The sequence below is a fragment of the Duganella sp. Dugasp56 genome (assembly GCF_047304105.1).
GTDB lineage: Bacteria > Pseudomonadota > Gammaproteobacteria > Burkholderiales > Burkholderiaceae_D > Rugamonas > Rugamonas hordei.
This window is the reverse complement of sequence record NZ_JBGLYQ010000017.1, coordinates 1-115,343: the sequence shown is the minus strand read 5'-3', so window position 1 is coordinate 115,343 and position 115,343 is coordinate 1. Positions and strand designations below refer to the sequence as shown.

General features: G+C 64.9%; 91 protein-coding genes and 2 tRNA genes (1 of these 93 running past the window's edge). 42 read left to right on the top strand and 51 right to left on the bottom strand.

Annotated elements, in window-relative coordinates:
- Window positions 1-106 carry the 5' portion of an alpha/beta fold hydrolase gene (locus tag ACCD07_RS14065; protein WP_413447686.1) on the bottom strand. The gene continues 878 nt to the left of window position 1, outside the view, so the window shows 106 of its 984 coding nt (coding positions 1-106); the start codon lies at window positions 104-106; the stop codon falls past the left edge of the window.
- A gap of 176 nt (window positions 107-282) precedes the next feature.
- Between ACCD07_RS14065 and ACCD07_RS14060 the strand changes: the two genes are divergently transcribed.
- The 8 genes from ACCD07_RS14060 to ACCD07_RS14025 all read left to right on the top strand — a co-directional run bounded on the left by ACCD07_RS14060 (window position 283) and on the right by ACCD07_RS14025 (window position 11,369).
- Window positions 283-2,559 carry a DEAD/DEAH box helicase gene (locus ACCD07_RS14060; protein ID WP_353404117.1) on the top strand — a complete coding sequence of 759 codons (2,277 nt, stop codon included), beginning with the start codon at window positions 283-285 and terminating at the stop codon, window positions 2,557-2,559.
- Window positions 2,560-2,823: 264 nt separating this feature from the next.
- A complete protein-coding gene (locus tag ACCD07_RS14055) occupies window positions 2,824-2,970 on the top strand; it encodes a hypothetical protein (RefSeq protein ID WP_176655406.1) in 147 nt (48 codons plus the stop codon).
- Window positions 2,970-4,826: a Mu transposase C-terminal domain-containing protein gene (locus tag ACCD07_RS14050; RefSeq protein WP_413447685.1), complete on the top strand. Its 1,857-nt coding sequence runs from the start codon at window positions 2,970-2,972 to the stop codon at window positions 4,824-4,826. The genes ACCD07_RS14055 and ACCD07_RS14050 overlap by 1 nt, the downstream gene beginning before the upstream one ends.
- A 338-nt stretch (window positions 4,827-5,164) precedes the next feature.
- On the top strand, window positions 5,165-6,823 hold the full coding sequence (locus tag ACCD07_RS14045; protein WP_413447684.1) for a flavin monoamine oxidase family protein: 1,659 nt from the start codon (window positions 5,165-5,167) through the stop codon (window positions 6,821-6,823).
- Complete coding sequence (locus tag ACCD07_RS14040; RefSeq protein WP_176655409.1) at window positions 6,820-7,242, top strand: c-type cytochrome; 423 nt, start codon at window positions 6,820-6,822, stop codon at window positions 7,240-7,242. Before ACCD07_RS14045 ends, ACCD07_RS14040 begins: the two co-directional genes overlap by 4 nt.
- Before the next feature lie 13 nt (window positions 7,243-7,255).
- Window positions 7,256-7,786 (top strand): RidA family protein, encoded by a 531-nt coding sequence (locus ACCD07_RS14035; protein WP_176655410.1) that lies wholly within the window; start codon window positions 7,256-7,258, stop codon window positions 7,784-7,786.
- Between the two features lie 64 nt (window positions 7,787-7,850).
- Window positions 7,851-10,310, top strand: a complete 2,460-nt coding sequence (locus ACCD07_RS14030) for a TonB-dependent receptor plug domain-containing protein (protein WP_413447683.1) — start codon at window positions 7,851-7,853, stop codon at window positions 10,308-10,310.
- Window positions 10,311-10,445: 135 nt separating this feature from the next.
- Entirely contained in the window at window positions 10,446-11,369 is a 924-nt protein-coding gene (locus ACCD07_RS14025) for an alpha/beta hydrolase family protein (RefSeq protein WP_413447682.1), read from the top strand.
- Here ACCD07_RS14025 and ACCD07_RS14020 read toward each other — a convergent pair.
- Window positions 11,366-11,731: a nucleotide pyrophosphohydrolase gene (locus ACCD07_RS14020; protein WP_413447681.1), complete on the bottom strand. Its 366-nt coding sequence runs from the start codon at window positions 11,729-11,731 to the stop codon at window positions 11,366-11,368. The two genes, ACCD07_RS14025 and ACCD07_RS14020, sit on opposite strands and share 4 nt — an antisense overlap.
- Before the next feature lie 127 nt (window positions 11,732-11,858).
- Here ACCD07_RS14020 and ACCD07_RS14015 point away from each other — a divergent pair, with 127 nt between their 5' ends.
- Window positions 11,859-12,737, top strand: a complete 879-nt coding sequence (locus tag ACCD07_RS14015; RefSeq protein ID WP_413447680.1) for a head GIN domain-containing protein — start codon at window positions 11,859-11,861, stop codon at window positions 12,735-12,737.
- Window positions 12,738-12,782: 45 nt separating this feature from the next.
- Window positions 12,783-14,291: a flavin-containing monooxygenase gene (locus ACCD07_RS14010; protein ID WP_413447679.1), complete on the top strand. Its 1,509-nt coding sequence runs from the start codon at window positions 12,783-12,785 to the stop codon at window positions 14,289-14,291.
- Here ACCD07_RS14010 and ACCD07_RS14005 read toward each other — a convergent pair.
- The 3 genes from ACCD07_RS14005 to ACCD07_RS13995 all read right to left on the bottom strand — a co-directional run bounded on the left by ACCD07_RS14005 (window position 14,256) and on the right by ACCD07_RS13995 (window position 18,846).
- On the bottom strand, window positions 14,256-15,755 hold the full coding sequence (locus tag ACCD07_RS14005) for a methyl-accepting chemotaxis protein (protein ID WP_176655417.1): 1,500 nt from the start codon (window positions 15,753-15,755) through the stop codon (window positions 14,256-14,258). The two genes, ACCD07_RS14010 and ACCD07_RS14005, sit on opposite strands and share 36 nt — an antisense overlap.
- A gap of 40 nt (window positions 15,756-15,795) precedes the next feature.
- The gene (locus ACCD07_RS14000; protein WP_413447678.1) at window positions 15,796-18,123 is read right to left on the bottom strand and encodes a putative bifunctional diguanylate cyclase/phosphodiesterase; all 2,328 of its coding nucleotides are present in this window, start codon (window positions 18,121-18,123) and stop codon (window positions 15,796-15,798) included.
- Between the two features lie 90 nt (window positions 18,124-18,213).
- Entirely contained in the window at window positions 18,214-18,846 is a 633-nt protein-coding gene (locus ACCD07_RS13995; RefSeq protein WP_176655419.1) for a GIN domain-containing protein, read from the bottom strand.
- 189 nt (window positions 18,847-19,035) lie between these two features.
- On the opposite strand from ACCD07_RS13995, the gene ACCD07_RS13990 reads away from it, so the two are divergent.
- Window positions 19,036-20,337 (top strand): MFS transporter, encoded by a 1,302-nt coding sequence (locus ACCD07_RS13990; RefSeq protein WP_413447677.1) that lies wholly within the window; start codon window positions 19,036-19,038, stop codon window positions 20,335-20,337.
- Here the strand turns inward: ACCD07_RS13990 and ACCD07_RS13985 are convergent, their stop codons facing one another.
- Window positions 20,338-22,776, bottom strand: a complete 2,439-nt coding sequence (locus tag ACCD07_RS13985; protein WP_413447676.1) for a chemotaxis protein CheW — start codon at window positions 22,774-22,776, stop codon at window positions 20,338-20,340.
- 207 nt (window positions 22,777-22,983) lie between these two features.
- A complete protein-coding gene (locus ACCD07_RS13980; RefSeq protein ID WP_176655422.1) occupies window positions 22,984-23,271 on the bottom strand; it encodes a PsiF family protein in 288 nt (95 codons plus the stop codon).
- A gap of 184 nt (window positions 23,272-23,455) precedes the next feature.
- Here ACCD07_RS13980 and ACCD07_RS13975 point away from each other — a divergent pair, with 184 nt between their 5' ends.
- The gene (locus tag ACCD07_RS13975) at window positions 23,456-25,213 is read left to right on the top strand and encodes a hypothetical protein (RefSeq protein WP_413447675.1); all 1,758 of its coding nucleotides are present in this window, start codon (window positions 23,456-23,458) and stop codon (window positions 25,211-25,213) included.
- Between the two features lie 51 nt (window positions 25,214-25,264).
- On the opposite strand, the gene pulA is transcribed toward ACCD07_RS13975, so the two are convergent.
- The 7 genes from pulA to ACCD07_RS13940 all read right to left on the bottom strand — a co-directional run bounded on the left by pulA (window position 25,265) and on the right by ACCD07_RS13940 (window position 37,474).
- Window positions 25,265-28,408 (bottom strand): pullulanase-type alpha-1,6-glucosidase, encoded by a 3,144-nt coding sequence (gene pulA, locus ACCD07_RS13970; RefSeq protein WP_413447674.1) that lies wholly within the window; start codon window positions 28,406-28,408, stop codon window positions 25,265-25,267.
- Between the two features lie 183 nt (window positions 28,409-28,591).
- Complete coding sequence (locus ACCD07_RS13965) at window positions 28,592-30,103, bottom strand: tryptophan halogenase family protein (RefSeq protein WP_413447673.1); 1,512 nt, start codon at window positions 30,101-30,103, stop codon at window positions 28,592-28,594.
- A gap of 15 nt (window positions 30,104-30,118) precedes the next feature.
- A complete protein-coding gene (locus tag ACCD07_RS13960) occupies window positions 30,119-31,129 on the bottom strand; it encodes a cupin-like domain-containing protein (RefSeq protein WP_413447672.1) in 1,011 nt (336 codons plus the stop codon).
- Window positions 31,122-31,823, bottom strand: a complete 702-nt coding sequence (locus tag ACCD07_RS13955; RefSeq protein ID WP_353404134.1) for a SapC family protein — start codon at window positions 31,821-31,823, stop codon at window positions 31,122-31,124. Before ACCD07_RS13955 ends, ACCD07_RS13960 begins: the two co-directional genes overlap by 8 nt.
- Before the next feature lie 21 nt (window positions 31,824-31,844).
- Window positions 31,845-33,368, bottom strand: a complete 1,524-nt coding sequence (locus tag ACCD07_RS13950) for a tryptophan halogenase family protein (RefSeq protein ID WP_413447671.1) — start codon at window positions 33,366-33,368, stop codon at window positions 31,845-31,847.
- A 90-nt stretch (window positions 33,369-33,458) separates the two neighbouring features.
- Window positions 33,459-36,422 (bottom strand): TonB-dependent receptor, encoded by a 2,964-nt coding sequence (locus ACCD07_RS13945; RefSeq protein WP_413447670.1) that lies wholly within the window; start codon window positions 36,420-36,422, stop codon window positions 33,459-33,461.
- A gap of 185 nt (window positions 36,423-36,607) precedes the next feature.
- Window positions 36,608-37,474, bottom strand: coding sequence for a family 16 glycosylhydrolase (locus ACCD07_RS13940; protein ID WP_413447669.1), 867 nt, complete (start codon window positions 37,472-37,474; stop codon window positions 36,608-36,610).
- 181 nt (window positions 37,475-37,655) lie between these two features.
- Between ACCD07_RS13940 and ACCD07_RS13935 the strand changes: the two genes are divergently transcribed.
- Both ACCD07_RS13935 and ACCD07_RS13930 read left to right on the top strand, forming a co-directional pair.
- On the top strand, window positions 37,656-38,468 hold the full coding sequence (locus ACCD07_RS13935; RefSeq protein ID WP_413447668.1) for a polysaccharide deacetylase family protein: 813 nt from the start codon (window positions 37,656-37,658) through the stop codon (window positions 38,466-38,468).
- A 7-nt stretch (window positions 38,469-38,475) separates the two neighbouring features.
- Window positions 38,476-39,534: a LacI family DNA-binding transcriptional regulator gene (locus ACCD07_RS13930; protein WP_413447667.1), complete on the top strand. Its 1,059-nt coding sequence runs from the start codon at window positions 38,476-38,478 to the stop codon at window positions 39,532-39,534.
- A 4-nt stretch (window positions 39,535-39,538) separates the two neighbouring features.
- Here the strand turns inward: ACCD07_RS13930 and ACCD07_RS13925 are convergent, their stop codons facing one another.
- Entirely contained in the window at window positions 39,539-41,557 is a 2,019-nt protein-coding gene (locus tag ACCD07_RS13925) for an alpha/beta fold hydrolase (RefSeq protein WP_413447666.1), read from the bottom strand.
- Between the two features lie 234 nt (window positions 41,558-41,791).
- Between ACCD07_RS13925 and ACCD07_RS13920 the strand changes: the two genes are divergently transcribed.
- Window positions 41,792-44,377: a TonB-dependent receptor plug domain-containing protein gene (locus tag ACCD07_RS13920; protein WP_413447665.1), complete on the top strand. Its 2,586-nt coding sequence runs from the start codon at window positions 41,792-41,794 to the stop codon at window positions 44,375-44,377.
- Between the two features lie 66 nt (window positions 44,378-44,443).
- On the opposite strand, the gene ACCD07_RS13915 is transcribed toward ACCD07_RS13920, so the two are convergent.
- Entirely contained in the window at window positions 44,444-45,151 is a 708-nt protein-coding gene (locus ACCD07_RS13915; RefSeq protein WP_413447664.1) for a hypothetical protein, read from the bottom strand.
- A 101-nt stretch (window positions 45,152-45,252) separates the two neighbouring features.
- Complete coding sequence (locus ACCD07_RS13910; protein WP_413447663.1) at window positions 45,253-46,485, bottom strand: S8 family serine peptidase; 1,233 nt, start codon at window positions 46,483-46,485, stop codon at window positions 45,253-45,255.
- A gap of 168 nt (window positions 46,486-46,653) precedes the next feature.
- On the opposite strand from ACCD07_RS13910, the gene ACCD07_RS13905 reads away from it, so the two are divergent.
- The 3 genes from ACCD07_RS13905 to ACCD07_RS13895 are packed head-to-tail and all read left to right on the top strand — an operon-like array spanning window position 46,654 to window position 48,481.
- Window positions 46,654-47,154 (top strand): RNA polymerase sigma factor, encoded by a 501-nt coding sequence (locus ACCD07_RS13905; RefSeq protein ID WP_353404143.1) that lies wholly within the window; start codon window positions 46,654-46,656, stop codon window positions 47,152-47,154.
- Window positions 47,151-47,912 (top strand): anti-sigma factor family protein, encoded by a 762-nt coding sequence (locus tag ACCD07_RS13900; RefSeq protein WP_413447662.1) that lies wholly within the window; start codon window positions 47,151-47,153, stop codon window positions 47,910-47,912. Before ACCD07_RS13905 ends, ACCD07_RS13900 begins: the two co-directional genes overlap by 4 nt.
- A gap of 29 nt (window positions 47,913-47,941) precedes the next feature.
- The gene (locus tag ACCD07_RS13895) at window positions 47,942-48,481 is read left to right on the top strand and encodes a DUF2058 domain-containing protein (RefSeq protein ID WP_413447661.1); all 540 of its coding nucleotides are present in this window, start codon (window positions 47,942-47,944) and stop codon (window positions 48,479-48,481) included.
- Here the strand turns inward: ACCD07_RS13895 and ACCD07_RS13890 are convergent, their stop codons facing one another.
- The 6 genes from ACCD07_RS13890 to ACCD07_RS13865 all read right to left on the bottom strand — a co-directional run bounded on the left by ACCD07_RS13890 (window position 48,482) and on the right by ACCD07_RS13865 (window position 52,859).
- Complete coding sequence (locus ACCD07_RS13890; protein ID WP_413447660.1) at window positions 48,482-49,681, bottom strand: acyltransferase family protein; 1,200 nt, start codon at window positions 49,679-49,681, stop codon at window positions 48,482-48,484.
- A gap of 2 nt (window positions 49,682-49,683) precedes the next feature.
- Window positions 49,684-50,721 carry a hypothetical protein gene (locus ACCD07_RS13885; protein WP_413447659.1) on the bottom strand — a complete coding sequence of 346 codons (1,038 nt, stop codon included), beginning with the start codon at window positions 50,719-50,721 and terminating at the stop codon, window positions 49,684-49,686.
- A gap of 117 nt (window positions 50,722-50,838) precedes the next feature.
- Window positions 50,839-51,174, bottom strand: a complete 336-nt coding sequence (locus tag ACCD07_RS13880) for a collagen-like protein (protein ID WP_413447658.1) — start codon at window positions 51,172-51,174, stop codon at window positions 50,839-50,841.
- A 295-nt stretch (window positions 51,175-51,469) separates the two neighbouring features.
- On the bottom strand, window positions 51,470-51,913 hold the full coding sequence (locus ACCD07_RS13875) for a nuclear transport factor 2 family protein (RefSeq protein WP_176655439.1): 444 nt from the start codon (window positions 51,911-51,913) through the stop codon (window positions 51,470-51,472).
- A gap of 182 nt (window positions 51,914-52,095) precedes the next feature.
- On the bottom strand, window positions 52,096-52,605 hold the full coding sequence (locus tag ACCD07_RS13870) for a YybH family protein (protein ID WP_413447657.1): 510 nt from the start codon (window positions 52,603-52,605) through the stop codon (window positions 52,096-52,098).
- 178 nt (window positions 52,606-52,783) lie between these two features.
- Window positions 52,784-52,859: transfer RNA gene (locus tag ACCD07_RS13865), tRNA-Phe, on the bottom strand.
- Between the two features lie 124 nt (window positions 52,860-52,983).
- On the opposite strand from ACCD07_RS13865, the gene ACCD07_RS13860 reads away from it, so the two are divergent.
- Window positions 52,984-54,384, top strand: a complete 1,401-nt coding sequence (locus ACCD07_RS13860; RefSeq protein WP_413447656.1) for a M20/M25/M40 family metallo-hydrolase — start codon at window positions 52,984-52,986, stop codon at window positions 54,382-54,384.
- An 8-nt stretch (window positions 54,385-54,392) separates the two neighbouring features.
- On the opposite strand, the gene ACCD07_RS13855 is transcribed toward ACCD07_RS13860, so the two are convergent.
- The 6 genes from ACCD07_RS13855 to ACCD07_RS13830 all read right to left on the bottom strand — a co-directional run bounded on the left by ACCD07_RS13855 (window position 54,393) and on the right by ACCD07_RS13830 (window position 61,951).
- The gene (locus ACCD07_RS13855) at window positions 54,393-55,703 is read right to left on the bottom strand and encodes an alpha-amylase family glycosyl hydrolase (protein WP_413447655.1); all 1,311 of its coding nucleotides are present in this window, start codon (window positions 55,701-55,703) and stop codon (window positions 54,393-54,395) included.
- Window positions 55,704-55,713: 10 nt separating this feature from the next.
- Complete coding sequence (locus ACCD07_RS13850) at window positions 55,714-58,083, bottom strand: prolyl oligopeptidase family serine peptidase (protein ID WP_413447654.1); 2,370 nt, start codon at window positions 58,081-58,083, stop codon at window positions 55,714-55,716.
- Window positions 58,084-58,155: 72 nt separating this feature from the next.
- The gene (locus ACCD07_RS13845; RefSeq protein ID WP_413447653.1) at window positions 58,156-59,538 is read right to left on the bottom strand and encodes an MFS transporter; all 1,383 of its coding nucleotides are present in this window, start codon (window positions 59,536-59,538) and stop codon (window positions 58,156-58,158) included.
- Window positions 59,539-59,660: 122 nt separating this feature from the next.
- The gene (locus ACCD07_RS13840) at window positions 59,661-60,224 is read right to left on the bottom strand and encodes a hypothetical protein (protein WP_176655447.1); all 564 of its coding nucleotides are present in this window, start codon (window positions 60,222-60,224) and stop codon (window positions 59,661-59,663) included.
- A gap of 344 nt (window positions 60,225-60,568) precedes the next feature.
- Window positions 60,569-61,279 (bottom strand): SDR family oxidoreductase, encoded by a 711-nt coding sequence (locus ACCD07_RS13835; RefSeq protein WP_413447652.1) that lies wholly within the window; start codon window positions 61,277-61,279, stop codon window positions 60,569-60,571.
- A 93-nt stretch (window positions 61,280-61,372) separates the two neighbouring features.
- On the bottom strand, window positions 61,373-61,951 hold the full coding sequence (locus ACCD07_RS13830) for a TetR family transcriptional regulator C-terminal domain-containing protein (protein ID WP_413447651.1): 579 nt from the start codon (window positions 61,949-61,951) through the stop codon (window positions 61,373-61,375).
- A gap of 102 nt (window positions 61,952-62,053) precedes the next feature.
- On the opposite strand from ACCD07_RS13830, the gene ACCD07_RS13825 reads away from it, so the two are divergent.
- The 7 genes from ACCD07_RS13825 to ACCD07_RS13795 all read left to right on the top strand — a co-directional run bounded on the left by ACCD07_RS13825 (window position 62,054) and on the right by ACCD07_RS13795 (window position 73,140).
- Window positions 62,054-62,311, top strand: a complete 258-nt coding sequence (locus ACCD07_RS13825) for a hypothetical protein (RefSeq protein ID WP_413447650.1) — start codon at window positions 62,054-62,056, stop codon at window positions 62,309-62,311.
- 89 nt (window positions 62,312-62,400) lie between these two features.
- Window positions 62,401-63,189: a substrate-binding periplasmic protein gene (locus ACCD07_RS13820; protein ID WP_176655451.1), complete on the top strand. Its 789-nt coding sequence runs from the start codon at window positions 62,401-62,403 to the stop codon at window positions 63,187-63,189.
- Between the two features lie 8 nt (window positions 63,190-63,197).
- Window positions 63,198-63,926: a hypothetical protein gene (locus tag ACCD07_RS13815; protein WP_413447649.1), complete on the top strand. Its 729-nt coding sequence runs from the start codon at window positions 63,198-63,200 to the stop codon at window positions 63,924-63,926.
- Window positions 63,927-64,034: 108 nt separating this feature from the next.
- Window positions 64,035-66,092: a prolyl oligopeptidase family serine peptidase gene (locus ACCD07_RS13810; RefSeq protein WP_413447648.1), complete on the top strand. Its 2,058-nt coding sequence runs from the start codon at window positions 64,035-64,037 to the stop codon at window positions 66,090-66,092.
- Between the two features lie 61 nt (window positions 66,093-66,153).
- The gene (gene pepN / locus ACCD07_RS13805; protein WP_413447647.1) at window positions 66,154-68,808 is read left to right on the top strand and encodes an aminopeptidase N; all 2,655 of its coding nucleotides are present in this window, start codon (window positions 66,154-66,156) and stop codon (window positions 68,806-68,808) included.
- 421 nt (window positions 68,809-69,229) lie between these two features.
- Complete coding sequence (locus tag ACCD07_RS13800) at window positions 69,230-69,970, top strand: NF038120 family PEP-CTERM protein (protein ID WP_413447646.1); 741 nt, start codon at window positions 69,230-69,232, stop codon at window positions 69,968-69,970.
- 14 nt (window positions 69,971-69,984) lie between these two features.
- On the top strand, window positions 69,985-73,140 hold the full coding sequence (locus tag ACCD07_RS13795) for a S8 family serine peptidase (protein WP_413447645.1): 3,156 nt from the start codon (window positions 69,985-69,987) through the stop codon (window positions 73,138-73,140).
- A gap of 54 nt (window positions 73,141-73,194) precedes the next feature.
- On the opposite strand, the gene ACCD07_RS13790 is transcribed toward ACCD07_RS13795, so the two are convergent.
- From ACCD07_RS13790 to ACCD07_RS13770, 5 genes are all read right to left on the bottom strand, one after another.
- Window positions 73,195-73,626 (bottom strand): hypothetical protein, encoded by a 432-nt coding sequence (locus ACCD07_RS13790; RefSeq protein WP_413447644.1) that lies wholly within the window; start codon window positions 73,624-73,626, stop codon window positions 73,195-73,197.
- 29 nt (window positions 73,627-73,655) lie between these two features.
- Complete coding sequence (locus tag ACCD07_RS13785) at window positions 73,656-74,663, bottom strand: hypothetical protein (RefSeq protein ID WP_353404172.1); 1,008 nt, start codon at window positions 74,661-74,663, stop codon at window positions 73,656-73,658.
- A 62-nt stretch (window positions 74,664-74,725) separates the two neighbouring features.
- The gene (locus ACCD07_RS13780) at window positions 74,726-75,775 is read right to left on the bottom strand and encodes a hypothetical protein (RefSeq protein ID WP_413447643.1); all 1,050 of its coding nucleotides are present in this window, start codon (window positions 75,773-75,775) and stop codon (window positions 74,726-74,728) included.
- A 49-nt stretch (window positions 75,776-75,824) separates the two neighbouring features.
- Entirely contained in the window at window positions 75,825-76,976 is a 1,152-nt protein-coding gene (locus tag ACCD07_RS13775; protein WP_413447642.1) for a TIGR04552 family protein, read from the bottom strand.
- 93 nt (window positions 76,977-77,069) lie between these two features.
- Window positions 77,070-78,209, bottom strand: a complete 1,140-nt coding sequence (locus tag ACCD07_RS13770; RefSeq protein ID WP_176655461.1) for a branched-chain amino acid ABC transporter substrate-binding protein — start codon at window positions 78,207-78,209, stop codon at window positions 77,070-77,072.
- Window positions 78,210-78,332: 123 nt separating this feature from the next.
- Here ACCD07_RS13770 and ACCD07_RS13765 point away from each other — a divergent pair, with 123 nt between their 5' ends.
- Complete coding sequence (locus ACCD07_RS13765) at window positions 78,333-79,733, top strand: GntP family permease (RefSeq protein WP_353404174.1); 1,401 nt, start codon at window positions 78,333-78,335, stop codon at window positions 79,731-79,733.
- Here the strand turns inward: ACCD07_RS13765 and ACCD07_RS13760 are convergent.
- Window positions 79,675-80,475, bottom strand: a complete 801-nt coding sequence (locus tag ACCD07_RS13760; protein ID WP_413447641.1) for a DNA-formamidopyrimidine glycosylase family protein — start codon at window positions 80,473-80,475, stop codon at window positions 79,675-79,677. The genes ACCD07_RS13765 and ACCD07_RS13760 overlap by 59 nt on opposite strands.
- Window positions 80,476-80,656: 181 nt before the next feature.
- Here ACCD07_RS13760 and ACCD07_RS13755 point away from each other — a divergent pair, with 181 nt between their 5' ends.
- The 3 genes from ACCD07_RS13755 to ACCD07_RS13745 all read left to right on the top strand — a co-directional run bounded on the left by ACCD07_RS13755 (window position 80,657) and on the right by ACCD07_RS13745 (window position 86,183).
- The gene (locus ACCD07_RS13755) at window positions 80,657-82,306 is read left to right on the top strand and encodes a M28 family metallopeptidase (protein WP_176655524.1); all 1,650 of its coding nucleotides are present in this window, start codon (window positions 80,657-80,659) and stop codon (window positions 82,304-82,306) included.
- Between the two features lie 100 nt (window positions 82,307-82,406).
- Complete coding sequence (locus tag ACCD07_RS13750; protein ID WP_413447640.1) at window positions 82,407-85,151, top strand: M16 family metallopeptidase; 2,745 nt, start codon at window positions 82,407-82,409, stop codon at window positions 85,149-85,151.
- 285 nt (window positions 85,152-85,436) lie between these two features.
- Window positions 85,437-86,183 carry a carbonic anhydrase gene (locus tag ACCD07_RS13745; protein ID WP_413447639.1) on the top strand — a complete coding sequence of 249 codons (747 nt, stop codon included), beginning with the start codon at window positions 85,437-85,439 and terminating at the stop codon, window positions 86,181-86,183.
- Between the two features lie 32 nt (window positions 86,184-86,215).
- On the opposite strand, the gene ACCD07_RS13740 is transcribed toward ACCD07_RS13745, so the two are convergent.
- Complete coding sequence (locus ACCD07_RS13740; RefSeq protein WP_413447638.1) at window positions 86,216-88,072, bottom strand: alpha/beta hydrolase family protein; 1,857 nt, start codon at window positions 88,070-88,072, stop codon at window positions 86,216-86,218.
- A gap of 82 nt (window positions 88,073-88,154) precedes the next feature.
- On the opposite strand from ACCD07_RS13740, the gene ACCD07_RS13735 reads away from it, so the two are divergent.
- A complete protein-coding gene (locus ACCD07_RS13735; protein WP_413447637.1) occupies window positions 88,155-88,979 on the top strand; it encodes an AraC family transcriptional regulator in 825 nt (274 codons plus the stop codon).
- On the opposite strand, the gene ACCD07_RS13730 is transcribed toward ACCD07_RS13735, so the two are convergent.
- From ACCD07_RS13730 to ACCD07_RS13710, 5 genes are all read right to left on the bottom strand, one after another.
- Window positions 88,936-89,559, bottom strand: a complete 624-nt coding sequence (locus ACCD07_RS13730; protein WP_353404186.1) for a LysE family translocator — start codon at window positions 89,557-89,559, stop codon at window positions 88,936-88,938. The genes ACCD07_RS13735 and ACCD07_RS13730 overlap by 44 nt on opposite strands.
- Window positions 89,560-89,685: 126 nt before the next feature.
- Entirely contained in the window at window positions 89,686-91,266 is a 1,581-nt protein-coding gene (locus tag ACCD07_RS13725) for an isocitrate lyase (RefSeq protein ID WP_176655477.1), read from the bottom strand.
- 355 nt (window positions 91,267-91,621) lie between these two features.
- Window positions 91,622-93,010: an FAD-binding oxidoreductase gene (locus ACCD07_RS13720; RefSeq protein WP_413447636.1), complete on the bottom strand. Its 1,389-nt coding sequence runs from the start codon at window positions 93,008-93,010 to the stop codon at window positions 91,622-91,624.
- A gap of 100 nt (window positions 93,011-93,110) precedes the next feature.
- A complete protein-coding gene (locus ACCD07_RS13715) occupies window positions 93,111-93,527 on the bottom strand; it encodes a VOC family protein (RefSeq protein WP_413447635.1) in 417 nt (138 codons plus the stop codon).
- On the bottom strand, window positions 93,524-93,949 hold the full coding sequence (locus ACCD07_RS13710; RefSeq protein WP_413447634.1) for a helix-turn-helix transcriptional regulator: 426 nt from the start codon (window positions 93,947-93,949) through the stop codon (window positions 93,524-93,526). The genes ACCD07_RS13715 and ACCD07_RS13710 overlap by 4 nt, the downstream gene beginning before the upstream one ends.
- Window positions 93,950-94,152: 203 nt before the next feature.
- Between ACCD07_RS13710 and ACCD07_RS13705 the strand changes: the two genes are divergently transcribed.
- A complete protein-coding gene (locus ACCD07_RS13705) occupies window positions 94,153-95,286 on the top strand; it encodes a branched-chain amino acid ABC transporter substrate-binding protein (protein ID WP_413447633.1) in 1,134 nt (377 codons plus the stop codon).
- A gap of 64 nt (window positions 95,287-95,350) precedes the next feature.
- Here the strand turns inward: ACCD07_RS13705 and ACCD07_RS13700 are convergent.
- Window positions 95,351-95,426 (bottom strand) — tRNA-Phe (locus tag ACCD07_RS13700).
- A gap of 77 nt (window positions 95,427-95,503) precedes the next feature.
- Between ACCD07_RS13700 and ACCD07_RS13695 the strand changes: the two genes are divergently transcribed.
- The 7 genes from ACCD07_RS13695 (at window position 95,504) to ACCD07_RS13665 (ending at window position 104,001) form a co-directional block, all read left to right on the top strand.
- Entirely contained in the window at window positions 95,504-96,721 is a 1,218-nt protein-coding gene (locus tag ACCD07_RS13695; protein ID WP_413447632.1) for an FAD-dependent monooxygenase, read from the top strand.
- A gap of 29 nt (window positions 96,722-96,750) precedes the next feature.
- The gene (locus tag ACCD07_RS13690) at window positions 96,751-97,479 is read left to right on the top strand and encodes a DsbC family protein (RefSeq protein ID WP_176655495.1); all 729 of its coding nucleotides are present in this window, start codon (window positions 96,751-96,753) and stop codon (window positions 97,477-97,479) included.
- Between the two features lie 44 nt (window positions 97,480-97,523).
- Window positions 97,524-97,982: a (2Fe-2S)-binding protein gene (locus tag ACCD07_RS13685; RefSeq protein WP_176655496.1), complete on the top strand. Its 459-nt coding sequence runs from the start codon at window positions 97,524-97,526 to the stop codon at window positions 97,980-97,982.
- A gap of 11 nt (window positions 97,983-97,993) precedes the next feature.
- On the top strand, window positions 97,994-100,219 hold the full coding sequence (locus ACCD07_RS13680; RefSeq protein ID WP_413447631.1) for a molybdopterin cofactor-binding domain-containing protein: 2,226 nt from the start codon (window positions 97,994-97,996) through the stop codon (window positions 100,217-100,219).
- A 5-nt stretch (window positions 100,220-100,224) separates the two neighbouring features.
- The gene (locus tag ACCD07_RS13675; protein WP_413447630.1) at window positions 100,225-100,791 is read left to right on the top strand and encodes a nucleotidyltransferase family protein; all 567 of its coding nucleotides are present in this window, start codon (window positions 100,225-100,227) and stop codon (window positions 100,789-100,791) included.
- A 13-nt stretch (window positions 100,792-100,804) separates the two neighbouring features.
- Complete coding sequence (locus ACCD07_RS13670) at window positions 100,805-102,622, top strand: M61 family metallopeptidase (protein ID WP_413447701.1); 1,818 nt, start codon at window positions 100,805-100,807, stop codon at window positions 102,620-102,622.
- Between the two features lie 194 nt (window positions 102,623-102,816).
- On the top strand, window positions 102,817-104,001 hold the full coding sequence (locus ACCD07_RS13665; protein WP_413447629.1) for a GGDEF domain-containing protein: 1,185 nt from the start codon (window positions 102,817-102,819) through the stop codon (window positions 103,999-104,001).
- A gap of 155 nt (window positions 104,002-104,156) precedes the next feature.
- Here ACCD07_RS13665 and trpC read toward each other — a convergent pair whose 3' ends face one another.
- The 7 genes from trpC to rpe all read right to left on the bottom strand — a co-directional run bounded on the left by trpC (window position 104,157) and on the right by rpe (window position 110,463).
- Entirely contained in the window at window positions 104,157-104,957 is an 801-nt protein-coding gene (gene trpC, locus ACCD07_RS13660) for an indole-3-glycerol phosphate synthase TrpC (protein WP_413447628.1), read from the bottom strand.
- Between the two features lie 13 nt (window positions 104,958-104,970).
- A complete protein-coding gene (locus ACCD07_RS13655) occupies window positions 104,971-105,636 on the bottom strand; it encodes a LysE family translocator (protein ID WP_413447627.1) in 666 nt (221 codons plus the stop codon).
- A 92-nt stretch (window positions 105,637-105,728) separates the two neighbouring features.
- Window positions 105,729-106,766: an anthranilate phosphoribosyltransferase gene (gene trpD / locus ACCD07_RS13650; protein ID WP_176655501.1), complete on the bottom strand. Its 1,038-nt coding sequence runs from the start codon at window positions 106,764-106,766 to the stop codon at window positions 105,729-105,731.
- A 69-nt stretch (window positions 106,767-106,835) separates the two neighbouring features.
- On the bottom strand, window positions 106,836-107,399 hold the full coding sequence (locus tag ACCD07_RS13645) for an anthranilate synthase component II (RefSeq protein WP_090326971.1): 564 nt from the start codon (window positions 107,397-107,399) through the stop codon (window positions 106,836-106,838).
- A gap of 1 nt (window position 107,400) precedes the next feature.
- On the bottom strand, window positions 107,401-108,897 hold the full coding sequence (trpE, locus tag ACCD07_RS13640) for an anthranilate synthase component I (RefSeq protein WP_353404202.1): 1,497 nt from the start codon (window positions 108,895-108,897) through the stop codon (window positions 107,401-107,403).
- 214 nt (window positions 108,898-109,111) lie between these two features.
- Complete coding sequence (locus ACCD07_RS13635; RefSeq protein WP_413447626.1) at window positions 109,112-109,795, bottom strand: phosphoglycolate phosphatase; 684 nt, start codon at window positions 109,793-109,795, stop codon at window positions 109,112-109,114.
- On the bottom strand, window positions 109,795-110,463 hold the full coding sequence (gene rpe / locus ACCD07_RS13630) for a ribulose-phosphate 3-epimerase (protein ID WP_413447625.1): 669 nt from the start codon (window positions 110,461-110,463) through the stop codon (window positions 109,795-109,797). The genes ACCD07_RS13635 and rpe overlap by 1 nt, the downstream gene beginning before the upstream one ends.
- Before the next feature lie 184 nt (window positions 110,464-110,647).
- Between rpe and apaG the strand changes: the two genes are divergently transcribed.
- Complete coding sequence (gene apaG, locus ACCD07_RS13625; RefSeq protein WP_008444834.1) at window positions 110,648-111,022, top strand: Co2+/Mg2+ efflux protein ApaG; 375 nt, start codon at window positions 110,648-110,650, stop codon at window positions 111,020-111,022.
- 136 nt (window positions 111,023-111,158) lie between these two features.
- Entirely contained in the window at window positions 111,159-112,379 is a 1,221-nt protein-coding gene (locus ACCD07_RS13620; protein ID WP_413447624.1) for a murein transglycosylase A, read from the top strand.
- Here ACCD07_RS13620 and ACCD07_RS13615 read toward each other — a convergent pair.
- Entirely contained in the window at window positions 112,376-112,813 is a 438-nt protein-coding gene (locus ACCD07_RS13615; protein WP_176655506.1) for a universal stress protein, read from the bottom strand. The two genes, ACCD07_RS13620 and ACCD07_RS13615, sit on opposite strands and share 4 nt — an antisense overlap.
- 63 nt (window positions 112,814-112,876) lie before the next feature.
- Window positions 112,877-114,115, bottom strand: a complete 1,239-nt coding sequence (locus ACCD07_RS13610) for an MFS transporter (protein ID WP_413447700.1) — start codon at window positions 114,113-114,115, stop codon at window positions 112,877-112,879.
- Window positions 114,116-114,268: 153 nt separating this feature from the next.
- On the opposite strand from ACCD07_RS13610, the gene ACCD07_RS13605 reads away from it, so the two are divergent.
- Window positions 114,269-115,045, top strand: coding sequence for an enoyl-CoA hydratase (locus tag ACCD07_RS13605; RefSeq protein ID WP_176655507.1), 777 nt, complete (start codon window positions 114,269-114,271; stop codon window positions 115,043-115,045).
- The last annotated feature ends 298 nt before the right edge of the window (window positions 115,046-115,343 follow it).

Here is a 115,343-nt window from a genome sequence, read left to right as displayed (position 1 = left end):
AGTGCCGCAGCGGATAGGGGTAGTCGAAGCCCTGCAGTTCGGGACCGTAGGTTGCGGCCGACGCCGGGCCGGCGAGGGCGGCGGCGAGGATGAACAGATTGCGCATGGTGGAATCGCTCCGGAACAGGGGAAGCCGCCAATATAGGCCATTTGCGAACGTCGCGCTTTGGCGTCTAAACAGGCGGTTTTAAGCAAAAAAGGTCCCGAACCGGCCAGAGAGAGTAAACTACGCACAAATTTCTTTCGCAATTAGGCGATTCGAACATACTTGTGAGTGACGCCATGTCTGCAAATCCCGTATCCCCCATCGCCCTGTTTTCCGACCTGAACCTCAGTGCGCCGTTGATCAAGGCCCTGAAAGAGGTCGGCTACGAGTCGCCGTCGCCGATCCAGGCCGCGACCATCCCTTCGCTGTTGGACAACCAGGACGTGCTGGGCCAGGCCCAGACCGGCACCGGCAAGACCGCCGCCTTCGCGCTGCCCATCCTGTCGCGCATCGATATCAAACAGACCACGCCGCAGGCGCTGGTGCTGGCGCCCACCCGTGAACTGGCGATCCAGGTCGCCGAGGCGTTCCAGACCTATGCCGCCCACATCCCCGGCTTCCACGTGCTGCCGATCTACGGTGGCCAGAGCTACGGCCCGCAGCTGTCGGCGCTGCGCCGCGGCGTGCATGTCGTGGTCGGCACCCCGGGCCGCGTCATCGACCACCTGGACAAGGGTTCGCTCGACCTGTCCAAGCTGAAGACGCTGGTGCTGGACGAAGCCGACGAGATGCTGCGCATGGGCTTCATCGACGACGTCGAGCGCATCCTGCAGGAGACGCCGGAGTCGCGCCAGACCGCGCTGTTCTCGGCGACGATGCCGTCGGCGATCCGCCGCATCGCCAACACCTATCTGCGCAATCCGAAGGAAATCACCGTCGCCGCCAAGACCGGCACCGCCGAGAACATCCGCCAGCGCTACTGGCTGGTGTCGGGCATGCACAAGCTCGACGCGCTGACCCGCATCCTGGAGGCGGAGAACTTCGACGGCATGATCATCTTCTCGCGCACCAAGCTCGGTACCGAGGAACTGGCGAGCAAGCTGCAGGCGCGCGGCTTCTCGGCCGCCGCCATCAACGGCGACATCCAGCAGGCGCAGCGCGAGCGCACCATCCAGCAGCTCAAGGACGGCAAGATCGACATCCTGGTGGCGACCGACGTCGCCGCGCGCGGCCTGGACGTGGAGCGCATCAGCCACGTGGTCAACTACGACGTGCCGCACGATCCGGAAAGCTACACCCACCGCATCGGCCGCACCGGCCGCGCCGGCCGCAGCGGCGAGGCGATCCTGTTCATCACGCCGCGCGAGAAGAACCTGCTCAAGTCGATCGAACGCGCCACCCGCCAGCCGATCGGCATGCTGGAGCTGCCGACCATCCAGGCCGTCAACGACGTGCGCATCGCCAAGTTCAAGTCGCAGATCAGCGAAACGCTGGCCCAGGGCGAGCTGGAACAGTTCCAGTCGCTGATCGAGGACTTCGAGCGCGAACAGAACATCCCGGCGATCGAGATCGCCGCCGCGCTGGCCAAGATGGCGCGCGGCGACGTGCCGCTGCTGCTCGACAAGAAGCAGCAGACCGCCGCCGCCACCTGGGACGAGCGTCCGGGCCGCCAGGTCGGCTTCGAACGCCATGGCAGCCAGGACCGTGGCGACCGGGGCGACCGATTCGAGCGCGGCGAGCGTCCGGAGCGTGCCGACCGCAGCGAGCGTTTCCCGAAAAAGGAACGCATCGTGCGCGCGCCGGACGCCGGCATGCAGACCTTCCGCATCGAAGTGGGCTACCAGCACGGCGTCAAGCCGGGCAACATCGTCGGCGCCATCGCCAACGAGGGCGGCATCGACTCCAAGAACATCGGCCGCATCGAGATCTACGACGACTACAGCGTGCTCGATATGCCGGACGACCTGAGCGGCGACGTGCTGGAGCACCTGGCCGGCATCAAGGTGGCCGGCCAGCAGCTGCGCATCAGCCGCGACAGCGGTGACGGCGCCCCGGCGCCAGCCCCGGCTCCGGCGGCCCGTCCGGCGCCGGTCCGGAGCGCCCCGTCGGCCGCGCCCGCCGCATCCGCCGCCCCGGCGGCGCCGGCCGCTTCGCCGCTGGCCAAGGCCGCCCGCGTCGACAGCACCGAGCTGGACGAGGCCGCGCCGAAGAAGAAAAAGGAAAAGCCGGGCAAGATCGCCCTGCCGATGAGCGCCTTCCGCATCGAAGTGGGCAGCAACCATGCGGCCACGCCGTCCAACATCGTCGGCGCCATCGCCAACGAGGCGGGCCTGGAAGCCAAGCACATCGGCCGCATCGAGATCTTCGACACCTACAGCATGCTGGAACTGCCGGACGGCATGCCGCCCGAGCTGTTCAAGCACCTGGGCAAGGTGTGGGTCGGCGGCGCGCAGCTGAAGATCAGCCATGCCGAGCGCATGCCGCCGGAGTCGGGCAAGTCCACGCCGCCGAAGAAGCCGGCGCCGGGGCAGAAGGATAAGTTCAAGTCCAAGCCAGCCGGCAAGAAATACTAAACACGACGGGGCTGCAAGGCTCCGTTTTCACGTCCGCGCAGTGCACGAGCACGGTGCTGCGTTGCACCAAAACAAAGCTTGGCGAGCCTTAAATATTGCTCGTACACCAATCCGCTCACGGCCTGCCCACCGCGCTCCCATAGCGCCGCCGCCGCGCCGGCATGCCTGGCCCGCTTATTGCATGGCTGATAGCACAATCGTTATAAAAGGCATCCCTTGAGATGCCTCCACCTGAGACACGTCGTTTAGCATGGGAGTATTGAAATGACTCAATTCAGGAAATTGTGGACTACTTTTGTCGACGCCATCAAGCCGCAAGTCTTGCGCGAGCAAGACCAGGTCGGCCTGCATTCGATCTTCATCGATACGCGGCCGTTTAACGTTGCCTCCTTCTCTGACAAGGACCGCTGATGCTGTTGCGGAACGACCTGCTGCAGTACACGCATCCGTCTCCGCGCACCGTCCGCATCCTGTGGATCGCTCCCGAGCAAAGCCACGCCTATGTATTTGACGTGGCGGCCCGCTCAGCCGACGTCGAGTTGATCCAGCTGTCGGTGCTGCATGCCGACATTCGTGCCGGCCACGCCAGCGTGTTGCCGGCCGACCCTTACCTGATGGTCGTCAGCCAGGAGCTGCTGCCGGCCAAACACCTGCAACTGCGCGCCCGCGCGTGGGCCATCGTCGAACCGCTGGTGGCGCTGGAGCCGGGCATCTACGAGGCACGCCAGCGCGGCCAGCTGATCGCCCAGGCCACCGAGACGCACGGCGTGTCGCACCCGACCATCTACCGCTACCTGCGCCGCTACTGGCAGCGCGGGCAGACGCCCAACGCGCTGCTGCCCGACTACGGCAACTCCGGCGGGCGCGGCAAGGTGCGCCAGGCGTCGGCGGGCGTCAAGCGGGGGCGCCCGCGCAAGAGCGGCGCCGACGCGGGCCCGGGCCTGAACGCCGACGAGGAAATCCGCCGCACCTTCCGCGTCGCCACCGCGCATTACGCGGCCGGCCACGACAAGTTCTCGCGGCTGGGCGCCTACCAGCAGATGCTGGCCGACTTCTTCATCGAGCGCCATATCGACGCCGACAGCGGCCGCGTGCTGACGGTGGCGGGCAGCCAGGACGCCGTGCTGCCGACCTTCGGCCAGTTCAACTACTGGCTCGATCACGACGACGACCGCCCGCCCGAAGTGGTGCGCCGCAACGCCGCCGCAACCGCCAACATCGCCGCCGTCGCCGCCGTAGATGTTCCCGATGCCGCGTCCGCGCGCTTCGCCTCGCTGCCGGCCGGCGGCCGTCCCGGTGCCGGCTTCTACCTCGATGCGGTGCGCGCCGAGGTGCAACTGGTTTCGCGCGCCGACCGCCACCAGGCCATCGGCCGGCCGCTGGTCTACCTGGCGCTCGACTCATACAGCCGCATGGTCACCGGCGTCTACATCGGCATGGGCCAGGCCAACTGGCAGCACGCGATGCTGGCGCTGGCCAACTGCGGCGCCGACAAGCAGCGCTACACCCAGCAGATGGGGCGCCGCATCGAGGCGGCGCAATGGCCGTGCCGCCACCTGCCCGAGACGCTGTTCGCCAACAGCGCGCTGACCGGCGACGCCGAGCGCGATGCGCTGCTGAACAACTTCAACCTGCGCTGCGTGACCGTCGACCACGGCCCGGACGACTGGAAGGCCGTGCTGGAAAAGCGCTTCCGCCTGCTGGCGCCGCACGCCGACGGACTGCCGTGCCGCCTGGACGGCGTGCTCGACCTGCAGCAGTTCACCCGCATCGTGGTCGACTGCATCCTGTACTACAACAACCGGCAGCAACTGGCGCATGCCGGCGGCGCCACGCCGCGCCAGCTGTGGGACTGGGGTGTGGCCCATCGCGGCGGCAGCCTGCGGACCTATCCCGAGCACCTGATACGCTGCAGCCTGATGCCGGTGGCGCAAGCCGACGTCGCCGGCGACGGCATCCATCTGTTCGATAGTATTTACACCTGCGCCCGCGCCATCAACGAACGCTGGTTCGAGCGCGCGCGCCTGCGCGGGCAGTGGAGCGTGCGCGTCGCCTACGATCCGTCCAACATGGACATGGTTTATTTGCTGGACCCGAACGCGCCGATGCAGTTCCACGCCTGCCACCTGGCCGACGGCAGCGCCGCGCACCAGCAGCTGTCGGCGGCGGAAATCGCCCGCCTGCCGCGCACCGTCGCCAATCCCGCCACCTCGGCCAACACGCCGCTACGTACCACTACGCAGGCTTTCGCCAGCTTCGCTAACTGATTCCGTAGCTTGATAGCCAACGGCGCGATCCAGCGCCGTGCAGACCACTTTGCGACATGCCGGTGCGTGCCACTTGCTGGTGCGGCAGGGTGGAGCCGTTTCCAACCGGCCCGCGCCGCGCCGCGCGCGCATGACCGCCACGCCGAAAATAAAGTCCATGCGGCACAAATAAAGTTTGTCGCCGGAAGCGCCCCGTTGGAGCAAAGAGCAATGTTTTCGCCATCGCCGAACAAACATTGTTTGATGTCGCCGAGCCTTATGCCATCAGGCTTCCTGTGGTTATGAACACTGTTTATTTTGTTGTGGCTTCGTGGCACGCCACTTGCTAGACAGGAACTATGGGGACGCAAGTCGCCCAAGGATCTTTCAGCAGACTGGTGAGGAAGCAGATGGACAGTAAAACAGTAAAACCGTTTAAATCGTTTAGTTCATTCACGCGAAGGGATTTCCTATATCGCGCCGCGGCGGTCGGCGGCACGGGATTGCTGCTCAATACCATGAACGCATGGGGCATGGGCATAGGCTCGACGGCGTCCGCGCCGCCGGAGCTGAGCGGCAGCGGCAAAGGCAAGAAGGTGCTGATACTGGGCGCCGGCCTGGCCGGCATGACCGCCGCCTTCGAGCTGGGCAAGCTGGGCTACCAGTGCCAGATCCTCGAGGCGCGCGCCTTCGCCGGCGGCCGTTGCCAGACCGCGCGCAAGGGCTTCAGCCTGACCGAGCTCGGTGGCGAAAAACAAACCTGCGAATTCGACGACGGCCACTACATCAACCACGGCCCATGGCGCATCCCGCTGCACCACCAGTCCACGCTGCACTACACGCGCCTGTTCGAGGTGCCGCTGGAGGTGATGGTCAACGATAACGACCATTCCTTCGTCTACTCGGAAAACGCCGGCCCCTTCGCCGGCAAGCGCATGCGCATCAAGGAGATCAAGGCCGACATGCGCGGCCACGTCTCCGAGCTGCTGGCCAAGTCGGTCAAGAACAACCAGCTGGACCAGGAACTGACGGCCGACGACAAGCGCCTGCTGCTGGACTACCTGGCGCACGAAGGCCAGCTGGCCGGCGCCGACCTGCAGTACAAGGGCCGCACCGGCCGCGGCTTCGCCGTCAATCCGGGCGCCGGCACTTCGCCCGGCCCGGGCACGCTGTCCGATCCGCTGGGCTTCAAGGACCTGCTGGCGTCCAAGCTGGGCAACGTCTACAGCGCGGTGCAGGACTTCCCGATGCAGAACACCATGTTCCAGCCGGTCGGCGGCATGGACTCCATCGCCAAGGCGTTTGAAAAGCGCGTCGGCAAGAACATCCGCTACAAGTCGGAAGTGCAGACCATCCGCCAGAACGACAAGGGCGTCACCGTCACCTTCAAGGACACCGGCACCGGCAAGGTCGCCAGCATCAGCGCCGACTACTGCCTGTGCGCGATGCCGCTGTCGGTGCTGCGCCAGATCGACACCGACTTCTCGGACAAGTTCAAGAAGGCCGTGGCCACGGTGGCCTACGCGCCGGTCGGCAAGATCGGCCTGCAGATGAAGCGCCGCTTCTGGGAGGAGGACGAGCATATCTACGGCGGCCACGTGCTGACCGACCTGAAAGGCATCAACACGATCTCGATGCCGTCCTACGGCTTCCAGAAGAAGAAGGGCGTGCTGCTCGGCTACTACCAGTACCAGACGGCGGCGATCGAGGTCAGCGCGCTGTCACCGAAGGAGCGCGCGGACTTCGCGCTGGCGGCCGGGCAGAAGATCTTCCCGCAGTACACCGACAGCTTCGAGACCTCGTTCTCGGTGGCCTGGCACCGCGTGCAATACAACCTGGGCGGCTGGGCCGAATGGACCGAGAAGACCCGCGCCGCCGCCTACCCGACGCTGCTCGAAGGCGAGGGCCGCGTGCTGCTGGCCGGCGAACACCTGAGCTACCTGACCGGCTGGCAGGCCGGCGCCATCGAATCGGCATGGCAGCAGATCGCCAAGATCCATGAAAGGGCCAGCGCATGAAGGAAGTGCTGATCAAGGCCGCGATGGCCGTCGTGGCGCTGCTGGCGGCGGCCGCCACGGCGCCGTCGCGCGCGCAGGACGCGGGCGCTGCGGACGGCAAGGCGCTGTTCCTGAAAAACTGCGCGGCCTGCCACCAGGCCACCGGCAAGGGCATACCCGGCGCCTTCCCGGCGCTGGCGGGGAACAAGTTCGTGCAGGGGAAAAGCACCGACGTCGCCACCGTGCTGCTGAAAGGGCGGGGCGGCATGCCCGACTTCAGCGACAGCCTGAGCGACGCCGACATCGCCACCGTCCTGAGCTTCGTGCGCAGCGGCTGGGGCAACAAGGCCGAGCCGTTGACCGAGGCGGAAGTGGCGGCGTTGCGCGCCACGCTGCAGGTCGAGCCGTTCAGCAACGGCCAGGTATCCAACAAACATTGAAAGAGCACACCACATGAAAAAAGCACTCGCAACCCTGTTGATCCCGGCCGCGTTGGGCCTGTTGTCCTTCGGCGCCCAGGCCGCACCGAAGGCCGCGCCCAAAGCCGCGGCAGACATCGTGCGCCACAAGATCCCCGGCTCCGATTTCCCGATCGCGCTGGCCGTCAGCGTGCCGTCGACCGCCACCATCCACTTCGTCAGCGGCCAGGTGCCGGCCATCGTCGACAAGAGCGCCGCCCCGGATTCGCTGGCCGCCTTCGGCGACACCAAGACTCAGTCGGAGTCGGTGCTCAAGAAGATCAAGGAAGTCCTCGAGGGCATGAAGCTGGAGATGTCCGACGTGGTGAAGATGAGCGTGTTCCTGGTCGGCGATCCGGCCAAGGGCGGCAAGGCCGACACCAAGGGCTTCATGGAAGCGTACACGCAGTATTTCGGCGCCCAGGCCAACCAGCCCAACCTGCCGGCGCGCGCCGTGGTGCAGGTGGCGGCGCTGAGCAACCCGGGCTGGCTGGTCGAGATCGAAGTGGTCGCCGCCAAAAAATAACCGGATATCCAGGTCATCCGGGGATACAGGTCTTACTTTCTTTTTTATTCAATGGGGATTAAATATGCATAAGGCCACACTCAAGATCGGCGTCGCAGCCGTGCTGTCCACCCTGTCGTTCGGCGCCGCGTTCGCCGCCAACGCCGCCGCCGATGATGCTGCCGTCCCGGCCGATGCCGCCAACGCCACCTCGGCCGGCGCGGTGATCGTCACCGGCACCCGCTCCAGCGGCATCAAGGTGGAGAACAGCGCCTCGCCGATCCAGGTACTCGATGCCGCCTCGCTGCAGCGCACCGGCCAGCCGGACCTGATCCAGGCGCTGGCGCAGAACCTGCCGTCGTTCACGGCGCAAGCCTTCGGCGGCGACACCGCCAACCTGACCTTGTCGGCCCGCCTGCGCGGTCTGAGCCCGAACAACACGCTGGTCCTGATCAACGGCAAACGCCGCCACGGCACCGCCAACCTGGCCGTGCTGGGCGGACCATACCAGGGCGGCGCAGCGGCCGACCTGAACTACATTCCGGTATCGGCGATCGACCACATCGAGGTGCTGCAGGACGGCGCGGCCGCCCAGTATGGCTCCGACGCCATCGCCGGCGTGATCAACATCATCCTGAAGTCGAACAACCACGGCGGCACCGCCAGCGCCACCGGCGGCGGCTACGTCGACGGCGGCGGCCGCACCGGCGACGCCTCGGCCAACGTCGGCGTCGAGCCGTTCAAGGACGCCTTCCTGAGCCTGACCGCCGAATCGAAATACCACGGCTACAGCGACCGTGGCGGCATCGACCCGCGCGTCGTCAATCCGGCCAACATGGCGGCCTACCCGGGCATGTTCCAGGAGCCGGGCTACCCGCACGTCAACCACATCTCGGGCGACGCGCAGTACCACCTGAACGTGCTGGCGGCGAACTTCGGCTACGACCTCACGCCTGACAGCCAGGTGTACGCGATCGCCACCTACGGCCGCAAGGAAGCGCGCGCCTACGAGAACTACCGTCTGCCGAACCGCCTGCCCAAGATCTATCCGACCGGCTTCTCGCCGAAAGAAACCATGAAGCAGGACGACTACGCGCTGACGGCCGGCATCAAGGGCCTGGTCGGCGGCTGGAACATGGACCTGAGCACCACCTACGGCAAGGACACCAGCAAGATCGGCGTGGCCGACTCGGGCAACGTCTCGCTGTTCAACGACACCGGCGCCTCGCCGACCGTGTTCAGCGCCGGCGCCTTCATCGCCAGCCAGCTGACCACGACCCTCGAAGCCAGCCGCGAGTTCAACGTCGGCTGGGCCAAGCCGCTGAACGTGGCCGGCGGTATCGAGCACCGCATCGACAAGTACGAGATCGAAGCGGGCGACCCTGCCTCGCGCTACAAGGAAGGCTCGCAGTCGTATCCGGGCTTCTCGCTGACCGACGCCGGCAGCCACCGCCGCACCAACGAGGCGGCCTACATCGACCTGGCCGGCAACCCGATCACCGACCTGACGCTGGACTTCGCCGCGCGCTACGAGCACTTCAGCGACTTCGGCAACGCCAAGGTCGGCAAGCTGACCACCCGCTACGACATCACGCCGGCGGCGGCGGTGCGCGGCACCTTCTCCAACGGCTTCCGCGCGCCGACCCTGGCCGAGGAATACTACTCGGCCACCAACGTCGGTCCGACCACCGCCTTCGTGCAGCTGGCGCCGAATTCGGCCGGCGCCAAGCTGGTCGGCGTGGACGGCCTGAAGCCCGAGCGTTCGACCAACTTCAGCCTGGGCCTGGTGCTGAACCCGGCCAGCAACCTGGCCATCACCTTCGACGCCTACCAGATCAAGATCCGCGACCGCATCGTCGGCTCCGGCGCGCTGTACGGCTCGGGCGGCGGCACCAATTCGCCGGCCGTGGTGGCGGCGATCAAGGCCAACGGCAATGTGCTCGACAGCGCCGTCAGCCAGACCGGCATCAACATCTTCTCCAACGCGGTCGACACCCGCAGCCGCGGCTTCGAATTCGTCACCACGCTGAACGAGAACTACGGCACCGCCGGCAAGGTGGACTGGAGCATCGCGGCCAACTACAACAAGGTTGAGGTGACCAAGATCAACCAGGCGCCGACCCAGCTGCTGCCGCAGACGCTGCTCGACAAGACCGCGATCTCGGACCTGGAAACCGCGTCGCCCAAAGTGCGCGTCAACCTGGGCGCGCTGTGGAAGATCGGCAACTGGACCGTCAACCTGCGCGAGGCGATCTACGGCAAGTCGTCGGAGTACGGCAGCGAGGACGGCTCGGTCTATCACAAGACCGAGATCTCGGCCAGGGCCATCACCGACCTGGAAGTGGGTTACAAGATCAGTCCCGCATGGTCGCTGGCGGTCGGCGCCAACAACCTGTTCAACCAGTATCCGAACGGCGTGAACCCGGCGCTGCTGGCCGACCAGCGCGCGGCCGGCGACAACGCGGCGGTGACGATACTGCCTTCGTTCTCGCCGTTCGGCATCAACGGCGGCTACTACTACGCCCGCGCCAACTACAAGTTCTAAGCCTGTAGCGGCCCGGCGCCAAGGCCATCCTGCGGGATGGCCTTTTTTTTCGGCGTTTGTCTTGATCCGGTCTTTGCGTGTAGCATTCGTCTCTGGCCGGTCTGGTTCGACCAGCTTCATGGGAGAGCACAAAATATGCTGAAAAAAATGGGCGGGAGCCTGATGGCGGCGGCCGTCGCCGGCGGCGTGGGCGCGGCCTCGGCAGCGCCGATGACCCTGCAGGACTACCTGGCGCTGACCGGCCCCGCGCCCAGCCTGCACGTGGCCTACGGCGCGGCGCCGTCGCAGTTTGCGGAACTGTTCCAGCCGGCCGGCGACGGCCCGTTCCCGGTCGCGGTGATCATCCACGGCGGCTGCTGGACCAGGGAGTTCGGCGGCATCACGCAGATGCGCAACATGGCCGGCGATTTGATCAGGCAGGGCATCGCGGTATGGAACGTCGAATACCGCCGCTTCGACGAAGAGGGCGGCGGCTATCCGGGCATGTATCTGGACGTCGCCACGGCGATGGACCGCCTGCGCGCGGTGGCGCCGGCGCACCGGCTCGACCTGCGGCGGGTGGCGCTGGTCGGCCATTCGGCCGGCGGCCACCTGGCGCAATGGGCGGCGTCGCGCGCGCGCCTGCCGCGCGCCAGCCCGCTGTACGTGGCCGATCCGCTGCCGGTGCCGGTGGTGATCAGCCTGGGCGGCCTGGCCGACCTGCGCAACGAGGAACGGCTGATCAAGACCAGCTGCGACCGCGACATGGTGCAGCTGGCCGGCACGCCGAGCGCCGCGCGGCCCGACGTCTTTGCCGACACCTCGCCGATGGAGATGCTGCCGTCGGGCGTGCGCACGGTGCTGATCCACGGCGAGTTCGACACCGTCTCGCCGCCGCGGGCGGGCCACGACTACGCGCGCCGCGCGCGGGCGGCCGGCGACGCGGCGGAAGTGGTGCTGCTGCCGGGCGGCAGCCACTACGACGAGGTGGCGGCGACGTCGCCGTCGTGGGCCATCGTGTCGGTGGAGATCCGCAAGGCGCTGGGGATGGCGCCGCGCCAGAACCTGGCTGGAACTTAGTATTCGGTGTATTTGCGGGCGTCGCCGCGCACTTGCGCGGCCGGGTACTTGGCCGCGTTGAGCGCCATCTTTTCCAGCGCGGCGGCGCGCAGGTCGACGCCGGTCTTGTCGGCCAGCTGCACCAGGTACAGCAGCACGTCCGCCAGCTCGTGGCGGATGCCTGTGCGCTTGGCGTCGTCCAGTTCTACGTCGGCCCCGGTCTGCAGCCACTGGAAATGCTCGGCCAGCTCGGCCACCTCCACCGACAGCGCCATCGCCAGGTTCTTCGGCGTATGGAATTGCTCCCAGTCGCGGTCGCGGGAGAACTGGCGGGTCAGGTCGCGCAATTCGGTCAGGCTGTCGGGGCGGGCGGAGGTCGTCATGGACGCTATGGTAGCACCGCTGATTCGACGTTTCATCCCCGTTTTTCTGCCGTTTGTCGCATCGGCCCGGCGCCCGCCGACGCCGGCGGCTACAGTGGCCCCACTATAACTTCGGGGACCTCCCATCATGCGCACCGTTATCGCCATCGCCGTCACCTCCGCCTTCGCCATCGCCACGCTCGCCGGCTGCGCCGTCATCGTCGTCCCGGACGACGGCAACGGCAACGCGCGCTACACCTCGTGGGGCGGCAACGCCGTCGAGGGCAACGGCGTCGCCGCCGTGGAGCGCCGCGAGGCCGGCAACACGGACGGCCTCGACATCAACGGCCCGATGCAGGTCGAAGTGCGCGTCGGTTCCGCCCCGTCGCTGCAGGTCGAGGGCGACAGCAACCTGCTGCCGATGCTGAAGACCGACGCCAGCGGCGGCACGCTGCGGGTATGGGTCGAGGGCAACATCCGCTCCAGCAATCCGCTGCGGGTGATCTACACCACGCCGCAGCTGCGCCAGATCAGCTCCAACGGTTCCGGGCGGCTGGCGGTCAGCGGCCTGAATGGCGGCGCGCTGAACCTGAACCAGAACGGTTCGCGCCAGGTGCAACTGGCCGGCGCGGTCAGCCAGCTGGAGGCGCGCCTGAACGGTTCCGGCAGCGTCAACGCGGCCGGCCTGGAAATCGGTTCGGCCGTCGCCAGCCTGAACGGCTCCGGCCGGCTGGACCTGGGCCGGCTGCGCGGCGACTCGCTGAGCCTGGACCTGCACGGCTCCGGCGGCGTCAACGCCAGCGGCAACGTGCGGACCATGAACGTGCGCCTGTACGGCTCGGGCAGCGCCGACCTGGCCGGCCTGACCAGCCAGAGCGCGGAACTGAGCACCCACGGCTCGGGCAGCGTGTCGGCCACGGTCAGCCAGTCGCTGGTGGCCGACAGCACCGGCTCCGGCCACGTCACCGTGTACGGCAACCCGTCGCAGCGCAGCGTCAGCGGCAAGCGCGTCAGCGTGATGCAATAAACCCGGCCGGTTGACGCTGGAGGGCCCGGCTTGTAAAGTGGGCCGATGGACAGCGATCAATCGGACCACGGCGCCGCCGTCGAAGTGGCGATAGTCGGCAGCGGCTACGCCGGCCTCTGCATGGGCATCAAGCTCAGGGAGCGGGGCATCGCCGACTTCGTCATCCTCGAGCAGAACGTCGAGTTCGGCGGCACCTGGCGCGTCAACAGCTACCCGGGCGCCGCCTGCGACATCCCCAGCCATCTGTATTCCTTCTCGTTCGCGCAGAACGCCGACTGGTCGCGCAAGTTTCCGCGCCAGCCGGAGCTGCTGGCCTATGCGGAAGACATCGTCCGCCGCTACCGTCTGGCGCCGCATTTGCGGCTGGGCCACGGCCTGCTGGCGGCCGACTACGACGAGGCGCGCGGCCGCTGGCGCCTGCGCACCGCGCACGGAGAACTGAGCGCGCGCAACCTGGTGCTGGCCACCGGCGGCCTGTCGCGCGCCGCGCTGCCGGCCCTGCCGGGCCTGGACAGCTTTGCCGGCAAGGTGTTCCACTCGGCGCGGTGGGACCATGGCTACGACCTGCGCGGCAAGCGGGTGGCTGTGATCGGCACCGGCGCCAGCGCGATCCAGTTCGTGCCGGAGATCGCGCCGCTGGTGGCGCAGCTGGACCTGTACCAGCGCACCGCGCCATGGGTGTTGCCGCGCCCCGACCGCGCCATCACGGCCGCCGAGCGCTGGCTGCTGCGGCGCCTGCCGCCGCTGCGCAAGCTGTATCGCCTGCTGACCTATGTGCAGTACGAGTCGCGCTACCTGGTCTTTGCCGGACCGTCGTGGCTGGCCGGCGTGGCGGCGCGGCTGGGACGCCGCCACCTGCGCAGGCAGCTGCCGCACGACGCGGCGCTGCGCGCCAGGCTGGCGCCGTCCTACCGGCCGGGGTGCAAGCGCATGCTGCTGTCGAACGACTACTATCCGGCGCTGGCGCGCGCCAACGTCGGCCTGCACACCTGCGGCATCGCCGCGGTGCGGCCGCGCGGCATCGCCGGCGCCGACGGCGTCGAGCGCGCCGTGGACGCCATCATCTTCGCCACCGGTTTCGATGTCGAGCATGCGCTGGGCGCGGTGGCGGTGCGCGGGCGCGGCGGCGCGCTGCTGGCCGACGCCGCGCGCGGCGGGCTGGCCGCCTACAAGGGCGCCACCGTGCCCGGCTTCCCCAATATGTACATGATCGCCGGCCCCAATACGGGGCTGGGCCACAACTCGATGATCTACATGATCGAATCGGGCGTGCGCTACGCCGTCGAGGCGGTGCTGGCGCGGCGGCGCGCGGGCTGGCGCGCGCTGGAGGTGCGCGACGACGTGTGCCGCCAATACAACCAGCGGCTGCAGGCGCGCTTCAAGGGCACGGCGTGGGCCTCCGGCTGCCGCAGCTGGTATCTCGCCAGCGGCGGCAGGAACAGCGCGCTGTGGCCGGGCTTCACCTTCGAGTACCGGCGCATCACGCGCCGCTTCGACGCGCCGGCCTACCTGGCCACGTCAGCGCACCTTGAAGAAGGACATCGAGCTCTGTAGCTGTTCGGCCTGGCCGCTCATCTCCTCGGCGGTGGCGGCCAGCTGTTCGGAGCTGGAGGCGTTCATCTGGGTGGTCTGGCTCAACTGGCTCATGGCGGAATTGATCTGGCCCGCGCCGGTCGATTGTTCCTCCGACGCGGCCGTGATCTCCTGCACCAGGTCCGACGTGCGCTTGATGTTCGGCAGCATGGTGTCGAGCAGCGCGCCGGCCTTCTCGGCCAGGTTGACGCTGCCGCTGGCCACCTGCTCGATCTCCTGCGCCGCCACCTGGCTGCGCTCGGCCAGCTTGCGCACCTCGGCCGCCACCACGGCGAAGCCCTTGCCATGCTCGCCGGCGCGCGCCGCCTCGATCGCCGCGTTCAGCGCCAGCAGGTTGGTCTGGTAGGCGATGTCGTCGATGATGCCGATCTTCTTGGCGATTTCGCGCATCGCCACCACCGTCGAGCGCACCGCCTCGCCGCCTTCGCCCGCTTCCTGCGCGGCCTTGCCGGCCATGCCGTCGGTGACCTTGGCGTTCTCCGTGTTCTGCGCGATCGAGGCCGACATCTGCTCGATGGCGGCGCTCGATTCCTCGGCCGCCGCCGCCTGCTCGCTGGCGCCCTGCGACAGCGACTGCGCGGTGGCGCTGACTTCCTCCGAGGCGCTGGCCAGCGCCTCGGCGCCGTCATTGACCTCGCTGACCACGCGCGACAGGTTGCCGACCATGGTGTTCATCGCCGCCAGCAGGCTGCTGGTGTCGCCCTGCTTGATGCGCACCTGCACCGTCAGGTCGCCGGAGGCCACGCGGTTGACGATATCGGCAGCGTAATCCGGTTCGCCGCCCAGCTGGCGCAGCAGCACGCGCGTGATGAACACGGCGATCAGCGCCACCACCACCAGCGTGCAGACCGAGATGATGATGGAGCTGCGCATCGCCTTCTGCTTCAGCGCCACCGCCGCGTCGGCGCCCTGTTTGCCCAGGTCGACGTTGTAGTCGAAGTGGCTGTCGATGGCCGCCTGCATCAGCTGGATTTCCGGGCGCGCCTGCTCGAGCAGCACGCGCGCCTTGTCGTTGTGGTTGAGGCGCGACTCGACCAGCACCGCCTCGATCTGCGGCTGCACCTTGGCCCAGGATTCCCTCTCGCGCGCCAGGATCGCCTTGTCCTTGTCGTCGGCCAGCAGCGCCTCGTATTTTTTCAGGTTCTCGTCGACGCCCTTGCGCATGTCGGCGACCTGGCCGTCGATTTCCGCCAGTTTCTTTTCGTCGGTGTTGAGCACGTGCTGGCTGACGCGGACGCGCATGCGCAGGAAGCTGTCGCGCAGCTTGTCGAGCACCACCAGGCTGGGCACCGTATTGACGGTCGAGAAATTGGCGGCCTCGTAGACTTCGTTCATCTGGTACTGGCTCAGGCCCGCCAGCAGCGCGATGCCGGCCAGCGCTGCGCCGCCCAGTGCGGTCATTTTTTGTACTACGCTCAGTTTCATTTGCTTACTCCCCCATGAGTGAGTGGTGGTGGTGAGTGGCTTATGCGGCAGCCACGGCCGTGTTGCCTTGCAATCGTTCGATCAGCGCCGCCAGCGGCATCGGCCGCGCGTACAGATAGCCCTGCATGCAGTTGCAGGCGTGGGCGATCAGGAAGTCGGCCTGGGCCTGCGTCTCCACGCCCTCGGCCACCACCCGCAGGCCCAGGTGGCCGGCCATCGCCAGGATGGACTGAACCAGCGCGCGGCTGTTGGCGTCTTCGGGCGTGTCCATGATGAAGCTGCGGTCTATCTTCAGCTCATACAGCGGCATTTTTTTCAGGTAGGCCAGGCTGGAATAGCCGGTGCCGAAATCGTCGATGGAAAAGCGCAGGCCGAGCGCCGCCAGCCGGTGCATGCGGGCGACGGTGTCGTCCATCTTGTCGATCAGCAGGCCCTCGGTCACCTCCAGCACCAGCAGCTCCGCCGGCACGCCCGTCTCGGCCAGCGTGCGCTGCACCATCTCGACGAAATCGGCCTGGCGGAACTGCGTCGGGCTGACGTTGACCGACAGCGGCATCGCCAGGCCGGCCCGCTGCAGCGCCAGCACCGCCTCGCAGGCCTGGCGCAGCGCCCACGCGCCCAGTTCGACGATCAGCCCCGACTCCTCGGCCACCGGGATGAACACACTGGGCGGCACCATGACGCCGCCGGCCCGCTGCCAGCGCATCAGCAGCTCGCCGCCGACGGCGCGGCCGTCGCGGTCGACCTGGGCCTGCACGTGCATCTGCAGCCCGCCGGCCGCCAGCGCCGCCGCCAGGTCGCGCTCCATGGTCAGCCGCCGTTCGACCTCGGCCTGCATCGCGGTCTCGAAGAAGGCGATGCCGTTGCGGCCTTCCGACTTGGCGCGGTACATCGCGGTGTCGGCCTCGCGCAGCAGGTCGTGCGCGGTTTGGGCTGGAAACTGCGGGCCGCTTTTCGGCAGCATGGTCACGCCGATGCTGGCGGTGGAGTTGTAGCTCTGGCCTTCGATCTCGAATTCGCGGCCGATGGCGGCGCGGATTTTTTCAGCCACGGCCCGCGCCGCGCGGGTGGCGCCGGGCAGGTCGTCCGACAGGTGGGCCAGCAGCACGACGAATTCGTCGCCGCCGATGCGGGCCACGGTGTCGGCCTTGCGCATCAGCTGGTCCAGGCGCGCCGCCGCGTTGCGCAGCAGGGCGTCGCCGGTGGCGTGGCCGCGCGCGTCGTTGATGGTCTTGAAGCGGTCCAGGTCGATGAACATCACGGCGCTGAAGGTGGCGCCGCGCTCGGAGCTGGCCAGCAGCTTGTCGATGCGGTCCATCAGCAGGCGGCGGTTGGGCAGGCCGGTCAGCACGTCGAAGAAGGCCAGGCGGTGGATGTCGTCCTGCGATTTCTTGCGCTCCGTGATGTCGCGCTCGACCGCCACCCAGTGCGTGTTGACGCCGCCCTCGCCGGCGAACGGCACCAGCTCCGTCTCCACCCAGTACGGCTCGCCGCCCTTGGTGTAGTTCAGCAGCTCGGCGCGCACCGTCTCGCTGCGCGCCATGGCCCGCTCGATGCGCGCGACCGCCTCCGCTTCGGTGTCCGGCCCGCGCAGCATGCGCAGGCTGCAGCCGAGCACCTCGTCGCGGCGGTAGCCGGTGCGGCGCTCGAAGGCTTCGTTGACGAAGATGATGTGCTGCTCGCCGGCGGCGGTGCCGTCGTCGCGGCCCACCTCGGCGATCATCACCATGTCGTTCAGGCGCGAGACGGCGGCCGAGGTCAGGCGCAGCTCGGCGTTCAGCGCCGACAGCTGCGCCTGCCGCCGTTCCAGCGCGCCGGCGGTGTTGCTCAATTCATCGAGCGAGCGCGCCAGGTGCTGCAGCAGCACGGCGCAGGACAGGGTCAGCACCGAGGTCATGAACAGGAAGTTGAGCGTGATGATGGCGGCCTTGAGGAAGCCGTGGTCGGGCATGCCGGCGATGTGCAGCGTGGAGTTTTCCTCGAAGCCCAGCACCATCACCGCCAGCCCGGCCAGCGCCAGCGTCCACAGCGCGGGGCGCAGGCCCAGCAGCAGCGCGGCCAGCACCGGGATGGCCATCAGGTAGATCTGGCTGACCGGCCCGACCTTGAGCAGCAGGGCGATGCCGACGATGAAGGCGACGGCCAGGAAGTTGACGACGCGGACGGTGTAGGCGATGCGCCGCAGGCGCCAGATGGCGGCCAGCCAGGCCAGCGCGACGATGTCGATGACGACGATCGACCACAGGCCCTCGCTGGCAGCCAGCAGCACGCTGGGAATGGCGGTGGCTGATCCGAGCAGGAACACCACCAGCAGCAGCTTCGCAAAGATTTGCGCGCGCCAGTGCGCGATGTCGTTCGGCACAGCCACCGTTGCAGCCTCCGGAGTGCGTTGCGGTTGGTTGCTATCTGTTGTTTATCTGATAGTAACCGCAATCGCAGGCTGTGTCAGCAGGGCAGTTTAGTCCCTGGCGTTGACGCTGCCGATGCCGGCCACGGACTTGTTGACGGTCTTCGGATGGCCGTAGTAGTCGAGCTCGCCCATGCCCTTGGCCACCGCGTTCAGCAGGTCGGTGGCGTGCACGCTGACGTGGCCCACGCCCTCGAAGTTGACGTCGACCCGCTCGGCAACTAGCGACTTGGTATCGACCTCGCCGACGCCCTTGGCGTTGATGCGCAGGTACTTGACCTTGCCGTTGGCGACCAGATGGCCGGCGCCCAGGTAGCCGATGTCGAGGCGGTCGGTCTTGACGTTGTTGATGATGGTCTCGCCGGCGCCTTCGACCTTGACCCGGCTCAGCGACGGCACCGTGATGGTGATGCGCGGATCGCTCTTGCTGGAGTGGTTGATCTTCTCCGGCATGGTGATCAGCAGTTCGTTGTCGACCACCTCGGTCTTCAGCGAGCCGACGAACTTGTCGTCGCCGCTGACGAGCACCGACTGCGTCTTGCCCACTTCCACCGTCATGGCGAAGGCGCCCTTGGCGTTGACGGCGATGAACGACGGCACGGCGCGGGTCGATTCGGCGGCCAGCGCGGAGGCGCTCAGCGCAAACAGGGTGGCGGTCAGTGTGGCGGCAACGGTACGGCGCATGGCGATTCCTTGTTGAGTTATCAAATTTGACAAGATTGATTTTACTGAACTTGGCCGCGGCTGCCGACAAGTTTGCGACGAACTGCAAAAATCCGGGGTTGTGTTGCGCGGGGGCTACGTTCTCGCTGAAGGGCAAATGAAAGGAAAGCGGCGTATCATCGACGCACTGTTTTCTCCGCAGAGTTCATCATGACCACCGCCAGCCAGCCCCGCCAGTCCCGCTTCAGCACCGTGTTCCGCGTCGTCAGCGGCAACTTCATGGAGATGTTCGACTTCTTCCTGTTCGGCTTTTACGCCAACGCCATCGCCAAGGCCTTCTTCCCCAGCGGCGACGAAGTGGCCTCGCTGATGATGACCTTCATGACCTTCGGCGCCGGCTTCTTGATGCGGCCGCTGGGCGCGATCATCCTCGGCGCCTACGTCGACCGCGTCGGCCGCCGCCAGGGTCTGATCGTCACCCTGGCGCTGATGGCGCTGGGCACCTTGCTGATCGCCTGCGTGCCCGGCTTCGCCAGCATCGGCTACCTGGCGCCGGCGCTGGTGCTGACCGGCCGCCTGCTGCAGGGCTTTTCGGCGGGCGTCGAGCTGGGCGGCGTGTCGGTGTACCTGGCCGAGATGGCCACGCCGGGACGCAAGGGCTTCTACGTCAGCTGGCAGTCGGCCAGCCAGCAGGTGGCCATCGTCGCCGCCGCGGCGCTGGGCTATGCGCTGAACCAGTGGCTGTCGCCGGCCGAGGTGGGCGCCTGGGGCTGGCGCATCCCGTTCTTCGTCGGCTGCCTGATCGTGCCGGTGCTGTTCGTGATCCGCCGCTCGCTGCAGGAGACCGAGGAATTCAAGGCGCGCAAGCACCGGCCGGAACTGAAGGAGATCTTCCAGTCCATGCTCAACAACTGGGCGCTGGTCATCTCCGGCATGATGCTGGTGGCGATGACCACCGTGTCGTTCTACCTGATCACCGTCTACACGCCGACCTTCGGCAAGAACGTGCTGCACCTGAGCACCAGCGACGCGCTGATGGTGACCTTGTTCGTCGGCGTCTCCAACTTCTTCTGGCTGCCGGTGATGGGCTCGCTGTCGGACCGCGTCGGCCGCCGTCCGCTGCTGATCTGCTTTACCGTGCTGGCCATCTTCACCGCCTATCCGGCGCTGCACTGGCTGGTGCAGTCGCCCAGCTTCGGCCGCATGCTGGGCGTGGAGCTGTGGCTGTCCTTCCTGTACGCCAGCTACAACGGCGCGATGGTGGTGGCGCTGACCGAGGTGATGCCGGTGGAGGTGCGCACGGTCGGCTTCTCGCTGGCCTACAGCCTGGCGACGGCGGTGTTCGGCGGCTTCACGCCGGCCATCGCCACCGGCCTGATCGAATATACCGGCGACAAGAGCGCGCCCGGCTGGTGGCTGACGTTTGCCGCCGTCTGCGGCCTGTGCGCCACGCTGCTGCTGTACCGCCGGCAGCAGCGCCAGCAGCGGCATGCCGCCGGCGCCACCGCCTAGCTAGCCGGCCTGCGCGCCTGTCCGCAGGCGCGCGAACAGCCGCTCGATATCGATCTCCTGTATCAGCAGGTCGCCCTGGTTGGCCTTGATCAGGCGCGGCGCCAGCGAGGCGTCGCCCGAGCCCAGCGGCGATCCGGTCATGTCTGCTTCGTCGAAGCGCTGCACCGAATGCAGATCGTCGACCATCAGGCCGATGGTGCTGCCGCCCAGGCGCGCCAGCATCACCTGGCTGTCGCCGGTGACGGCGCCGGGCCGGCCGCTGACCAGCAGCGCCAGGTCGAACACCCAGACAAAGTGCTTTTCGCCGCCGGCCAGCGGCACATCGAGCATGCCGACGCGGGCCGGATGGCCGCCGCTGCTGGTCCGCTGCACCCTGGCGAACGGCACCGCCTCCTGTATCCGCGCGGCCGCCAGCGCCATCAGCGTGCCGCCGGCGTAGAAGATGGCGAAGTCCGGGCCGGTGTCGCCGCGGCGCTCGATGCGCGCCGCGGGCGCGGCCTGCTGGCCGTCGCGCACCGGGCCGAACGATTCCAGCAGCACCGCCAGCACCGGTTCCTCGACGCCGTCGGCGGCGCGGAATTCGCGGTAGCCCGCCGCCCGGGTGCAGGCGGCGATCACGTACTGGCCGTTGTGCGCCATGATGCGCGAGACGCTGGCGCCGGCGTTGGCGTCGGCCGCCGCCAACAGCGATGGATCGAGATCGAGCTGGCTGCCCGGCGCGCAGGCCGGGTCGCTGCCGGCCAGCACGCGGCCGCCGGGCGTGACGAAGAAGGCTTGCATGTTGGCGCGCGCCGCCACGCCGCTGAGCAACATATTGTGCAGCTCCGGCCCGGTGTCGAACACGATGCCGATGCCGCCGACCACTGTCGCCGGCTGGTCCGGATGGCGGATCGCCGCGTGGTAGACGAAGGCCGGTTCGCCGCCATACAGCGCCGACGGCGCGAACGGCTGCGGATAGTGATCCAGTTCGCCGCGCAGCGCGCACACGCGGCCCAGCGTGGCGCCGTCGATGACGGTGCCAATGGCGTCCTGGCTGCCGGTGCTGGCGACGATGCGGCCGTTGCGGTCGTAGACGAACAGCCGCGCATACACGGTGTACAGGCTGTTGATGTAGGCCAGCACCTGGCCCATGGCGGCGGTCTGCGCCGCCGACGGCTGCGCCAGGCCGCGCCGCAGCTGCGCCGTCAAGGCCCACCAGCGGCAGTCATTGGCGCGCTCGTACAAGTTACGGTCCAGCATGTCGACCAGCAGCTGCGAGGTCAGTTCCGCCTCGCTCAGGCTGGCGGAGAGCACGGTCTGGTACAGGTCCTGGATCGAATGCGAGAACAGTTCGTCGCTGCGTTCGCCGGTTTCGGTGATCTGGTCCAGCACCGTATTGAGTTTGCCGGCGCCGCCGCCATCGCCGCCGCTGGCGGCGCTGGTGACCTTGCCGTTCCAGACGATGCGCTCGATGGTGCGGGTGGTGCGCGTGACGGCGCTCATCAACTCGTGCAGCGTGGGGCTGAAACTCTCGGCATGCGACAGCAGGCCCTGGATCAGCTGCGGCGGCACGTCGGCCAGCGCGTTGCCGCCGTGGCTGTGGAACGCCAGCTCCAGCGGTATCATCAGCTGGCCTTTCCAGCCGGCCGGGCCGGGATAGCCCTGGTAGCCGGCGGAGCCGAAGGTGCGCACCAGGTATTCGCGGCCGCCGAACATCAGCGGCTGCGGCGCGCCTTGCTCATTGGTCGGGACCTTGACGCCGGCCGGTATCCACAGGGGATCGGCGCTGGCGATGACGCGGTCCTGCGCGTCGAGCAGCAGCATGTTGGCGCGCTGCGAGGGATCGCGGTAGGCGTCGAAGATGGCCTCCATCTCCTGCTCGAAATTGAAGCACAGGCACAGCACGCCGGCAGGCTCGCCGGTCTCCGGGTGCAGCATGCGGTGCGAATACACCAGCGCGCGCGGCTTGCCGGGACGCAGATCGGTGGCGCGGAAGGTTTCGACGTAGCCGGGCGCCTCCAGCGTCTGCGCCAGCAGAGGATCGTGGCTGCGAGCGACCGGAATCGCGGGATCGGCCTGCACCAGCACGCGGCCTTCCAGGTCCAGCAGCAGGATCTGGTCGTAGACGGTGTACTTGTCGCGATAGCTGGACAGGCGTTGGCTGGCCTGGGCCTGGTCGCCATCGAGGCCGGCGACAAAGCGGCACAGGTCGACGTCGGTGGCGAGAAAGCCGACATCGGCGGTACGCTCGTACAGGTTGCGCACCAGGATGTCGATCGCGTAGCGCGCCTGGGTGCCCAGGTTGGCCAGCACGTGGCGCACCTTTTCCTGCACCAGATTGGCCACCAGCGCACGTTCCAGGTGCGCGAATCCGGTGCGGGTGGCCACCATGGCCGGCAGCAGCAGGCGGGCTTCGGCGGGGCAGTTCATCTTCGCGGAGGACTCGATAAGTCTCCACATCTGATTCAATTCCCGCAGCGACAGCTCGCAACGGGCAACATCGGACATATGGGGTAGGAAGACGTCCGAGCTGGCTTCTTGGTTAGGGATCATCACCTTGAGTTAATCACAAAGAATATATTTAAAGCAATTAATGTGCCATGGGAAATACTCGACGCCAATAAAAAACGCCATCACAGGGATGGCGTTGGCGGCGGCTGCTGGGGCTTATTTGTTGCTCAGGCATTCCTTCATGAAGGCCTTGCGCTCATCGCCTTTTTTGCCGGTGGCGTCGGCATTACATTTTTTCATCTTCTCCTGCTGGGTCACCTTCGGCGCCGGTGCTTCGGCCTTGGCGCTCAGGCATTCCTTCATGAAGGCTTTGCGCTCATCGCCTTTCTTGCCGGTGGCGTCGGCATTACAGGTTTTCATCTTGCTCTGCTGGGCGGTCGGCTCGGCGGCAAACACGGCGCCACTCAGGGACAGGATCAGACTGGCAACGAACAGTTTTTTCATTTTCAATTCCTCGGAAGTCGAATGACGGTAGGCGCGGCATGGCTGCTTGCCACATGATTACTATAACTGACTTGGCAACGGCCGGCCATTCTTTGTCAAAGGTGAAGAGTCTTTTCGTTACTAAAATAAAATTATTATTTGGCAAGTGTGTAGAATGAGGCTCCCCCTTTATTCTGGAGCACATATGACTTCCCGCAGGGACGTACTCAAATTCTCCGTTTTATCCGCACTGATGGCGCGTTTTCCGCAGGTTTACGCACAGAGTTCCGGCGGCCTCACTCCCGCACAATACTGGCAACTGCAGGCGCCATTGCGGCCGACAACCCGACCGGTGGCACCCGCACCGACGATCTATGTCGATGCGATTCATGGCGACGACAAGTGGGCCGGCACCACGATGGCGTCCGCCCTAAAGACCCTGTCCATGGCGGCTTCCAAGACCTTGAATCCCGGCGCCGTCATCGCACTGGCGAACGGGTCCGTGTTTGAATTGACGGATGCCGTAGTCTTCCGAAACGTGAATGGCACGGCGTCTTCGCGCATTTATTTGACCAACTACGATCCTGGCGGGGTTCCCGACACCTTGCCCAAGATCCGCTACCGGTTCAAGCCGGCCGCCACCGACTGGGTATGGGATGCCAGCCGCGCCGCCTGGTACTTTGCTCACCCACATGGCCGCAAGTTCAACTACGCCTATGTGCGTTTCAATGACGACAGCTGGGGCGTCTCCTATACCTATAACCAGGACTACGCGGCGCTGACCGCGCCTTACCGCTATGTCTCCGACCAGGTCAATCACCGTATTTACATCTACGCGCCAGAGGGCGTGAATCCTACCACCTACTACAACGGCGTCACGATCGCCGGCGACGATTTCGGCTGCTTGCTCATGCTGCGTTGCGGCTCCTACGTCACGATTGAGAACATCGATTTCGAGGAGACTCCCCATCTGGTGTCGATCGGTTCGTATGACGTCATCGGCTCGAACATCACCGGCTTCGAACTGCGCAACTGCCACGGCGTGAACGTGACCGGCCTGATGGGAACCTACGCCGACAACCACGCTTATACCGTGCAGGTGAATGTCCATGATTGCTCGTTGCAGCACTATGCAACGGCTGGCGTACAACTCGGGAACAATTCCCGCGATTGCGTGATTGAAGATAATTGGTTCGTCGATGGCGGCAAGTGCTGCACGTCCGCCGGCGCGGTCTATCTCCAGGAGCGGCCTACTACCTCGGCGGCCATCAACGGTACCGTCGTGCGGCGCAATTTTGTCGACACCTATGCAAACGGAATCGGCGATCACCCTTATGACGGCGCCGGCATTTACTGCGAGATCAACAGCGACAAATGTCTGATTCAGAATAACATCGTCATCAACTGCCGTACCGCGCTGCAGGATAACAGTGGAAAGTCCAACAGCTTTGTCGGCAATCTGCTGCATTGCGACCGCGCCTTGATGGTGACTGACCAGGGCAATGCGAAGACGACCAATCTCGTTTTCGATGGCAATACCATTTATTCGCAAACGGGCCGCAATACCTATGCATCGCCCGGTGCGGCCAGCTCTTCCGACGGCGTTATTGCGTGGCGTATCGACGTAGCCGATCCACGCTATGCATTAAAGGCTCGAGGCAATGTGATCCGGGCAGGCGGCTTCGCTGGCCGTCAGGCGGTCTTCCTCATTGGAACCTATGACGGAAGTGCGTTGCCCGTGCTGGATTTGCATGGCAACACGGTCTCCAACGTACCGTTTGCCTTGCCCAGCTCGATCACTCAACCATCCGACACGCAACTGCTGGATCTGGAGGCGCTCGCCACTTCCAGCTACACGGTGCCGGGCATAACGACAATAGGGGCGAGCGGTTCGATATCCAGCAAGGCCTTGCTCGGTGCTGCATTGACCAGCGATAGCATACGTGGTGCCATCGGAACCTGAGAGTGACTGCCCAGTGAAAAACGCCAGCCCTCGGGCTGGCGTTTTTTTGCTTTAGTCGTCGTCCTCGTGCGAGCCTTTCTCGACGAATACGACCGTCGTGCGCGGCGGGATCGTGAAGCTGCCGGTGGCGCTGGCGTAGGTGGCGGTGCGGGCCAGCGTGTCGCTCTCCGACTTGCGCTGGACCTTGTGCACCTTCAGCTTGCGGCCCGCCAGTTCAGGCACGGCGATCGTCTTGGCCACCTTGTCGACGTTGAACAGCGCGACCACCGACTGGTACTTCGCGCCGGCGTAGCGCTGCGGATGCTGGCCGTCGATGCTCATGACGATCAGGCCAGGCACCTGCTGCGGCCCGGTGTTGTGGAAGCGCAGCCGATCCGACACGTCCTTCGCCGTGCGCAGGCGGAACAGCGAGCTGTCCTGGCGGATCGCCAGCAGGTCGTTCATGGTGTCGCGCGCGCTGACGATGGCGGCGCTGTCCGGCTTGATCAGCGCGTTGGCCAAAATCGGCGACATCAGCGGCCAGTTGTCCTGGTTGACCGCCGCCAGCGGCAGGCCGACGCCGAAATTGTTCGACTGGTAGCTGTAATCAAGCTTGTTGAACCAGTCGCCGGCGTCGTAGCTGTCGCGGTCCATCGACTTCGAGCGCAGGATTTCCTGGCCGGCGTGGATGAACGGTATCCCCTGCGCCAGCACGTTGATCGCCGCGCCCAGGTTCTGCACGCGCACGCGGTCGGCCAGGCTGGTCGCTTGCGGCAGCTTGTAGGCGTTCAGGTCGAACAAGGTCTGGTTGTCGTGCGCCTCGATGTAGTTGATGGTCTCCGAAGGCTGGGCGGTGAAGCCGGCTTGCTGGCCGAAATAATCGATCTCCGAGTTCTTGCGCAAGGTGCCGGTGCGGTCGGTGAAGCTGTAGTCGCGCAGGGTGCCGGACAGGCCCACCTTGACCAGGTCGCCCAGGCGCAGCAGGTCGTCCTTCGTTTGCGTCGATTGCGTGTTCGGATCGTAGAACGCGCCGTTGATGAAGCCCTGCTGGCTGATCAAGGCCGCGCCGCTGTCGCAGCAGCCGCCGCCGCGTATGGTGTCGCGCAGGCGGTCGTTGAACGAGCCGATGCCGCTGCCGTACATATTGGCCTGGCGCGCCTGCACGAAGCGGGCGTCGTTGCCGACGGCGCCGAAGTTCCACGCTTCGCCGTACAGGTAGATGTCGCGGCCGGCCGCCTTGTTGACGGCAGCCTGCAGCTGCTTCATCACCGCCAGCGGCGTGAAGCCCATGATGTCGAAGCGGAAGCTGTCGACCTGGTAGTCGCGCGCCCAGGTGCTGACGGAATCGATCATCAGCTTGGCCATCATGGCGTTCTCCGCCGCGGTGTCGGCGCAGCAGCTGTCGTTGGTGATGCCGCCGCCCGCGTTGAGGCGGTAGTAGTAGGTCGGCACGATCTTGTCCAGCACCGACAGCGGTCCCTGCTGCGAGGCGCTGGTGTGGTTGTAGACCACGTCCATCGTCACGCGCAGGCCTTGTTCATGCAGGCCCTGCACCATGGCGCGGAACTCGCGCACGCGCACCGCGCCGTCGTTGGCGTTGGACGAGTAGCTGCCTTCCGGCGCCGTGTAGTGCACCGGATCGTAGCCCCAGTTGAAGCAGTCGGTGCCGCGCGCCGCTTCCACCGCCGCCTGCTGGTCGGGCGCGTTGGCGGCGGCGTTGGGGATCACCGGCGTGGTGCAGCCGGCCTCGTTGACGCTGGCGATGTCGAAGGTCGGCAGCAGGTGGACGTGGGTCAGGCCGGACTGCTGCATGGCGCGCAGGTGGCGCATGCCGTTCGAGCGCTCGTCGGTGAAGGCCAGGTATTTGCCGCGGTGCGCGGCCGGCACGGTGGCGTCGCCGACGCTGAAATCGCGGATGTGCAGTTCGTACAGGGCGATGTCGGTCGGGCTGTCGAGGCGCGGCACCGAATGGTGGTCCCAGCCGTCCGGCTTCAGCGCGCGGCTGTCGAGGTTGGCGACGAAGCTGCGCTGGCTGTTGGCGTTCAGGCTCAGCGAATAGGGATCGGTCACCGTGTTGCTCACCAGCGTGTTGCCGGCCCAGCGCGACAGCACCTGCACGTTGTAGGTGTAGTAGTAGAGGTTGACCCAGCTCGCGTCCGGCGCGGTGTAGCTCCACACGCCGCTGGCGGCGTTCCTGGTCATCGCGCGGGTGACGGTGCTGGCGCTGGTGGCGTCCGGATACAGGTTGAGGCTGACGGACTTGGCGGTGGGCGCCCACACGCGGAAGGTCGGCGCGCCGTTGCGCTCGAAGCTGACGCCCAGCGTGGTGTTGGCGGCGGCGCCGGCAAACACGCTGTCGAGCATGCCGCTCATCTGCAGCGACGTCACCTGCAGCAGCTTGCCGGTGGCGTCGAACTGGGCCACGGCGAACTGGCCGCTGGCCTTGGCCGCGATGCCGGCCGCGTCCGCGGCGGACATGGTCAGCGCGGTGGCGCCGGCCAAGTGCGGATACTTTTGCCGCAGCGCGGCCGGCAGGGCGGCGGCGGTCAGCGCGATGCTGCCGTCGGCGCCGCTGACGCCGGCCACGCCGGAGCCGAGGCCGCCGTTGGCCGCGTAGTACAGCTTGTAGCTGGCGCCGCCGGCGGGCACGCCCGGCCAGGCCAGCGTGTCGGCGGCCAGCCAGTGCGCGCTGGCGTTGTTCAGGTTGCCGAAGGTGAGGGCCGGCTGCGTGCTGTAGACGGTGCAGTCCGCTTCCAGCATCCACACTTCCTGGCCGGCGCTGCCGATGTTGGCGTTGAAGCCGGCCGACTGGTCGTTGCCGCAATTCTTGTTGCCGCTGCCGTCGGTGACCAGGAACCAGATCGCCGACTTGGCCGTGTCGACGGGGATGTCGACGTAGCCGCCGAAGTCGTCGCTCTGGGTCATCATGAAGCGGCCGCTGATCCAGGCCGGGCTCGGATTGACCGGGCCGTCCCACGAATACACGCCCCACTGGCTGGCGTCGTTCTGGGCGCGGTGGTAGTGCATGCGGATGCTGCCGGCGGCGACCGGGGTGGCCGCGGCGGCGGCCATGACGACGCGGCCGCCGAGCAGTTTGGCGGCCGGTGCCGCGGCGCCGCCCTGGGTGTCGCCGCCGCCACAGGCGGCGAGGGCCGCCAGCATGCCGGCGGCAGCCATGACTTTCAGGTGTGAAACTAAACTACAGCGTAATTCCATGCTCGTCTCCTGTGTTTTATAGGTATTAACCTCCTATCCTCTGCGGGATGGATGGATTTGTAATATTACTACTTAAAAAATAGCGCAAAGACAAATATTTCAATCGGGTGTTGCGTGGCGTGCACAGGCAAAAAAAAACGCCACCCGGAGGTGGCGTTCTGCTCTTGCCGCTGTTGCGAGCGGTCAGGCGGCCTTGCCTTCAGAGCGCCCGCAATAGCGCTGCACGTAGGCTTCGTGGGTCGGCAGCTGCACCACCGTGCGGTCGACGGCGGACTTGATGCTGCCGAGGAAGCCCTTGAGCTCCTGGTCGCTCATCAGGTCGGCGGTCTGGTGGTGGGTGCGCGGCATGATGCCCTGGCCCAGCATCACCTGGATCCACGAGTTCTCCGCGAACAGCTCGTTCGAGATGCGGAACACGCGGCCCGTCTCGCGGAACAGGTCGATGCGGTGCTGCAGCGAGGCCGGGATGCTCATCTCGCGCGCGTCGATCCAGAACTGCGAGTCGGTGCGGTTGTTGACGTGGTAGTGCAGGATGATGAAGTCGCGGATGTGGTCGATCTCGCTGTTGCACTGGTTGTTGAACTCGTCGATGTCGTGCTGGCTGATGCCGTCGGCCGGGAAGGTCTGCATCAGCCGGATCACGGCGCGCTGGATCAGGTGGATGCTGGTCGACTCGATCGGCTCCAGGAAGCCGCTGGCCAGGCCGACGGCCACCACGTTGCCCTTCCACGTCTGGCGGCGCTGGCAAGGCTTGAACTTGATCACGCGCGGCGTGATCAGGGTCTTGCCGGCCACATTGCCCAGCAACTGCTTCATGGCCGTCTCGTCGTCGAGGTAGCGGCTGGAATACACGATGCCGTTGCCCACGCGGTGTTGCAGCGGAATGCGCCACTGCCAGCCGGCCTGGTGCGCCATCGAGCGCGTCAGCGGTATGGCGTCGCCCACCGACTCGGTCTGCACGGCGATGGCGCGGTCGCAGAACAGCCAGCGCGACCAGTCCTCCAGCGGCTCTTCCATGGCCTCGCCGATCAGCATGCCGCGGAAGCCGGTGCAGTCGACGAACAGGTCGCCTTCGATTTCCTGGCCCGATTCCAGCACCACCGAGCGCACGTCGCCGCTGTCCGCGTGCCTGGTGTAGCGCACGATCTTGCCTTCGATGCGCTGCACGCCCTTCGGTTCGCTGAAGCGGCGCAGGTATTTGGCGTAGCGGCCGGCATCGAGGTGGTAGGCGTAGTTCATGCCTTGGTTGGGCAGGTGGGCAAAGCGGCTTTCCAGCGAGGCCTTCAGCTCCAGGCAGTAGTCGCCGTAGTCGCCGGCCAGGCCGCGCTCGACGCCCTTGTGCCAGAAATGCTGGAAGCCGGCCGTCCAGTGGTCGGTGCCGGTGGTGCCGAAGGAGTGGATATAGTCCTGCTTGACGTCGCGCCAGCTTTCGAAGCCGATGCCCAGCTTGAAGGTGGCCTGGGTCTCGGCCATGAATTCCTGCTCGTTGAGTTCAAGCAGGTTGTGGAAGTTCATCAAGGTCGGGATGGTGGCCTCGCCGACGCCGACCGTGCCGATCTCGTCGGATTCGATCAGTTTGATGTCGAGCAGCTTGCCCAGCACCTTGGAGATGCCGGCGGCGGCCATCCAGCCGGCGGTGCCGCCGCCGCAGATGACGACGCGGCGCACGGGTTGGCGATTGTTCGGGTCACGCATGGATTGGTTCCTTGATTAGCGGTTCATTTTTTTCAGCAGCTGGGCGCGCAGGCCGCGCGCGCCGTCCGCGCTCAGCGGCGACAGCACGCTGCGCGCGGCCGGCGGGATATGGGCCGCCGTGTCGTCGTCGGCTTCGAAGATGTAATGGCGGAAAATCTCCTGCCACGCCTTGCGCTGTGCGGCCGGCAGGTCGCGCATGGTCAGGAAGGCCATCATCAGCGCGTTGGTCGGCGTGTCCATGTAGTCGGGCGACTGGCGCCACCAGTAGTTGACCAGCACGTTGAACGCATCGAGCGCCTCGATGTGGTGCCACCACATGCTGGGGATGAAGATGGCGTCGCCCGGCCCGAGCTCGGCGCTCTGCGCGTGGCGCAGCGCCTCCGCGTATCGGGGATGTTTGCCGAAGTCGGGGGCGACCATGTCCACCAGGCTGATGGCCTGGCCGGCCGGGGTGAAGTCCAGCGGGCCGATGTACAGGTTCTTCAGCTGTTCGGGTGGGAACAGCGTGAAGCGGCGGTGGCCGGCCGCCACCACGGCGATATTGTCCGGCAGGTCGTAGTGGGCGGCGATGCGGGTGCGGTTGCCGATCCAGATGCTGGCCAGCGCGTCGCGCCCGCCGAGGTTGAGGTCGTTGTGCTCGCGGAAGCCCGGCAGGCAGGTGTCGATCGAGGTCGAGCCGACATACACGGTGGGCGGCGTGGCCATCGCCGCCTTGGCCTCGATCTCGTCCAGCACGCCGTTCAGCTTGGCGTACACGGGCTGGAAGTTGAAGCCGCTCAGGTCGTCGTTGTAGAAGAAGCGGCCGCCCGCTTCCGGCGCGCCCAGCATGGCGCCCACGGTGGCGTCGCGGTAGTGGCTGCGCAGGTAGGCGTCGCCCTCGCGGTCGGAGGCCAGCGCGGCGCGCACCATCGGCCAGCCGGCGGCCAGGCCGCGCAGCACCAGCGGCTGGGTCGCGGTCAGGATCTCGTCGCTCAGGTCGTTGGCGCCCAGGCCGTGGACCTCGCGGATGGGCATAACATCAGGCATGGGCGGCGTTCTTGCGGTCGATGAGGGCGCGGAAATTCGACAGCGAGGCGATCACCAGGTAGATCGCCTGCAGCAGGCCGGCCTGGTGCAGGCTGGCGATGGCGTCGCCGCCCAGCGCCGCCAGCTTGTCCTCGTTGATGGTGTAGAAGCCGACCAGGCGGTTCTGCGAGCCGTCGTTGAGCTCGATGTCGAGGACAAAGCTTTCCAGCAGCTCGTGCTCGAGCAGCGCGGCCAGCAGCAGCGGCGTGCCCTGCAGGCCCTGGTGGATGGCGAACAGCATCGAGTTGATGTTTTCCAGGAAATCGGTGTTGCCGCCGTGCGGCTTGAACACTTCGCGGCCCTCGTCCTGGCTGACGCGCGGGTTGTCGAGGTCGATGTGCACCATCAGCTCCTCGCCGCCGACGCCGATCAGGAAGGGCTGGCGCTCGACCAGCATCGGCAGGTAGGGCGCGTCCCAGCGGTCGCCGTGGAGGAACAGGTTTTCCCCCTCCTGGAAGCCGAACAGCGCGATCGGCTCGAAGCCGAGGCCGTCGGCGGTCTTGCGGAAGACGATGGGGTAGCAGGCCTGCACGTCGCGGAATTCCGACGGGAAGGTGACGGACGACATCAGGCTGTCGCCGTACTCGGCGCCGCGCTTGGTGATGACGCGCAGATTCTGGTGGTCGATATTGTTCAGCAAAACGGTGTTGGTCATACTGTCTCTCTATGTCTCTGGTTATATTTTTTGCAAGCCGTGACGCTTGATATGGTCGATCAGCGCGCGGTTCGATGGTAGCGCACCCATCATTTTATGCGTTAATGTAGCAGCTTCCCGGAAATAGCTGTCCGCCATCGCCGCCTGGCCCGGTTTCGCGGCGCCGAATTGGCTGCGGAAGCCCATGCCGTACAACACGTACTGGTAGCTGGCCGACGGGAACACCTCCTCGATGCGGTAGAAGTCGCTGCGCGACGGCGCGCGGTGGCGCCACAGGGTCAGCAGCTCGGCCAGGCGCTCGGGCACCGTCTCCGTGTTGTCGCGCCAGTAGGCGCTGTCGCGGCGCCGGCTCAGCACGTAATGCAGCTTGAGGAAGTCGATCACCCGTTCCCAGCGGTAGGTGAAGGCTTCGTTGAAGCGCCTGGCCACGATGGCCATCGCCTCGCGCGTGGCCGGCAGGTCGTCGCTGACCATGGCGGCCGACATTTCCACCAGTGCCAGCGCCGACGCCTCCAGCGGCTCGATGAAGCCGGCCGACAGGCCGATGGCCACGCAGTTGCGGTGCCAGAACTCGGCGCGATAGCCGGGATTGAAGCTGAGCTTGCGCGGCTGCGGGATGTCGGTCGGGCCGCCGGTGTCGACGATGTAGCGGCGCAGCTCGGCCTCGGCCTGGTCGTCGCTGATGTGGGCGCTCGAATACACGTGGCCGGTGCCGCGCCGGGTCGGCAGGCCGATGTCCCAGATCCAGCCGGCGCTCTGCGCGGTCGACGAGGTCTGCGACGCGATCGGGGTGTCGTCGCCGGGGTAGGGGATTTGCACCGCCAGCGCCGAGTCGTTGTACAGCACATGCCGCTGCGAAATCAGCGGCACCTGGTAGTGCTGGCCCAGCAGCAGCGACTGCATGCCGGTGCAGTCGATGAACAGGTCGCCTTCGAGCGCGCCGTGGGCCGCCGTCCGCAGCGAGGCGATGTCGCCGTTGTCGTGCGCATTGACGCCGGTGACGTTGTCCGCCACGAACACCACGCCCAGCTTTTCCAGGCAGTGCTTGCGCAGGAACAGGCCGAACTTGCCGGCGTCGAGGTGGTAGCCGTAGTTGGCCACCGACGAGAATTCCGGCGTCACCACCTGCTTGGGCGCGCGGCCGTTGACGCACAGGTGCGGCTGGAAGCTGACCAGGTCGGCAAACGGCACCTGCGGATGCTGCGCCTGCCACTGTTCGGGCAGGTTGACTTCGCCATAGCCCTGCGGCAACACGAAGGGGTGGAAATAGTAGTCGTGGTCCGCTCCGTCCACCCAGCGGTTGAAGCGCGAGCCCTGCTTGAACGAGGCGTCGCACTCGCGGAAGAAGTCCGATTCGGACACGCCGATGCGGCGCAGCGTGTCGCGCATGCTGGGCCAGGTGCCTTCGCCCACGCCGATGGGCGGTATGTCGGGCGATTCGATCAGGGTGACCTGCAGCGCGGAACCCTGGTGCTCGGCCGCGATCAGGCCGGCCGTCAGCCAGCCGGCCGACCCGCCCCCCACAATCACGATGCGTCGGACCATATTGTTATCTGAGTTGGTGATGAGATTGCCTGAAGTCTAACTGAAAAGACCGCTGACGGGCAGCGGTCTTTTCATTGCTACGGAGGTCGATCAGAACTTGTAGCGGGCGCCGATCATGTAGCGCGGACCGGCTTGCGTGACCGAGTCCACCGACTGCTGGGTACGGCCATGGACGCGGGTGATCGAGTTGCCCACGTTGATGCCCTCGAGCTGGAAGCTCAGCTTGTCGTTGTAGTTGTAGCCCACGCTGACGTCGACCTGCCCGTACGCCTCGACATACTGCGGGTTGGGGCCGGCGCCGTCGAAGGTCGACGACAGGAACTCGCCGCGCCAGTTGTAGGCCAGGCGCGCCGTCCACTTCTTGTCTTCGTAGATGCCGACCACGTTGGACGAGTTCGACAGGCCGACCAGCGCGAACTGCTCGCCGATCTTGGCGTTGTCATACTTCAGGCCCGAGTGCACGTAGGTGTAGTTGGTCGACACGCCGAAGCCGCTGTTGCCGAACATGTGCTGCAGGTTCAGCTCGACGCCGTTCAGGCTGGCCTTCTTCTGGTTGGAGAAGGAGGTGATCTGGAAGTTGGCCACCGGATCGCCTGGCTGGCCGACGATGGTGCCGGTGGCGTTGCCCGACGGATCGTCCGCGCCGCGCGTCACACCCGGCGCGCCGTTGTGGTTGCGGAAGATGTAGTTGCGGATGCAGGTGGTGTCCGCGTTGCCGCAGCCTTTGGCCAGCGCCTCGTTCCAGAACGTGCCGCCGACCGGCGTGTGCAGGTTGAACGGCGTCGCGTTGATCATCGACTGGCCGGCGTAGTTCTCCAGGTTCTTCTTGAAGTAGCCGACCGAGAAGAAGTTCTGCTTGCCGTAGTACCACTCGTAGGACAGGTCGATGTTCTTCGACTTGACCGGTTTCAGCGCCGGGTTGCCCTGGTTGCCGGTGCCGCCGTTGGTGCGCACCAGCGAGTTGAGCGTGGTGCCGCCCTGGATCTGGTCGTAGCGCGGACGGCCGATGGTTTCGCCGTAGCTGAAGCGCAGCTTTTGCTCCTGGCTCAGTTCGATGTCGGAGTCAAAGCTCGGCAGGAAGTGGTGGTACTTGCCGGTCAGCGTGGTGAAGGTCGGATCGCCGAAGGTGATCGGCAACTCGTTCTGCGATACCCAGCGGATGTCGACGGCGGCCGGCACCAGCGCGGTCGAGACCACGTCGGTGGTTTCGTAGCGGCCGCCGATCGCGGTGCGGATCGGGAACTTGGTGTCCCAGTCGGTGTTGAACTGGATGAACGCGGCCTTGGATTTCTCTTCGGTGCGGGCATCGTTGTCGAAGGTGGTCTTCGGCAGGTACAGCGCCGGCAGGCCGGACGCGGTGGCCGCCAGCTGGCGCACCTGGGCGAAGTTGAAGGTGTAGAACTGGTTGAACAGGTTCGGGCTGTTGCTGCCGTCGATCTTGTCGAAGTACTGGCGCACGGTCTCCGGATGCCAGACGCTGCTCGGGTAGTCCGACGGCTTGGTGGCGCCGCCCCAGGTGTCGCGCTGCTGGTTCGAGAACGCCGAGCGGTTGTCGACCTTGGTCGCGGTGGCGCCGAACTTCAGTTCGGAGGCCTCCAGCACCTTCCACGCGCCCTTGACCTGGGTCTGGTCGACCTGGCCCTTCATGTAGCCGTTGGTAAACACCGAACCGGTCACCTGCTGGCCGGCCTTGGTGAAGTCGGCGCCGACGATGCTCAGCACCGGGAAGTCGTGGGTGAAGTCGGCCGTCGTGTCGCCGCGGCTGAAGCTGGCGGTGCCGAGGGTGTTGCTCGAGCCGAAGGGGCTGTCGGCCATCGATTCGGCGGTCGAGTGGTGGGTGTCGAGCTCGAAACGCAGGTCCTTGGTCGGCTTCCACACGGCGTTGAAGCCGAGCGACTTGTTCTGCGTCTTGGTGGCGAAGTCGGCCGCGCCCATGGCGATGTCGCTGTTGCCGCCAGGGATAAGCTCGGTGTACACCAGCGGGCTGGACACGGGACCCTTGGTCCACGAGCTCTTCGAATCGCCGAAGTTGAACCAGGCCGACACGTCGTTGCGCTTGGTCTGGATCTTGTTCTCGGAATAGGTGTAGTCCAGCGTGGTGACCAGCGTGTCGACCGGCTTGTACTGCAAGGTCAGCTGGGCGTTGGTGCGCTGGCGCTTGACGCCGTTGAAGTTGTAGTTCAGGTTTTGCGGCACCGAGTAGATGTCGGTCGGGCCGGGGCGGTTGGTGATGTTGGCCGCGCCCGCGCTGCCCGGCTGGGGAATCGTGCCCCAGTTGTTTTCATCGCCGCGGAACGGGCCGCGCCAGCCGTTGCCCACGGACGCGGTGTTGTAGCCCAGGTTGCGTTCCTGGTAGCTGCCCGAGATCGACACGCCGAACTTGTTGTCGGCGAAGGTGTTCGAGTAGATGCCCGACAGTTCCGGCGAGGCCGAGCTGCTGGCCTGGACGTCGTGCGGCAGGTTGTCGTTCGAGGTGTCGTACACGCCCTTGGCGCCTATGCTCGCGTGCATGCCGGGACGGTCGAACGGACGCGCCGTCATCACGTTGACGGTGGCGCCGATGCCGCCGGTCGGCGCTTCGGCGCGGCTGGTCTTGTAGACCTGCAGCTGCGAGATCGCTTCCGACGCCAGGTTGGCGAAGTCGAAGGCGCGGCCGTTCAGGTCGCCCAGGTTGGAGGTCGGCATCTGGCGGCCGTTCAGCAGCACCAGGTTGAAGTCGGGACCGACGCCGCGCACGGTGATCTTCGAGCCTTCGCCGATGGAGCGGTCGATCGACACACCGGAGATGCGCTGCAGCGATTCGGCCAGGTTGGTGTCAGGGAACTTGCCGATGTCCTCGGCCACGATCCCGTCGACGATACCGTCGGAATTGCGCTTCAGGTTCATCGACGAGAACAGACTGGCGCGCAGGCCGGTCACCACCACGCTCTGGACTTCCGGCGCCGCGTCGGCTGCCTTGACCGGCGCTTCCTGCGCCATGGCCGGGGCGGCCGCGGCGCAGGCGCTGGCGACGGCCAGGCTCATTAATTTCTGTCGTGTCTTTGGATAATGCATGTTATCTCCTGTGTTTTTATGAACAGCTCGCTTGCCACTACCGAGATCGCTATGGAAACGTTTCCATGATGATTTGTCGAATATTAAGATTGAGCCCCAAAATTGTCAATCGAAGTCCGCTGGTCTGGTGTGCTACGGCCATGCCATCGGGTAAAACCGTGCTGCTGGTGTTGTAAAAAAATCGCTCAAGGCTGGTAAACCCTGACGTACTCCACTTCCATTTGCTGCGGCAAACCGGCGTCGTCGACCACGCCCCCCAGGTCGCCGCCGATGGCCAGGTTCAGCAGCAAATACTGCGGGCTGCTGAACGGCCATTTCTGATAGTCGCCATCTTTTGGATTGAGCAACTGAATGTAGTTCCTGTCGTCCACGCCGACCACCACGCGCTCCGCGCTCCACGTCAGCTGGTAGTTGTGGAAGGCGCCGCAGGCGTCGGCCACCGTGGTGGCGGTGGTGTTGGGCGTGCCCTTCGGCCAGTTTTGCGCGCCGGTGTAGATGCTGCCGAGGATCTCGGCCGGCTTGTGGCCCACGTGCTCCATGATGTCGATCTCGCCGTCGACCGGCCAGCCGCCCTTGGTGCCCAGCATCCAGATGGCCGGCCAGGTGCCCAGGCCGCACGGCAGCTTGGCGCGCACCTCGATGAAGGCGTAGGTCCAGCTGGCCTTGCCGCGCGTGACCAGGCGCGCCGACGTGTATTGCTGGCCGCCGTAGTCGGCCATCGTGGCCAGCGCTTCCTTGCGCGCGGCGATGATCAGCTTGCCGCCGCTGACGCGGCTGTTTTCCAGCCGACCGCGCGCGTAGTACTGCAGTTCGTGGTTGAACCAGCCGGCCTTGTTGTTGGCGGTGTCGTAGTCCCATTTGGCGGCGTCGGGCAGGCCGTCGACGTCGAACTCGTCGGACCAGGCCAGGTTCCAGCCGGCCGGCCTGCCGCCGGCGGGCAGGGCGGAGGAGGGCGTGGCCGGCGCGACGGCGACCTGGGCGGTCGCGGACGAGCCGCCGCCGCATGCGCAGAGCAATACCACCGCCGTCATCAACGCCGCCTGTCTCATCATTCTCTGTGTCCCCTGGTTTTTGGAAAGGTTTCCATTTGGTGTGGCAAATATAGCACCGAACGAATTTCAAAGTCAATTTGCAATGCCACATAAACCACAGCGCAAGCGCAGCGGTTTTTCGTTGACAGGGGAAATCAACCCGTGCACCATGTGGGAACGTTTCCAAAAAGAGACACTTTTCATGCACATCACACGCTCGATCGCACTGGCCGCGGCTTTTTTGCTGGCGCAAAACGCGGCGCCGGCCGCCGACGCCCACGCCGATGCCTATCCGTGGCCGCACGGCGCCAGGGCGGCCGTCAGCCTGGCCTATGACGACGCCCTCGACTCCCAGCTCGACCACGCGATACCGACGCTGGACAAGTACGGCCTGAAGGCCACGTTCTATCTGCAGCTGTCCAATCCCGCCGTCGGCCAGCGCATGGCGGCCTGGCGCGCGGCGGCCAGGCACGGGCATGAGTTGGGCAACCACAGCATGTTCCACCAGTGCTCGCTGTCGGCGCCCGGCCACGAATGGGTGCAGAAGCACCGCGACCTGGACACCACCAGCGCCGAGCAGATGAAGGACCAGATCCTGACCGCCAACACCATGCTGTTCGCCATCGACGGCAGGCGCGAGCGCACCTACACGGCGCCGTGCGGCGAACTGATGGCGAACGGCGTCAACTACCTGCCGCTGGTGGCGCCGGCCTTCGTGGCGGTCAAGGCCGGCGGCGGCGACGCGGTGGTGCCGTCGATGGCGGCGCTCGATCCGTACGCGGTGGCGGTGATGGCGCCGGTCGGCCTCAGCGGGCAGGAGCTGATCGCGCTGGTCAAGCAGGCGGCCGAGCGCGGCACGATGATCAACTTCACCTTCCACGGCGTCGGCGGCGACTACCTGACCACGTCGGCGGCCGCGCACGAGGAGCTGGTCAGGTACCTGGCGGACAACCGCAAGCTATACTGGACCGACACCTTCCTCAATATCATGACCTACGTTAAAAAGAAAAAGTGACGCTATCGTGGCCACCATCAAAGACGTAGCCCGCCTCGCGGGCGTAGGACTGGGCACCGCCTCGCGCGTGGTCAGCGGCAGGGGATCGGTGTCGCCGGCCACGCTGGCGCGGGTCAAGGCGGCCATCGAGCAGCTGGGCTTCCGCCCGTCGCACGCGGCGCGCAGCCTGCTGTCCGGCTCCAGCCAGATGATAGGCGTCTACATTCCCGTGCTCAGCGGCACCTTCTACACGCCCATCCTGCAGATCATCGACAACGAGCTGCGCATGGCCGGCCTGCACATGGTGGTGGCCTTCGGCGCCGGCCTCGGCGGCGCGCGCCAGCAGGCGATCGAGGGCATCGACTTCCTCATCGAGCGCGGCTGCGACGGCCTGATCCTGATGACCAATGTGCTGCAGGAAGAGGACATCGCCGCGCTCAACCCCAAGCAGACCAGCATGGTGGTGCTGAACCACAGCTTCGACAGCATCGCCGACCGCTGCTTCACGGTTGACCACACCTTGGGCGGCAAGATGGCCGCGCGCGCCTTGCTCGACCACGGCCACCGCCAGATCGCCGTGGTCTCCGGCCCGGCCAGCCTGCCCGACAACGTGGTGCGGGTGGATGCCTTCATGGAAGAGTTGCGCGGCGCCGGCGTCGAGGTGGAAAAACTGTGGGTGACCGAGCGCGATTTCTCGCCGGCGGGCGGCTGGTCGGCGGCCAAGGAATTGATCGAATCGAAGACGCCGGTGACGGCGATCTTTTGCGCCAACGACGAGATGGCGGCCGGCGCGCTGTCCTATCTGCAGGAGGCCGGCATCCGCGTGCCGCATGAATTGTCGGTGATCGGCTACGACGACACGCCCAGCGCAGAATTCTCGGCGCCGCGCCTGACCACGGTGCACATGCCGTGGCGCGAGATGACGCAGAACGGCATCAATGCGCTGCTGAACCGCTGCTACGATCTGCAGCGCCCCGTCACGCGCGGCTACCCGGTGACGATGACGCTGCGCGCCTCGCTGGCGGCCATCCCGGCTTCGGCACCGGCCGCCGGCGCCAAGCCCGCGCGCCGCAGCCGCAAGGCCTGAACCCTTACTGTATCGCCTCCTGCAGGCCCGGCGCGAACTCGGCGCCGTGCTTGATCTGCGCGGTCGACGCCTTGACCGCGCCGCCGATCGGCTCGGCGCGGCCGCCCAGGCATTTGCCCAGGAAGTTTTCCGTCACCGCGTTGAAGGCGATGTTGTTGACCGGGCGCGCGAAGCCGTGGCCTTCGTCCGGGAACAGCACGTAGGTGACCGGGATGTTCTTGGCCGCCATCGCCGCGACGATCTGGTCCGACTCCTTGACGTTGACGCGCGGATCGTTGGCGCCCTGGCCGATCAGCAGCGGACGCTGGATGTTTTCGGCGAAGTTCAGCGGCGAGCGTTCCTTCAGCAGCGCCTTGCCCTCGTCGGTGGTCGGGTCGCCCATGCGCTTGTAGAACTGCTGCTTGCCCGCTTCCCAGTACGGTGGGATGGTCTGCAGCAGGGTGAACAGGTTGGACGGGCCGACGATGTCGACGCCGCAGGCAAAGGTGGTCGGCGTGAACGCCATGCCGGCCAGCGTCGCGTAGCCGCCGTAGGAGCCGCCCATGATGGCGACCTTGTCGCTGGTGGTGATGCCGTTCTTGACCGCCCATTGCACCGCGTCCAGCAGGTCGTCATGCATCTTGCGGCCCCATTGCAGGTCGCCGGCCGAGATGAAACCCTTGCCGAAGCCGGTCGAGCCGCGGTAGTTCACCGACAGCACCGCGTAGCCGCGGTTGGCCAGCCACTGGTGGTAGCCGTTGTAGCCGTAGCTGTCGCGCGCCCACGGGCCGCCGTGCACCAGCAGCACCATCGGCACCGGATGCGAGGGCTTGCCGCGGGTGGTCGATTCGGCCGCGTTGACCGATATAGGCAAGGTCAGGTAGGACACCAGCGTCAGGCCGTCGCGGCTCTTGATTTCCTGCGGATACATCTGCGCCAGCGGCGCGCCTTCCAGCTCCGGACGGACGACGTACAGCCGGGTCAGGCGCTTGGACTTGCGCTCGTACAGCCAGGTCGAGGCCGGCGCGCTGACCTGGTCGACCGACACCAGCCACTTGTCGTCGGCGTCGGTGCGCGAGCCGATGTAGAACTGGCCCTTGATGTTTTTCTTCAGGAAGGCCAGGTCGGCTTTCAGGTCGGCCGACAGCGGCAGGTATTCGTGCTGCAGATACTCGGCCTCGTAGGCCTGCACCTTGCCGGTGCGGGTGTCGAACAGGCCGTCGGTGATGTCGGCGCGCTTGTCCTGCGCCACCATGGTGAACTTGCCGCTGGCCACATCCTGCGCCATCAGCGCCGCCGTGTCGCGCCCGCGCGAATCGATCCAGTACAGCGTCTTGCCGTCGGTGGTGAAGCCGCGCGGGCCGGTGGTCTGCGAATCGTCCAGGCCGACCTCGACGACGGGCGTGGCCTCGACCTTGCCGTCGGCCACGCGGTAGAACGCGCTGCCGCCGTCGCCGCGCGGCTTCTCGGCCAGGCGCAGGTTGAGCATGTCGTCGGCCAGGAAACCGCCGTAGCCGTCGTTCTGCTGCACCAGCGTCAGCTTGCCCGTGGCCAAGTCCAGGCTGTGGACGTCGTGCCATTTCGGATCGCGGTTGTTGATGCCGATGAGGATGCGGTCCTTGATTTTTGTGCTGATCTTGACCATCTTCACACGGGTTTTTTCAAACGGCGTGTAGTTGGTCTGCTTGCCGCTGGCGACGTCGACGCCGTACAGCAGGAAATTCTCGTCGCCACCCTTGTCCTGGATGAACATCAGCACCTTGGAATCGGGCGACCAGAAGCTGGTGCGGATCGGCCGGGATTTCTCCTCGGTCAGCGGCTTGGCTTGCGACGGATCGCTGGCCGGCGCCACCCAGACGTTGAGCACGCCGTCGCGCGGCGCGATCCAGGACAGCCACTTGCCGTCCGGGCTGAGCCTGCCGCCGGACTTGCTGGGGTTGCCGAAGATTTTCGCGCGCTCGATCAGCGGCGTGGTGTCGGGAGACTGGGCCTGTGCCGGCAGGGCGGCGGCCAGGAGGATGGCGGGCAAAGCATAGCGAATCATGAGGTCCTCGGCGTGATGTGATGTGCGGAGCGCAGGAGGATAGTCGCAGAAATAATGCAAGATTGACATCTAAACACGACAGGTAGTTGTTAATTTGCAGCATGAATCTGGTTTCACTCGCGACTTTGCTGGAAACAATAGACGCCCAACAATGATGTCTATACATTCATTCCTTGCAATACCACGCCACACAGACACACAAAACCATCGATAAAACAAAAGAGATAGAGCGAGATGATGATGAAGAAGAACTTTCCCTTTGCAGCCTTGTTGTTGTCTGCAAGTCCTTACCTGCTGGCCCAGGCACAGGACGCCGCCCAAACCGCAGCTGCCCAGCCTGCTGCCACCGCTGCCGCGGCGGACGCCACGCCTGACGACATCCAGAAAGTCGTGATTGTTTCCACCGGTAGCCGCGGCGCCCAGCGCACGCTGGTCGATACCCCGGTACCTATCGATATCATCGGCGCGCGCGAGCTGAGCAAGACCGGCCAGGCCACGCTCGACAAGGCGCTGCAGTTCCGCGTGCCATCGTTCAACACCGTGCAGACCCCGGTCAACGACGCCACCTCGCTGCTCGATCCTTACGAGATCCGCAACATGGGTCCGAGCCGCGTGCTGATCCTGATTAACGGCAAGCGCAAGAACTCCAGCGCGCTGATCTACACCCAGACTTCCCCAGGCCGCGGCGAAAGCGGCGCCGACATTTCCGCGATTCCACCCGACGCGATCAAGCGCATCGAAGTGCTGCGCGACGGCGCATCGGCCCAGTACGGCTCCGACGCGATCGCCGGTGTGGTCAACATCATCCTGAAGGACAACGCCGAAGGCGGCTCGATCACCGCGCGCGGTGGCATCACCCACGAGAGCGACGGCAAGATGGGCGGCCTGAGCCTGAACCAGGGCCTGGCGCTGGGCGACCGCGGCTTCGTCAACTACACGGTGGACGTGTCCAAGATCAACCTGTCCAACCGTCCGGGCAAAGTGGACGCCAAGGGCGAGGCCGGCGACTTCGGCGCCGACCTGGCCACCCAGGTGCAGCCCTTCCTGACCGCCCATCCGGACGCCGGCAACATCAACGGCTCGCCGGCCACCCGCGCGGTCAAGGCCGAAGTCAACACCCGCTACGACCTCAGCGACACCACCAGCCTCTACGGCAACGCCGCCTACATCAACAAGAAGGTCAACAGCTTCGCCAACTACCGTACCCCGTACTGGCGTCCGACCGACTACGGCCTGCTGCACCCGGCCGGTTCGCCGTACGTCGGCTATGTGCCGACCTTCGTCGGCACGCTGGATGACTACAATGCCACCGGCGGCACCAAGTTCATGCTGGGCGACTGGAACGCCGATGTCAGCCTGACCTACGGCGGCAACAAGCAAAACTACGAAGTGAGCAACTCGGTCAACCGCGGCATGCAGGACGACTACCTGGCCGGCAAGATCAAGACGCCGTCGCCTACCCGCTTCGATGCGGGCGGCGTCGAGTTCTACCACTGGGTGCTGAACGGCGACATCTCCAAGCAACTGACCAAGGACGTCAACTTCTACGCCGGTACCGAGCTGCGCCACGAGAACTATGAGACCATCGCCGGCGATTTCGCGTCCTACTACGGCAGCGGCGCCGATTCGTACGCCGGCAATTCGCCGCAGAACTCGTTCCCGTCGTCGCGTTCGAACTACGGCGCCTATGCCGGCGCGACCTGGGACATCTCCCCGGCCTTCCTGGTGGACGCCACCGGCCGCTACGAGAAGTACACCGACTTCGGCAGCGCCTTCGTCTGGAAAACCTCGACCCGCTACAAGATCAACGAGCAGTTCACGCTGCGCGGCTCGGCCTCGACCGGCTTCCGCGCGCCATCGCTGGCGCAGATCTACACGCAGAAGGCGCAGTACTCCTTCGTGGCGGGCGGCGCGATCCAGGTGTCCGGCCTGGTCAACAACGTGTCCGATGCCGCCGCGGCGCTGCAAGTGCCCAAGCTGAAGGCTGAAAAGTCGAACAACATCACGCTGGGCCTGGGCTTCAAGCCGGACAACAACACCAGCATCACGCTTGACTACTACAACATCAAGGTCAAGGACCGTATCGTCCTGAGCACCGAGATCAAGCCGACCGGTGTCGCCACCAATCCGCTGGATGTGCAGCTGAACAAATACGGCATCGTCTCGGCCAGCTTCTTCGTCAACGCGCTGACCAGCCGCACCGAAGGTATCGACTACGTCGCCTCGCGCAAGAACATTCCGCTGGCCGACGGCAAGCTGACCTTGAACCTGTCGGGCAACTACTCGCTGAAAAACGAGCGTGACGGCGCCGTCAACAACCCGGCCCTGATCGCCGCCGCCGGCCAGTCGGTGCTGAACCCGACCACCGAGGCGCTGATGTTCACCTCGCGTCCCAAGTTCAAGACCATCATCGGCGCGGACTGGGATTACAAGCAGCTGAACCTGTCGCTGAACAACACCGTCTTCGGTCCTACCCATTTCCGCAACGCCGGCATGGATGAGAACCTGGAAGTGGCGTTCAAGACCAAGACGGTCACCGACTTCGCTGTCAACTACAACCTGACCCCGAGCATGACGCTGTCGTTCAACGTCAACAACATGTTCAACGTCACGCCGAGCTGGCACTTCAATGCGCTGAACTCGAAAGGCCAGGCCATCCTGGACAGCAAGGCGATCGATCCAACCTATCAGCTGACTCCGGCGCAAATCCAGAGCAACCTGGTGACCTTCAACGGCCGCTACTCGATGGTGACCTACGACGGTTCGCAGTTCAGCCAGCTGGGCCGCACCTTCGCCGCATCGCTGAACTACCGCTTCTAAGCTTCATCGGGTAGTTGCAGCAGAAAAATCGGCTGGCCTTGTGCCAGCCGATTTTTTTTTGCGTGCTTACATCGCGTTGCCGCCGTTGGTGGAAGGCTTGGCCGCGCTGCCGGTCGAGCCGTTTGCCGTGCCGTTCGCCGAGCCATTGGCGGTGCCGCTGGCGTTGGCCGACGGTTGCGCGCCGGCCGCCGCGTCGCCGGCGCCGCGCAGGCCATCGACCACCCCGTGCTTGCTGCCCTTGGCGGCGGTCTTTGCCGTCGCCGTGCTGGTTTTTGCATAGTTGCGGGTGCTGTCGGCCTGCGCCGTCGCGCCGTCGCGCAGCGGTTGCGCGGTGCCGCGTGCGCCTTGCGTCAGGCTGCTGGCCAGGCCGGCGCTGTTGCCGCTGTCGATGCCGACCGCGCCCTGCGCATTGCCATTGCCGCTACCGTTGCCGCCGGCGGTCAGCGCCTGCAGTGGGCCCGGGCTGGCCGGCGCGGCGCTGTTGCTGGCCGACGGTGCCGCCGTCGGCGTCACGTTGCTGGCAGCCGGCTTGTCGCTGGCAGGCTTGCGCAGCTCGTCGGTGTTGATGGCGCCGGTGGCCGAACGCGTACGGTCCAGCACGTCGCCGCGGCCGGCGAAGGAAGTCACGCCGTTCAACTGGCCGCCGATGCCGCCGGAGCCGCCTATCATGCCGCCGACGGCGCCGCCGCGGCCCAGCAATTGGGCGTGGGCCGAGCAGGCCATGCCGATGGACAATGCGATGATCAACTGTTTGGCGATGGTAACGTTCTTCATGATGATTCTCCTTGTAAGCGCCGCAGACAATCTGCGGCTGTTACAAGGAAAACGTGCGGACTCGACGGTTTAATCCATCGCGATGAAAATATTTTTAAAAATTATCGGAAGGCCGAAGGATCGGTGCGCAACGCCGTCCCCAGCACGCCGTAGCCGATCTCATTGCTGATGGCGCCCGCCGGCGCGCCGGTGGCGGTCCTGGCCAGCCTGGCGATCGCCTGCCGGGCCGCCTGCGGCGAAGGCCGGCCCAGCCCATCGGCCAGCAAGGCCGCCACCAGCGGCGCGGCAAACGAGGTGCCGCGCACCATGCGGTAGGGCGGCGTGCCGATGGCGGCGCTGACCATCTGGCTGCCGGGCGCCGCGAACATCACCTGCGGACCGCGCGCCGCCTCCGGCAGCGGCCGCCCCTGCTTGTCGACGGCGCTGACGCCGACCACGCCCGGATAGCTGGCTGGGTACAGCGGCGGCGCCGCCGGCCCGTCGTTGCCGACGGCTGCCACCAGCAGGTGCCCGCGCTCCACCATGCCGCGCACCACCCGTTCGAGGATCTGGTTGGGCGGCCCGACCAGGCTGAGATTGATCACGGCGACCTGTTCGCGCGCCAGCCAGCCCAGCGCCGCCGCGATGCGCGCCGCCGAGCCGCCGGTGCCGTTGTCGCTGCCGCAGTAGATGTCGGCCGCGTACAGCGTCGCCTGCGGCGCGGCGCCTTGGAAGCGCGGCGAGCGGCCGACCATCAGCGCCGCCACCGCCGTGCCGTGCGCGCTTGGATGGGGGCCGTCGTCGCAGCCCCACGGCACGATGGCGGCGTCGTTGAAGACCTCGTGTCCGCGCTCGATGCCGCTGTCGACCAGCCCGATGCGCGGCGCGCCTTCCTTCGAGTCGGCCTTGGCAGGAGCGGGCGCCTGCTGCACCGGTCCTGCCTGGGCCGCGCCGCTGCCGGTGTAGATATGGTTGTAGTCGTAGGCGCCGTCGGGATCGGCCTTGCGCAGGCGCTCCAGCGTGGCGGCCATGTCCGCATCGGCCGGCAGGCGCAATACCAGCATGCCTTCGGCGCCGCCGTCCGCCACCGGTCCGGCCGCGCGCATGGCCGCCAGTCCTTGGGGGCTGGGCGACCATGCCAGGATTTCGCGGCGCACCACGGGCTCGCCGCGCGGATCGGGTTCCAGCACATCGCGGTGCCGCTTTAGCAGTTCATCGACCTGCTTCAGGCGCAGGCTGCGCAAGTCGCCGGTATCGGTGCGGTCCAGCAGGCGCCGGCTGTCGCGCACCAGGCCGCTTCCCAGGGGATCCTGCAACTGCGGCAGCTGCAGTTGCGGCACTTGCAATTGAGGCAAGCGCAGCTGAGCGCTGGCGCTGGAAGCAGCCAGTGCGCAAGCCAGGGCTACGGCAGTGGTTATGGGTCTGATCGGCATGATGAGATAGTATAAGGAATCGGAGTTTCTGAAACGTAAACGTACGGGACAGGGATTAAAATCCATCTCCCCGTCGTTTACCTGGTATCCATGACCGCTAACGCCATCAACAACGAGATTGCCGCACTGCTGCCGCGCCTGCGCCGGTTCGCCCGCAGCATTGTTTACAACCGCGACGATGCCGACGACCTGGTGCAGATCGCGGTCGAGCGCGGGCTGGGCCGCAGTGCGCAATGGGAGCCCGGCACCCGGCTCGACAGCTGGATGTTCCGCATCATGAAGAACGCCTGGATCGACGAGGTGCGTTCGCGCATGCGGCGCGACACGCTGTTCGCGCCGGAAGAGGCGGGCGAGCATGTCGGCGACGGTTTTGCCGAAGCGCAGCAGCAGCGCATGGCGATAGAGAAGGCCGTCAGCATGCTGTCGGACGAGCACCGGATGGTGATCGCGCTGGTGCTGGTGGACGGCCTGCCGTACAAGGAAGCGGCCGAGGTGCTGGAGATCCCGATGGGAACGCTGACCAGCCGGCTGGTGCGCGCCCGCGCGGCGTTGCAGGAACTATTATCCGATCAAGCGAGGACAGTGAAATGAGCTTTTCCGATGAAACCCTGATGGCGTATGCCGACGGCGAGCTGGAACCCGCGGCGCGCGCCGAGGTGGAGAGCGCCATGCGCGGCGATCCGGAGGTGGCGGCCAGAGTGGCCCGGCATCAGGCGCTGCGGACGGACGTGTTTGCCGCGTTTGCCCCGGTGCTGGACGAGCCGGTGCCGGCCCGGCTGTCGGCCGCCGCCATGCCGGCCAAGGTGGCGGACCTGGACGCGGCGCGCGCCGCGCGTCAGGCGCCGGCCGCCGTTGCGCCGGCCCGCGGCTGGTCATGGGCGCAGTGGGGCGGCATGGCCGCGTCGCTGGCGATCGGCGTGCTGGCCGGCAGCCTGCTGCAGGGCGGTGGCGGATCCGCAGGCCAGCCTCAGTCCGCCATCGCGGCCGTCGACGGCGCGCTGGTCGCCAGGGGCGCGCTGGCGGATGCCTTGTCCAGCCAGCTGGCCTCCAGCGCGGCGGGCGGCGCCGGCGTCAAAATCGGCGTCAGTTTTGCGGCGAAAGACGGTACGCTGTGCCGTAGCTTTACAATAGGGGCTGCGGCGGGTCTCGCGTGCCGCCAGGGCGGGCAATGGACGCTGCCGGTGATGGCCGAGGCGCCGCAGGGCGCGGCCGGCGAATACCGGCAAGCCGGCAGCGCCACGCCGGCCGCCGTGCTCGACGCCATCGACGCCCGCATCAGCGGTCCGGCACTGGACGCCGAGGGCGAACGGGCGGCGCGGCAAGGCGGCTGGGTACGCCAACCGAAATAGCATCACCGATTAATCATGGAGCAGCTCGTATGGTCTCGTTACAAGAACAATTATTGAAAGCCGGCCTGGTCGCCAAGAACAAGGTCAAGGTGGCCAACCAGGAAAAGAGCAAGCAGAAGAAGGAAGAGCGGCGCACCGGCACGCAAAGCGTCGACGAGGCCAAGCTTGCCGCCCAGGAGGCGCAGCGCAAGCTGGCCGAACGCAACCGGGAACTGAACGCCCAGCGCGACGCGGCGGCGCAGCAGAAAGCCATCGTCGCGCAGATCGCGCAGATGGTGCAGCAGAACCGCCAGAGCAAGGGCAACAATGGCGATATCGCCTACAACTACACGCACGGCAGCAAGATCGAGCGCATGTTCGTGTCGGCCGCCGTGCGCGAGCACCTGGTGGCGGGCCGGCTGGTGATCGTGGTGCTGAACGGCGTGGCCGAGCTGGTGCCGCGCGTGATCGCCGACAAGATCGCCGAGCGCGATCCGGCGCTGGTGGTGCGGGTCAACAAGAGCAGCAGCGTGGTGGAGGAAGACGATCCCTACGCCTCGTTCCAGATCCCCGACGACCTGATGTGGTAATCAGGCCTTGCGGCGGCGGTGCTTGAGTGATCGTGAAATTCGCATAGCTGTAGTCAGCCACGCTCGACGGTCGCGCAGCAGCAGGAACGGTCGCTCCAGCGCGACGTGCAGCAGCCAGGCGGCGGCCCAGGACATGGCGCCGTAAATGAGCAGGAACAGCAGGCTGGCCAGCGCCGGCTCCGGGAGATCGGCGCCGGCGCCGGCCAGCACGGCCTGGCACAGGTGCGCGGCCGGTTCGATCAGCGGATAGTGCACCAGGTACAGTGCATACGACAGCCTGGCGACGGCGCGCAGCGGCCGGGCGGCACCAAAAGCAGGATGTCTGCGGTTGACGGCCAGGCCGCAGCGCACCAGCAGTGCAAACAGGCAGGACGACAGGATGATGATCCAGCAGGACATCGACCAGTCGCCCGCCGCCAGCCAATCCCGGCCCAAGTGCAGCGCCAGCGGCAGTGCGGCAAGTGCCAGGAAAAGCGATCGCGGCGCGCTGCGATCGCTGGATCTGCCGTGCTGGACGGCCACCAGTACGCCCGCCAGAATGCCGAGCACGGCATGATGGGACGGCGCGCGGACGGTCCAGAAGAAAGCGGCATAGTCGCCCGGCGTCACGCTGCGCGCACTGGCCAGCATGGCCCAGCACAGCCACGCCATGGCCGCGATCAGCAGGACGCCGGCGATCCGCCTGCCCACCCACATCAGCAGCAACAGCAGCGCCGGTGCGGCAAGGTAAAATTTTTCTTCGACGGCCAGCGACCACAGCGTGACCATCACATCCGAGCCGAGGTAGTCCTGCAGGAACAGCAGGTGAACGGCGAACGACGAGCGCGAGAACCCCGCGCCGCCTTGCCACGGCGCGCTCAGCCAGCAAAGCAGGATGATGCCCCAGTACAGCGGCAGCGTGCGGAATGCGCGGCGCCGGTAGAAATCCAGCACGGCGGCCTTGCTAAACGGGCCGGCATGCGGCCCGGCGAAATGGCTGCCGATCAGGAAGCCGCTCAGCACAAAGAACAGGTCGACACCGATCCAGCCATTGGCCGCCAGTACTGCCAGCGGACCGCCGGGAACGGCACCAAAAGCGCTTGTGGATCCGACCGCCCAGTGGCGCGCCAGCACCAGCAGGATCGCCAGCGCGCGCAGCGCATCCAGGACCGGGTAGCGGCCCGGGTCGCCAACCAGGCTGGTGCGTGCGGCCACAGGCATGGCTAGGCTATCTTCAATGCGCTCTGGACTTCGCGCTTGCGCAGTTTCCAGATGATCGAGTCGACGATGTAGTGATGAAAATTGATGCCCTGATAGGCGATGAGGACCAGCGGCATTAGCGTGTAGTTGGCGAACCAGGCATTGGAAGCGTCGATCGACAGGTACACCACGCCCGTCAGCGCCAGGCAGGCCAGCAGGTAGATCGGCCAGCGGCCCTCCTGGCTGAGCCAGGACAGCGCGCGCTGCTGCGGGTCGACGCCGCCCTTGAACTGATTGGAATTGAACAGCCACACAAAGGCGATGTACTGCGCGTTATGCCACACGTTGATGACCATCCAGCCATTGGTGATGTCGCGGATGGCGACGTAGGCGACGAAGTAGATCAGGTGGTGCGAGCACAGGTAGGCGAAATGCAGCCGCCCCAGCGTGCCGGCGCGCAAGGCGCGCAGTTGCGCCGCCAGCCACCACGCCAGACAGGCTCCGGCCGCGGCCAGTACGCCGTTGGCCAGCCATTGCGGCACCGGCAGTTTCCACACTTCCATCGAGAGGAAGGTGGATTCCGGGCGAGCGCTCATCATCAGGAAAGCGGCGGCCGGCACCAGGTAGAAGTTGAAGCGATTGAACACGGGGTTGCCGGCCTGGGCGCTGCGCGTCTTCATGCCATACGCCTTGTTGATCCCTTCGCTCTGGCGCGTGTAGTGATACCACTGCCAATGCATGTACACGGTGGCGAGGGCGGCCACGCCGGCCCAGCTGACCAGCAGATAGACGCCGGCAAACACTGCCACCGGCAAAGGCAACAGCAACGTCCAATGCTGGCGCGCCGACTTCATATCGAACAGCAGCCGGGTATAGGTGGAGATGATGTGGTGATAGCCCAGCAGCGCCAGGTCCAGCGACAGTATCAGGAAGAAATATTGGGGGAAGCCGAGGGCTAGCGCGCCCATCGCCAGCGCGAGCAGTGGAATGCCCAGCACAAACATGCGATCGAAGCGCACGCTGCGCATGTAGAGAGGGGGCGTCTCGACGGTTGATTGCATAACTCGGGCTCCAGCAGGAAAAAGGACGACAGCATTGACTGTATGATAGTGCTATACAGCAATAAGTCCACTATTCCTTCGCTGGAGTACCCGGTGTTGCCTGATGCGGCTGTGGTATTAGCGTTGTGGAACGACGATTACGGTGTCGCCGGTTTTACCTTTTGCGCCGGTGTCGCCCTTGGCGCCGTCGTAGCCGGTAGCACCAGCTTCGCCCTTGGCGCCATCGGCTCCCGAGGTGCCGGTGGCACCTTTGGCACCGTCAAAGCCTGGCGCTCCGCTATCGCCGGTGGCACCCGTGGCGCCGGTAGCGCCGGGACGAGCCTCGGCACCCGTGGCGCCAGTCGCACCGGTAGCGCCAGGCGCGCCGGCGGGACCAGCGACCACTTGCACCACTGGCGGCGGCGTTTCGCGCTGGCAGGCGGTCAGGGCGAAGGTGGAGGTAAGCGCGAGCAAGATCAGGGCGTGTTTCATGATGAATCCTTTGGGAGAGACTGCGCCGCCGTGTGCGGAACGGCTCGACGGCGTCGGGCGCGAGTTTCGCAGGGCGGTGTGAGGGAATGAGACTATGGCCAAGTGGCCGTGGCCGCCACGTCATGGACGATACGGCGGGGCAGGCGTTGGTGGTAGGTTTGAAGCATGCGCTCTAATGCCGAGGCGAACCGTTCGTTTCCGTACATAGCGGATGGTGGGGGGAGATCCGCAAACGAAAACGCCAACCTGCGTTGCGTGGGTTGGCGTTTTAGGGCCATTAATGATGCATTTCGGCAGCGGTTGATTGCTGGCCCGCTTGGCCGGGCTGGAACGCTCTTTCGCTTGCCGCTGTGTCGTAGAACGCCTCGAACCGGGCCACTTTGCCGTCTCGCAAAGAGAATACGTGAACCCAGGGACTGTCATATTCGCGGCCGGTTGGCTTGGCCTGCCAACTGCCTTCGCCGATGACCACGACCTTGTCGCCCTCGGCAATGAATTGTGTGGGTTCAAACCTGATGGTTTGCAAGGCGGCGCCGAGTTTGGCGAAGAACTGCGCAATGCCCGACCTGCCATGGAAGTTGCCGGAGAATGGTATCAACTCGGATTCCGGAGTGACCCACTCGGCGTCCTCGTGATAGCGGTCCAGCAGCAGCTGGATCTCGCCGTTTTTGTAGTGTTGATAGCCCTCCATCACCACTTGCTTGTTTTCCTGTGTGCTCATGTAAGCCTCCCGATGTTGTCGGCTAGCCGACGACAGTCGCGGATGGTCATGTCGCGGTAGTCGATTCAGATAGCCTAATACTCCGCAAAAGGAAGTCAAGCAAGGGCGGGCTTGGGGCGTCAGCCGAAAAGTTTGTCATGCAGAAGGTTCAGACGGAGCGGACCTATGCGACGCATGGATTTTTATTTTGGTGGCGGGGCGCCTGCTACGGGACTCCCAGGAACAACAGCGATATTCGTGTTATGGGCAGCGGAGATAAGCCAATGACCGTCGCGCTTGACAAATACCTGGGTAAACAAACCTTCGCGAGGCGTGCGCGGCGTGCCGTCCGGATTTTTATCACCGCGCAGCCCCCACGCCTGGTGGGCAACGGCGACGTCCGGCTTTAGAAAGCGTATATCCAATTTCAGGTTAGTCCACACGCTATCCTTGAACATCATTTCGTGGACTAGTGCATGGTTTTTCTTGATCTCGGCAGGTCCGATCCATCTCCGGCCATTGACTTGCACAAAATCGGCGTCATCGGTGAAGAGGCTGGAAAGCGTCGTCATATCGTGGCGGTTCCAGGCGTCCTGCCAACGACTTTCGACTTGCTGTATCGCCAACTCGTCATCCGAAGGGGCCGCACGAGCGGACGACAGATCCGTCACCGCCAGGGTCGTAAACAACGCAAGCACAAGTCGGAATCGCATCAATGCTCTCCAGTTGACATTGCAAATAAAGCCATATTGACATATTAGCGATGGTTTTGCGTTAGTCAAGTGCGATCGGAATCGGCAAACGAGCATCCGCTGACTCGGAGTCAGGACTACGGAACCCACAAACGACAACGCCCACTTGCATGAGTGGGCGTTGCGTGAGGTATGTTCTTGGTGGCCCGGGGCGGAATCGAACCACCGACACAAGGATTTTCAATCCTCTGCTCTACCAACTGAGCTACCAGGCCAAGGGCCGCAATTATAGCAGACGGTCCCCGGGGGTTGACAAGGGCCAGTTGCGACTTTTATTGACAGCAATAATGTCGAGGTATAAATTTGGTCGTTTCGGCTATCTCATTCGACAGGGACAACATGAAACAGGCGACTTGGTTGTTGGCGGGGCTGGCGTTCACTGGCGCGGTGCATGGCGCCGAGCTGACGCCGGTGCAAAAACAGATGCGCGAGATTTACCAGGAGCTGGTGGAAACCAACACCACCAATTCGATCGGCTCGTGCACCGTGGCCGCCAACAAGATGGCCAAGCGCCTCAAGGACGCCGGCTTCAAGGACGCCGACCTGCACCTGATCGTGCCGCCCGGCGGGCCGAAAAAGGGCAACCTGGTCGCCCGCATCAAGGGCGACGGCAGCAAGAAGCCCTTGCTGCTGCTGGCCCACATCGACGTGGTGGAGGCCAACCGCGAGGACTGGCTGCGCGATCCGTTCAAGCTGGTCGAGGAAGACGGCATGTTCTACGCGCGCGGCTCGTCGGACGACAAGGCCATGGCCGCGTCGTTCGTCGCCAACATGATCCGCTATAAAAAGGAAAAGCTGGCGCCCAAGCGCGACGTCGTCATGGCGCTGACCTGCGACGAAGAGATGGTGCCGACCAAGTTCGACGGCGTCGAATACCTGTTCAACCACCACCGCGCCCTGATCGACGCCGAGATCACGCTGAACGAAGGCGGCGGCGGCCTGCTGGACAAGGAAGGCAAGCCGGTACGCCACGGCATCCAGGCCGGCGAGAAGGTCTACCAGAGCTTCCAGCTGGAAGTCACCAATCCGGGCGGCCACAGCTCGGCGCCGTACCGCGACAACGCCATCTACCACCTGGCGGACGGCCTGTCGCGCCTGGGCAAGTTCGCCTTCCCGTTCAAGCTGTCGGACGTCACGCGCGCCTTCTACGAGAAGATGTCGACCATCGAAAAAGGCCAGGTGGCGGCCGACATGAAGGCCATCCTCAACAATCCGCCGGACGAGGCGGCGCTGGAGCGCCTGTACACGCTGAGTCCTTCGCACAACTCCACCGTGCGCACCACCTGCGTGGCGACCCAGGTCAACGCCGGCCATGCCGACAACGCCTTGCCGCAGCGGGCGCGCGCCACCGTCAACTGCCGCATCCTGCCGGGCGAGCCGATCGAGGAAGTGCAGGCGACCTTGCAGCGCGTGGTGGCCGACGACCAGATCAAGATCACCCGCATCGGCGAAGGCGTGGCCAGCCCGATGCCGCCGCTGACGCCGGCGCTGATGAAGGCGGTCGAGGAAATCAGCAACGACATGTGGCCGGGCGTGCCGGTGATTCCGACGATGTCGACCGGCGGCACCGACGGCCGCTTCCTGAACAGCGCCGGCATCTGGACCTACGGCATCAGCGGCATGTTCCACGGCCCGGAAGGCAGCGGCGCGCACGGCCTGAATGAACACATCCGCGTCAAGTCGCTGTACGACGGCCAGGAGTACCTGTACCGCCTCGGCAAGCGCCTGGCCACGGAATAACCCCGGGGTTATTCAGGCACGATGATGCGCCAGCGCCAGGGTTTCAGCACTGCCTGGCCTTCGTCGCCGGCCAGCTTGTATTTCTGCAGCGTGCCGGTCGGGTTGACGATCACGCGCACGTTGTTGTTGCCCTGCTGGCGCTTGAAGGCGAACAGCTGGTCGTTGCCGACGTCGAGCACCTGCACCGGCGCGCCGCTGGCGCCGTTCCACAGCGCGGCGTTCTCCTTCTTCAGCTGATTCAGGCCGGCGTAGAAGCCTTCCAGCTCATAGGTCTTCCAGTCGATGGGATCTTTTTCGAAGAACTCCAGCTTTTTCTCCAGCCGCGATTCCTGGCCGCTGTAGATCAGCGGCATGCCGGGCAGCGTGTAGCTCAGCACCGCCATCGCGCCGTAGGCCGGGCCGTACAGGTCCTTGTCGGAACCCTGCCACGAATTGATGTCGTGGTTGTTGGTGAACTGCAGACGGTAGGCGTCGCGCGGGTAGGCCTTCGGTGGATTGGCCACGAAGGCTTTCAGTTCGGCCGCGCCGGCCTGGCCCTTGCCGATTTTTTTCATGATCTCGTTGAGCGGCCAGTCGTAGCTGGCGTCGAAGGCCTTCTCGTGCAGCGCCGGCTCGTTCCATTCGGCCAGCATGAACACCGGCTTGATCTTGTCCAGCTGCGCGCGCGCCTGGTTCCAGAACTCGGTCGGCACCAGGCCGGCGGCGTCGCAGCGGAAGCCGTCGATGCCCGCTTCGCGCACCCAGTAGGCCATGGCGTCGGTCATGCCCTTCCACAGCGCCTTGTTGCCGTAGTCGAGGCCGATGACGTCGGTCCATTCCTCGGTTCCACCCGCTTCGTTCTTGAAGGTGACGGAATAGATTTCGCCCTTGTCGTTTTTCTTGTACCAGTCCGGATGCTGGGTGGCCCACGGGTTGTCCCAGGCGGTGTGGTTGCCGACCCAGTCCAGTATCACGTGCATGCCCAGCGCGTGCGCCTGCTTGACCATCTTGCGCAGGTCGTCCATGGTGCCGTAGTCCGGGTTGACGGCGGTGTAGTCCTTGACCGCGTAGTAGCTGCCCAGCGTGCCCTTGTGGTTCTGCTGGCCGATCGGGTGGATCGGCATCAGCCAGATGATGTCCACGCCCATCGCCTTCAGGCGCGGCAGCGTGGCACTGAAGGCGTTCAGCGTGCCTTCCTTGCTGTACTGGCGAAGATTGACTTCGTAGATGTTGGAGCTGCGGCTCCAGGCCGGGTGCTTCACGGTGCTGTTCTCGGCGTGGACCGCGAGCGGCCCGCACAACAGGGCTGCCAGCGGCAGCAAGGCGGCAAGCTTTTTCATGCGTCTCCTTTTATTGTTTCAACGTGCGTTCGAACAGCTGGTAGATGCGGCGGTATTCATCGTACCAGCTCTCCGGGTGGACGAAGCCGTGACGTTCCATCGGGTATGGGGCCAGTTCCCAGTTGTCTTTTTTCAGTTCGATGAAGCGCTGGGCCATGCGCACGGAATCCTGGAAGAACACGTTGTCGTCGATCATGCCATGGGCGATCAGCAGGTTGCCCTGCAGTTTGTCGGCGTATTCGATCGGCGACGACACCTTGTACGCGTCCGGGTCCAGGTCCGGCGTGTTCAGGATGTTGGCGGTGTACTCGTGGTTGTAGGTGGTCCAGTCGGTGACGGGACGCAGCGCGGCGCCGGACTTGAACTGTTCCGGCGCGCGCAGCATCGCCATGAAGGTCATGAAGCCGCCGTAGCTGCCGCCGTAGATGCCGACGTTTTTGGCGTCGCCCTGGTGGTTGGCGATCAGCCAGTTCAAGCCGTCGATGTAGTCTTCCAGTTCCGGATGGCCCATCTGGCGGTAGATCGCCGTGCGCCAGTCGCGGCCATAGCCAAGCGAGGCGCGGTAGTCCATGTCCAGCACGATGTAGCCTTTTTCCACCAGCAGGTTGTGGAACATCTGCTCGCGGAAGTAGACCGGATAGCGCTTGGTGGTGTTCTGCAGGTAGCCTGCGCCGTGCACGAACATCACCACCGGATATTTCTTGCCCGCTTCCAAGGTGGCCGGGCGATACAGCTTGGCCCAGACCGGATCGGCGCCGTGCGTCGACGGTACGGCGACGATTTGCGGCGCGACCCATTCGCGCGCCTTGTAGTCGGCGGTACGGGTGTCGGTCAGCTGGGTGGCGGCGCCGCCGCTGCTGGCGACGGTGGCGATCTGCGTCGGCATGTAGGCGGCCGAGTAGCGTACCAGCAGCTTGCGGCCGTCCGGCGACAGCGCGAAGCTTTCTACGCCGCCCAGCGACGTCAGCTCGCGCAGCGCGCCGTCCTTGGCCGAGGCCGAGCAGACTTCATAGGTGCCCGGCAGCTTGGGATTGCACAGGAAGTAGGCGGTGCTGCCGTCGGCGTTCCATTCGATGGCGCTGGTTTCCCATTTGCCGGAGGTCAGCGCGCGCGACTTGCCGTCGGCCGTCATCGCGTACAGATGGGCGTAGCCGCTTTCTTCCGACTGGTACCACAGCGTGCTGTTGTCCGGCTGCCAGCCGAAATCGTTGCCGCGATTGTTGACCCATGCGGCATCGCTCAGGCGGTGCACCGGTTTCAGCCTGGCTGCCGCCAGGTCGACGGTGGCGATCCAGCGGTCCTTGTTGTCGATCGCCTGCGCCATCACCGCCACTTGGGCGCCGTTGGCGGTCCAGTGGATCGACTCCTGGCGGGACTCGAAGCGGATGCCGCGGTTGCCTTTGAGCGGATCGAGCTTGTGCGCGGCGCGCAGCTCGGCCAGCGGATCGACGTTGATGCCGGGCAGGGTGTCGAACAACAGCTCGGTCACCTTGCGGGTCGCCAGTTCAACCAGTTTCAGTTGCTGCGCCTGCGGGCCGGTATCGCTGACGCGCTTGCGCTGGTCGTCGGTTTCCTCGTAGCCCGATTCGGTGACGTACTTGGCCAGCTTGCCGATGCGGCGCTTGTCGCCGTCCTTGGCGCTGGTGACCACCAGCAGGTAGCGGCCGTCCGGCGACAGCGAGCTGGCGTCGATGGTGACTTTGTCGCCCAGGTAGACCGGCAGCGGCGCGCGGGTGGCGTCGGCGCCGCGCTCTTCGTTGCGGCGGTCGCGCGTGGCGTCCTTCTCTTCCTTCAACCGCGCCAGCGTGGACATCAGGCGCAGTTGCAGGTCGCGGCGGGTGTCGGCGTCCGGCGCGGCGTCGGGATCCTTGGCGGTGCGCAGCAGCGCGACCGGCGACACCAGGCGCTCGCCGCGGCTCCAGCTGAACCAGTCGCTGGCGACGCGGAACTGCACGTGGGCGCCGTCGGCGGCATATTGCGGATCGGCCGCCGGCGTGGTGCCGCGCAGGATCTGCGTCAGAGCGCCGGTCTTCAGGTCGCGCTCGAACAGGTCGCCGTTGCGCAGCAGGATGGCGCGCGTGCGGTCGCGGTTGTAGACCGGATCGGCGCTGTCCAGGTTGGCCAGCTGCTTGTCGTCCACCTTCTTCGCTGCGTACGGTGTGGCGATCTGGAAGGTGTCGCGCAGTGGCGAGCCGGCGCGCTTTTGCTTGAAGTAGACCTGGCGGCTGTCCCAGCCCCACCATGCCGCTTCGACCGGGTTGCCGATCCAGTCGGGATTGGCCATGGCCTGGTCCAGCGTGATCGGGGTGGGAGTGGCGCCGGCGCTGGCGGCAAGGGAGCCGGCCAGTGTGGCGGCTAACAGGGGCAGGACAAAACGCATTGGTAGGTTCGCTTTGAGGTTGGGTGAACGGGAGCGCCGGATCGCGGCGCGTCCAAGATTCTAGCCCAAGCCTCAGTTGCGGGCCATCTTGTCGGAAGTGCCATGCTTGGCGTCCGGGCCGCTGCGGTGCGGCGACAGGCGCAGCGCCAGCAGCAGCATCACGCCGGCCGTCAGGCAGACGCCGATCAGCGCCGCCAGCATGACGGCGCTGCCGCCCCAGTTCAGCAGGCGCGCGCCGAGCGCGGGACCGAAGGCGCCACCGGCGCCGCCGGCGGTGCCGATCAGCGCGATGCCGATCGCGGCGTGGCGGCGCGGCAGCAGGCCGGCCAGTATCGCCAGCAGCAGCGGCGCGGCCGACGCGACGCCCAGCACCGCCAGCGACAGCCCGGCCAGCGACCATGCCAGGCCGTCGTTGGCGGCGATCGCCAGTCCCAGCCCGCCGGCGGCCAGCACCATGCAGGCGACGAAGTGGCCGCGCCGTTCGTGGCGGTGGTCCGAGTCGTGGCCGATGGCGACCATGCCGACCACGCCGGCCGCATACGGCAGCACGGCCAGCCAGGCCGGCTGGATGTCGGCGCCGTCGGCGCCCCAGCGCCGCAGCAGGTCCGGCGCCAGCGCGGCCAGCGCGTAGCCTGCGCCGATCAGCAATAGATTGGATACGGCCAGCAGGGCGATGGCCGGATCGCGCGCCAATGTCCAGCCGATGGCGGCGGGGCCGGCATCGGCATCCCGCGCCGCGGCGCCATGCTGCGCCTCGTCGCGTTCAAGGTCCTGTTCCACCATCTGCTGTTCGAACGGCGACAGCCAGTCCGCGTCGTCCGGCTGCTCGTCGAGACACAGCCAGACCGCCACGCCCAACAGCGCGGCGGGCAAGCCTTGCGTCAGCAGCAGCCATTGCCAGCCCTGCAGGCCGCCCTGGCCGTGCAGCGCCTGCAGCGTGTAGCCGGACAGCGGCGCGGCGGCGGCCGCGGCGATCAACGCGGCGGTGGCGAAGATGGCGTACACGCGGGCGCGCCGCGCGGCCGGGTACCAGCAGCTCAGATAGTAGATCACGCCGGGGAAGAAGCCGGCTTCGAACACGCCGACCACAAAGCGCAGCGCGTAGAACTGGAAGGGCGTGCGGACGAAGGCGGCGGCGGCGGAAGCCAGGCCCCAGCACAGCAACAGGCGCGGCAGCATTTTGCGCGCGCCGATTTTTTGCAGCAGCAGATTGCAGGGCAGCTGGAACAGGCAGTAGCCGAGGAAGAACAGGCCGGCGCCCCAGGCGGCGGCCTGGTCGCCGAAACCGAGGCTGTGCCGCATCTGCGATTGCGCGTAGCCGATGTTGACGCGGTCCAGCCATGCCAGCGCATAGCCCAGCATCAGCAAGGGCAGCAGGTGCCAGCTGATCTTGCGATAGATGGCGTCCATGCCGGCGGCGCCGCGCAGATGCAGCAGCTTGGCGCCCGCGCTCATGGTGCGGCTGCCGGCGCGGTGGATGCGATGGCGGAATCGGTCTGCATGCTGCCGATATTAGCCGCACCTAAAAGCTTAGGCAAGCTCCCGGCGCTTGGCGCCGCTCAATACAACAGGGGACTTCAGGCGGCGGCGCCGCTGGAATAGATGCGGGTGCGGCGCGGACGCAGTTCCGGCTGGCTGGCGGCATCGTCTTCTTCCTGCGCCAGGAACATGCTGCCGATCTCGAACCACTCCTCGCTGGAGATGACCTTCTGCGCCAGCGGCAGCAGTTCCTGCTCTTCCTTGTCCAGCCGCTTGAGCAGGTTCTGGCAATACAGATCGACGGTGCGGCACAGGAACTTGCCCTGCGAGGCGCTGCGGCGCATCGCGCGGCGCAGGCATTTGTGCACCGCGTTGAGCATCGCGCCGCCCAGCTTGCTCAGCGATTCCATATCGTTCATCAGCGCGGCGCAATTGCTGTCGGCCGCGCGCACGGCCGGCATCAGGCAGGCTTCGACCTTGCGCTGGTGGCGCGCCTCGGCAAAGCTGGTCAATTCCTTGAGCTGGGATTCGATGAACACAGGATCGATTTCCTGCGGACGGCGGGCGATCGACTGCACGTACTGCAGCAGCCGCGAGATGAAGTGGCGTTCCTTCTTCTGTTCGATAGATAGTGTCAACAAGACATAGGTGGCAGTAAGCATAACGTTTCCCGTATTTCGTCTGACTTCGGCTGCGCGGCAACGTCGGATGGTGGACACGCCCGAGGTGAGGAGTGTTACCTTAGCCCCGAGGCGGGCTCATTCCACGTCGATTTACAATTGTTCACATCTGCTGGTGTGTCAATAACATAGCGAAGATTACCGGCGGGGAAAACGAGTTGTATGCACGTCAAGCCGGTCGTGATCGTGCGTACTCTTCCTGTCTGAGTAGGAAATTATGCACCTTTTTTGCGCGCGAAAATACGTGATTTATTACGGCGATCAAAAATAATTTGTATCAGCCGCGGCGATTTTTCGCCGCGGCTCTATGCTGCATTGCGGCGAAATCAGGCGCCCAGCGGCGCGCCCAGATAGGCGCTGCGGGGCAAGCCGAAGCCTGCCTTGACTTGACGCGCCGTGTCATCGGCCAGCACTTCGGACTCGCCCGCCTCCAGCGCGGTGACGATGGCCTGCGCGACGTCGGCCGGCGCCGCTTTCGGCGCATCGATGCCGGCGGTCATGTCGGTGTCCATATAGCCCATGTGCGCGCCCAGCACTTGCGTGTTTTGCGCGAACAGCTCGCCGCGCAGGCCGTTGGTCAGCGCCCAGGCGGCCGCTTTCGACACGCTGTAGGTGCCGGTGCTCGGCAGGCTGATCCAGCTCAGCGCGGACAGGATGTTGACGATGGCGCCGCCGCCGTTGCGCTTCAGCGTCGGGGCAAAGGCGTTGCTCAGGGCCAGCGGGCCGAAGAAGTTGGCTTCCAGCTCCAGGCGGGCGGTCGCGATGGCCTCAGGCGACGTCACGCCGCCGCCGGAGGAGATGCCGGCGTTGTTGATCAGGATGGTCAGGTCGGGGATGGCTTGCACTGCGGCCGCGATGTCGGCCTCGCTGGTGACGTCCAGCTTGATCGGCGTCACGCCCGGCAGGGTGACGGCGGCGGGATTGCGGGCGCCGGCATAGACCTTGCGCGCGCCGGCGTTGAGGGCGGCTTGCGCCAGGGCTTTGCCCAGGCCGCGGTTGGCACCGGTGACGAGTACGACGGCATCTTTGAAGTTCATGATAGTTCCTTTGGTGTGGTTAAAAATATAAATATGACCGGTCATCTTAAAAAAACAGCGAAAAAAAAACGGTACTGCATGAGTTACCTCAAACTACATCAAAATCCGGTCCAGCGTCATGACCAGGAAACGCTCCAGCGGCGCCCGGCTCTTGGCCGCCTTCGCATGCAGCACGGCGCCCTGCCATGCGTCGATGATGAAGTTGGCCAGTTCCAGCGCCGGCTGTGCCGTGCTGACGCTGCCGCCGCGCTGCGCCTCGGCGATCAGCACCGCCAACCTGGCGCTCCATTCGTCGTAGGAATCCCTGAGCGCCGTGCGGATCGCCGGGATCTGGTTCGACAATTCCGAACTGAAGTTGCCCAGCAGGCAGCCGCAGTTGTAGTCGTTGACGGCGTTGGCTTCGATCAGCAAGCCGAAATACCGTGCCAGCCTGGCCTTGGGTTCCAGCGCCGTATCGTCCAGCACCGCGAGGTGCTCCCCGGCCACGCTGGCATAACGCTGCAACACTTCGATCCCCAGCGCTTCCTTGCTGGCGAAGTGGTTGTAGAACGAGCCCTTCGGTACACCGGCCGCTTCCGTGATGTCTTGCACACTGGTTGCATTGAACCCTTTGCTGTGCAGCAGGTTCAGGCTGGTGGTAACGATTTGCTCTTTGACGTTAGGTTTAGGCATGTGTGTAATATGACTGGTCGTCTTAAAAAAGTCAAAGGCTTTTTTCCTATGGAGGTGATAGCATACCGATAGTTTTTTACTTATGGTTAAGAGGATTGTGTAATGAAGGCAATGGCATCAACCGGTATCTGGATTTCCCTGGCGCTGCTGGCGGGCTGCGCGTCGACCCCGGAGGCGGCGCCGGAGGCTGTGGCCACGGCGAAAACGGCCAAGTGCAACCGCAACGCCGACGCGCCGACCGGCAGCTCGATCACGCGCCGCGATTGCTCGGCCAATCCGGACGTGCAGACGGTCGATGCCAAGGAGTTGCTGGACCAGAAGCGTTTCACGATGCCGACCGATCCAGGCAGCCGGCGCTAGTTACAGTTGCAGTTGGGCTAGAATAGGAACTCCGCAGTCGATCCGGAGTCCGCTTGCTTCCCCGTTTGTTCATTCTTGCCGGTTTAGCTATGCTGCTGTCCGCTGCGCCGGCGTGGGCGGGCTGTTCCCGGACCATAGTGGTGCCGGTGGCGCCGACCGGCTTCAGCGTCATCATCGACGGCGGCAAGGTGTCTGGCGTGTTCCCGGACGCGTTGCGGGAACTGGGCAAGAAAGCCGGTTGCGAGTTTGCCTTCCCGGTGATTCCGCGGGCGCGCATTTCGTATATGTTTTTGCAGTCCGGCGAGGCCGACCTGCTGTTGCCGGCCTCGCGCAGCGACGAGCGCGACAGCCAGGCCGACTTCGTGCCGATGATGAAGCTGAAGATGGCGCTGATCAGCAACAAGAACGGCCCGGTGCGCGCGGCCAGCGTGGCCGAACTGCTGGCGCACCCGGACTGGCGCGGCGTGGTGGTGCGCAGCTATGTGTTCGGCAACGAATACAACGCGCTGATGGAGCAGCTGGAGGCGCAGCGCCGCGTGTCGTATGCGGCGGCGCCGCTGATGGTGGCGCGCATGATGAAGGCGGGGCGGGCCGACTTTACCGTTGTCGCGCCGACGATATTTCTGACCTCGCTGAACGAGGATCCGGAGATGGCGGGTTTTGCCGGCCAGGTGCGGTTCTCGGCGCTGGACGGCTTGCCGCCGACCGACAGCGGCATTTATGTGTCGCGCCGCTCGTTGAGCAAGGCCGACCAGGCGCAGCTGCACCAGCTGCTGCGGCAGGCGGCGCAGGGCACGTTGTGGAAATGGTTTCAGCATTACTACCCGGCGCATATCGCGGCCTTCGCGATCCGCCACCATGAACCGGTCACCAAGTGAGGGAATCCATGCGCCGCCTGCTGCTGTCATTGTTGCTGGGGTTGTCGTTGTCCGCGCCCGCTCTCGGCGCGCCGCTGACGCTGAAGATGTGCATCTTCGATCATCCATTCCCGCCGATGACCTTGCCGGACGGCAGCGGCCAGGCGCAGGAGCTGTTGCGCCGCGCCTCCAGGCTGCAGCCGGTGCTGATACAAAACGTGGTCAAGCCGCGCTTCGACTGCATGGAGCAGCTGCGCACCGGCCAGGTGGACGCCATGCTGGCCGCCTTCATCGAAGACCGGACCTCGTACGGCGCCTTCCCGATGGCCGGCTCGCAGCCGGACACCAGCCGCGCCGTCGGCGAGCTGAACTTCTCGGTGTCGCGCCGCCAGGGCGGCACGGTGGAGTGGGATGGACGGCGCTTCCACGGGCTGGGGCGGCAGCCGGTCGGCACCCAGCCGGGCTTGCTGCACGTGGCGCTGTTGCGCCAGCTTAACGTCGTCATCGACGACAGCGGCGGCAGTCCGGAACAAGTGTTTGCCATGCTGGCGCAAAACCGCGTGGCGGCCGTCGTGACCCAGCAGGGCGAGGGCGAGGCGCTGATCGCCGACAAGTACCGGGGCCAGATCGAGATGCTGCCGCGCCCCTTCATCGTCACGCCGATGTATCTGATCGTCAACAAGGCGTTTTATCAAAAGAACCAGGCGCAGGTCGAGGCGTACTGGGATGCGATCAGGCAGGCACGCGGCGGCAAGTAGCCCAAGTAGCATAAAGTAACAGTTTTGCTTGCTGCGCCGCACTCTTGGTATGATGTCCGACAGCCGGCCACGAGCCGGCCATTTCTTATAAACGTCGGAGATCACCGAATGAGATTACCTCTGCTGCTGCTCGGCACCGCCGTCGCGGCGTCCAGCGCAATTGCCGCGCCGCGCGGCTTCACCGTAGAAGACCTGGTCAGGATGGAGCGCGTCGGCAGCCCGGCGCTGTCGCCGGACGCCACCCGCGTGGTGTACACCGTGCGCTCGACCAATATGGACAAGAACCGGGGCAACACCCAGCTGTGGATGCTGGACTTGCGCGCGCCCAAGGCGGCGCCGGTGCGCCTGACCCAGGCCGACGCCAGCAGCAGCGATCCGGAATGGTCGCCGGCCGGAGACGCCGTCTACTTCCTGTCGGCCCGCTCGGGCTCGCAGCAGGTGTGGCGCCTGCCGCTGGCCGGCGGCGAAGCGGCCAAGGTCACCGACCTGGCGCTGGACGTCGAGAACTTCCGCCTGTCGCCGCAGGGCGACCGGCTGGCGCTGAGCGTGGCCGTGTTCCGCGACTGCGCCGACCTGGCCTGCAGCAAGGCCCGCCTCGATGCGCAGGGCAAGAACAAGGCCAGCGGCAAGGTCTACGACAAGCTGTTCGTGCGCCACTGGGACACCTGGGCCGATGGCCGCACCAACGTGCTGTACTCGGCGCCGATCGACGCCACCGGCAAGGTCAGCGCGCAGCCGGTCAGCCTGTCCGGCATGCTTGACGGCGACGTGCCGTCCAAGCCGTTCGGCGACCACGACGAATATCACTTCAGCCCGGACGGCAAGACCATCGCGTTCTCGGCCCGCATCGCCGGCAAGACCGAAGCGTGGTCGACCAACTTCGACGTCTACACCGTGCCGGCCGACGGCGGCGCGCCCAAGAACCTGACCGCCGACAACCAGGCCTGGGACACGAAAGCGATCTACTCGCCGGATGGCAAGACGCTGGCCTACCTGGCCATGGACAAGCCGACCTTCGAGGCCGACCGCTTCCACCTGGTGCTGATCGACGTCGCCAGCGGCAAGAAGCGCACCGTCGCCGACGGCTGGGACCGCTCGGTCGCCGACTACCGCTGGACGCCCGACAGCAAGACGCTGCTGGCCACGGCCGACGACGTCGGCCAGCACCGCCTGTTCGCCATCGACGCCGCCAGCGGCAAGGTGGCGCCGCTGACCGGCAACGGCTATGTCAGCGCCTTCGACGTCGCGCGCGACACGGTCGTCATGGCGCAGGCCAACCTGTCGTCCGGCGCGCAGCTGTACAAGTTCAAGCTCGGCGGCACGGCTGACAAGGCGGCGCAGCTGACCACGCTGAACGCGGCCGCGCTGGCCGACGTCAAGTTCGGCGAGTACGAGCAGTTCTCCTTCACTGGCGCCAACGGCGAGACCGTCTACGGCCACGTGATGAAGCCGTGGAACGCGCAGCCCGGCGTCAAGTATCCGATCGCCTTCCTGGTGCACGGCGGCCCGCAGGGCAGCTTCGGCAACTCGTGGAGCTACCGCTGGAATCCGCAGGTGTATGCCGGCGCCGGCTATGCCACCGTGTTCATCGACTTCCACGGTTCAACCGGCTACGGCCAGAAGTTCACCGACTCGATCAGCGGCGACTGGGGCGGCAAGCCGCTGGAAGACTTGCAAAAAGGCCTGGCGGCCGCGGTGCAGAAATTCCCGTGGCTGGACCGCGAGCGCAGCTGCGCGCTGGGCGCGTCGTACGGCGGCTTCATGATGAACTGGATCGAGGGCAACTGGTCCGACGGCTTCAAGTGCATCGTCAACCACGACGGCGTGTTCGACACGCGCGGCATGGCCTACGCCACCGAGGAAATCTGGTTCACCGAATGGGAAAACGGCGGCGCCTACTACGACGTGCCGGAACTGCACGAGAAGTTCAATCCGGCACTGAAGGTGAAAAACTGGAAAACGCCGATGCTGGTGGTGCAGGGCGACATGGACTTCCGCATCCCGACCGCGCAAGGCCTGGGCACCTTCACCGCGCTGCAGCGCCGTGGCGTGCCGAGCAAGCTGATGGTGTTCCCGGACGAGAACCACTGGGTGCTGAAGCCGGCCAACTCGGTGCTGTGGCACCACACGGTGATCGACTGGCTCGATACCTACCTGAAAAAATAAAACCAGTTTAACGACACAACGCCCGCGACGACGCGGGCGTTGCCGCATTCAAGGACAGAACATGAAAAAAACATTGATCGTTGCCGCCGTCGCGCTGGCCTACAGCACCGCCCAGGCCGCGCCGGCCGCCGCTACAGCCGCCGCTGGCACCGCCACGCGCGCCGAAAACGCCTTCCTGTCGCAAGCCGACGCCGCCGCCCGCTCGGCGCGCGTGGCCAATGTCGACTACACGCTGGAGTTTGTACTGACCGGCAAGGAGACCTTCTCCGGCACCACCACACTGGACTTCGATCTGAGCGACGCCAGCCAGCCGCTGACCATCGACCTCGACAAGGCGACCATCGCCAGCATGACGGTCAACGGCAAGGCCGTCGCGCCGCAATACAACCAGTGGTTCATCACCATCGCCCCGGCCGACCTGAAGGCCGGCCGCAACCGCGTCACCATCGCCTACCAGCGCCCGCACAGCACCAACGGCGAAGGCTTGCACCGCATGGTCGACCCGGTCGACGGCCGCGTCTACACCTATTCGCACTTCGAGCCGGCCGCCGCGCACCAGATGTTCCCGCTGTTCGACCAGCCGGACCTGAAGGGCACGTACGAAGTCACCGTCACCACGCCGGGCGACTGGGTGGTGTCGTCGACCAAGCGCGAGACCGGCATCCAGGAGATCGGCGCTACCCGTCGCTGGACCTTCCCGCGCACCAAGAAGCTGAGCACCTATAACTTCTCGATGCACGCCGGTCCGTACAAGGTGTGGGAAGACAACAGCGGCAAGTACCCGATGCGCCTGTTCGCGCGCCAGTCGGTGGCGGCGCAGGTGTCGCCGCAGGACTGGTTCAAGTACACCAAGCAGGGCCTGGCCTTCTTCGACAACTACTTCGGCGTGCCTTACCAGTTCGAGAAATACGACCAGCTGCTGGTGCCGGACTTCCTGTACGGCGCGATGGAAAACGCCGGCGCCATCACCTTCGCCGAGCGCGGCTTCCTGTACAAGGAGGAAATGACGGCGGCGCAGAAGCAGAGCCTGGCCGGCGTCATCATGCACGAGATGGCCCACCAGTGGTTCGGCGACCTGGTGACGATGAAATGGTGGAATGGCCTGTGGCTCAACGAATCCTTCGCCTCCTTCATGGGCACCCTGGCGACCGCCGAATCGACCGAGTTCAGCAACGCCTGGCAGGGCTTCTATTCGGGCGCCAAGCAGGGCGCCTACGTGCAGGACCAGCGCGTGACCACGCACGCGATCGAGACGCCGGTGCCGTCGACCGCCAACGCCTTCGACAACATCGACGCCATCACCTATTCCAAGGGCGCGTCGACCCTGAAGCAGCTGCGCCACCTGCTGGGCGAGGAAGTGTTCCGCCAGGGCGTGCACAACTACCTGGTCAAGTACTCGTACCAGAACGCCAGGCTGGACGACTTCATCGGCAGCCTGGGCGAGGCCGCGCACCGCGACCTGAGCGGCTGGACCAAGCAGTGGCTGTACGAGCCTGGCGTCAACACCATCGCGGCCGAGTTCAGCTGCGCCGGCGGCAAGATCAGCGCCTTCAAGCTGCGCCAGGCGGCGCCGACCAAGGCCATGCCGACCTTGCGCGAGCAGCGCGTGCAGATCGGCCTGTTCAACCTGGGCGCGCAGGGTCTTGCGCTGAGCAAGAACGTGGCCGTCACCTACCAGGGCGCCAGCACCGCCGTGCCGGAACTGAAGGGCGCCGCTTGTCCGGACCTGGTGTATCCGAACTACCAGGACTGGGGCTATGCCCAGGTGCAGTTGGACAAGAAGTCGTTCGCCACCGCGCAGGCCAGCCTGAGCAAGGTGGACGATCCGCTGCTGCGCTCGATGCTCTGGCAAAGCCTGTGGGACAGCGTGCGCGATGCCAAACTGCCGCTCAACGACTTCCTCAAGACCGCGCTGGCCAATGCGCCGGCCGAGAAGGATTACACCTTGCTGGGCGACATCGTCGGCAAGATCCGCGCGTCCAAGCATTACCTGGACCTGATGGGACCGTCCGCCGCGGCCTACAACGCGCAGGTCGGCGCGCAGCTGGAGCAGATGGCGTTTGCCGCCATGCAGGCGTCCAGCGGCGACAAGAACTTCCAGCGCCGCTGGTTCTCGCTGTTCATGGGCGTGGCCAGCAGCCCGGCCGCGTTGCAGCAGATGGCCGACATCCTCAGCGGCAAGCTGGTGGTGGAGGGACTGAACGTCAGCCAGGACGTGCGCTGGGAAATCGTCGGCCACCTGAACCGCTACGCCTATCCGGGCGCGGCGGCCTTGCTGACGGCAGAGCAGGAGCGCGACAAGTCCGACAGCGGCCAGTCGGCCGCGCTGGCCGCCACCGTGGCCCAGCCGGACGCCAAGGTGAAGGCCGAATGGCTGGCGACGATCGCCGACCTGAAGACCAAGCTGCCGTTCTCCAAGATCCGCACGGCCATGAGCAGCATGTATCCTGCCGAGCAGGGCGCCTTGAACGAGCTGAGCGCCAACCAGCGCCTGGCCACGCTGGGCCAGGTCGACAAGGATGCCGGCCCGGTCTTTATGCGCAGCTACGCCACCTCGATGATACCGGCCGCGTGCACGCCGGCCAGCGTCCAGCGTTTGCAAGCGACAATTGTTAAATTGAAAGATTTGTCTGCTGGCACAAAACGTTCCCTTTTGGTAACTCATCAGGAAGATGAACGCTGTGTTGCCATTAAGAAAGCGATGACAGTATTTTAATTGCCGGTCGTTAGACCTCGAAAGCCAGCCGTCCGGCTGGCTTTTTTTTTACCCCGCCGGTTGTCGTTCGATGACCGCATAAAATCATCTTTATATACGTACTTGGCGGACGATGGCTATTTTTACCGGTTATTTCAATGCGATACGAATTTTCAGTATCTTTGCTGTTTTTTGTGAAATAACAACACAAATATACCAAAATTAACATGATTTTGTGACTAGTGGATGACCTCGCTTACATAGCGCCAGCCGTATTTTGTTTGGTTTTATTGAAACATAAGAAAACAATTAAGCTTAGCATTTCAGCATTGCTGCGGTGCTCGTTTGATATATTAATTGTTACTTTTTAAAAGTAGAAACGGGTACCAGCTGGCGCACAGACCGGGCGGGCCATGGCTTAACCAAACCACAAGGCAAGAGAATGAACCATTTCACGCAACTGAAAACGATCGGCGCCGCTACGTTCGGCGCGTTGGCGCTGATGGGCGCCGCACCGGCCATGGCGGACACCATCAACTTTGAAACGATAGGCTCTGCCATCTACAACGGCACCGAGACCTTCAGCGAAGCCGGCTACAACATGACGGTCATCGATACCCCGGCCAGCGAGACCGGCACCGGTTTCGCCGGCGGCGTCGGCAACGGCAGCGATCCCTACCTGTGCGAAATTGCCGCGTGCCCGACCGGCAACGGCAGCTACTTCTACATGGGTCTCAACGACGGCACCCTGAAGGTCAGCCGCGCCGACAACCAGGCATTCCGCCTTTACAGCGTGGACTACGCCTTCCTGCCGCCGGTCGGCGGCCTGGCCGGCTATTCCTACGGCCAGATGACGGTGGTGGGACAAAAGGTAGGTGGCGGCACGGTCTCCTTCAACTACGATTTCCCGGCGCTGATCGGCGGCCAGTCGCCCTTCCTCGGCGCCGTGCTGAGCCATGACTTCGGCAGCACCGCCTTCAGCAGCGTGACCATCGGCGCCTGCCTGTTCGATGGCGCCAGCTGCGTCCACCCGGCCGGCAACCAGGCGCAGTTCAGCATCGACAACCTGAACCTGGCCGCCGTGCCGGAGCCGGAAACCTACGCCATGATGGGCCTGGGCCTGGCCGTCATCAGCCTGTTGTCGCGCCGCCGCGCAAAAAAAGCCGCTTCGATCAACGCCTGAGCACGAGACCACACATGAAACTTCGTCCTATTTCCTCCGCCATCCTGATGTTGCTGGCGACGGTTGCCAGTTCGGCCTTCGCCGACGCCGAGCGCCATTCGTACATCGTGCAGCTGACCGACAAGCCGGTCGCCACCTACACCGGCCAGGTGGCCGGCCTGGCCGCCACCATGCCGCCGCAAGGCCAGCGCCTCGATGTCGACGCCGCCGACGTGCAGGCCTACCTCACCTATCTGGACGCCAAGCAGAACGACGTCATCAACACCATCAGCGCCGCCGAGATCACCCACAAGTACGACGTGGTGTTCAACGGCTTTGCCGCGATGCTGACCGACGATGAAGTGCGCGCGCTGAAAAAGAACAGCGGCGTGGCCGCCATCACCGCCGACTCGATGATGGAGCTCGACACCAGCTACACCCCGAGCTTCCTCGGCCTCGACAAGGCCGGCGGCCTGTGGGAACAGCTGGGCGGCAAGGGCGCGTCCGGCGAGAACATGATCATCGGCATCGTCGACGGCGGCATCTGGCCTGAGCAGCCGAGCTTTGCCGACCGCGTCGACGACAACGGCAACCCCAGCCACAGCGGCGCGACCCGCGTCTACGATGCGCCGCCGGCCAGCTGGAAGGGCAGCTGCGACATCGGCGAAGGCTTCGGCGCCAACAACTGCAACAACAAGCTGATCGGCGCGCGCTACTACAAGGCGCCGTCGCAGACGCTGCACTGGACCGAGTTCCTGTCGGCGCGCGATTCGGTGGCCGGCACCGAAGGGTCGGGCGGCCACGGCGACCATACCGCCAGCACCGCCGGCGGCAACAACGGCGTGACGGTGACCACCGGCGGCGTCAACCTGGGCAAGATCACCGGCATGGCGCCGCGCGCGCGCATCGCCGCCTACAAGGTGTGCTGGACCGACGGCGCCACCGCCAAGAACGGCTGCGCCACGTCCAACAGCGTCTCGGCGATCAACCAGGCGGTCAAGGATGGCGTCAATGTCATCAACTTCTCGATCGGCCCGAGCTCCGGCGGCGGCACCTTCAACGAAGCGACCGAGCAAGCCTTCCTGGGCGCGGCGGCGGCCGGCGTGTTCGTCGCCGCTTCGGCCGGCAACTCCGGTCCGACCTCGACCGCGCCGGCGCCGGCCTCCCACATCAGCCCGTGGCTGACCACGGTCGGCAACTCGACCCACAACCGTATCTACCTGGCCGACGCCGTGCTGGGCAGCGGCGCCACCGTCAGCGGCGCTTCGGGCAACGCCAACACGCCGTCGGCGCCGCTGATCCTGGCCAAGGACGCCGGCCTGGCCGGCGTCGATCCGGCCGACATCAATCTGAGCCGCTGCTTCGGCGCGGCCGACGGCCAGCCCGCCCTGCTCGATCCGGCCAAGGTGTCGGGCAAGATCCTGGTCTGCGACCGCGGCAACAACGTGCTGGTCAACAAGAGCGCGAACGGCAAGACCGCCGGCGCGGTCGGCGTGATCATCGCCAACGTGGAGGGCGGCGCCACCACCATCCTGAACCAGGCGCACTCGATCTCGACGATCCACATCACCAAGGAAGACGGCGCGGTGGTCAAGAACTACATCGCCGCCAATCCGGCCGGCGCCACCGGCTCGCTGGGCAACCTGCACGCCGCGCTGGACGCCACCGTCAAGGCGCCGATCATGAACGGCTCGTCGTCGCGCGGCCCGAACGTGGCCAACGCCAACATCCTCAAGCCCGACCTGACCGCGCCCGGCACCGACATCCTGGCCGCCGTGTCCGCCGACCTGACCCGCGACCAGCGCAATGCCGTAGCCGCCGGCGGCGTGGCGCCATCGGTCAACTGGGCGTTCTACACCGGCACCTCGATGGCGTCGCCCCACGTGGCGGGCATCGCCGCGTTGCTGAAGCAGCGTCATCCGGACTGGACCCCGGCCGCCATCAAGTCGGCGCTGATGACCACCGCGACCGACACCTTCGCCGATGGCCAGAACGGCGCCATGGCCTGGGACGCCACCGCCAGGACCACCGGCACCCTGCCGTGGGGCCAGGGCGCCGGCCATATCGCGCCGACCTCGGCGGCCGATCCCGGCCTGGTGTACGACATCGCGCCGGTCGACTACGTGCGCTTCCTGTGCGGCCAGAACCTGGTCTACACGGCGGCGCAATGCTCGGCGGCCGGCGGACCGATCACCGCGCAGAACCTGAACCTGGCTTCGCTGACGGCCGGCAACGTCCTCGGCTCGATGACGCTGACCCGCACCGTCACCAACGTCGGCGCCACCAGCGCGACCTACAACGCCGCCGCTTCGGTACCGGGCTACACGGTCGACGTGCAGCCGGCAACGCTGGTGCTGGGCGCGGGCGCCAAGGGCACCTTCACGGTCAAGATCACGCGCACCAACGCGCCGATCGACACCTGGGTCTACGGCAAGCTGGTATGGACCGACGGCGTGCACACCGTGCGCAGCCCGCTGACCGTGCGCGGCAGCGCGCTGGCGGCGGCAGCGTCGGTGTATAGCGAAGCGACCACCGGCAGCAAGATCCTGACCGTGGGCACCGGTTTCGCCGGCAGCATGAGCAGCGTCAAGGGCGGCCTGATTCCAGCGGTCCAGGAATCGCGTGTCGTCGGCCAGGCCAACACGGCGGCCAACACCACCAGCCAGTGCGCGGCGGGCGGCGCAACCGGCGTCAACGTGCATACGGTGACCATCCCGGCCGGCACGCTGATGGCGCGCTTCGCGCTGTTCGACGCCGACACGACCGGCAACGGCCACTCCGACCTCGACCTGGTCGTGGTCAAGGGTACGACCGCGGTCGGCAGCAGCGGCGGATCGACCGCCAACGAGGCGGTGCAGCTGCTGGCGCCGGCGGCGGGCGACTACAAGGTGTGCGTGATCGGTTATGCGCCGGTGGGCGGCCAGGCGACTTATGCACTGTCGAGCTGGGTGGTGCAGCCTACTTCGACCGGCGGCAACTTCAAGGTGCTGATGCCTGGCGCGGCCACCATCGGCGGTACCGCTTCGGTGGGCATGAGCTGGTCCGGCCTGCCGGTGGGCAAGCGTCACGTCGGCGTGGTGAACTACCTGATCGGCGGCGTCAAGCAGGGCACGACGGTGATCGATGTCGACACCACCGATCCGTTGCCGCTGTTCCAGAGCGCACGCAGCAAGCCCGTGCTGGCTGACTGATTGTTCCGGCCGTAGGAAGAAGGGCCCCGCAGGCTGTTTGCTGCGGGGCTTTTTCTATTGTTGGCTGGCGCCGCCGCCAGGCTGGCCGGGTTGCGGCGTCCTGAGTTCACAGCGGCCGGCGCGGCAGGTGGCGCCGGGATCCGGCGTCACTTGGCAGGTGGACATCAGGCCGGCGCGCGCGTCTTCGTCGCGGCGTGCTGCCGCGTGCTGTTCGACCAGCTGTTTCAGCTTGGCGGCGTCGGCGTTGTTGTCTGACCAGGCCAGGTAGCTTTCCGGCCCGCCGCAGGCCTTGGCGCCGACACCCATGCTGTGGCACTGGCTGTCGCGCTCGCAACTGTTGGCAGCATTGGCGGACTGGATGCGCTGCCATAGCGCGGCGCTGCCTTCGCTGCCTTGGACGGCCGGCGGCGCGCTGTTGCAGGCGGCTGCAACCAGCAGCATCAGGCCGGCGCCCGCCAGACGGAGAAAGTGGGGATAGGTTTTCATCAAGCCATGATGATCCTATGCGGCCGGCTTTACAAGCGTTCGCTCAAGCGGGCCTTGCGGGCGACGCCGTCCGGTCCGAACAGGATGACGAAGTCGGCATACGCCGGCGGATCGCGCCGGACGGCCGACGGGTAGCGGTAGCGCCACACCTGGTAGCCGCTGTCGAAGCGCTGCACGGTGGCCGGACCCAGCGCCGCGCGCATCTGTTCCATGCCGCGCAGCCCGGGGGCGACGGCGGTGTCGGCGGCGCCGGGCGGATCGTCCATGTAGTCGAATTCGAGCAGCGTATCGTCGGACCAGCCGCGGTCCCACACCGGCGCATAGTAGCTGCGGTCCAGCAATACCTGGCAGTCGCAGTAGGGCAGGGTGTCCGGCGTTTGCGTGCCGCCCGCATACAGCCGGTCGAACGGCAGCATCTCGCTGCGCGCGCCGTCATGCAGCGTGACGCCGAACAGCGGCCGTTCGCTGAAGAACAGGTAGTTGCCGTCTGGCGCGTTGCAGACGCGGTCGGCATCGGTGAACAGTTCGCCCAGCCAGGCAAACAGTTTGGCGTTGTTCGACAGCAGGCCGGCTTCGACGCCGACGCGGCATTCCAGCCGCAGGTCGCCCAGCCGCCGCATGCCGGCCGGCACGTTCGGGCTGCGCACCTGCGCACGCCAGGTCAGCGTGCTGGTCTTGCTGCTGGCCACCAGTGCCGCGTCTTGCTCCAGCGCCTGGGCGTTGCGTTCCAGCGTGAAAGTGTGATCGGCCGCCACTGTCACCGGCAACGACAGCGTGTCGCCGACCACGCGCAGGGTGATGCCGTCGAGCCGCGTGGTGGGCAGGCGCGGCAGCAGCTCGAAGCGCAGCGTGGACTGCGGCGCCAGCGCGCGTTCGCGCTGGTAGCGGTCCATGCCGGCGATCATCTTGCGGTAGGATTTATCGACCGGATCGCGGGTGGCCGTCACCGTCACCCGCTGGGGCGGCGGCTCCTGGCCGAACGCCGCGCCGCCGCACAGCGCGGCGGCCAGCAGCCCGGTGCACAACAACGCGCGCATCGTCGCTCTCCCTGTCCGAAAAACACATGGTAGAGCCGGCGCCGTTTTAATGGCGCACTGTTTTACAGGTGGTTCAAGGTCCAGTTGCCGGAAACGCCGGCGCCGGCGCTCCACGTGCCGTTGATGGTCAGCGGCGATTCGAAACTGCCGCTGAAGACGGGGCCGGACACGCCGCCAGAGCTCAGCGAGAATGTTACCTGGCCGCGCGCGTCGACGCTGCCGTGGATGCTGAACTGGCCGCCGCCGCAGGCCGCATCCAGCACGCCGGCAGTGGAGATCTGCCCGGAGCAGCTGCCGCTGTACGAGCCGGAGTACGAGCCGGACCACGGACCGGCGAAGCGCTCGACATTCAGGCTCTGGCGTCCGCGCTTGGCGTCCGCATAGCCTTGCAGTTCTATCGCGGCGGTGTAGGAGCTGACTTTGCCCTGCGCAGTCGTCGTCGTGCTGCTGTAATTTTCCTTGACGACGCGGCGTGTGACGCTGTCCCGCCAAATGGTGGACTCAGTCGCCGTCTTGTTCCCGCTAGCATAGCTGGTGCTCGCGCTGGAGACAACCTTGAGCGTCTTGAAGGTGCCTGCGGCAACCGTCAGCGTTTCCTCGGCGACGACTTCGCCGTGTCGCGTGCCTGCGGTGGGATAGGTGCTGGGCGTGCATCCCGCCGAGTAGGTCGGAGCGGGCGCCAGCGCCGTGGTCCAGCTGACGCCCACGGCGAGGTCTTTCAGGCTGGTGCCGGTGGGGGATGCGTACGTTGTGGTGCAGGCGCCGTTGATGAAGCTGCTTGTGCTGCCGTCGGCCCTGAGTATGCTCGTGGCGCGCCGTATATAGGCATCGTCGTTGGTGCTGGTCTCCGACCATGTGCCGTCGCCGTTGACGGACGTCGGGATGTCGACATACCACAGCAGCGGCGCCGGCGGCGCGGTGTTGCCCGGCGAGGTGTTCACATAGACTTCCTTGTAGGAATAGAAGTCGCCCATGGCGGGCTGCAGATCGACCTTGGGCGTGGCGTCCGGCGCTGGCATGGACGGGCCGGCGGTTCCGGCGGAGCCGCCGCCACAGGCGGACAGCAAGCCGGCAATGCCGGCGATCAGTAGGGGAGTGCGGATGAGTAGCATGGTGTCCTTTGCGAGAGGGCGCCATAGTATAGGGATTGCGGCAAGTTGTCTAGTTTGCAACCTGGCCGTCGATCCAGCGTATCAGGTCGCGGCCGAGCACGCGGGTGCGCGCGGTGTCGACCTGGCGTTTCTTGTAGGCGTCGTGGCTGGCCGGGCCGGTCAGGCTGCGCTGGTAGCTGGCCTCGTCCATCAGCTGGATCTCATACTCGAAGAAGAAGCCGACGTCGTAGTCCTGCTCCGGGCCGGCATCGAGCTGCTGCACGTGGATCATCTTGCGCACCGTGACCTGAATGCTGTTGAAGCCGCTGCCGCTGTGCGGGTTGTCGCAGCGGGTTTGCGGCTGCGCCAGCTCGGCCAGTTCGGCGTCCATGGTGCGCAGCAGCTCCACCGGATAGTCTTCGCCGCTGTGCTCGAGCTGGGCGCGGTATTTGTTGAACACCTGCTTGGCCGCCTCCAGGTCCAGCAGCGTGTTGCGGGTGCGCTCGGCATCGACGTTGGTGACCGACAGCAGGTGAGCGCGCTGCAGCGTGCGCAAGGCCAGCAGGCATTCGAAGCGGGTGGCGAACACCAGCCGCACGCCGAGATGGTCGAAGATGTCGGCGGCCAGGTAGGCGGCTTTTTGCAGCAGCTTGAGCAGGATGCTGTTGCGGCCCTTGTTGTCCTTGCGGTCGTAGTGCAGCATCGGCAGGCACATTTCGCCGTCGGTCAGGTAGTGGCGCTCGCCGTCGTGCCGTATCACTTCGTCGAGCGTGCCGAACACCTGGGCGCGGATGGCGTGGAAGTGGCGCAGCTTGAGGTTGTTGTCGATGTAGAAGATGCCGTGCATGACCTTCAGCACCGCGCACGACCACATGCGCCGCGCGTCGACGTGCTGCACGCGCAGCGAGGCGTACACCAGCAAGTGCAGGGGGTCGTCGGGATGGCTGACCTCGGTGGGGATCAGCTCCGCCTGCTCGGGCGTGAGGAAGGTGCACAAGATGAAATCGACCGCCTCGCGATGGGCGCGTCGTATCAGCACCGGCGCGGCCGGCTGGTCGAGGTCGAAGCCGTATTCGCGCACGAACTGGCGGGCGTCGTGCAGATTGCGCAAGGCCAGCGCCCCCAGGTCGATCGCCGACACGCCGTTGGCGATTGCGTTGAGATAGTTCCAGTTCAGCGAGAACTTGCCGCCGCATTTGAGCGAGGCTTTGAGTTCGGACATGGCATCAGGCGGAGGCTGCGATAATTCAGTATCGCAGCCTCGTCAGGCCAGGTCAATGCTGCACCGCCGCAGGCGCAACACCGGCCGGCGGCGTCAGCGCACCACGTCGAGCTTGGTCTTGCGGCCGCCGCGATAGGTGTAGATGGTCATGGCCGCGTCGGCCAGGTCGCCGTTGGCGTCGAAGGCGATGTCGCCGGTCACGCCCCGGTAGCGTACCTTGGCCAGTTCCGGCAGGTAGCGCCGCGGGTCGGCCGAACCGGCGTTGCGCATCGCCGTCGCCAGCACCATCACGGCGTCGTAGGCGTAGGGCGCGTAGGTTTGCAAGGTCAGCTTGTAGCGCTGCTGGTAGCGGGCGACGAAGTCGGCATAGCCTTTTTCCTGCGCCCCCGTGACGCCGCCGGCCACGGCGCAGGTGACGAGGTTGTCGCCCGAGGCGCCGGCCGACAGCTCGCCCAGCCGCTCCGAGCAAATGCCGTCGCCGCCCATAAAGCGGGCGTTGATGCCGAGCGACTTCATCTGTTTGAGCAGCGGCCCGGCCACCGCGTCCATGCCGCCGTAGAACACCACGTCCGGCTGGCGGCCCTTGATCTGGGTAAGGATGGCGTTGAAGTCGGTGGCGCGGTCGTTGGTGTACTGGCGACTGACCACGTCGGCGCCGCCCGCCGCCTTGACGCCGCGGATGAACTCGTCCGCCAGGCCCTGGCCGAAGGCGGTGCGGTCGTCGATGACGGCGATGCGCTGGGCCTTGAGCGTGGTCACCGCGTAGCGGCCCAGCGCGGCGCCGACCTTGCTGTCGCTGGCCACCAGCCGGAACGCGCCCTTGAAACCCTGGTGCGTGTACTGCGGTGTGGTGGCCGACGGCGTAATCTGTGGAATGCCGGCGGCGTTGTAAATGCGCGAGGCGGGCACGGTGGTGCCGGAATTGAGGTGGCCGACCACGCCGGCCACGCCGGCGTCGACCAGCTTTTGCGCCACCGCCGTGCCCTGCTTGGGATCGCCGCCGTCGTCCTCCGCCACCAGCACCAGCTGCACCTTCTTGCCGGCGATGGTGAAGCCGGCGGCGTTCAGGTCTTCCACCGCCATGCGGGCGCCGTTCTCGGTATCCTTGCCGAGGTGAGCGCTGGGACCGGAGACCGGCGAGGCGCTGCCGATGCGGACGACCTCCTGCGCTTGCGCGCCGAGGCAGGCCAGACTGACGGGCAGCAGGATCAACAGCGGAGTGGTCAGGCGCATGCGTGGTCCTTCTCAAAAGTGATAGGTTGCAACCATTCTAATGGCATATCGCAGCCGTGCAGCGAGCGCCGGCGTTTGACTCTACAATATGCGCCAACCAAAACAACGCCGCCCGGAGTCCGCATGTCCTTCCTGATCGTGCTTGCCGCACTGATATTCCTGATGCTGGCCGCGTATCGCGGCTACAGCGTGATCCTGTTTGCTCCCGTGGCCGCGCTGGGCGCCGTGCTGCTGACCGATCCGGGCGCCGTGGCGCCGGTGTTCAGCGGCATCTTCATGGATAAGATGGTCGGCTTCATCAAGCTGTATTTCCCGGTGTTCCTGCTGGGCGCGGTGTTCGGCAAGCTGATCGAATTGTCCGGCTTCTCGGAATCCATCGTGGTCGCGGCGATCAAGTACATCGGCCGCTCGCGCGCCAACGCGGTGATCGTCACCGTCTGCGCCCTGCTGACCTACGGCGGCGTGTCGCTGTTCGTGGTGGTGTTTGCCGTGTATCCGTTCGCGGCCGAGCTTTACCGCCAGAGCAATATCCCCAAGCGCCTGATGCCGGGCGCGATCGCGCTGGGGGCGTTTTCATTCACCATGGATTCGCTGCCGGGCACGCCGCAGATCCAGAACATCATCCCGACCACCTTCTTCAAGACCACCGGCTGGGCCGCGCCGTGGCTGGGCACCATCGGCTCGCTGTTCATCATCGTGGTCGGCCTGTCGTTCCTGGAATGGCGCCGCCGCGCGGCGATGGCCACCGGCGAAGGCTACGGCGCCAGCGTGGACAAGGACCAGCCGCGCGCCGACACCGCCGGCCTGCCGCATCCGCTGCTGTCGCTGGCGCCGCTGGTGCTGGTCGGCGTGGCCAACTTCACGCTGACCAAGCTGATCCCCGGCTGGTACGGCGAATCGTACGCGCTGACGGCGGACGCCTTGCCCGGCCTGCACGCACCGGTCACCTTGCCGATCAAGGCGGTGGTCGGCATCTGGGCGGTGGAGGGCGCGCTGCTGCTGGGCATCTTGCTGGTGGTGGCGACCGCGTTTGGCCGCGTCCGCAGCAGGTTCGCCGAGGGCACCAAGGCCGCCGTCGGCGGCGCCCTGCTGGCGGCGATGAACACCGCTTCGGAATACGGCTTCGGCGGCGTCATCGCTTCGCTGCCGGGCTTTCTGATGGTCAGCGACGCGCTGCGCAGCGTGCCCAATCCGCTGGTCAACGCGGCGGTGTCGGTCAGCTCGCTGGCCGGCATCACCGGCTCGGCCTCGGGCGGCATGAGCATCGCGCTGGCGGCGATGTCGGACGCCTTCATCAAGGGTGCGCAGGCGGCCAACATCCCGCTGGACGTGCTGCACCGCGTGGTGGCGATGGCCAGCGGCGGCATGGACACCTTGCCGCACAACGGCGCCGTGATCACGCTGCTGGCCGTCACCGGCCTGACGCACCGCGAATCCTACAAGGAGATTTTCGCCATCACGCTGATCAAGACAACGGCGGTGTTCTTTGTGATCGCGGTCTACTATCTGACCGGGCTGGTGTAAGCGGCTGCGGATATTGCCGCTGGCAGCTGGCGCAGAAAAAGCTGCGGCGGTGGGTCTTGCCCAGGTGTCCCTTGTGAAAGGGGAGGTCGCAGCGCGGACAGATTTTTTTCGTGTGCGCCAGCCAGTGCTGCTTCAGCACATAGGCTTTCTTCCATGCGAGGAAATCGAAACTGTATACGCGCGCCTGCGCCACCAGTTCGCGCAGCTTGGCGGCGGGCAGCGCGCCTACCGTCGACAGCGGATGCACGCGGATGCGGAACAGCACCTCGTTCTTGATGATGTTGCCGACGCCGGCGAAGATGGTCTGGTCTAGCAGCGCGTCGCACGCCAGCGTGTCCGGCGCCGCGCGCAGCTTGGCCAGCGCCAGCTTCGGATCCCAGGCATCGTTCATCACGTCGCCGCGCCAGTCGTACTCGCTGTCCAGGTCTTGCGCCACCGGCTTGACCGAGCAGGCGTAGAAATTCAACTCCCCGCCGTCATCGAAGCCCAGGCTCAGGCGCGGCGCCGTCTCCTTGTGCTCGTTGATGCGGCAGCTGCCGAACATCATCAGATGGATGCGCAGTGCCAGCTCGGGCAACTGGATCAGGAAGTGCTTGCCCCAGCTGCGCAGCGCGAGCACCGGCTGACCTTCCAGCGCGGCGTAGTCGACCGCCTTGCTGTTGCCGCTGGCGTGCACGATGGTGCGGCCCTCGAAGCCGGCGGCCTGTTCGCGCAGTATCACTATCGATGGACCTTCTGGCATGACGGCCTCCGGCGTATTGTGTGGATTTCATTGTGCGCTGCGGCAGCGGTGTCTACCGTGCGCTGCACCACCATGGGGCGAGTACGGTTGTCGCTTTATGTTGATTGCCGGTTAGTTGATTTCATGTCAGTATTGCCGGGCAGTTTAAAAATAATTATGGAGACTTGATTTGAAAAACACCATGCTCATTTGTTCGCTGATAGCAGCCGCCACCGCGCAGGCAGCCAGCGGGCCGGAGTTCGATGCCAAGCGTTTGTCGCAAGATGTCAAAGTGCTGTCGTCGGATGAATACGAGGGCCGCGGCCCGAATACGGCCGGCGAAACCAAAACCGTCAACTACCTCATCGAGCAGTTCAAGGCCGCCGGCCTGCAACCGGGCGGCGATTTGCTCAAAGGCCAGAAGACCCAGCGCAGCTGGACCCAGGACGTACCGCTGGGCCGCTTCGAGATCAAGGGCCCGGTCAAGCTGACCGTCAGCGACGGCAACACCAGCCAGGAACTGAAGCAGGGCGACGACATGGCCGTGCGCGCAGCGATGAACGGCAGCAGGCACGTCGACTTCCGCAACGCGCCGCTGGTGTTCGTCGGCTACGGCGTCAACGCGCCCGAGCGCAAGTGGGACGACTTCAAGGGCTTCGACCTGAAGGGCAAGCTGGCGGTGGTGCTGATCAACGATCCCGACTTCGAGACCGGCGTCGGCGACTTCGGCGGCAAGGCCATGACCTACTACGGCCGCTGGACCTACAAGTACGAGGAGATGGCGCGCCGCGGCGCGCTGGGCACCATCATCGTCCACGAAACCGCGCCGGCTTCCTACGGCTGGCCGACGGTCAAGAATTCCAACACCAACGTCATGTACGACATCGTCCGCAAGCAGCCGGGCATGGCGCACGCGCCGATGGAGGCGTGGATACAGCGCGACCTCGCGGTCGACCTGTTCAAGCGCGGCGGCCAGGATTTCGAGGCGCTGAAGAAGCTGGCGCAAACCCGCAACTTCAAGCCGGTGCAGCTGAAGGCCGTGACCCTGTCGGCCAGCTATGCGGTCGATGCGCAGACCATCGTGTCGAAGAACGTCGCCGGCCGCATCGTCGGCGCCAGCCAGCCCGGCCAGACCGTGATGTACAGCGCGCACTGGGACCACCTGGGCATCGGCCAGCCGGACGCCAAGGGCGACAAGATCTACAACGGCGCGGTCGACAACGCCACCGGCATCGCCGCGCTGCTGGAACTGGCGCGCGCCTACGGCAAGGCGCCGGCACCGGCACGCAGCGTGCTGTTCCTGGCGGTCACCGCCGAAGAGAAGGGCTTGCTCGGCTCCGAGTACTACGCCGCCAATCCACTGTATCCGCTGGCCGAAACGGCCGGCATGATCAATATGGATGCGCTGAGCCCGTACGGCCCGGCGCGCAACTTCACCATCTCCGGCAGCGCCAAGCTCGATCTGCTGGACCAGCTGGTGGCCAAGGCCAAGCAGTTCGACCTGGCCTACGCGCCCGATCCGAAACCGGAAGCGGGCCACTTCTTCCGTTCCGACCACTTCCCGCTGGCCAAGCGCGGCGTGCCGGCGATCTCCTTCGGCTCCGGCGACGACTGGGTCGACGGCGGCCTGGCGGCCGGCCGCAAGGCGGAAGAGGACTACAACAGCAACAACTACCACCAGCCGTCCGACGAGTGGAGCGCGCAATGGCCGTTCACCGGCATGGCGCACGACCTCGGCATGCTGTACTCGCTGGGCCGCGACCTGGCTGAATCGAAGGACTGGCCGAACTGGGCGGCGGACGCCGAGTTCCGCGCCGTGCGTGACGCAAGCTCGTCGCGTCGCACCAGGTAAAAGCTTTTGCTATTTGCTTAAAAAGCAATAGAATGAGACGCGCCCGCTGTAAAGCCGGCGCGTCTTTTTTTTGCAGGTTCACTATCAAGGAGCTACGCGCATGACTATGTCTCTTCGCCGCACCATCCTGGCGGCATCCATTGCACTGTTATCAGCCGGCGCCCTGCATGCCGCCGACATCGCCATCCCCGACATCCCGTACACCAAGTTCGTGCTGAAGAACGGCCTGACGGTGCTGGTGCACGAGGACCACAAGACGCCGGTGGTCGCGATCAACACCTGGTACCACGTCGGTTCCAAGAACGAGAAGGCCGGCAAGACCGGCTTCGCCCACCTGTTCGAACACCTGATGTTCAGCGGCAGCGAAAACTTCGACAAGGTCTACCTGCCGGCGATGGAGCGCATCGGCGCCAACAACCTGAACGGCACCACCAACCAGGACCGCACCAACTATTTCGAGAACGTGCCGACCTCGATGCTGGACTATGCGCTGTTTGCCGAGAGCGACCGCATGGGCCACCTGCTCGGCGTGCTGGACCAGAAGAAGCTGGACCTGCAGCGCGGCGTGGTGCAGAACGAGAAACGCCAGGGCGAGAACCAGCCGTACGGCGTGGCGTATCAGCTGCTGACGGAAAACACCTGGCCGGCCGGCCACCCGTATTCGTGGACCGTGATCGGTTCGATGAAGGACCTGGACGCGGCCTCGATGAGCGACGTGCAGGAATGGTTCAAGACCAACTACGGCCCGAACAACACGACGCTGGTGATCGCCGGCGACATCACGCCCGAGCAGGCGCGCGAGAAGGTCGAGAAATACTACGGCGAGATTCCGCCCGGCCCGCCGCTGGCGAAGCATGAGGCGTGGATCGCCAAGCGCACCGGCACCCATCGCGGCACCGTGCAGGACCGCGTGCCGCAGGCGCGCGTCTACCGCGTGTGGAATGTGCCCGGTTCGAGCACCGCCACCGAACCGCTGCTGGACCTGGGCGCCTATGTGCTGGGCGGCGGCAAGACTTCGCGCCTGTACAAGCGCCTGGTCTACAAGGACCAGCTGGCCACCACCGCGACCGCCAGCAACGATTCGTCGGAGATCGCCGGCCAGTTCGACCTGACCTTGACCGCGCGCCCAGGCGCCGACGTGGCGAAGATGGAACGCGGCGCCGACGAGGAATTGCGCGCTCTGATGAAGTCCGGCCCCAGCGCGGCCGAGCTGGAAATCGCCAAGACCGCGATCCTGGCGCGCTTCACCCGCATCGTCGAGCGCGTGGGCGGCTTCGGCGGCAAGAGCGACCTGCTGGCGTCCTGCACCACCTACACCGGCAATCCCGATTGCTACAAGGATTACCTGAAGGCGATCAAGGCGGCCACGCCGGCGCAGATCAAGCAGGCCATGAACGAGTGGCTGGCCGACGGCGACTACGTGCTGGAAGTGCAGCCGTTCCCGGCCAACCTGGCCGCCAACGGCAAGCTGGACCGCAGCAAGGAACCGGCGCTGGGCAAGCCGGAATCGCTGAACCTGCCACCGATGCAAAAGGCCACGCTGTCGAACGGCCTGAAGGTGGTGCTGGCCGAGCGCCATGCCGCGCCCATCGTCAACCTGTCGATGATGGTCGATGCCGGCTACGCCTCCGATTCGCAGGACCTGCCCGGTCTGGCCGGCCTGTCGCTGCGCATGCTGGAAGAGGGCACGCCGACCCGCGGCGCGCTGAAGATCAGCGAGGAGTTCGAATCGCTGGGCGCCAACTTCAGCAGCTACAGCAACCTGGACGGCGCCTTTGTCCAGCTCAACGCTCTGAAGGCCACGCTGCCGAAGGCGCTGGACGTGTATGCCGACGTGCTGCTGCATCCGGCCTACGCGCAGAACGAGCTGGATCGCCTGAAGAAGGACCAGCTGGCGGCGATCCAGCGCGAGAAATCCAACCCGCAATCGATGGCGTTGCGCGTGATGCCGGCGCTGATCTACGGCAAGGGCCACGCCTACGCGCTGCCGCTGACCGGCTCCGGCACCGAGGCGGCCGTGGCCCGCATCGGCCGCGGCGACCTGGTCAAGTATCACCAGACCTGGTTCAAGCCGAACAACGCCACGCTGCTGGTGGTGGGCGACACCACGCTGGCGGAGATCACGCCGCTGCTGGAGAAGGCTTTCGGCGGCTGGAAGGCCGGCGACGTGCCGAAGAAAAACGTGGCGCAGGTGGCGCCGCCGGACAAGCCGGTGGTCTACCTGATGGACAAGCCGGGCGCGCTGCAAAGCGTGATCTACGGCGTCCAGCTGGCGCCGCCGCGCAACGCGCCGGACGCGGTGCAGCTGCAGGTGGTCAACAACATCTTTGGCGGGGTGTTCAGCTCGCGCATCAATATGAACCTGCGCGAAGACAAGCACTGGTCGTACGGCGTGCGCAGCAGCCTGCCGGCGGCGGTGGGCCAGCGCCTGTACATCAGCAGCTCGCCGGTGCAGACCGACAAGACGCGTGAAGCGCTGCAGGAGCTGGTGAAGGAATATGGCGGCATCGCCGGCGCCCGGCCGATCACGGCCGACGAGCTGGTCAACGCGCAGACCAACGAAACGCTGAACCTGCCGGGCTCGTTTGAAACGGCGGGCCAGCTGGCCGGCGCCTACAGCGCGATCGTGCAGTACAAGCTGCCGGAGAACTACTACAACACCTTCACCCAGACGGTGTTGTCGATGACGCCCGAGCAGGCCAACGCGCTGGCGGCGCGCACCATCGTGCCGGGCAAGCTGACCTGGATGGTGGTGGGCGACCTGAGCAAGGTGGAAGCCGGCGTGCGCGAGCTCAACCTCGGCGAAGTGCGCAAGATCGACGCCGACGGCAATCCGGTGCCGTAAGCAGCGACGTCCATCACCGCCCTGCTTGCGGGGTGGTGGTGGCGTCGGCGCAACAGCCGAAAATAAGAATTTCCCTACTGTTTCCGTCAAGCCACTTCATCTACAATACAGAGGCTTGGCCTAGCCCTCTCCCATCCCCCGAGAGTTCCTCATGGCCCTGCCCGGCAAAGCTGCCGGAACTCGTTGCCCCCACCCAAGGCGACCGACAGCGCCCAACGACGAGCAGCAGTCAAGCCAGCGCAGCACGACTATCCATAGTGAACTTCATAAAAATCAGGAGAGATGATGAAAAAAACGATCATTCTGGCCATGCTGGTATCGGCCATGGGCATCGCCCGCGCGCAGGACCACGCCGCGGCGCCGCATTGGGCGTACGAAGGCCACGGCGATCCGGCGCACTGGGCCGATCTCGATCAAGCCAACTCCGCGTGCAAGCTGAGCAAGGAGCAGTCGCCGATCGATATCGAGGAGCGCAACGCCAGGAAGGCGTCGTTGAGCGCGCTGGAGTTCAACTACGCCGCCGCCGGCGCCGAGGTGATCAACAACGGCCACACGGTGCAGGTGAATCTGCCCGCCGGCAATGCGCTGAAGGCCGGCGACGACGTCGCGCAGCTGCTGCAGTTCCACTTCCACACGCCGAGCGAAGAGAAGATCAACGGCGTCAATTATCCGATGGTGGCCCATTTCGTCCACAAGAGCGCCGATGGCAAGCTGTCGGTGGTCGCCGTGCTGTTCAAGGAGGGCCACGAGAACAAGACCCTGGCGCCGGTGTTTGCCGCCTTGCCGGCAGAGGGGCATCCGACCCGGCTGGCCAGCTTCAACCCGGCCGACGTGTTGCCCACCAACCATGCCTACTTCAAGTTCATGGGTTCGCTGACGACGCCGCCGTGCAGCGACGGCGTGCGCTGGCAAGTACTGAAGCAGCCGGTCGAGCTGTCGCCGCAGCAGATCGCCGCTTTCCACCAGCTCTACAAGATGAACGCGCGTCCAGTGCAGCCGTTGAACGGCAGAACCGTGGAAGTCAGCGAATAAGGCGCTCCGGCAGGTCGGCGCAGGTCGCCTGGCTATTTGGCGCCGATCTGCCTGCCCAGGAAGTCTTCAATCCGCCGCCACAGGTCGATGCGGTTTTTCTGCGTCTTCCAGTCGTCGACGGTGGACGTGTATTCCAGCCATTCGGCCTGCGGGTTGCCGGCCTTGAGCGCCTTGTAGAAGGCCAGACCGGTATCGTACTTGACCGCCTCGTCGTCGGTGCCGTAGGCCAGCAGCAACGGCCGCTTGATGTCCTTCAGCCTGGCGTCGTCCGGATTGTCCTGGTAAGTGGTCAGGCCGGACCAGCTGATGCCGCACCGGAAGATGTCCGGATCCCTCAACAAGCCCATCATGGCGGCATAGCCGCCGTAGCCGGTGCCGGCGATGCACACCCGCGCCGGATCCGTGTGGCCCTCGGCCACCGCCCATTTGACGGCGTCGGCGATGTCGTCCTGCACCGCGCGGCCGGCCTGCTTGACGCCCGCCAGGATGTGCGCGCGGCCGAAGCCGTCGACGCCGCGCGGTTCCGGCTGCAGCACCGCGTAGCCGCGCGAGGCCAGGAACTGCACCTCGGCGTTCCACTGCCAGATGCCGCTGCGGTGGCCCGGCCGGGCGCCGACCAGCACCACGGTCGGCAGGTTTTTCTGCGCACCGGCGTTCGGCAAGGTCAGGAAAACCGGAATCCGCAGGCCGTCGCGCGCCTTGTAGCGCACCATCGACATGTGGGCCATCTTGTCGGTGTCGATGTCGGGCGTGGTTTCGCCGAGCAAGGTCTGGTGTTTGGTTTCGGTGTTGTAGAGGATGTAGGCGTGGTTCTGGATGTCCGAATAGGTGTCGATCACCACATACGGCGTTTCGCTGCTGCGGCCGCGCGAGATGTTGTTGACCATGCCGGGCAGTAGCTGGTCGACCTCCTGCTGGACCGCCTTCATCCACGGGTCGAACCAGACGGTGGCATCGGCATCGGTGGTGAAGCGAAAGCCCAGCATTTTCTTGTCGCTGACGATGAAGTAGCCGTCGGTGTCGAAGCCGGGCGCGCTGATCAGCGGCTGGGGCACGATGGCGTTCGTGGCCAGATCGTAACGGTAGACGGCGGCCTCGTCCAGGCCGTTGCGGGAGCGGACGTAGACGGCGCCATCGAGGTACAGCAGCGGATTGAAGCTGGACTCGGCCTTCTGTTCCCGGCTGTCGATCTGGCGCCAGTCGTCCCGGTCCAGGTAGTAGGTGTTGACGCGGTCGCCGCGCAGGGCGGTGGCGATGCGGGTTTTGCCGTCGACATCGAGCAGCCAGCCGTAGGTGCCGCGCGGGGCCCGCATCGGGAAGGTGCGGCCGTTGACGGTGCTGAGGCGCTTCAGCGTATGCTCGCCGTCCCGGACTTCGACCACCACCATTTCATCGCCTTTCGTTGGCGGGAAGCCGTGGACGGTGATTTCCGATTGGTAGCGGTGATCGACCAGGTCGCTTTCGGAGAACGAGCGCTTGCGCACGATGGTCTGCGACAGGAAGCTGCGGTTCTTGCCGTCGCGGTCGACCGAATACAGGCCGGGCTTGCCGTCGTCGCCGCCGTGGTCGACGTTGACCAGCGAGAACGCCAGGCGCTGGTCGCTGAGCCAGTAAAACATGTCGATGTCGGCGTTGGTGAAGTTGGCGATCGCATTGGATTTGCCGGCCGCCACGTCGACCACCGTCAGCATCGTGCGGCCTTGCGGCGACAGCTTGCGCACGGCGACAAAGCGGCCGTTGGGCGAGAGTGCCGCACCGGTGGTGGCGGACTTCTTGAAGAAGGTGGCGATCGGGACCGGCGTCGGAGCCTCGGCCGCCGCGGCGGCCAGCGGCAGGGTGGCGCACGCGATCAGCGCCAGGGTTCGCAGGATGGCTTTCATGTGCACCATGGTTGTCTTTTTGAAAAGATCCACGATAGCGCAGATCGATGCGCTTGCCTATGTTTTTTCGGAGATGGGGTATCCTTGGGCGATGCGCGATCCCAACCACCCTTCCGGCCCCCGCTTCTGGCGGGACGCCAGCCTGCCCTTCATCGAGGCGCGGGCCATAGCCGATGGGCGCAAGGTTTGCTACGCCCGGCATGCGCACGAGACGTTTTCGATCGGCGCGATCAGCGGCGGACGCACCGACTACATCAACCGGGCTTCGCGCCAGCGGGTCGGCGCCCGCACCGTGGTCCTGATGAATCCGGGCGACGTGCACGCCTGCAATCCGCTTGCCGACGAGCCATGGTCGTACCGCATGCTGCACGTCGATCGCGCCTGGTTCGGCCGTCTGCAGCACGAGTGGGGATTCAGCGCCAGCCGCGATTTCCATCCCTTTGCCGCCACCCTGAGCACGTCGCCGGCGCTGTATATGGGACTCAACCGGCTCTATGACGTGCTGACCAGCGGCGGGCCGGAGCCGCTGCCGCGGCAGTGCGCGGCGGTGGAGTTCTTCGGGCAGGTGCAGTCCTGCCTTGATCCGGCCGCCATCGTCGAGCGCGAAGCGAACCGCAAGCTCGAGCGCGCGGCCGACTACATCAGCGACAACTGCGGCGGCGCGCTGAGGCTGGAGGACATCTGCGCCGCCGCCGATTTGTCGCCGTCCTATCTGATCCGCGCCTTCAAGAAGCGCTACGGCATGACGCCGCACGCCTATCTGTTGAACCGCCGCATCCAGCTGGCGCGCGGCTTGCTCAAGAACGGCGCCGCCATCGCCGAGGTCGCGCTGGAAACCGGGTTTTCCGACCAGGCGCATTTCCAGCGCATCTTCAAGCAGTTGCTGGCGGCGACGCCTGGCCAGTATCGCCGCTGAGCAAAAGGTAGACGGCGCTGACGGCCAGCAGGAACGCCATCGAGCGGTTAAACAGCCGCATCCCCGAAGCATCGCTCAAGCGGCTGCGCAGGAACGTGCCGGCATAGGCCCAGCTGGCGATCGACACATAGCAGACCACGAAATACAGCGCGGCGAACTGCCAGACCAGCACGGCGTCGCCGTCCGCGGCAAACGCGCCCATGCCGGCCACCGACGCCACCCAGGCCTTGGGATTGAGCCATTGCATGGCGGCCCCGGCCATCAGGGACGGCCCCCTGCCGCCGGCGGCAAGGTCGAGCCTGCCGTCGTCGCGCGCCAGCTTCCACGCCATGAACAGCAGGAAGGCCACGCCGGCCAGCTGTATGGTGCGCGTCAGGACCGGCAGCCGCGCCAGCAATTCGTGCAGGCCGAGGCCGGTCAACAGCAACAGCAGCGTGAAGCCGACGGTGGCGCCGGTGACATGACGCATGCTGGCGCGAAAGCCGTGCTGCGCGCCGCTGCCGAGGGCGACGATGTTGACAGGACCGGGGGAAATCGATGAAGCCAGGGCGAAGGCCGCCATGGAAAACAGGATGCTCATAAGTGCGCGTCTCCGATAAGTATGGACCGGAGCTGACGATACGCGGCGCGGCGGACGCTGTATTGGAGAAAATCGCCCTCATAAAAAAAGCTCGCCGCAGCGAGCTTTTTACCGAGGCACCAGCGATCAGAACTGGTTCATGGTGTTGTCTTTGCCGGCCGCCTTCAGCGCCGCTTCGCCGCTGAAGTAGTCCTTGTGGTCGTCGCCGATGTCCGAGCCGGACATGTTCTGGTGCTTGACGCAGGCGATGCCCTGGCGGATTTCCTTGCGCTGCACGCCGGCCACGTAGCCCAGCATGCCCTGGTCGCCGAAGTATTCCTTGGCCAGGTTGTCGGTCGACAGCGCGGCGGTGTGGTAGGTCGGCAGCGTGATCAGGTGATGGAAGATGCCGGCTTCGCGGGCCGCGTCGGCCTGGAAGGTGCGGATCTTCTCGTCGGCGGTGATCGCCAGTTCGCTCTGGTCGTATTCCACGCTCATCAGCTGGCTGCGCTCGTAGGACGACACATCCTTGCCCTCGGCCTTCATCGCGTCGTACACCTGCTGGCGGAAGTTCAGCGTCCAGTTGAACGACGGGCTGTTGTTGTACACCAGCTTGGCGTTCGGGATCACCTTGCGGATTTCGCTGACCATGCCGCCGATCTGGGCGATATGCGGTTTTTCGGTTTCGATCCACAACAGGTCGGCGCCGTTCTGCAGCGAGGTGATGGAGTCGAGCACGCAGCGCGCTTCGCCGGTGCCGGCGCGGAACTGGAACAGGTTGCTCGGCAGGCGCTTGGGACGCAGCAGCTTGCCTTCGCGCTTGATGACGACGTCGCCGTTGCCCAGCGCGTCGGCCGACACTTCTTCGCAATCGAGGAAGGAGTTGTACTGGTCGCCCAGGTCGCCCGGCTCGTTGGTGACGGCGATCTGCTTGGTCAGGCCGGCGCCCAGCGAGTCGGTGCGGGCGACGATGATGCCGTCGTCCACGCCCAGTTCCAGGAAGGCGTAGCGGATGGCGCGGATCTTGGCCAGGAAGTCTTCATGCGGCACGGTGACCTTGCCGTCCTGGTGACCGCATTGCTTCTCGTCGGACACCTGGTTCTCGACCTGGATGCAGCAGGCGCCCGCTTCGATGAACTGCTTGGCCAGCAGGTAGGTCGCTTCGGCGTTGCCGAAGCCGGCGTCGATGTCGGCGATGATGGGCACGACGTGGGTCACGTGGTTGTCGATCTGCGCCTGGATGGCTGCCTTGGCCGGGCCTTCGGCGGCGTCCAGCTGGCGGAACAGGCCGCCCAGTTCGCGCGCGTCGGCCTGGCGCAGGAAGGTGTAGAGCTCCTTGATCAGCGCCGAGACGGCGGTTTTCTCGTGCATCGACTGGTCGGGCAGCGGGCCGAACTCGGAACGCAGCGCGGCGACCATCCAGCCCGACAGGTAGAGGTAGCGGCGGTCGGTGCTGTTGAAGTGCTTCTTAATCGAGATCATCTTCTGCTGGCCGATGAAACCGTGCCAGCAACCCAGCGACTGGGTGTACTTGGACGGGTCGGCGTCGTAGGCGGCCATGTCGGCGCGCATGATCTTGGCGGTGTACTTGGCGATGTCCAGGCCGGTCTTGAACTTGTTCTGGGCGCGCATGCGGGCGGCAGACTCGGGATTGATGGCGTTCCAGGCGGCGCCTTGTTGCTCTTTCAAACCGGCAACTGCCTTGATGTCGTCTTGATATTGGGACATGTGTATCTCCTAAAGAATAAAACAAGTTTGGAAAAATCGTCGAGTGCGCGGCCCCGTCCGGCCGCAACCGCATGACTAAATAGTAGGCCATTCTGGTGCACTGCATCAAGGTCTTATATAAGACATATAACTTAAATTTATTCTTTAATTTTCAAAGGCTTAGTTATTAAATATTGCAATATGAAACGAATTTTCAAAAAATGAGATGGCCGGGCCGGGAATTTTTCAGGCCCGATTGCGCGATGTGAAACGGAGTTTCAGTTTCTGAGGTCGCGGCGTAAAAACCGCGCGAGGGCGGGGGGGCGCATTGAGGCGGAGCCGGACTGCTTGCCTGCCCGGCGCCACCATTGCTGGCCTATGCGGCAGGATGGATGTTCTGGTTATTGCGGAACACATTGTCCGGGTCGTATTTCATCTTGATCTGCGCCAGCCGCTGATAGTTCGCGCCATAGGCGTCGGCGGTGCGATCGCTCTCGTCCTGGGTCAGGAAATTGACATACACGCTGCCGGTCGCGTGCGGCGCCGAGGCGCTGAAGAAGTCGCGTGCCCAGGTAATGCAGCGGGCATCTTCCGCCGGGCTGTCCCAGCGCGTGTGCACGTTCATCACATAGAGCGCGTCCCGGTGCGGATATGCCGTGTCCTGCGGCGACGGCGCCGCCGCCCGCGCGCCCAGCAGCCCGAGGAAGATCTCGCACTGCGGCGTCGGCAAGTTGCCGGCGTAGCGGATGACGGTGTCGATGGCCTCGTCGCTGAGCTGGGCGAAATTATGCGATTTCCAGTAGTTGCGCGCGCCCGGCGTCAGCATCGGATCGAAGGTCTGCTGCCAGGCGGCGTAGGGCGCGGCGCCGACATGCATGCCCAGTGGCTGGCCGAAGCTGCGGACTCGGCCGATTGATTGCTGCACGGCGTCAAGCTTCAGCGGCGAGAAGACGGGCAGTGCCAGCACGTCCTGTCCATGCACTGCCGGCGGCAGGAAGGGCAGCGGCGGCGCCTTGCGCAACACCGCCCAGACCGTCAGGTCGTCGGGCATGACGTTGACGAAATCGCGGTACTGCGTCAGCACCTGTTTGGCTTCGGCGAACGGGAAAACGATCAGCCCGGCGGTGATTTCCGGCCCCACCGGGTGCAGCTGGAATTCGAAGCGCGTGACCACGCCGAAGTTGCCGCCGCCGCCCCGTATGGCCCAGAACAGGTCGGGATTTTCCGTTGCGCTGGCATGCAGGCGGCGGCCGTCGGCTGCGATCAGGTCGGCCGACAGCAGGTTGTCGGCCGCCAGGCCCAGTGTCCGGCTGAGCCAGCCGAAGCCGCCGCCAAGCGTCAGCCCCGCCACGCCGGTGGTGGAGTTGATGCCCAGCGGCGTGGCCAGGCCGTATGCCTGCGCCTCGTGGTCGAAGTCGTGCAGCGTGGCCCCGCCTTCGACATAGGCGCGGCGCTGGTCCGGATCGACCTGGACCGATTTCATGTCCGACAGGTCGATCACCAGGCCGTCGTCGCACAGGGCGCTGCCGGCGATATTGTGTCCACCGCCGCGCACGGCAAGGGTTAGTCCATGGTCGCGCGCGAAGGCCACTGAAGCGCGTACGTCCGCCGTGCCGGCGCAGCGTACGATGATGGCCGGGCGCCGGTCGATCATCGCGTTCCAGACCGCGCGAGCCTCGTCGTAGCCCGCATCGTTCGGCTGGAATAGTTTGCCTCTGAGCGAGGCTTGCAGTTCGTTGAATTTCCCATCCGTCAAAGTATTCATCGCGCATCTCCACGTGGGTACATACGCCTCCATGATAGGGAGGCGACGCGCACTCACGCAAGCACAGGCACTTCGAAAAATGGCGGATGGGCGCCGATGCTTATTGCGGCTTGGCCGCGGCCTCGATCATCTTCCATCCGTTGCCGGAAGGATCCCGAAAACCGGCGTCCACAGTGCCGTAGCGATCCGTGGGTTCCTGCGTGAACTCAACCCCGCGCTTGCTCAGGCGCTCGTAGGCGGCACGGCAGTTGTCCACGACCAGCACCAGTGGCGGCATGGCGCCTTTCGCTACGAGCTCGTTCAGGGTCTGGGCGGTTGCCGCGTCATGCACCGGCGGGCCGGGCCGGAACAGGCCGAGCTGGAACGAGGGCTGGTCCGAGTGCTGCACCGTCAGCCAGCGATAGTCGCCGTTGCGAACGTCGGTGTGGACGACGAACCCCAGTTTGTCGACGTAAAACGCAAGCGCCTCGTCCTGATCACGCACGTACAGACCGACCATATTGATACCTTGAGTCATATATCCTCCTTAGATTGGAGTTCCAGTGTGCCAGCAGCCTGGATGCGCCGCTTCTCCAAAACTGCGATCTTGAGATCGGGCCGTTGGGCGTCACGCATGACGCACTCGGGAATCTGCTGTCCCGCATGCGGAGCCGACCGATCGCGCTCGCGGAGCTCACCCGGACTGCAGCCGGTGATGTCGCGGAAGATGCGGCCGAAGGTGCCGAGACTGGTCCAGCCGGTTTGGAGCGCGATTTGTGTAACAGGCAGGTCGGTGTCGCGCAGCAGCGCCGCGGCGCGCTCGATGCGGCGGGTAAGCAGGTAGCGATGTGGGGGCAGGCCGAACGCCTTCTTGAACTCGCGCGCGAAGTATGCCGGCGAGACCGCGCTCACTTGCGCCAGCCGGTGGACGGGCCACTCCTCGTGGGGCGCGCCGTCCATTCTATCTTTCGCGCGCAACAATCGCCGCAGTAGCAGGGGACTCTGGGTCATCCTATCCTCACGCTTAAAATAAGGGCATATTATCCGTCAAAACAAACCGCCAACCTTCGCCGTTCGTCTGCGGATAGCGGCGCCGTTGCCGGCTTACTGACGTAGCGCATTCGTTGCTAGAATGCGTGGATTACCCATCATCTGGAGCAGCAATGACGCGCATTCTTCCTCTTCTGGTTTGTGGACTATGGAACTGCGCCGTGATGGCGCAGGAAGTGGTGAAGATCGGCGTGGCGGGGCCACTGTCAGGCGAGATCGCGCATCTGGGCAAGGCGATGGAGAATGGCGTGACGCTGGCGCTGGAGGACTTGAATGCGCGCGGCGCCACCATCGGCGGCGCAAAAGTGGTCTTCAGAATGCAGAGCGAGGATGATGCGGCTGATCCGAAACAGGGCACCGCCGTGGCGCAGAAACTGGTCGATTCGGGCGTGAAGGCGGTCATCGGCCACGCCAATTCCGGCACCACGGTGCCCGCTTCGCGTATCTACGACGCCGCAGGCATTCCGCAGATTACGCCTTCCGCCACCGCCCCTGCGTACACCCGGCAGAAATTCGCCGGCGCGTTGCGCGTGGTGGCCAACGACAATATGCTGGGCAGCTCGCTGGGCCGCTACGCGGTGGAGCAACTGGGCGCGCGCAGGATCGCCGTAATCGACGACCGCTCGGCCTATGGGCAGGGCGTGGCCGATGAATTCATCAAGAGCGCCCAGGCGCGCATACCCGGCCTGAAAATCGTCGGCCGCGAATTCACCACGGCCAAGGCCAGCGACTTCACCGCCATCCTGACCGCCATCCGCGCGAAGAAGCCGGATCTGGTGTTCTTTGGCGGTATGGATGCCACCGCCGGCGGCATTCTGCGTCAGATGAAGGCGTTGGGCATGGAGCCGCGTTTCATGGGCGGCGACGGCATCTGCACAGAAGCGCTGCCCGCGCTGGCGGGCGGCGGCATGCGTGACGACGCGGTCTATTGCGCCGAAGCCGGCGGCATCGACGCTGCTCACAAAAAAGACGTCGGCGATTTCGTGGCCCGCTTCCACGCGCGCTTCCACAGCGACATCCAGACCTACGCCCCGTACGCCTACGACGCCACGATGACGGTGGCGGCAGCCATGCAACAAGCCGGCTCCACGGATCCGGCCAAATACCTGCCGGTGCTGCGCCAAATCCAGTATCCCGGCCTGACCGGGACCATCCGCTTCGACGCCAACGGCGATATCCGTGACGGTGCCCTGACCGTTTCGACCTATCGGGCCGGCAAAAAAATCAAGCTGGTAGTGCTGCGGTAGGAGGGGGAACGCGTCGGACAAGGAAAACAAAAAAGCCACCCGAAGGTGGCTAATTTAGTGTTCTTGGTGGCCCGGGGCGGAATCGAACCACCGACACAAGGATTTTCAATCCTCTGCTCTACCAACTGAGCTACCAGGCCAAGGAGCAGAATTATAGCAGGCCAGAGCGAAATTGCAAGGGCCGATTTCTATTTCTCACAACCGTTATAATGGCCGGATGAATAAGCCATCCTCCCCCGCTGCGCTGCGCGTCATAGAGAGTGATATTTGTATTGTTGGCAATGGCGCTATTGCCAAGACCGCCGCGCTGGGCCTGGCCCAGGCCGGCCTGAGCGTGACTTTGCTGGGGCCGCCGTCCCGTCCGGCGGCGCCGGCGGCCGATCCCGGCTGGGATGCGCGGGTCTACGCGCTGAACCATACCGCCCATCACCTGCTGTCGTCGCTGAAGGTGTGGAATGCGCTGGATCAAGCGCGCGTGGCGCCGGTCGACGCGATGATCGTCCACGGCGACGGCGAGCATGCCGGCGGCCTGGCCTTCGACGCCTACGGCGCCCACACCGGCACGCTGGCCTGGATCATGGAAGACCGCAACCTGGGGCAGGCGCTCGACGCCGCCCTCAAGTTCGCGCAGAACGTGCGCGTGGTCGAGGGCCGTGCCACCGGCCTGCTGCGGAGCGACGACAGCGCCGCCGTGCACCTGGACGACGGCTCCAGCATCAGGGCCGCGCTGGTGGTCGGCGCCGACGGCGCCCAGTCCTGGGTGCGCGGCCAGTGCGACATCGGCCTCGATTACCGCAGCTACAACCAGCGCGCCGTGGTCTCCAACTTCGCCTGCGAACTGCCGCACCATGGCGCCGCCTATCAATGGTTCACCGGCGCCGAGGGCATCGTCGCGCTGCTGCCGCTGCCGGGCAACCAGGTATCGCTGGTGTGGTCGGCGCCGGAAGCGCTGGCCGACACGCTGCGCACCGAGTCGGCGCAGCAGATCGCCCACCGGCTGGCCGTCTACGCATCGGCCAAACTGGGCGCGCTGACGCCGCTGCAGCCGGAGCTGGTGCGCGACTTCCCCCTGCGGCTGATACGCCCGCATGCGATGAGCGCGCCGCGCGTGGCGCTGGTCGGCGACGCCGCCCATGTGGTCCATCCGCTGGCCGGCCACGGCATGAACCTGGGCTTCGCCGACGTGGCGCAACTGGTCAAGACATTGAGCGAACGCGAACCCCAGCGCGGCATCGGCGACAGCCGCGTGCTGGCCCGCTACGAGCGCGCGCGCAAGGAAGACGTGCTGCTGATGCAACTGACCACCGACGGCCTGGCGCGCCTGTTCGGGGCGGACATGGAGCCGCTGCGCGTGGTTCGTAATTTCGGATTAAACTTGCTGGATAAATTACCTGTGCTGAAGCGCCGTTTGATTTCCCACGCCATGGGCAAATGAGAGCACTGTCAGTCGTCACCGGAGATGTCATGAGAAAGAGTAAGATCGTTTTGCTGTTGTTGTCGGCGCTGATGGCGTCCTGCGTGGGCGCCGAAACGCCGCCGACCACGGAGTCGATCAAGAAGCTGGTCGAGCCGCGACTGGGATCGAACGTCAAGGTCGAATCGGTGCGGGAGACGCCTTACAGCGGCTTGTATGAAGTCCGTATCGGCAATGAGATCCTGTACACCGACAAGACCGCGACCTATTTGTTCTCCGGCCACATCTTCAACCTGACCACCAGCACCGACCTGACCAAGGAACGCGTCGACGAGATCAGCAAGATCAAGTTCTCCGACCTGCCGCTGGACAAGGCCATCAAGACCGTCAAGGGCGACGGCAAGCGCGTGATCGCGGTGTTCGAGGATCCGAACTGCGGCTACTGCAAGCGCTTCCGCCAGACCACGCTGAAGGAAACCGACAACATCACGGTCTACACCTTCATGTACAACATCCTGGCCGAAGACTCGTTCACCAAATCGAAAAACATCTGGTGCGCACCGGACCGCAGCAAGGCGTGGGAGGACTGGATGGTCAGCGGCAAGGCCGCACCGGTGGCCAAGGCCTCCTGCGAGGCGCCGAACGATGTGGTGCTGGAGCTGGGCCACAAGCTGGGCGTGTCCGGCACGCCGGCGATCTTCTTCGCCGACGGCAGCCGCGTTCCGGGCGCGATCGACACCAAGTCGCTGGAAGAGAAGCTGACCAAGATCAAGCAGTAAATCAAGCAGCAACGTCAAAAACGCAGGGCCTACAGGAGGATTGCATGATCACTTTGAACATCAACGGTAAAGACACGCAGGTTGACGCCGATCCATCGACGCCCATCCTGTGGGCCTTGCGCGATAACCTGAACATGACCGGCACCAAGTTCGGTTGCGGCGCGGCGCTGTGTGGCGCCTGCACTGTGCACCTTGGCGGCCAGCCTATCCGTTCCTGCATCACGCCGATTTCGGCGGCCGTTGGGCAGAAGATCACCACCATCGAAGCAATGGAAACCGACAAGGTCGGCCAGGCGGTGCAAGCCGCGTGGGTCAAGATGGACGTGCCGCAGTGCGGCTACTGCCAGAGCGGCCAGATCATGAGCGCGACCGCGCTGCTGCGCACGAACAAGGCGCCGTCCGATGCCGACATCGACAACGCCATGAGCGGGAACATCTGTCGATGTGGCACGTACCAGCGCATACGCGCTGCCATCAAAGACGCCGCCAAAACCATCGCTTAAGGGAGACCGCCATGCGTATCGAATGGATCAACCAGGAATCGATGGCGACGCTGGGCGCCGCAGCTGCAGGCGGCATGTCGCGCCGCGGCTTCATGAAGGCCGGCGCGGTTGCCGGCGGCGGTCTGGTGCTGGGCTTCTTCATGCCGGGCGCCGGCCGCTTCGCCAATGCGCAGCAGCCTCCGGCCAAGGTCTACGAGCCGAACGCCTTCCTGCATATCGCGCCGGACAACACCGTCACCGTGCAGGTCAACCGGCTGGAATTCGGCCAGGGCGTGCAAACCTCGCTGCCGATGCTGATCGCCGAGGAGCTGGACGCCGACTGGTCGAAGGTGAACGGTGCTTTGGCGCCGGCTGGCGATCAATATAAAGACCCGGCGTTCGGCATTCAGATCACCGGCGGTTCGGGCAGCATCGCCCACTCGTATATCCAGTACCGCGAGATCGGCGCCAAGGCGCGCGCGATGCTGATCGCGGCGGCGGCCGAGCAGTGGAAGGTGGCGCCGGACCAGGTCAAGACGTCCAAGGGCACGCTGATCGGCCCCGCCGGCCAGAAGGCCACGTATGGCGCGATGGCCGATGCGGCCATGAAGCAGCAGGTGCCGGCCACCGTGAAGCTGAAGGATCCGAAGGATTTCAACTTCATCGGCAAGCCGATGAAGCGCCTCGACGCGAAATTGAAATCGACCGGCAAGCAGCAGTTCGGCATGGACTTCAAGGCGCCAAACAGCAAGGTCGCCGTGGTGGCGCGGCCGCCGGTGTTCGGCGCCAAGGTCGCCAAGTTCGATGCTTCGAAGGCCAAGGCCATCAAGGGCGTGATCGACGTGCTGGAGGTGAAGACCGACCGCGGCGGCAGCGGCGTGGTGGTGGTGGCCGACGGCTACTGGCCGGCCAAGATGGGCCGCGAAGCGCTGCTCATCGACTGGGATACCAGCGGCGTTGAAAAGGTCAGCAGCGACAAGCAGCTGGCCGAGTACAAGGCCCTGGCTGCCAAACCGGGGCTGCCGGTGCGCAAAGCCGATACCTCGAAGCTGGCCGGCGCAGCGAAGAAAATCTCCGCCGTGTATGAATTCCCGTACCTGGCGCACGCGCCGATGGAGCCGCTGAACTGCGTGGTCGATCTGCGCGCGGACGGTTGCACCGTATGGGCCGGTTCGCAGTTCCAGACGATGGACCAGGGCGCCATCGCCGCCACCGCCGGCCTGAAGCCGGAACAGGTGGTGCTGAATACGATGATGGCCGGCGGTGGCTTCGGCCGCCGCGCCGTGCCGACTTCCGACTATCTGGTCGAAGCGGTCAACATCGCCAAGGTGTGGCAGGCCACCGGCAAGAAGGATCCGATCAAGGTGATCTGGAGCCGCGAGGACGACATCAAGGGCGGCTACTACCGTCCGTCGCACGTGCACCGCGCCGAGATCGGCTTTGACGCCAAGGGCGAGATGGTGGCGTGGGATCACGTCATCGTCGGCCAGTCCATCATCACCGGCACGCCGTTCGAGCCGATGATGATCAAGGATGGCATTGACTCGACGATGGTCGAAGGCATGGGCGAGCCTTACGCAGTGCCGATGAACCTGACGGCACATAGCGTCAAGGCCAACGTGCCGGTGCTGTGGTGGCGTTCCGTGGGCTCCACCCACACCGCGTTCGTGATGGAGACGCTGATCGACGAAGCCGCCCATGTGGCCAAGATGGATCCGGTGGCCTACCGCAAGAAGCTGATGGGCGAGAAGGGCAAGCGTCACGCCGCCGCGCTGGATCTGGCGGTCGCCAAGTCCGGCTACGGCAAGAAGGCTTTGCCTAAAGGCCAGGCTTACGGCGTGGCGGTGCACGAAGCGTTCAACACGGTGATCGCCTATGTGGTGGTGGCGTCGGTGGACAAGGGTGTGCCGAAGCTGCACAAGGTGACGGCGGGCGTGCATTGCAACCAGCCGGTCAATCCGCTGACGATCGAGGCGCAGATCCAGGGCGCGGCGCTGATGGGGCTGGGCATGACCTTGCCGGGCGCCGCCATCACGCTGAAGGACGGCGTGGTCGAGCAGCAGAACTTCAGCGACTACACGGTGGCGCGCATGACCGACATGCCGGTCATCGACGTGCACATCGTGCCGTCGAACGATGCGCCGACCGGAATGGGCGAACCCGGCCTGCCGCCGTTGGCGCCGGCCTTCGCCAACGCGTTGTTCAAATTGACCGGCAAGCGTTTGCGCAAGCTGCCGTTCGATCTGGCCAGCGCCTGAGCCGGATGGCATTAGTAGGTATATTGCTGGCAGCCGGGCGGGGCAAACGGTTCGACCCGTCCGGCGTACAAAACAAATTGCTGCAAGCGTTGGAGAGCGGCGACGCCGTCGTCGCCGCCAGCGCGAGGAATATGCTGGCCGCGCTGCCGCGCGTGCTGGCCGTGGTCCGCCCCGGCGACGACAAGGTGGCCGCGCTATTGGGCGCGTTGGGATGCGAAGTGCGCGTCTGCGCCGACGCCGACCTGGGCATGGCCGAATCGCTGGTGACGGCGGTCGACTGCACCAAGGGCGCGGAAGGCTGGGTGATCGCCCTGGGCGACATGCCCCATGTGCAGCCGGAGACCATCCGCGCACTGGCCGCGACGATAGAACGGGGTGCGCGCATCGCGGCGCCCGTGTATCAAGGGCGGCGCGGCAATCCGGTCGCCTTCAGTAGTTATCACCTGCCGCTGCTGCTGGCGCTGGAAGGCGACCAGGGCGCGCGCGCTATACTTAAAAGCCACGCGGTGAGCGAACTTGTCGTCGACGATATCGGCGTGGTGCGCGATATCGATACGCCGGGCGATCTGTAAAACAGGACCTATGATGAAGAAATCGAACAAGAACAATCCGGCGATCGCATACAGCATCGTCGGCCACGATCTGGCTGCCCACCTGTTCCACGTCACGCTGACCGTGGACGCGCCGGCCCAGGGCGGCCAGGTTTTCGCGCTGCCGGCCTGGATCCCGGGCAGCTACATGATTCGCGAATTTTCGCGCAACATCGTGCGCATCCGCGCCGAATCCAACGGCGAGCCGGTGGCGCTGGCCAAGCTGGACAAGCATTCCTGGCAGGCAGCGCCGCTGAAGGATCACGCGGCATCGCTGACGGTGCACTACGAGGTCTACGCCTGGGATTTGTCGGTGCGCGCGGCGCACCTGGACCAGAACCACGCGTTTTACAATGGCACCAGCGTGTTCCTGCGCGTGCTGGGGCAGGAAGACCAGCCGCACGTGGTGGACATCCAGCGTCCGGACGACGAGGTAGCCAAGACCTGGCGCGTGGCGACCGCGCTGCCGGAACTGAAGGCGAAACGTTATGGTTTTGGCACCTATATCGCCGCCAACTACGACGAATTGATCGACCACCCGGTGGAGCAGGGCGATTTCGCGCTGGCCACGTTCAAGGCGCATGGCGTGCCGCACGACATCGTTATCAGCGGCCGGGTGCCGAATCTGGACCTGGCGCGCCTGAGCGCCGACCTGAAAAAGATCTGCGAAACCCAGATCGCCTTCTTCGAACCGAAGGCCAGGAAAGCACCGATGGACCGCTATGTGTTCATGACGCTGGCCGTCGGCGATGGATATGGCGGCCTCGAGCATCGCGCCTCGACCGCGCTGATCTGCGCCCGCGCCGACTTGCCGAGCACGGCATCCAATAGTAAAGAGATAACAGACGGCTACCTGCAATACCTGGGCTTATGCAGCCACGAATACTTCCACACGTGGAATGTTAAGCGCATCAAGCCGGCGGCGTTCGCACCCTACAATCTGCAAGTCGAGAATTACTCGCCGCTGCTGTGGTTGTTTGAAGGCTTCACCAGTTATTACGACGATTTGATGCTGGTCCGTGCCGGGGTGATCGCGGAGCCGGCGTATTTCAAACTTCTGGGTAAAACCATAGGCAGCGTGTTGCGCGGCAGCGGGCGGACCAAGCAAAGCGTGGCGGATTCGAGTTTCGACGCCTGGGGAAAATATTATCGCCAGGATGAAAATGCTCCGAATGCCATCATCAGTTATTACACCAAGGGTGCGCTGATCGGTTTGGCGCTGGATTTGAGCATACGCGCCAAAACCGGCGGCAAGAAATCGCTGGACGACGTGATGCGCACTTTATGGCAGCGTTACGGCCGCGACTTTTATAATGGCGCAGGCCGGGGAGTTACTCCAGCAGAAGTTGAAGCTATATTTGATGAAATAAGCGGTGGCCGTTTCAAGCCATTCTTCGATAAATATATCCGTGGAACCGAGGACCTGCCCCTGGCTAAAATGCTGGCTCCATTCGGCATTAAATACAGCGATGAGCGAAAATCTTCAAAACCCAGCCTGGATGCAAATCTCGGTAAAGATGGCAATGATTGCAAATTATCGGCCGTGCACGAAAATGGCGCCGCCCATCAAGCCGGCTTATCAGCTGGCGATATATTAGTCGCCATAGACGGCTTGCGCGTCAATGCCACCAATCTGGAAACGCTGCTTTCCCGTTACGGCATTGGATCGACCGTTGAAGTACACGCATTCCGCCGGGACGAATTAATGACCTTCAATATGACCTTGCAAGGCGAGCGTGTGCCTGGCATTACGCTGTCATTAGACCCCGCCAGCAAAAAATCCACCGGCCCAATACGTCCCAGCGCCGCCTGATAAGCAATTCCAATCCGGGGTCAGATCTGACCCCGGATTTTTTTGCCTCAAGCATGCCAAATTTTGGCATGTAAATGCCGGGTTCTGGCATGTCCGGCTGGTTTTTGCGTTGTCGTGGGGATAATTTTCCGCCTGGGCGTAGTTCTGGTTTAGAATTTGGCCTGACGCTTTAGCCTAAGAGGATAGTTCCGCACGTGATACTGCTTGATCCCACTACTATTATCCTGATGGCGACGCTGATGGCCGGTGCAATGAGCGTTGTGCTTTATTCCGCCCATTTAAGTTTTCCTAAAGAGATTAAAGGCCTGAAACAATGGGCTGGTGGATTGCTGTTATTGGCGGTCGGCTCGGTATGCTTTAGCCTGCGTGGCGGTATATTAGGAAATATATTGCCCTTGATTTGTGCGAATTCAGTGTTGATGTGGGCGCTGGGTTTAACGCTGATCGGTACGCAGAAACTATATGGGCAGCGTCCGTCGTGGTGGTTGTTTCATCTGATCTGGGCGCTGGCGATGCTGGGTGTCGGCTATTGGTTGATTGTTGAACCGAACTTTGCAGCCCGGGTTGCGGTCTTTTCTTTCCTCTGCTTTATATTCTATGCCTGTCAGGTTGTATTGATATACCGCTTTGGCGAGCCACATTTTTCCAGTAAATTCTTTGGCGCGCTGATGTTTCTGCAATCGGTGGTCGTGCTGACGCGCGGTATATTGGCGCTCTATATGGGTAGTGAGCATGCCACTCTACTGACAGTCGGTCCATTCCAGAGTATTTATCTCGCCACCGCGCATTTCATGATATTGCTGCTGGCCGTAGGCTTTATGGCGGTCGCTACCCGCCGTTTGCAAACCATCCTGGAACGCCGCTCGACTTTGGATCCATTGACGCAGGTATTAAATCGTCGCGGTTTCGCCGATATTTACGCCAAGGAACATGCGCTGATGCTGCGCGAATCCACTGCGATGACGATGCTGAGCATCGATCTGGATTATTTTAAGAAGATTAACGACCGTTATGGCCACGCGACCGGCGACCGCGTACTGATCGACGTCGCCGAGGTTATCGGCAAAGCCTTGCGCGTGTCGGACCATGTGGCCCGTTTTGGCGGCGAGGAGTTTATCGTGTTGTTGCCGAATACAGGCTTGGACCGGGCGCGCCATATCGCGGAACGGATCCAGACGGCCTTGCGTGAGCCGCACGGGCAGGGGCTGCCTGCCTACACGGTCAGCATAGGTATTGCTTGCCAGGCAAGTGCCGACGAGAACCTGGATGGGATTTTGATGCGGGCGGACAAGGCGCTGTATAGCGCCAAGGAGTTGGGCCGCGACCGTATCGAGATCGCGGCCGAGGCCCCGTCGCCCAAGCAGGCAGTAAGGGCCTAGTGGACTGTAACGCTTAAATCGGTAGCGCCTGCCGCGCAGGCAACGCGCATGGCTGCGTTGCAAATGCTCGCGATAGCTCGCTATCGCTGCGCTTTGTGCCTTGCCCTGCACGCCGCCTGCGCGTCCTTCGCTCCCAATTTAAACGTTACAGTCCACTAGTTAAACAAACGAGCCAGCTCGGCGCCCGGATCCGGCGCCCGCATGAACGCTTCGCCGACCAGGAAGGCATGCACGTTTGCTTCGCGCATGCGCTGGACGTCTTCCGGCACCATGATGCCGGACTCGGTAATGACCAGTTTGTCGGCCGGAATCCGGTCCAGCAGGCCCAGGGTATTCTCCAGCGACACCTCGAACGTGCGCAAATTGCGGTTGTTGATGCCGAGCAAGTCGGTTTTCAGGCGCAGCGCGGCGGTCAGCTCATCGCCGTCGTGGGTTTCCACCAGCACGCCCATGCCCAGTTCGTGGGCACAGGCTTCCATTTCCGCCATCAATCCGTGGTCCAGCGCCGAGACGATCAGCAGGATCGCGTCCGCGCCCATCGCGCGGGCTTCGTAGATCTGGTAGACGTCGATCATGAAGTCCTTGCGCAGCACCGGAATCGCGCAGGCGGCGCGCGCCTGCTGCAGGTAAGCGGTCGATCCCTGGAAGAACTGTTCGTCCGTCAGCACCGACAGGCACGCGGCGCCGTTGGCCTGATAGCTGGCGGCTATGTCGGCCGGGCGGAAGTCGGCGCGCAGCACGCCTTTCGACGGTGAGGCCTTTTTCACTTCGGTGATCACGCCGGCATGGCCGGCGGTGATCTTGGCCCGCAGGCTGGCTTCGAAGCCGCGCAGGCCGGCGCGCAGCTCGGCGTTGCCTTCGACGTCGGCGCGCAGGCTGGCGAAGCTGCGGTATTTTTTAGCGGCGGCGACTTCGTCGGCTTTGACTGCGAGGATTTTGTTCAGGATGTCGGACATGATAAACCTAAGATTAATGTTGTTCCGCCAGCGCCAAACGCAGGCCGAGTGCCAGGAACAGGCCGCCCGTCACGCGGTTCAGCCATAGCGCCACCAGCGGTTTGACCTTCAGGCGCGCGCTGGCAAAGGCGGTGAAAACGGCCAGGCCATTACACCACAACATACCGTTGAAATTGAAAATGCAGCCCAGGACGATGAACGCCAGCGGCTTGCTGGTGGATTCAGCCGAAATAAACTGCGGCACGAACGCCAGGAAGAACAAAGCCACTTTCGGGTTCAGCACGTTGGTGAGGAAGCCCTGGAAGAAGATTTTACGATACGCCAGCGGCTGCGCGGCGCGCGCCGCCACGGCCTGAGCCGCCGCATCATCCATATCGTTCGCATCGCTGCGTAGTCTGGCGCGCAGCATGCCGATGCCGACGTACACGATATACGCCGCGCCTATCCATTTGACGGCGGTGAATGCGGCAGCCGACGTCGCCAGCAGCGCCGACAAACCCAGCGCTGCGGCGAAGATATGGATCATGGTGCCGGCGCCTATGCCCAGCGTCGCCGCCGAGCCGGCGCGCCAGCCCTGCGTGGCGCTGCGCGTCATGATCAGCAGCGAATCCGGACCCGGCATGATATTCAGCAGCAGCCCGGAGATAATGAATAGTGAGAGGTCGTGGATACCCAACATGTCGTTTCCTTTGCGGCGTCATCCTCGCGAAAGCGGGGATCCATACACAGCGTGCGGTCTATGGATTCCCGCCTTCGCGGGAATGACGTGGATTAGTTAGTCCCGCCGAGGCTTTGCGTGACCTGCACGAACTGCTCAACCTTGCGCAGCGCGTCGCCGGATGCGATGGCCTTGCGCGCACGCGCCAGGCCGTCCTCGATCGAACTGGCCACGCCTGCCGCATACAGCGCGGTGCCGGCGTTGAGCGCGACGATATCGAAAGCCGCGCCGGGTTCGCCGCGCAGCGCTTCCATCATCTTGGCTTTCGATTCGGTCGAATCGGCCACCTTCAGGTTGCGGCTGGCGATCATCTGCAGGCCGAAGTCTTCCGGATGGATTTCGTATTCGCGGATTTCACCGTTAATCAGTTCGCCGACCATGGTGCCCGCGCCCAGCGACACTTCGTCCATATTGTCGCGGCCATAGACCACGATGGCATGCTGCGCGCCGAGGCGCTGCAGCACGCGCACCTGGATGCCCACCAGGTCGGCGTGGAATACGCCCATCAGGATATTCGGCGCGCCGGCCGGATTGGTCAGCGGTCCCAGGATGTTGAAGATGGTGCGCACGCCCAGTTCGCGGCGCACCGGCGCCGCATGCTTCATCGCAGCGTGGTGGTTGGGCGCGAACATGAAGCCGATGCCGGTCTGCGCGATCGATTGCGCGATCTGCTCGGGTTTCAGGTTGATGTTGGCGCCCAGCGATTCGATCACGTCGGCCGAGCCGGACGAGGACGACACGCTGCGCCCGCCGTGCTTGGCCACGCGCGCGCCAGCGGCGGCGGCGACAAACATCGACGCGGTGGAGATGTTGAACGTATGCGCGCCGTCGCCGCCGGTGCCGACGATGTCGAGCAGGCCGGTGGTGTCGGCCATCGGCACCTTGGTGGAGAACTCGCGCATCACCTGCGCGGCGGCGGCGATCTCGCCGATGGTTTCTTTTTTCACGCGCAGGCCCATGGTCAGGGCCGCGATCATGGTCGGCGACATTTCGCCGGACATAATCTGGCGGAACAGGTGCAGCATCTCGTCGTGGAAAATCTCGCGGTGCTCGATGCAGCGCAGCAGTGCTTCTTGATGGGTGATAGGCATGGCAATTCCTTCTTCAATTTGGACGCGGATCGCGGCTAAAGGAGGCGCGCGGCAAGCACGCCGGCGTCTTTAGCGGACCAGGAAGTTCTTCAACAGTGCGTGACCGTGTTCCGACAGGATGGACTCGGGGTGGAACTGCACGCCCTCGATGTCGTAATCCTTATGGCGCACGCCCATGATTTCACCGTCGTCGGTCCATGCCGTCACTTCGAGGCAGGATGGCAGCGAGCTGCGCTCGATAGCCAGAGAGTGATAACGGATCACCGTGAAGGGGGAGGGCAGGTCCTTGAAGACGCCCACGCCCGTATGCGCGATTAAAGAAGTTTTGCCGTGCATGACCTGCTTGGCGCGGATCACTTTGCCGCCGAACGCTTCGCCGATGGCCTGGTGGCCGAGGCACACGCCCAGGATCGGCTTCTTGCCGGCGAAGTGCTTGAGCACCTCGATGGAAATGCCCGCCTGCGACGGATCTTTCGGACCCGGCGAAATGCAGATGTGGTCCGGGTTCAGCGCTTCGATTTCCGCAATCGTGATTTCATCGTTGCGGTACACGCGTACATCCTCACCCAGCTCGCCGAAGTACTGCACGATGTTGTAGGTGAAGGAGTCGTAATTGTCGATCATCAGCAGCATCTCAGAACTCCCCATCCAGGCCATCTTGCACTTGTTCGGCGGCGCGCAGCACAGCGCGCGCCTTGTTTTCAGTTTCCTGCCATTCCATCTCCGGTATCGAATCGGCGACGATGCCGGCGGCGGCCTGCACGTACAGCATGCCGTCCTTGATGACGCCGGTGCGGATGGCGATCGCCACGTCCATTTCGCCGCCGAAGGACAGGTAGCCGCAGGCGCCGCCGTAGATGCCGCGCTTGCTGATTTCCAGTTCGTCGATCACTTCCATCGCCCGCACTTTCGGCGCGCCGGTCAGCGTGCCGGCGGGGAAGGTCGCGCGCAGCACGTCCAGGTTGGACAGGCCGTCTTTCAGCTTGCCCTCGACGTTGGAGACGATGTGCTGCACGTGCGAGTATTTTTCGATGACCAGGCGGTCGGTGACGCTGACGCTGCCGATCTCGGAGATGCGGCCCAGGTCATTGCGCGCCAGGTCGATCAGCATCACGTGTTCGGCGATCTCTTTCGGATCGGCCAGCAGTTCCTTGGCCAGTTCGGCGTCGCGTTCCGGCGTGGCGCCGCGCGGACGGGTGCCGGCGATAGGGCGCAGCGTGACTTTCTTCTCGCCGTCCGGCAGCGTCTCGTTGCGCACCAAAATCTCCGGCGACGCACCGACGATCTGCATGTCGCCGAAATTGTAGAAGTACATATATGGCGACGGGTTCAACGAACGCAGCGCGCGGTACAAGGTCAGCGGCGAATCGACGTACGGCTTGCGGATGCGCTGGCCGATCTGCACCTGCATCAAGTCGCCGGCCATCACGTATTCGTGGGCCTTGGCGACGGCCTTCAGGTATTCGTCCTTGGGGAAGTCGCGGATGGTTTCGGTGCGCACCGAGCTGCTCGTCACCGGAGCGTCGACGCCGCGGCGCAGCATCACACGCAGGTCTTTCAGGCGCTGGCGCGCTTTGGAATACGATTCCGGCTGCGTGGTGTCGGCGTAGACGATCAGGTACAGCTTGCCGGAGAGGTTGTCGATGACGGCCAGTTCCTCGGTCACCATCAGCTGGATGTCGGGCAGGCCCAGGTCGTCCTTGGGCTGGGTGTTGGCCAGCGTTTTTTCGATGTGGCGCACCGAGTCGTAGCCGAAGTAGCCGGCCAGGCCGCCGCAGAAGCGCGGCATGCCCGGACGCAGCGCGACCTTGAAGCGCTTCTGGTAAGCCTCGATGAATTCCAGCGGATTGCCTTCGTGCGTCTCGATCACGGCGCCGTTCTTGACGATCTCGGTGCGCGTGCCGAAGTTGCGCAGCACGGTCGTCGCCGGCAGGCCGATGAAGGAGAAGCGGCCGAAACGCTCGCCGCCGACCACCGATTCAAGCAGGAAGGTGTTCTTGCCGGCGTTCTGGCTCTGGGCCAGTTTCAGGTACAGCGTGAGCGGGGTTTCGAGGTCGGCAAAGGCTTCCGCGATCAGCGGGATGCGGTTGTAGCCATCGTTGGCCAACGATTTGAATTCGAATTCGGTCATGTCTTCTCTCCATGCCGCCAGGGATGTGGTTGTGGATTTGGCGGTGGTTTGTCAAAAAACCTGTCGGGTGCGTGCGCACGGACGACAGCAATCAGTTCGGCTCAGTTTTGCCAGGATTGCCAGCGTCGCCAAAGCCAGGCCTCAATCGAGCCGGTTTGGTTGACATTGTGTTTTTTGGTGAAAGACATTTCGGTCAGAGTAGTTCAGCTAACGGTTAATTATGTGAACGGATCAAAATAGCGGCATCGAGCAGCGTGGCTACTATACCATCGGAATCGGTTTTGTGTATAGCCTCTCCGTGATTGTAACCGTAAGGCACCGTCAGCACCGGGCAACCCGCCGCCCGCGCGGCCTGCGCGTCGTTCGAAGAGTCGCCGATGGCCACCACTTGCGCCGGCTTGAGGCCGAAATCGGCACACACCGTCTGCAGCGGCAGGGGATCGGGCTTCTTGCGCGGCAGCGAATCGCCGCCGTAAACCACCTCGAAAAAGCCGTCCAGCCCCTTCAGCTTGAGCAGCGGCGTGGTGAAGGATATCGGCTTGTTGGTTACACAGGCCAGGCGCAGGCCCTGTGCCTTCATCGCCATCAGGCCTTCGATCACGCCGGGATACAGGGCGCTGTGGTTGCCGTTGATGCTCAGGTAGTGGCGCTGGTAGGCGTCCATCGCCGCCTCGAAGCGGGCTGCGACGCCGGCGCCGTCCAGATCCAGCGCCAGCACCGAGCGGATCAGGTTTTCGGAGCCCTTGCCGACCATCAGCGCGATCTGCTCTTGCGCGACCGGTTTCAGGCCGAGTTCCGCCAGCATGCCGTTGATCGCGACGTAAAAGTCGGGCATCGTGTCCAGCATGGTGCCGTCGAGGTCGATGATTGCGGCGCGCGCGCCGGCCAGCACGCTCATTACGCTACCGTCGCCAGCTGGGCGCGCATGGCGTCGATGACGGCCTTGTAGTCCGGCTTGCCGAAGATGGCGGAGCCGGCCACGAAGGTGTCCGCGCCCGCGGCTGCGGCGGCGGCGATGTTGTCGATCTTGATGCCGCCGTCCACTTCCAGCAGGATGTCGCGGCCGGATTCGTTGATCAGGCGGCGCGCCTCGGCGATTTTCTTCAGCGCCTGCGGAATGAAGGACTGGCCGCCGAAGCCCGGGTTGACGGACATGATCAGGATCATGTCGATCTTGTCCATCACGTGCTCCAGGTAGCTCAGCGGCGTGGCCGGATTGAACACCAGGCCGGCCTTGCAGCCGTGGTCGCGGATCAGCTGCAGCGAGCGGTCGATATGGTCCGACGCTTCCGGGTGGAAGGTGATGATGTTGGCGCCGGCCTTGGCGAAGTCCGGAATGATGCGGTCGACCGGCTTGACCATCAGGTGGACGTCGATCGGCACCTGCACGTGCGGGCGGATCGCTTCGCAGACCAGCGGCCCGATGGTCAGGTTCGGAACATAATGGTTGTCCATCACGTCAAAGTGAATGATGTCCGCGCCGGAGGCGACGACGTTGCGGACCTCTTCACCCAGGCGGGCGAAATCGGCGGACAGGATGCTGGGAGCGATGCGGAATGTGGTCATGGCGGTGGGCTGCAATAAAAAAGATGCGCTATTTTACGCTGCCCGGCGCGACCGCGACCGTTTTACCCCCGTTTTCAGCCGCGCCGTCCTTGCATAGAGTGCGGATTTGCGGTGCAATGAGCGTCTGACGATATACAATCGCCAAGCTTGCAAGATGCGATTGCGATTTTACTAAGGAATTTTGATGGCCACTTACGAATTTACTGTGTCGGTCAGAACCCAGTACCTGCCAGATCAGTCGGACCCGGAGCGCACCAACTTCGTTTTCACCTACTCGATCACGATCAAGAACACCGGCACGGTGGCTGCACAGCTGATCTCACGCCACTGGGTCATCACCGACGCCAACAACCATGTGGAAGAAGTGCGCGGCCTGGGCGTGGTCGGCCACCAGCCGCTGCTGCAACCCGGCGAGCATTTCGAATACACCAGCGGCACCGCGCTGCAAACCCAGCAGGGCTCGATGGTCGGCGAATACTTCTGCGTGGCCGAGGACGGCCATCAGTTCGAAGCGAAGATCCCGGAGTTCGTGCTGTCGCTGCCGCGCACGCTGCACTGATTATTCCTGCTCGCTCTCCGGCGGGGGCAGCTTTTTAGCCTTGCCCTTGCCCTGGTACATAGTCCACCAGACGATAAACACCAGCAGGAAAAACGCCACGCATGCTTCTATCATCAATACCCACATAGCTATCCTTATGTCATTAACACGCCGTAGTCTACTCGTTCCGCTGACCGTCGTGGCGCTTTCGCTGGCCGCCTGTACCACCACGCCGCTGCCGCCGGAGAAGCCGGTGCCGCCCGTGCCGCCCGCCGTACCGGTGCCGCCTGTCGTGCCGCCAGCCCAGCCGACGCCCGAACCGGCCAAGCCGACCGCGCTGCAACTGGTGCCGACCACCTTCGCCGCGCTGCCCGGCTGGGACAAGGATGATGTGCGCGCCGCATGGCCGGCCTTCATGTCCTCATGCTCGGTGCTGGTCAAGCAGCCGAACTGGAAGGAGTCCTGCACCATCGCCCGCACCGTCAACGCGGGCGACGAGCAGGCGATCCGCACCTTCTTCGAAGCCTTCATGGTGCCCAACCAGGTGGTGGCGCCGGACGGCGCGACCGAGGGCCTGATCACCGGCTATTACGAGCCGCTGCTGCGCGGCGCCCGCAAGAAGGGCGGTCCGTATCAGACGCCGCTGTTCAAGGTGCCGGACGATATGGTCACCATCGATCTGGCCAGCGTGTATCCGGAACTGAAGGGCATGCGCCTGCGGGGCAAGCTGGTGGGCAAGAAGGTGGTGCCTTATGCGACCCGCGCCGACATCGAGAAGGCCGACTTCCCCGGCAAGGAACTGCTGTGGGTCGACGATCCGGTCGAGTCGTTCTTCCTGCAGGTGCAGGGCTCGGGACGGGTGCAGCTGACCGATACCCAGGAAACCGTGCGCGTGGCGTACGCGGACCAGAACGGCCATCCGTATAAATCAATCGGCAAGTACCTGGTGGAGAAGGGCGAGTTGACCGTGGAGCAGGCGTCGGCGCAGGGCATCAAGGCCTGGATCGCCGGCCACCCGACGCGCATGCAGGAGCTGTTCAATGCAAATCCGAGCTATGTGTTCTTCCGCGAAGAGCGTCTGCCGGATCCGAAGGTCGGCCCGAAAGGTTCGCTGGGCGTGCCGCTGACGCCTGCGCGCTCGGTGGCCATCGATGCGTCGCAGTTGCCGCTGGGCGCCCCGGTGTTCCTGGCGACCACCATGCCGAACAGCGACATTCCGCTGCAGCGGCTGGTCATGGCGCAGGATACCGGCGGCGCGATCCGCGGCGCGATCCGGGTCGATTATTTCTTCGGCTTCGGCACGGAAGCATCGGAAAACGCCGGCCGCATGAAGCAGCGAGGCAGCGTCTGGGTGCTGCTGCCCAAGCAGGCTAACTAGCGAAGCACCATCACGGGCAGCGTGGTATGTGCGAGCACCTTCTGCGTCTCGCTGCCCAGGAACAGCCGGTTCAGGCCCGTGCGTCCGTGCGACGCCATCATGATGATGTCGCAGCCATGCTTCTTCGCCGCCTCGACGATTTCCTCGTAGGGGCTGGGCGACATCGTTATCACTCCTTCGAACGGAATATCAGCTGCCAGCGCGGCTGCGGCCACCTTTTCGATATGCCGGCGCGCGGCGTCCTGCATCTGGGTGGCGAACTGGCCGGAATCGATCACCGCGCCGCTGTCGCCCATCGACGAAAACGGCAACGGCTGTATCACCGTGATAGCGACGATCTTCGCCTGATTGAGCCTGGCGAACCGCACCGCCGTGGCGGTGGCCTTGTCCGACAGGTCCGAACCGTCCGTCGGCAGCAAAATGGACTTGAACATGGCGCGCTCCCAAGAATGGATATGGCAACCAGCCTAATGTTTTAGGCGGATGCCCGGCGCACGTTAGGTGGCTGCCGGCGCCACCGCCGGCTGGCTGCCGCGCATGGACGACGACATCGCCATGCTGATCGTCAGCAGGATGCCGCCGGCCGCCACGCAGGCCATGCCGGTGCGGATGCTGAAATGCTCGCCGATGTAGCCGGCGGCCAGCGCGCCGAGCGGCGCCGTCGCCACCGTCAGGAAGCGCATCGTCGACACCATGCGGCCCAGATACTCATCCGGCGTGACCTTCTGGCGCAGTGTCATGTAGGGCATGAAGAACAGCATCACGCCGCAATCCATGAACAGCGACAAACCGCCGGCGGCGACCGCGCTGGCGTTCGGACTGCCGAACAGATTTGCCGGCACCACCGGCATCGCGGCAAACGCAAACGCGGTCAAGCCTATGCCGATCAGCATGGTCACACCGGGACCGAAGCGGGCATTCAATGGCTTCAGCATCAGGGAACTCAGCAGCACGCCTATACCGCCCACCATCTGCGCCGCGCCCAGCATGCCTGCCGTCATACCCAGTTCGCGCGTGCAGAACAGCACGTTGAGCGCCGTGAATCCGTAGAACAGCATGTGCCAGACGCCGGCGCCCCAGGCCAGCGTGCGCAGCAGCGGCTGGCCCCAGATGAACAGCAGGCCGTCGTGGATGTCGCGCAGCGGATGCTTGTTCGACGGCGGCGGCTTCGGATCGTTGGCCTTCAGATTGCGCAGCAACAGGATGGAGATCACGAAGCCGAAGGCGTTCAGCAGCACCGCGAACGGCGCGGTCAGCCACTGGATCAGCACGCCGGCGACGCCAGGCGCCAGCAGGCGCGAGGCCGAATCGGTGGCGGCGAACTTGGACTGGGCATCGGTCAGGCGGTCGCGCCCGATCAGGTTGGTCAGGAAGATCTGTTCGGCGCCGCCGCCCAGCACCGAACAAGCGCCGATGACGAACGACACCGCATACATCCAGTGGATCGACAGCACGCCCAGCCACCAGGCGGCCGGTATGCTGGCCAAGGTGACAGCCAGGACGGCCTTGCTGGCCAACAGCACCGGCAGTTTGCGGTTGCGGTCGAGAAGGACGCCGGCCGGCAAGGCCAGCAGCGCGAACGGAATCGCCTGGCACGCGCCGAGCACGCCCATCTGCGCCGGCGTGGCGTGCAGCAGCAAAACCGAGCACAGCGGTAGGGCCAGCGCGCTGATGTAGCTGCCGAAGCCGTTGAGGGTGGCGCTGAACCAGTAGCGCATGAAGTCGCTGTTGCGCAGCAGGTCGTCGCCGCTCAGCTTGTCCTTCAGGTAGTGGCGAAAGGCGGTAAAAATAGGAAGCTCTTTAAAGCAGGTTGCCGAGCTTCAATCATACCAGCGCGGGAGTTAGGCGCTACAATCCTCGAGGAATATTTCACCGTGAAGGAGACACCTATGCAATATGAAGATCTGATCGTCGAAGTGCACGACAAAGTCGCCCTGATCCGTTTGAACCGGCCGAAGGCGCTGAACGCGCTGAACGACCGCATGATGAACGAGCTGGGCGATGCCTTATATAAGTTCGACGCCGATCCAGCCATCGGCTGCATCGTGCTGACCGGCAGCGAGAAAGCCTTCGCCGCCGGCGCCGACATCGCGGCCATGGCGGACTACACCTACCAGGACACCTACCGCGACAACTACATCACGCGCAACTGGGAGCACATCCTGCGCATCCGCAAGCCGGTGGTCGGCGCCGTGGCCGGCTACGCGCTGGGCGGCGGCTGCGAGTTGGCGATGATGTGCGACTTTCTGATCGCGGCTGACAACGCCAAGTTCGGCCAGCCGGAAATCAAGGTTGGCGTCACGCCTGGCGCCGGCGGCACGCAGCGCCTGCCGCGCACCATCGGCAAGGCCAAGGCCATGGATCTGCTGCTGACGGCGCGCACCATCGACGCGGCCGAAGCCGAGCGCATCGGCCTGGTTTCGCGCGTAGTCCCTGCGGACAAGCTGATCGAAGAAGTGCTGACCGCGGCCAAACAGATCGCCTCGATGCCGACCTCGGTCGCGATGATGATCAAGGATGCTGTCAACCGCGCGTTTGAAACCACGCTGACGGAAGGCGTCAATTACGAGCGTCGTTTGTTCCAGGCAGCGTTCGGCACGCCGGCTCAAAAAGAGGGCATGCATGCCTTCCTTGAAAAGCGCTTGCCAAACTTCGAAGGTCTTTGATATGATTCGGCCCCTCGCAGAACAACACATAAGAATGTGACGTAAAACGAGGGGTTGACGAGAGAAAAGAAACACTTCATAATCTCGCTTCTCTGTTGCTGACAAACACAACGCTTTGTCGATAAGCAGCAAGCAGTACCGAACAAGTTCTTTAAAAATTAACAGTCGATAAGTGTGGACGTTTGATGGAAGTGCACACGAAACCTTCGGGTTTCGTGAAACTTAAAAAATATCAAATGTTCACAAGAAGTAATGAAATAGGCGCTATGAAAATAGTGGCCTGTCAGTATTTTGAGTG

What these genes read in the sequence shown, in the direction of transcription:
- ACCD07_RS13975 (WP_413447675.1), top strand. Translation starts at nt 23,456, where the DNA reads ATGACTTCCCGCAGGGACGTACTCAAATTCTCCGTTTTATCCGCACTG.
- ACCD07_RS13810 (WP_413447648.1), top strand. Translation starts at nt 64,035, where the DNA reads ATGAGATTACCTCTGCTGCTGCTCGGCACCGCCGTCGCGGCGTCCAGC.
- ACCD07_RS13850 (WP_413447654.1), bottom strand. Translation starts at nt 58,083, where the DNA reads ATGCGTTTTGTCCTGCCCCTGTTAGCCGCCACACTGGCCGGCTCCCTT.
- ACCD07_RS13755 (WP_176655524.1), top strand. Translation starts at nt 80,657, where the DNA reads ATGCTCATTTGTTCGCTGATAGCAGCCGCCACCGCGCAGGCAGCCAGC.
- ACCD07_RS13835 (WP_413447652.1), bottom strand. Translation starts at nt 61,279, where the DNA reads ATGAACTTCAAAGATGCCGTCGTACTCGTCACCGGTGCCAACCGCGGC.
- ACCD07_RS13980 (WP_176655422.1), bottom strand. Translation starts at nt 23,271, where the DNA reads ATGAAAAAACTGTTCGTTGCCAGTCTGATCCTGTCCCTGAGTGGCGCC.
- ACCD07_RS13680 (WP_413447631.1), top strand. Translation starts at nt 97,994, where the DNA reads ATGCGTATCGAATGGATCAACCAGGAATCGATGGCGACGCTGGGCGCC.
- ACCD07_RS14010 (WP_413447679.1), top strand. Translation starts at nt 12,783, where the DNA reads ATGGACAGCGATCAATCGGACCACGGCGCCGCCGTCGAAGTGGCGATA.
- ACCD07_RS13620 (WP_413447624.1), top strand. Translation starts at nt 111,159, where the DNA reads ATGTCATTAACACGCCGTAGTCTACTCGTTCCGCTGACCGTCGTGGCG.
- ACCD07_RS13885 (WP_413447659.1), bottom strand. Translation starts at nt 50,721, where the DNA reads ATGCAATCAACCGTCGAGACGCCCCCTCTCTACATGCGCAGCGTGCGC.
- ACCD07_RS13895 (WP_413447661.1), top strand. Translation starts at nt 47,942, where the DNA reads ATGGTCTCGTTACAAGAACAATTATTGAAAGCCGGCCTGGTCGCCAAG.
- ACCD07_RS14030 (WP_413447683.1), top strand. Translation starts at nt 7,851, where the DNA reads ATGCATAAGGCCACACTCAAGATCGGCGTCGCAGCCGTGCTGTCCACC.
- ACCD07_RS13950 (WP_413447671.1), bottom strand. Translation starts at nt 33,368, where the DNA reads ATGGTCCGACGCATCGTGATTGTGGGGGGCGGGTCGGCCGGCTGGCTG.
- ACCD07_RS13825 (WP_413447650.1), top strand. Translation starts at nt 62,054, where the DNA reads ATGAAGGCAATGGCATCAACCGGTATCTGGATTTCCCTGGCGCTGCTG.
- ACCD07_RS13815 (WP_413447649.1), top strand. Translation starts at nt 63,198, where the DNA reads ATGCGCCGCCTGCTGCTGTCATTGTTGCTGGGGTTGTCGTTGTCCGCG.
- ACCD07_RS13995 (WP_176655419.1), bottom strand. Translation starts at nt 18,846, where the DNA reads ATGCGCCGTACCGTTGCCGCCACACTGACCGCCACCCTGTTTGCGCTG.
- ACCD07_RS13780 (WP_413447643.1), bottom strand. Translation starts at nt 75,775, where the DNA reads ATGCTACTCATCCGCACTCCCCTACTGATCGCCGGCATTGCCGGCTTG.
- ACCD07_RS13890 (WP_413447660.1), bottom strand. Translation starts at nt 49,681, where the DNA reads ATGCCTGTGGCCGCACGCACCAGCCTGGTTGGCGACCCGGGCCGCTAC.
- ACCD07_RS13905 (WP_353404143.1), top strand. Translation starts at nt 46,654, where the DNA reads ATGACCGCTAACGCCATCAACAACGAGATTGCCGCACTGCTGCCGCGC.
- ACCD07_RS13940 (WP_413447669.1), bottom strand. Translation starts at nt 37,474, where the DNA reads ATGATGAGACAGGCGGCGTTGATGACGGCGGTGGTATTGCTCTGCGCA.
- ACCD07_RS13725 (WP_176655477.1), bottom strand. Translation starts at nt 91,266, where the DNA reads ATGTCCCAATATCAAGACGACATCAAGGCAGTTGCCGGTTTGAAAGAG.
- ACCD07_RS13745 (WP_413447639.1), top strand. Translation starts at nt 85,437, where the DNA reads ATGAAAAAAACGATCATTCTGGCCATGCTGGTATCGGCCATGGGCATC.
- trpC (WP_413447628.1), bottom strand. Translation starts at nt 104,957, where the DNA reads ATGTCCGACATCCTGAACAAAATCCTCGCAGTCAAAGCCGACGAAGTC.
- ACCD07_RS13720 (WP_413447636.1), bottom strand. Translation starts at nt 93,010, where the DNA reads ATGAATACTTTGACGGATGGGAAATTCAACGAACTGCAAGCCTCGCTC.
- ACCD07_RS13955 (WP_353404134.1), bottom strand. Translation starts at nt 31,823, where the DNA reads ATGACCAACACCGTTTTGCTGAACAATATCGACCACCAGAATCTGCGC.
- ACCD07_RS13840 (WP_176655447.1), bottom strand. Translation starts at nt 60,224, where the DNA reads ATGCTTACTGCCACCTATGTCTTGTTGACACTATCTATCGAACAGAAG.
- ACCD07_RS13750 (WP_413447640.1), top strand. Translation starts at nt 82,407, where the DNA reads ATGACTATGTCTCTTCGCCGCACCATCCTGGCGGCATCCATTGCACTG.
- ACCD07_RS13685 (WP_176655496.1), top strand. Translation starts at nt 97,524, where the DNA reads ATGATCACTTTGAACATCAACGGTAAAGACACGCAGGTTGACGCCGAT.
- ACCD07_RS13645 (WP_090326971.1), bottom strand. Translation starts at nt 107,399, where the DNA reads ATGCTGCTGATGATCGACAATTACGACTCCTTCACCTACAACATCGTG.
- ACCD07_RS14060 (WP_353404117.1), top strand. Translation starts at nt 283, where the DNA reads ATGTCTGCAAATCCCGTATCCCCCATCGCCCTGTTTTCCGACCTGAAC.
- ACCD07_RS14020 (WP_413447681.1), bottom strand. Translation starts at nt 11,731, where the DNA reads ATGACGACCTCCGCCCGCCCCGACAGCCTGACCGAATTGCGCGACCTG.
- ACCD07_RS13875 (WP_176655439.1), bottom strand. Translation starts at nt 51,913, where the DNA reads ATGAGCACACAGGAAAACAAGCAAGTGGTGATGGAGGGCTATCAACAC.
- trpD (WP_176655501.1), bottom strand. Translation starts at nt 106,766, where the DNA reads ATGCCTATCACCCATCAAGAAGCACTGCTGCGCTGCATCGAGCACCGC.
- ACCD07_RS13760 (WP_413447641.1), bottom strand. Translation starts at nt 80,475, where the DNA reads ATGCCAGAAGGTCCATCGATAGTGATACTGCGCGAACAGGCCGCCGGC.
- ACCD07_RS13735 (WP_413447637.1), top strand. Translation starts at nt 88,155, where the DNA reads ATGCGCGATCCCAACCACCCTTCCGGCCCCCGCTTCTGGCGGGACGCC.
- ACCD07_RS13635 (WP_413447626.1), bottom strand. Translation starts at nt 109,795, where the DNA reads ATGAGCGTGCTGGCCGGCGCGCGCGCCGCAATCATCGACCTCGACGGC.
- pulA (WP_413447674.1), bottom strand. Translation starts at nt 28,408, where the DNA reads ATGGAATTACGCTGTAGTTTAGTTTCACACCTGAAAGTCATGGCTGCC.
- ACCD07_RS14045 (WP_413447684.1), top strand. Translation starts at nt 5,165, where the DNA reads ATGGGGACGCAAGTCGCCCAAGGATCTTTCAGCAGACTGGTGAGGAAG.
- ACCD07_RS13945 (WP_413447670.1), bottom strand. Translation starts at nt 36,422, where the DNA reads ATGCATTATCCAAAGACACGACAGAAATTAATGAGCCTGGCCGTCGCC.
- ACCD07_RS13605 (WP_176655507.1), top strand. Translation starts at nt 114,269, where the DNA reads ATGCAATATGAAGATCTGATCGTCGAAGTGCACGACAAAGTCGCCCTG.
- trpE (WP_353404202.1), bottom strand. Translation starts at nt 108,897, where the DNA reads ATGACCGAATTCGAATTCAAATCGTTGGCCAACGATGGCTACAACCGC.
- ACCD07_RS13655 (WP_413447627.1), bottom strand. Translation starts at nt 105,636, where the DNA reads ATGTTGGGTATCCACGACCTCTCACTATTCATTATCTCCGGGCTGCTG.
- ACCD07_RS13790 (WP_413447644.1), bottom strand. Translation starts at nt 73,626, where the DNA reads ATGAAAACCTATCCCCACTTTCTCCGTCTGGCGGGCGCCGGCCTGATG.
- pepN (WP_413447647.1), top strand. Translation starts at nt 66,154, where the DNA reads ATGAAAAAAACATTGATCGTTGCCGCCGTCGCGCTGGCCTACAGCACC.
- ACCD07_RS13775 (WP_413447642.1), bottom strand. Translation starts at nt 76,976, where the DNA reads ATGTCCGAACTCAAAGCCTCGCTCAAATGCGGCGGCAAGTTCTCGCTG.
- ACCD07_RS13795 (WP_413447645.1), top strand. Translation starts at nt 69,985, where the DNA reads ATGAAACTTCGTCCTATTTCCTCCGCCATCCTGATGTTGCTGGCGACG.
- ACCD07_RS13615 (WP_176655506.1), bottom strand. Translation starts at nt 112,813, where the DNA reads ATGTTCAAGTCCATTTTGCTGCCGACGGACGGTTCGGACCTGTCGGAC.
- ACCD07_RS13690 (WP_176655495.1), top strand. Translation starts at nt 96,751, where the DNA reads ATGAGAAAGAGTAAGATCGTTTTGCTGTTGTTGTCGGCGCTGATGGCG.
- ACCD07_RS13925 (WP_413447666.1), bottom strand. Translation starts at nt 41,557, where the DNA reads ATGATTCGCTATGCTTTGCCCGCCATCCTCCTGGCCGCCGCCCTGCCG.
- ACCD07_RS13670 (WP_413447701.1), top strand. Translation starts at nt 100,805, where the DNA reads ATGAAGAAATCGAACAAGAACAATCCGGCGATCGCATACAGCATCGTC.
- ACCD07_RS13710 (WP_413447634.1), bottom strand. Translation starts at nt 93,949, where the DNA reads ATGGACGGCGCGCCCCACGAGGAGTGGCCCGTCCACCGGCTGGCGCAA.
- ACCD07_RS13770 (WP_176655461.1), bottom strand. Translation starts at nt 78,209, where the DNA reads ATGCGCCTGACCACTCCGCTGTTGATCCTGCTGCCCGTCAGTCTGGCC.
- ACCD07_RS13785 (WP_353404172.1), bottom strand. Translation starts at nt 74,663, where the DNA reads ATGCGCGCGTTGTTGTGCACCGGGCTGCTGGCCGCCGCGCTGTGCGGC.
- ACCD07_RS13740 (WP_413447638.1), bottom strand. Translation starts at nt 88,072, where the DNA reads ATGGTGCACATGAAAGCCATCCTGCGAACCCTGGCGCTGATCGCGTGC.
- ACCD07_RS13990 (WP_413447677.1), top strand. Translation starts at nt 19,036, where the DNA reads ATGACCACCGCCAGCCAGCCCCGCCAGTCCCGCTTCAGCACCGTGTTC.
- ACCD07_RS13695 (WP_413447632.1), top strand. Translation starts at nt 95,504, where the DNA reads ATGAATAAGCCATCCTCCCCCGCTGCGCTGCGCGTCATAGAGAGTGAT.
- ACCD07_RS13870 (WP_413447657.1), bottom strand. Translation starts at nt 52,605, where the DNA reads ATGCGATTCCGACTTGTGCTTGCGTTGTTTACGACCCTGGCGGTGACG.
- ACCD07_RS13860 (WP_413447656.1), top strand. Translation starts at nt 52,984, where the DNA reads ATGAAACAGGCGACTTGGTTGTTGGCGGGGCTGGCGTTCACTGGCGCG.
- ACCD07_RS13935 (WP_413447668.1), top strand. Translation starts at nt 37,656, where the DNA reads ATGCACATCACACGCTCGATCGCACTGGCCGCGGCTTTTTTGCTGGCG.
- ACCD07_RS14050 (WP_413447685.1), top strand. Translation starts at nt 2,970, where the DNA reads ATGCTGTTGCGGAACGACCTGCTGCAGTACACGCATCCGTCTCCGCGC.
- ACCD07_RS13960 (WP_413447672.1), bottom strand. Translation starts at nt 31,129, where the DNA reads ATGCCTGATGTTATGCCCATCCGCGAGGTCCACGGCCTGGGCGCCAAC.
- ACCD07_RS14025 (WP_413447682.1), top strand. Translation starts at nt 10,446, where the DNA reads ATGCTGAAAAAAATGGGCGGGAGCCTGATGGCGGCGGCCGTCGCCGGC.
- ACCD07_RS14055 (WP_176655406.1), top strand. Translation starts at nt 2,824, where the DNA reads ATGACTCAATTCAGGAAATTGTGGACTACTTTTGTCGACGCCATCAAG.
- ACCD07_RS13985 (WP_413447676.1), bottom strand. Translation starts at nt 22,776, where the DNA reads ATGTGGAGACTTATCGAGTCCTCCGCGAAGATGAACTGCCCCGCCGAA.
- ACCD07_RS13765 (WP_353404174.1), top strand. Translation starts at nt 78,333, where the DNA reads ATGTCCTTCCTGATCGTGCTTGCCGCACTGATATTCCTGATGCTGGCC.
- ACCD07_RS13800 (WP_413447646.1), top strand. Translation starts at nt 69,230, where the DNA reads ATGAACCATTTCACGCAACTGAAAACGATCGGCGCCGCTACGTTCGGC.
- ACCD07_RS13965 (WP_413447673.1), bottom strand. Translation starts at nt 30,103, where the DNA reads ATGCGTGACCCGAACAATCGCCAACCCGTGCGCCGCGTCGTCATCTGC.
- ACCD07_RS13715 (WP_413447635.1), bottom strand. Translation starts at nt 93,527, where the DNA reads ATGACTCAAGGTATCAATATGGTCGGTCTGTACGTGCGTGATCAGGAC.
- ACCD07_RS13900 (WP_413447662.1), top strand. Translation starts at nt 47,151, where the DNA reads ATGAGCTTTTCCGATGAAACCCTGATGGCGTATGCCGACGGCGAGCTG.
- apaG (WP_008444834.1), top strand. Translation starts at nt 110,648, where the DNA reads ATGGCCACTTACGAATTTACTGTGTCGGTCAGAACCCAGTACCTGCCA.
- ACCD07_RS13675 (WP_413447630.1), top strand. Translation starts at nt 100,225, where the DNA reads ATGGCATTAGTAGGTATATTGCTGGCAGCCGGGCGGGGCAAACGGTTC.
- ACCD07_RS13855 (WP_413447655.1), bottom strand. Translation starts at nt 55,703, where the DNA reads ATGAAAAAGCTTGCCGCCTTGCTGCCGCTGGCAGCCCTGTTGTGCGGG.
- ACCD07_RS13915 (WP_413447664.1), bottom strand. Translation starts at nt 45,151, where the DNA reads ATGAAGAACGTTACCATCGCCAAACAGTTGATCATCGCATTGTCCATC.
- ACCD07_RS13830 (WP_413447651.1), bottom strand. Translation starts at nt 61,951, where the DNA reads ATGCCTAAACCTAACGTCAAAGAGCAAATCGTTACCACCAGCCTGAAC.
- rpe (WP_413447625.1), bottom strand. Translation starts at nt 110,463, where the DNA reads ATGACCACATTCCGCATCGCTCCCAGCATCCTGTCCGCCGATTTCGCC.
- ACCD07_RS14015 (WP_413447680.1), top strand. Translation starts at nt 11,859, where the DNA reads ATGCGCACCGTTATCGCCATCGCCGTCACCTCCGCCTTCGCCATCGCC.
- ACCD07_RS13730 (WP_353404186.1), bottom strand. Translation starts at nt 89,559, where the DNA reads ATGAGCATCCTGTTTTCCATGGCGGCCTTCGCCCTGGCTTCATCGATT.
- ACCD07_RS13820 (WP_176655451.1), top strand. Translation starts at nt 62,401, where the DNA reads ATGCTGCTGTCCGCTGCGCCGGCGTGGGCGGGCTGTTCCCGGACCATA.
- ACCD07_RS13845 (WP_413447653.1), bottom strand. Translation starts at nt 59,538, where the DNA reads ATGAGCGCGGGCGCCAAGCTGCTGCATCTGCGCGGCGCCGCCGGCATG.
- ACCD07_RS13920 (WP_413447665.1), top strand. Translation starts at nt 41,792, where the DNA reads ATGATGATGAAGAAGAACTTTCCCTTTGCAGCCTTGTTGTTGTCTGCA.
- ACCD07_RS13705 (WP_413447633.1), top strand. Translation starts at nt 94,153, where the DNA reads ATGACGCGCATTCTTCCTCTTCTGGTTTGTGGACTATGGAACTGCGCC.
- ACCD07_RS14005 (WP_176655417.1), bottom strand. Translation starts at nt 15,755, where the DNA reads ATGAAACTGAGCGTAGTACAAAAAATGACCGCACTGGGCGGCGCAGCG.
- ACCD07_RS14035 (WP_176655410.1), top strand. Translation starts at nt 7,256, where the DNA reads ATGAAAAAAGCACTCGCAACCCTGTTGATCCCGGCCGCGTTGGGCCTG.
- ACCD07_RS14040 (WP_176655409.1), top strand. Translation starts at nt 6,820, where the DNA reads ATGAAGGAAGTGCTGATCAAGGCCGCGATGGCCGTCGTGGCGCTGCTG.